Source organism: Bradyrhizobium sp. HKCCYLR20261 (genome assembly GCF_051168435.1).
Taxonomy (GTDB): domain Bacteria; phylum Pseudomonadota; class Alphaproteobacteria; order Rhizobiales; family Xanthobacteraceae; genus Bradyrhizobium.
The window spans coordinates 112,961-226,030 of sequence record NZ_JBNPUZ010000001.1 but is presented as its reverse complement, the minus strand read 5'-3'; the positions used below and the strand labels follow the sequence as shown (position 1 = coordinate 226,030).

Below are 113,070 nucleotides of genomic sequence, written 5' to 3'. Positions count from 1 at the left end.
TGCATTCTGGCGCCGCGCGCTGCGCCAGCGCAGCTTCGTCGTCGGCGCGCTGCTCTGCCTGCTCGTGCTCGGCTCAGCCTTGCTGTCGCTGGTGTGGACGCCGTGGTCGGCCTATGAGATCGACGTCGCGTCCAAGCTGCGGCCGCCGTCCTCCGCGCATTGGCTCGGCACCGACGTGTTCGGCCGCGACATCGTCTCGCTGTTGCTGGTCGGCGCGCGCGCGACCATTCTCGTCGGCATCATCGCTGTCGGCATCGGACTCACCTGCGGCGTTGCCCTCGGTCTCGTCGCCGCCGCGCAGCGCGGCTGGACCGAGGAGCTGGTGATGCGTTTCAGCGACTTCACCTTCGCCTTTCCCGCCGTGCTCTCGGCGATCATGCTGGCGGCCGTGATCGGGCCGGGCATGGTGACCTCGATCACCGCGATCGGCATCTTCCAGATCCCCGTTTTCGTCCGCGTCACCCGCGGCTCGGCCGGCGCGATCTGGGCGCGCGAGTTCATCCTGGCGGCGCGTGCCGCCGGCAAGGGCCGCTTTAGGATCACCATCGAGCACGTGCTGCCAAACATCCTGTCGATCCTGATCGTGCAGGCGACCATCCAGTTCGCGCTGGCGATCCTGGCGGAGGCCGCCTTGTCCTATCTCGGCCTCGGCACGCAGCCGCCGCAGCCGTCCTGGGGGCGCATGCTGAACGATGCGCAGACCCTGCTGTTCCAGTCGCCGAGCTTGGCCGTGTATCCGGGCGCTGCCATCGCGCTCGCGGTGCTCGGCCTCAACCTGCTCGGCGATGGTCTGCGCGACCTGCTCGATCCGCGCCTGGCGAGGCAGCGATGAACGCGAGCGATCAGATCCTGCTCGATGTCAAAAGCCTCGGCATCCGGCTCAACACCAGCCGCGGTCCGGCACAGGCGGTGCGCGAGGTCTCCTTCGCGCTCCGCCGCGGCGAGACGCTCGGCATCGTCGGCGAGTCCGGTTGCGGCAAGTCGATCACCGCGCTGGCGCTGCTCGGGCTGCTGCCCGACAGCGCGGTCGTCAGCGGCAGCATCAGGCTCGACGGCCGCGAGCTGGCCGGCTTGCCCGATGCGGATTACTGCAAGCTGCGCGGCAACCGCATCAGCATGATCTTCCAGGAGCCGATGACCGCGCTCAATCCGATGCACACGATCGGCCATCAGGTCGCCGAGCCGCTGCTGCGCCACACCGGCTGTTCGGCGGCCGACGCGAAGCGTCAGGCGATCGCGCTGCTCGACCGCGTCGGCCTCCCGGATGCTATCAGGCGCTACGACGCCTATCCGCATCAGTTCTCCGGCGGCCAGCGGCAGCGCATCACCATCGCGATGGCGCTCGCCTGCAAGCCCGACGTGCTGATCGCCGACGAGCCGACCACCGCGCTCGACGTCACCATCCAGCGCCAGATCCTCGATCTGATCGCCGACCTCGTCGCGGAGCAGGGCATGGCGATGATCCTGATCTCGCACGATCTCGGCGTCATCGCCGAGAACGTGCAGCGCATGATCGTGATGTATGGCGGCACGGTCGTCGAGAGCGGCACCACGGACGCGGTGTTCTCGCGCATGGGGCATCCCTACACGCAGGGCCTGTTCCGGGCGCGGCCGCGGCTCGGTGCGCGCAAGGGCACGCGTCTGTCGACCATCGCCGGCACCGTGCCGGAGCTGGCCGATCTTCCCACGGGATGCCCGTTCGCCAACCGATGCGCGCTGGTGATCGACGCCTGTCGCTCCGCGCTGCCGCCGCTGATCGAGATCGGCGCCGGACACGGCGTCCGCTGCATCCGAACCGACGCGTCGCTCGCGCGCGATCCCGTGGGGGTGGTGGCGTGAGCGCGGCCGTGAAGAATGTCTCCGAGGCGCCGCTACTGGAGATCAGGGATCTCGTGCAGCGCTACACGCTGCCGCGCGAGAGCCTGCTGCGTCCGCCGGGCCACGTTCTGGCGCTCAATGGCGTCTCGCTTCAACTGATGCCGGGCAAGAGCCTCGGCATCGTCGGCGAGTCCGGCTCCGGCAAGTCGACCTTGGCGCGGCTCATCATGGCGCTGGAGGTGCCGTCGTCGGGATCGGTGCTGATGTCCGGGCGCGATCTCGACCGTCTCCCGGCTGACGAGCTGCGCCGCGCGCGGCGCGATTTCCAGATGGTATTCCAGGACCCGTATGGCTCGCTCGATCCGCGCCAGACCATCGCGCGCATCGTCGCCGAGCCGCTGACCGCTTTGGAGAGCCCGGATCGCGACACCTTGCGCACCCGCGTGGCGAGCGTGTTGCGGCAGGTCGGCCTGCGCGACGCCGACATGGACAAATATCCGCATGAATTCTCCGGCGGCCAGCGCCAGCGCATCGCGATCGCGCGCGCGCTGATCACCCAGCCGAAGCTGATCGTCGCCGACGAGCCGGTCTCGGCACTGGACGTGTCCGTGCAGGCGCAGGTGCTCAACCTGATGCAGGACCTGCAGGAGCAGTTCGGCCTCAGCTATGTCCTGATCAGCCATGACCTCGCGGTCGTCGACTATCTCTGCGACGAGGTCGCGGTGATGTATCTCGGCCGCATCGTCGAGCAGGGGCGGCCGGAGGATCTGTTCGGGCAGTGTGCTCACCCGTATACGCGGGCGCTGCTGGACGCCGTGCCGCGGGCGCAGGCCGGGGCGGTCAGGCGCAGGCGCGCGGACGTTGCGATCGCCTCGCAGTCCCTGGGCACGGCCGGCTGCGCCTACGCGCCGCGCTGTCCGCTCGCCGATGCGCATTGCCGCGAGACCGCGCCCGCGCTGCGGGCATTGACGGCGCAACATTCGGCTGCCTGCCACCATGCGGAAAGCGTGATGGCGCTGCCGGCGGCGACGACTGCAGAACATCCGCCTCTTGTCTCCAAGCCGCTTTGACGCATAATTCGGTTCCGTCCGGGAGAAACGAACACATGTTGAAGAAACTATCCATCATCGCTTTGACCGCGCTCGTCGCGGCCGCTGCTGTGCCCGCCTCGGCACAGAGCAAGAAGGACAGCGTCGTCGTCGGCATGACCTTGGAGCCGCCGGGTCTCGACCCGACCAGCGCGGCCGCGGCTGCGATTGCCGAGGTCACGCTCTACAACGTCTATGAGACGCTGACCAAGATCAACGAGGACGGCTCGGTATCGCCGCTTCTGGCCACGAGCTGGCAGGCCTCGTCCGACCTGAAGAGCTACACCTTCAAGCTCGCCAAGGGCGTCAAATTCCAGAATGGCGAGGCGTTCGATTCCGCCGCGGTGAAGTTCTCGTTCGACCGCGCCGGCGCTGCCAACAGCACCAACAAGGACAAGGCACTGTTCCAGGCGATGGAGGCGGTCAACGCGCCGGACGCCGAGACCATCGAGGTCAAGCTGAAATATTCCGAGCCGAACCTGCCGTTCCTGCTGGGGCAGGCGACCGCCTCGATCGTCGAGCCGAAGAGCGCGCCGACCAATGCGACGCAGCCGGTCGGCACCGGGCCGTATACGCTCGGCGCCTGGGCCAAGGGCTCATCGCTGACCTTGAACAAATGGCCCGAGTATCGCAACGCCGCCGCCGTCAAGCTGTCCAAGGTGACGATCCGCTTCATCTCCGATCCGGCGGCGCAAGTTGCCGCCTTGCTGTCGGGCGATGTCGACGCCTTCCCGCGCGGCACCTCGGCGCGCACCATCGCGCAGTTCAAGGCCGACCCGCGCTTCACGGTGCTGATCGGCGGCTCCAAGGCGAAGACCATCCTCACCATCAACAACAAGAAGAAGCCGCTCGACGACGTCCGCGTCCGCCGCGCCATTCTGGCCGCGATCGACCGCAAGGCGCTGATCGAGGGTGCCGTCGACGGGCTGGGCACCCCGATCGGCAGCTTCTATGTGCCGGGCGCGCTCGGCTATGTCGATACGACGGACATCAATCCGTACGATCCGGAGAAGGCGAAGAAGCTGCTGGTGGAAGCCGGCGTCACCACGCCGCTGCAATTGTCGCTGCGGCTGCCGCCGCCGGCCTATGCCCGGCAGGGCGGCGAGGTGATCGCGGCGCAGCTGGCCAAGGTCGGCATTACCGCCAAGATCGAAAACCTCGAATGGGCGGCGTGGCTGTCGCAGGTGTTCAACGGCCCGCACGATTTCGACCTGACGATCGTCTCGCATGTCGAGCCGTTCGACCTCGTGAAGTTCACCGAGCCGAACTATTACTTTGGCTATCAGTCCGAGGCGTTCAACAAGCTCTATCAGCAGATCGTCGACACGCCCGCCGAGGCCGACCGCGCCAAGCTGCTCGGCGACGCCCAGCGCCTGCTGGCCACCGACGCCGCCGCCGGCTTCCTGTTCCAGCCGCAATGGATCACGGTGATCAACAAGAAGCTGAAGGGCGTCTGGAAGGACGTGCCGCAGTTCGAGAACGATTTCTCGAGCTGGAGCTGGGAGTGAGCGCTCTTTGAGAGACGCCGCATCAGCAATGCCAAATACAGTGCCCTCTCCCCTTGTGGGAGAGGGCAGCACCAGCCTCTCAGCTTGCTCGGTTGGTTGAGGGGTTTCTCTCCGCGAACTTTACTCGTGGAAAGAAACCCCTCACCCAACCGAGTATGCCGCCCTGTCCTACATGCCCTCTCCCACAAGGGGCGAGGGCGCAACAACTAACACCGGCGTTTCAGCGCCTTTCGAGCGAAGGCATGCATCGACTCTATGCATGCCCTCTGAATCATGAGTTCAATTCGGCCACTCGATCGGCGTGAAGCGCAATTGCCGGCGCCGCATCTCGGCCTGGAGCTCCTGGGCATATTGCTTGGCCCGCTCGCCGATCAGCCGGTACGGTCCCCCGATCCGGCTGTCGGCAGCCACCTGCTTGCGGACACTCTCGTAGTAGGCCATCAAACTTTCATCGGTCGAATTGACAAATCGCATCCACGCGCCCTCGCAACAAATCCCCCTCGCTGCCAAGTTTGCACGGCTTTTCCGCCGCGGCAGCGACATAAGTTAACGCCGTAGCGGCGCAGAAGGTTCCGTCGACGTTCCTCTGTCTCCGCAGGTTGACGCCTAGTGTGGCAGGAACCGTTCCGTCGCTCGGCATTTGGTTCCCCGATCCGAGGCGAGGACAGCGATGCGCACCGAAGTTCTGGTCATTGGCGGTGGGCCGGCTGGCCTGATGGCCGCGATCTACCTGGCGCGGTTCCGGCGGCAGGTGGTGATCATCGACAGTGGCGCGTCACGCGCGGCGCTGATTCCGCGAAGTCACAACCTGCCGGGGTTTCCGAATGGCCTTTCCGGCCGCGAGCTGCTGGCGCGGATGCGGCTGCAGGTCGAGGAACTCGACGTGCCCATCATCAGCGGCACGGTGGCGGTGCTCGAACGCCGGAACGGCGACGTCATCGCCGGGCACGAGGGCGGGACGATTGTGGCGCAACGGGCTGTGCTGGCCACGGGGATCGTCGACAAACAGGCGCCGCTCACCGACTGGACGGCGGCGGTGCGCGAAGGCGCGCTGCGCTATTGCCCCGTCTGTGACGCCTTCGAGGCTGCCGGACGCAAGATCGCGATCATGGGACCCCTCGGACATGCCGCGGGCAAGGCGTTGTTCATGCGCGTCTACAGCTCCGACGTCACCTTGATCCCGATCGGCCACGAGCAGAACGATGCAAGGCAGCGAGAGCTGGCCACGGCCGGAATTCGGGTGACGCCGCCGCTCAAGGCGATACAACGCGCGGGGGGCGCACTGGCCGTCTCGTTCGTGGATGGCAGCGATGAGCGCTTCGACATCGTCTATCCCGCGATGGGGGCGGAGGTCCGTTCCGAGCTCGCGATCAGGCTCGGCGCGCGCCATACGGAGGAGGGATTTCTCGAGGTCGATGCCAAGCAGCGCTGCGGAGTCGACGGTCTCTATGGCATCGGCGACGTCGTGACGGACTTGCATCAGATCGCCGTGGCTTTCGGCCATGCTGCGGTCGCGGCATGCCATGCGCACCATTCGCTGCCGATGCGCTTTGCTGAACCATGGGAGGCGAAACCGCAGGGAAATTGATCGCAACCTGAAATCGCGATATCCTATGTAAGTGCCGCTGGCGTTGACGTGTCGGACCATGGCCCATGGACAGGAAATCGGCATGTTTGGCGGCTGCGTCCAGCTGCCGTGAAGAGGCCGAGCGTGATCCCGCCCGGCGTGACCTCTGGCTGCAGCAGGCGTCGAAATGGATGGCGCTCGCGGGCGAGCAAGCGGGGCACGCCTTGATCGTCTGCGATCACGCCGAGGCGGCCAGTCGGGATACCCGCTACTGATCCAGCGCCGCGGATCGATCTATTGCAGCGTCGGATCCAGTCTGTCACGCAGCCAGTCGCCGATCACGGAGACCGCGAGCGTCGTGACCACGATCGTGAGCGCAGGCGCGAGCATGATCCACGGGGCTCGCGTAAGATATTCGCGGCCATAGCCGACCATGTTGCCGAGGCTGGTCATCGGCGGCTGCACACCGAGGCCGAGGAACGACAGTCCCGACTCCAGCAGGATGACCTCCGGAAACACCAGCGTCATCGACACGATCAGGGTCGAGGCGATGTTCGGCAGGATGTGCCTCAGATACACGCGGCGCGGCGTCGCGCCGAGCTGGCGCACGGCGGCGGCATAGCCCTGCGCATTGGCCGAGATCGCGAGCCCGCGCGCGATGCGTGCGTAGCGCTCCCAGCCGAACAGGCCCATCAGGCCGATCAACAGCGGCAGAGAATTGCCGAAGAAGGCGAGCACCGCGAGCGCGAGGATCAGGAACGGCATGCTCGCCTGGAAGTCGGCGAGCATCAGGACGAATTGCTCGACGAGGCCGCGGAAATGCGCGGCGAGGAAGCCGAGCGTGGTGCCGGCGATCGCGGAGATCGCGGTGGCGCCGAACGCGATCAAGAGCGAAATCCGGATCGAGACGATCAGGCGGGACAGCACGTCGCGGCCGAGTTCGTCGGTGCCGAGAAGATGAGCCGGGTTGCCTGGCAGCGAGAGACGGTTGCGCAGGTCGAATTTGGTGAAGCCGTAAGGCGCGATCTGGTCGGCGAAGATCGCGATGATCAGCATCGCCGCGATCCAGCCGATCGCAATGGTGACGGAGACCGGGATGTTCGGCCAGCGCAGCCGCCTTGCGGCCGGCGCCTTCATCGCGACGTCGGTCATGCCTCCGCTCCCTTGCTGCGCAGCCGCGGATCGAGCAGGCCGTAGAGAAAATCGACGATCAGGTTCGACGTCACCATCGTCATCGCGACCAGCAGCAGGATGCATTGCACGACGGCGAGGTCGCGATTGGCCACCGCGACGACCAGCAGCCGGCCGACACCGGGCCACGAGAAGACGCTCTCGACCACGACGGCGCCGGCGATCAGGCTGCCGACCATGAAGCCGAGGATCGTGACGGTGGGGATCGCGGCGTTCGGCAGCGCGTGATCGGTGATGACGCGGCGCCAGGGCACGCCCTTGGCAGATGCCGTGCGAATGTAGGGCTGGCCGAGGATTTCCAGCATCGCGCTGCGCGTGAAGCGCGCCAGCACGGCGGCGCCGCCGAAGCCGAGCGTCACGATCGGCAGGATGGCGTGGCGCCATGAATCCTGTCCGCCCGAGGGCAGCCAGCCGAGCTGCACGGCGAAAATCAGCACCAGCAGCAGCGCCAGCACGAAGCTCGGAACCGTGAAGCCGGCCACCGCCGTGATCATCACGGCGCGGTCGATGGCGGAGCCGCGGTGGAGCGCGGCATAGATGCCGGCGGGAATGCCGAGCAGCACCTTGACCAGGAAGGCGGGGATGGTGAGCGCGAGCGTGGCCGGGATGCGCTCCAGCACGAGCTGGATCGCCGGGCGCCCGTCGCGCATCGAGCGGCCGAGCTCGCCCTGGCCGATCGCCTTGAAGTAGTCGAGATACTGCACCCAGATCGGATGATCGAGGCCCCACGCCTTGCGGAACGCTGCGATCACCTCGGGCGGCGCCTCCGGCCCCATGATCATCAAGGCGGGATCGCCCGACAGCCGCAACACGATGAAGGCGAAGGTGACGACGAGGGCGATGGTCAGCAGCGCGCGCGCGACGCGGATCGCGAAAAAGCGGAGCATCACGCAGCGTCCTGGTTCTGTGACGGCGCGCCGGTCACGAGATGGCATGCCACCTGGCGCTGCGCATCGAGCGCGGTGAGCGCGGGCACCTCGACCTTGCAGCGGGCCGTCGCATGACCGCAGCGCGGATGGAAGGCGCAGCCGGCGGGACGCGCGGCCGGATTGGGCGGATCGCCGGTCAGCACGATGCGGTTGGTGCTGCGGCGGCCCGGCGCGGGCGAGGCGGAGACCAGCGCCTGCGTGTAGGGATGCTGCGGCCGCGCGAACAGATCATCGGCGTCGCCATATTCGACGATGCGGCCGAGATACATCACCGCGACCTTGCGGCTGATCTGCCTGACGACACGCAAATCGTGGCTGATGAACAGCATCGTCAGGCCAAGACGCGCCTGGAGATCGATCAGCAGGTTGACGACCTGCGCCTGGATCGAGACGTCGAGCGCGCTGACCGGCTCGTCGCAGACCAGGAAATCGGGCTTCGTCGCGAGCGCGCGTGCCAGCACGATGCGTTGGCGCTGGCCGCCGGACAGCGCGCCGGGATAGCGGGCGCCATGGCTGTCGTTGAGGTCGACCGCGCGCAGCAGCTCGTGAACGCGCGCCTCGCGCTCGGCCTGGGTGCCGATGTCGTGGATGTCGAGCGGCTCGCGGATCTGCGCGGCGACGGGAAGCCGGCGATCGAGCGCGCCGAGCGGATCCTGGAAGATCATCTGCATGCGCGCGCGCTGGGCGCGCCATGCCGCCGTGCCCTGTGCCGCGATCGGCGCACCGTCGAAGCGCACGGTGCCAGCGTCCGGCGGCTCGAGCCCGAGCACCATGCGCCCCGTGGTCGATTTGCCGGAGCCGGATTCCCCGACGATGCCGAGCGTCTCGCCCCTGGCGATCGAAAAGCTCAAACCATCGACGGCATGAACGGCGGCGGCACGGCCGAACAGTCCGGACCGCATGCGATAGGTGCGCGAGATCCTGTCGACCTCGACGAGTGGCGTCGTCATTCCGCGGCGAGCTCCACCGGCAGCCGCTGCGGCCGCAGGCAGGCCACCGCGCGGTCCTGCTCGAACGGCGCGAGCGGCGGCACGCCGGCATGACAGCCATCTCCGGCGAAGCTGCAGCGCGGCGCGAAGGCGCAGCCGCTCGGCAGCGCGCGCGGATCCGGCACGGTGCCGGCAATCGCCTGCAGCCGCCTGCGCGCGCCATCAAGCGGCGGCAGCGCGCCGATCAGGCCCTGCGCGTAAGGATGCCAGGGATCGTCGAACAACCGCGTCGCGGGCGCACGCTCGACGATGCGGCCGGCATACATCACGCAAACGCGGTCGCAATTCTCCGCGACGACGCCGAGGTCGTGGCTGATCAGCACCATCGCCATGTTGAACTCGCGCCGCACCGCGGCCAGGAGATCGAGGATCTGCGCCTGGATGGTCGCGTCGAGCGCGGTGGTCGGCTCGTCGGCGATCAAGAGATCAGGCTGGCCGGCCAGCGCCATCGCGATCATGATGCGCTGGACCTGGCCACCGGAGAATTCATGCGGATAGGCCGACAGCCGCCTGGTCGCATCGGGAATGCCGACGAGGTCGAGCAACCGGAGCGCCTCGACCCGCGCAGCCTCGCCGCGCAGGCCGCGATGCAGGGCGAGGCTCTCGCACAATTGGCGGCGGATGGTGAGCACCGGGTTGAGCGCGCTGGCAGGATCCTGGAAGATCATCGCGATGCGCCGACCGCGCACCTGGTCGAGCACCTTGCCATCCGCACCGATCAGCTCGCGCCCATCGAGCGTGGCGGAGCCGGCGATTCTCGCCTTGGCCGGCAACAAGCCAAGCGCCGCGAGCCAGGTCACCGACTTGCCGGATCCGGACTCGCCGACGAGGCCGACGGCCTCGCCTCTGTCGATGTCGAGATCGATGCCATGCAGCACAGGCGTGCCGTCGAAGGCGACCTTCAGGCCGGAGATGCTGACTAGCGGCGCCACGGCATCAAGCTCCGTAATTGCCGTTGCGGAAGTCCATCGCGAAGGCCGGCGAGGCCTTCCACTTGATCGACTTCGGCTTCGCCGTGAACGTCGCGTTCTGGTGCAGCACCGTGTAGGCTGGGTCCTCGCGCTCGGCGATCTCCAGCATGCGGCCGAACGCCTTCTTGCGCGCCGCGCGATCGGTCGAGGTCTCCAGGAATTCCGACAGCCTGTTCAGCTCGGCGTTGGTCCATTCGCCGACCTGCTGCTGCTGGCCGTTCGGGCCGTGCTGGGCGACCAGCGAGGACACCGGGTCGTTGAACGCGGCCGAGTTCGACCAGTCGCGCACCGCACGGGTGGCGCCGCGCTCCAGGATCTGCGACCAGTTTTCCTTGGTCTCGATCTGCACGTTGAGGCCGACCGCCTGCCACATCTCGACCAGCACCTGCGCGGTCGCGGTCTGGTTGGTGTAGTAGTTGTTGAGCAGGCGATAGGGGATCGGGTCGCCCTTGTAGCCGGCCTGCTTCAGGAGATCCTGCGCCAGCTTCGGATCGAACGCCGGCACGCTCCAGTCGGCGATGAACATGTCGCCGTAGAACTCCCACTGCAGGCCCTTCGGCACGCGGGTGCGGCCGGCCCACAGGCTGTCGACGATCGCCTGGCGGTCGATCGCGTGGGTGAAGGCGCGGCGCACCAGGGGATTGGCGAGCTGCGGATGGTTCTTGTCGAACACAGTGAGGCGGTGGTTGAGAATGGTGCCGCCCTGAACCTCGAACGCCGGGTTCTTCTCGATGCCGGCGATCTGGTCCGGCGGGATGTCGCAGGCGAACTGATATTCGCCAGACAGAAGGCCGTTGATGCGGCTCGCGACTTCCGGCACCTCGACGAAGCGGATGCGCTTCAGCGGCGGACGGCCGCCCCAATACTCGTCATGCGCTTCCAGCGTCAGCGACACGTCCGGCTTGAACTCGACGATCTTGTAGGGGCCGGTGGTGATCGGCTTGCGCGCCCAGTCGAGATAGCTCGCAGCCTCTTCCCAGCCGCGCCGGCTCATGATGTCGGAGCCGTAGCGCATCAGGCGGCCCTCGATGGTGACATCAGGCGTCGCGTTGACGAAGCGCACGGTGTATTTGTCGATGGCATCGACGCGGACGAGGTCCGGCCAGATGCGGCGGGCGACGCCGATCACGTCCGGCGGCAGCTCCTTGCCCGGGCGCGGCGCCGGGATCTTCTCGAACGCCTTGATGGTCGAGCGGCTCTTGGCCTCACTGTCGCCGAACATGCGCTCGCGGCTGAACGAGAACACGACGTCCTCGGCCGTCATCTCGTCGCCGTTGTGGAACTTGACGCCCTGGCGCAGCTTCAGCTCGACGGTCTGGTCGTCGATCCGCTTCCACTCGGTCGCAAGACCGGGGACGGCTTCGAGATTGCCGCGGAAATTCTTCGAGATCAGGCCTTCCCACAGCGACGAATAGAACACGCGCTCGCCCACATTGGACTGCTCGCGCAGCACGTCGAGCACGTTCGAATTCGTCACCTTCTGCACGGCGATGGTGACGGAGGGACGGTTGTCGGCTTGCGCGATCGACACGCGCGGCAGGATGAAGCTGCCGCCGATGGCGGCGCCGGCGCCGAGCAGGCCGCGGCGGGTGAGCTTGGTCATGGCAATCTCTCTTGAGCTTGTCAGGAAAAAAGGCGGTTGCTTATTGAGCGAGGCCGAGCGAGGCGAGGTACGCCGCGCCTGCCTTGACGTGATCGTGGTTGCGCAGTTCGAGGATCAGGCGCGGATTGGACGAGAGCTTCGCCAGCGCGCGGAACACGGCGATCCAGCGGATATTGCCTTCGCCGGGCGCCCAGTGGCGGTCGGCATAGCCGTCGGTGTCCTGCAGATGGGCATGCGCCAGCATGTCTCCGGCGGCGTCGACATAGTAGTCGACCGGCGGCGCGCCGGTGGAGTGATGCGCGTAGTTGGCGTGGCCGGTATCGAGCGACACCCGCACCTTGCTGCTGCTCAGCGCCTTGGCGAGCGTGACGCGATCCAGCGGGTTCTTGTCCTCGATGTTCTCGATCACCAGCTCGCAATTGGCCTGCTCGGCGGAGGCGATGACGTCCGACAGCGTCGCGCGCACGCGTTCGATCAGCGCCTCGCGATTGTCCGGCAGCATGTCGATGTTGTTGTAGTCCCAGGTGGTGTAGGGCGAGTGGATCACCATCTGCGTGGCGCCGAGAAACTCGGCGACTTCCAGGCCCTGCAGCAGCCGCTTGGTCACGGCGCGGCGGATCATCGGGTCGTGGCTGGCGATGGTGAAGCCCCAGAACGGGCCGTGAATGCCGAGCCGGCCAGTGTGACCGTCCAGCATCGACTTGATTTCCTTGGCGGTGGCGCGCCAGTCGCTGTCGAGCAGATCGGCGCGGAAGAAATCCTGGATCTCGAGATCGCGCTGGGGCTCCAGCAGCCAGTCGGTATGGGCCGGAATCGATTTGACGGAGAGGGCGGCACCGAGGACGGGCAGCGTGGCGGACATTGGCGAGATCCCTTGCTTCAGACCTCGTGAGCGCTAGCGGAGTTCGATGACGTCCCCATGAAGGGCTGTGGACGGCTGCCGCGACATGTTGTGTGGATGAGCCCGCGACCGGTCGCAGCTGCTCTATCCCTTGGGTAGAAGGTCGCTTTGCGCATCTACTTGACGTGGCCGCCGGAATTGCAACAATGCGGCGAAAAGGGGGATGGCTGATGACGGTGCGGCGGGCGATCTTTGCGGCGATGCTTTCGGTTCTGGCGCTGGCGTCGGCCGCGCTGCTCGGGGCCGCGCATGCCAAAGGACCTTACGGCACGATCTCAGTGGCAGGCTGGTCGGGCGGCGCCTACACCGACGACAACACCGGCAAGTTCTCGAGCTGCATCGCGTCCGCAAGCTACAAGAGCGGCATCAGTTTCGGCGTGCTCGCGCTGCCGACCTACAATTGGGCGCTCGCCTTCATCCATCCCGGCTGGTCGCTCACGCAGGGACAGAAGTTTCCCATCGTGCTCAGCTTCGATGGGCGAAACTCCTACAATGTCGAGGGCTCGGTGTGGTCGACCAACATGGTGGTCGTGCCGATGCCGAACGACTCGACGCTGATCAAGACGTTCCGGGCGGCACGGACGATGTCGGCTTTCGCGCAGGGCAACCTGTTCCAGTTCGATCTCAACGGCACCTCCGTGATGCTGCTGTCGCTCGCCAATTGCGTGCGCATCATCAATGCCGGTGGAATGGCCGCCGCCACGAACTTCACGGTGCAGCCCAACGCGGCCGCGGCGCAGCGCCCGGCCGCACCGCCTGCGGCGGCTGCGCCGGCGGCGACCGCGAGCGTGCAGCCGGCACGCGCGGCGGAGGATTCACCCGAGCTGCAGCTCGAGGCGATGCAGATCGCCTCCAACTTCATTCTCAAGGCCGCGCTGTCGCATCCGGCGATCCTGGGCGGCGGCGAACGCCCGGTGTGGCTGACGTCGGGCGGCGTCGCCTGGAAGGCTGACAACGCCACCGGCTTCGTGCGCATCGTGCCGCCGCAGCGCAACGTCGACGGCCTCGAGGTCGCGGCCACGATCATCGGCAACGACGCCCGCGACTGCAAAGGCAAGTTCATCTCCGCGCGCAACAGCGAGCTGGTCGACAGCGCCGTCGTGTTCCGCGGCATGTCCTCCTGCGAGGACAGCGAGAAGTCGGACATCGCGGAATATTTCATCTTCCCGCGCAAGGCGGGCGGCTTCGTACTCTTCTCTGTCGTCACGCCGACCAAGCCGGTGGGCAGCGGCGGTGGCCAGCAGTTGCAGACGCGCGAGGAGGCGAACGCCAACTTCCGCAAGGCGGCGTTCACGTCGATCGCGAAGTAGGCAGGCTCGCTCCGGCATCATGGCCGCAAGTGGCAGCTTACCCAGCGCGTTTCGGCCGCCTGACCGCGCGCACCTTGCCGCTGTCGCCGCCGCCGCAATACAGCGTGTCGCCACCATCCGACTCCAGGCCGGAGACGCCGGTGCCGGCGGGCATGTCGAGCTGATCGAGCACCTCGCCGGTCGCGGGATCGATGCGCCTGATGTCGCTGACATCGTCCTCCCATGTGCCGTGCCAGAGCTCACCGTCCACCCAGGTCACGCCGGTGACGAAGCGCGTGCAGGGAATGCTGCGCAGAATCTGCCCCGTCGCGGGATCGATCTGATGGATCTTGCGCTCACGGTAGGCGCCGACCCACAGCGACCCCTCCGCCCAGGCTAGCCCGGAATCGCCGCCCCCGGAGGGCGCGGGGATCGTCGCGAGCACGCGCCCGCTGTCCGGATCGAGCTTGTGGATGCGATCCTCCGCGATCTGATAAAGGTGCCGGCCGTCGAAGGCGGTGCCCGCGTGCGAGGGCATGTCGAGTGATTTGCGCACCGTGCCATCGGTCGGATCGATCGCCTTGATGCTGGGGCCGGTCGCGATCCAGACCTGCGCACCGTCATAGCTGACGCCATTGACGCGGTCGGCGCCGTCGAACGGGCCGTATTCGCGGATGATCTCTGCCGGTGCGCGTCTCATGCTGTGCTCCATTCCTCGACTGACGCCCGCACGCTAATCGAGCGACGACCACGCCGGGAGTAACAAGCTGGTCGCGAATGCCGGCACCACCGGGCAGGTCCAGCGCTGCGCCCGGCCGCGGCCGAATGACTGGACCTTGCCCGACAGCGCCAGCGCGTCGAGTGCGCGCTGCACCGTGCGCTGGCTCAAGCCGAGCGCCAGCGCAAGGCTGGAACTCGACCACGCCTCGCCATCGGCGAGGCAGGCCAGCACGGGGGCATTCTCGTCCTCGATCGGCTGCGCCAGCACGACGATGCCGTGACCGCCTTGGGTCGTTAACACGAAGCCGTCGCGCGTCGCACTGACTTCGGCGATGTTCTTTAAGAGCTGACGCAGACGCCCGATCTCGACGCGCAGGCGTGCCCGATGTGACTCGTCGGCCTCCTTGCCGCGGAAAGCCGCGGCGATCAGCTGAGACCGCGAGACACCATCCGGCGTTCCCTCCGCGAGCCTGCGGACGAGTGCAAACAACACCGGACGCCGCGCCAACGGCACGATGCGGCCGCCCTGGCGCACCGCGAGCCGGCAGGCATCGATGATCAAGCTGTCCGACCGGAACAGCGCTTCGACCTCATCGAGCCGCAGCAGGCGTTGCTCGGCTCCTTGGATCAAGCGCGCGGCTGGCGCGGACAGCGTTCCCAGGAGACGTTCGATCTCGGCATGCAACTCCGGACTGCGCGCCTGCCGCGCCGTGCGCGCGGCTCGTTCGAGCGCCGCCTGCGCCGCCTTGGTCTGCAGCCGGCGCAACGCCAGGCCGGCGACGATCAGCTCATAGATGGTGCGCGCCGCCGGCTGCAGCGGCGTGGGATCGAGATCGGCCAGTCCGCGCTCGGCGTCGTCGAGATGTCCGATGAGAACCATGCGCCGGATCTCGAGGCTTCGCGCGTAGGCGGCATTGATGCGGTCGCCGTGCTGCTCGAGCGTTTCGCGCGCCTCGGCCAGCGCCTTCGTCGGCCACGACAGATCACGCGCCGCCAACGCGATCTCGGCCTCCGCGACGACGCAGCGCGCGCGCGCCATGGCCGCTCTGGGACCGAAGGCGCGTGCCGCCTGCCGCAGCAGCGCCTTTGCTCTGGTGACGTCGCCAAGCCGGGCTATCGCGATGCCGCGCAACGCCAGCGCCGGCGGATCATCGCGCAACGCGACGCGATTGAGTGCGCCGAGCGGATCACCGGCGGCCAGCGCCTGCGCCGCGGCCGAGATCAGCGAGTCCATGCAAATCCCGCCACACTTGTCACTCCCGGTGTCTCCCGCGCCGATCCTAGTCTCAGTCGCGGTCAACACGCAAAGGATCAAGGATATGACCATGCACCTCACCGGAACTCGCGAAGACTGGCTCAAGGCACGGCTCGACCTGCTGCAGGCCGAGAAGGAATACACCCGCCGCGGCGACGAACTGGCGCGACGCCGCCAGGAACTGCCCTGGGTGCGCGTCGACAAGAGCTATCGCTTCGATACGGAGGAGGGGCCCGCAGCGCTGCCCGATCTGTTCAAGGGCCGCTCGCAGCTGCTCGTCTACCACTTCATGTTCGGGCCCGACTTCAATGCCGGCTGTCCGTCCTGCTCAATGATCGCCGACGGCTTCAACGGCTTTCAGGTCCATCTCGCCAATCACGACGTGATGCTGTGGGCGGTGTCGCGGGCACCGCTGGCGAAGCTGAAGGCGTACAAGGCCCGCATGGGCTGGAGCTTCCCGTGGGCGTCCTCCGCCAGCAGCGACTTCAATTTCGACTTCGACGTCGCGATCACCGAGGAGCAGCAGCGCCAGGGCGGTACCGAATACAACTACCGCACCAGCCCGGCGGTGGGCGCGTCGGATGTGCCGGCCATGGTGGCGGAGATCGCCGCCGGCGCCGGCACCGACGGCGCGACCTTTATGCGCGATCGTCCGGGCATGAGCGCGTTCATCATCGAGGACGGCGTCGTCTATCACACCTACTCGGCCTACGCCCGCGGCCTCGACGGCCTGTGGGGCGCCTATCAGTGGCTCGACCGCGCGCCGAAGGGCCGCAACGAGGAGGGCGTGTGGTGGCGCCGCCGCGACGAATACGCGGCGCGCTGAGAGCATGGAGTGGTGCCATGGCGTTTAACCTGTCCAAGCGGCGTGTCATGCCGGACCTCGCCGATGCCCTGCGCCTCGCCGCGGCGCCGACCTTCGCGCTGATGGCCATGCTGAACGCCATGGCTCGTGATGGCCGTGCAGACGTGATCTGCTCGGCCATGCCGGCGGGCGCCCCGCTCGGCGACATGACGGTGATGTATCTGCTGATGAGCGTGTTTCACCTGGTGCCGTGGGTGAGGCGGATGCGACGGGGGGCTCCGAGGTCTCAGTTAGACGAGGGACGGGTGCGGCAGCATGGCAATTAGTTGTCGGGCAGCTCTGCTCTCGGAGAGAGACCCCTCATCCGAGCGAGCCCGCGGATCGGCCGGTGATGCCCTCTCCCACCCTGGCGAAGCTTCGCTTCGCCTTGGGGGCGAGGGCGCTGTATTGGGCAGTCTTGTCGCAGCGATCATTGGAAATCAAAACTCTCGGTTTGAGCCGGCGCGGTGCCAATTACTGCGCCCTCGCCCCTTGTGGGAGAGGGCATGTAGGAAAGATCGGCAAACTCGGTTGGGTGAGGGGTCTGTTTCCTTAGAAATCACTTCGGGCGAGATTACATGCCCGAACCGTCGTCGCCCCTAAGGCGGCACCTCACGCCTCCGCCGCCACCTTCAACGCCTCCGCCCGAATCTCCTCGACCAGCCGCTCCTTCAGCGCGACGAACTCCGGCGAGGTCTTGATCTTGTACGAGCGCGGATGCGGCAGCTCGATCTTGATATCCGCCTTGATGCGACCGGGGCGGGCGCTCATCACCAGGACGCGGCTGCCCAGGAAGATCGCCTCCTCGATGTCATGGGTGACGAACAGCACCGTCTTCTGGTCGCGCTCCCAGATGCCGAGCAGCATCTCCTGCATCAGCACGCGCGTCTGGTTGTCGAGCGCGCCGAACGGCTCGTCGAGCAGCAGGATCTTCGGGTCATTAGCAAGCGCGCGCGCGATCGCGCAGCGCTGCTGCATGCCGCCGGAGAGCTGCTTGGGCCAGTGGTTCTCGAACCCCTTCAGGCCGATCTGCTGGATGAAGCGGTCGGCGATGGCGTTGCGCTTGTCCTCCGGCACGCCGCGCTCGCGCAGTCCAAAGGCGATGTTCTCGCGTACGGTGAGCCACGGGAACAGCGTGTAGGATTGGAACACCATGCCGCGATCGGCGCCGGGGCCTTTGACCTCGCTTCCGTCGAGCAGCACCTTGCCGCTGGTCGGATGGTCGAGCCCGGCGACGATGCGCAGCAAAGTCGACTTGCCGCAGCCGGACGGGCCAAGGATGGTGACGAAATCGTTGTTGCCGATGGTGAGCGCGACCGGCTCCAGTGCGCGCGTTGGCGCGTGGCCCTGGCGAGCCGGGAAGGTGCGAGTGACCTGATCGATGACGAGCGTGGTCATGCGAGCTTCCACGGGAACAGCCAGGCGTTGAACGCCTTGAACAGGAAATCCGAGATCAGCCCGATCAGGCCGATGATGATGATGCCGAAGATGATCTGCCCGGTGTTGAGCAGCGCCTGGCTGTCGGTGATCATGTGGCCGATGCCGGAGGACGAGCCGATCAGCTCTGCGACGATGACGTAGGTCCAGGCCCAGCCGAGCACGAGACGCAGGACCTCGGCGATGTCAGGCGCGGCGGAGGGCAGCAGCACGCGGGCGATGATGCCGCGATCGCTGGCGCCGAGCGTATAGGCGGCTTCCACGAGATCGCGCCTGGTATTGCCGACGGTGACGGTGATCATCAAGATGATCTGGAACACCGAGCCGATGAAGATGATCAGGAGCTTCTGCAACTCGCCGATGCCGGCCCACAGGATCAGCAGCGGGATGAAGGCGGACGCCGGCAGATAGCGCGCGAACGAGACGAACGGTTCGAGGAACGCCTCGATCGGCTTGTAAGCGCCCATCAAGAGGCCGAGCGGAACGGCGATGACGGCTGCGAGCACGAAACCGCCCACGACGCGCCAGACGGTCATGCCGATGTCGTAGAGGAAGCCGAACTTGACGAGCAGGTCCCAGCCCTCGCGCAGCATGGTCAGGGGGTCGGCCAGGAAGGTCTTCGACACATAGCCGCCGCACGTCGCCAGCGACCACGCAGCGACGAACAGCACGAAGAAGGCGAGGCCGAGCGCTATTCGAGATCGGGCGCTGACGGGGTCGAGAGGTCGGATCACGGAGAAGGCTTTCGTGGGTTCGTGCAGGTCGTTCGAAGATCGGCGCGTCAGAGGGGCTGCACGCACTTTTCAGGCAGAATGCTTCAACGTCGTCATTGCGAGGAGCGAAGCGACGAAGCAATCCAGAGTTTCAGGGGCGGGCCCTGGATTGCTTCGCTTCGCTCGCAATGACGGATCGTGTGGCGCGGGCTTCAGCGCCTACTTGATGAAGCTCGCATCATACAGATCGTCGACATTCGGAATCTGCTTGATGATGCCGACCTCGAGCAGCAGTTCCGCGGCCTCCTTGTTGAAGGTCTTGAACTCGGTCTCGAAGAACTTCTGGCTGGCGGCCTTGTCCTGCCAGCGCAGATATTTGGCCGAGTTGCCGAACTGTTCGCCGCTCTGCTTCACGTCGGCGCCCATGATCTCATAGGCCTTTGCCTGGTCCTTGGCGATCATGTCGAGCGCCTCGTAATAGCTGTCGGCGAGCGCCTTGGCGGCCTTCGGGTTCTCGGTCAGGAATTTCGGCGTGCAACCGAACGTGTCCATCACCATCGGATAGTCCAGCGTGGTGGCGATGATCTTGCCCTTGTCGGGTGCGGCGCGCACCGTCGACAGATACGGCTCGTAGGTCATTGCCGCATCGTTCTGGCCGGCGACGAAAGCCTGCGCGGCCGGGCCGGGCTCCATGTTGACGACGGTGACGTCCTTCACCGTCAGGCCGTTCTTCTTGAGCATCCATGCCAGTCCGAAATAGGGCGAGGTGCCCGGCGCAGACGCTGCGACTGTCTTGCCCTTCAGGTCCTTGATCGAGGCGATGTCATTGCGCACGACCATGCCGTCGGCGCCGTAGCTCTTGTCGAGCTGGAAGATCTGCTTGGTGGCGACGCCGTTGGCGTTCCAGGAGATCCAGGTCTCGACCGTGGTCGCCGCGCACTGCACGTCGCCGGCGGCGATGGCGAGGTGGCGGTCCTTCTGCGGGATCTTCTTGATGGTGACGTCGAGGCCGTTCTTCTTGAAGATGCCGGCTTCCTTCGCCAGCGTCAGCGGCGCAAAGCCCGTCCAGCCGGAAATGCCGATGCCGACCTTGACATCGTCGGCGAAGGCGGTCGTCGAGGCCAGCAGCGCGGCCGTCATGGCAAATCGTCCAAGTTTGCGCATCTTCATCATCCTCTCCTGTTGAAAGAAATCGTCGGAGCGGTCCGCGGCAATCCGCGATGACCGCATGTCTCTGCAAGAGCTGTCCGCTGGCTTGCAAATCTCGTGCTCAGATCCGGCGCGATCGCCATGCTCATTCGCTGCCTCTGAAGCGCGCGACCAGCCGGTGCTGTTCGCCGGGATAGACCAGCCTGACAGCGGTAAGCGGCTGGCCCTGGCGCCAGGTGTGGCGCTCGATGACGAGGCAGGGCGCGCCGACGGCGATGCCGAGGCCAGCTGCGATCGCCTCGTCGGCAATGATGGCGCTGATCGCATGCTCCGCCTCGGTCCAGGGCACGTGATGCAGCAGCCACGAGCCCGGCGGGTCGATCTTGAAATTGGCCTTCGCCGCATCGGGCACGGCGTCGAGATCGATCAGGCGGTCCTCGATCGCGAACGGCAGGCCATCGGCGCTATGGCGGCAGCGGATCGCGATCACCTTGCACGGCGTCTTGACGCCAAGGCGCTCGCGATCGGCGGCGCTGGCGGTGCGGCGCGCGGACGAGATCAGCTCATAGCCATAGGCGCGGCCGAGCGCCCCGATCTCGGCGCGGATGTCGGGGATCTTCAACACCGCTGACAGGAATTGCGGACGCCGCACGAAGGTGCCGGCGCGGCGGCGGCGCTCGATCAGGTCGGCCTGAGCGAGCTCCGACAGCGCCTTGTTCACGGTCATGCGCGAGCAGCCATAGTGCTCCATGATCTCGTGCTCGTACGGGATGCGGTGGCCGGGCGGCCATTCGCCGGTGAGGATGCGACGCTCGATGTCCTGGCGGATCGTCTTGTAGAGCGTGCCCGCGCCGGGCTTGGTCCGATCCTCGGCGAGGCTCATGCGAGCAGCCTCCGCACCGCCGTGTTGAAGCCGCGCCGCGCGGTCTCGCGTGAGCGATGATGGCCGCCCTGAACGACCCTGGCGCCGCCCGCCCAGACACAGTCGATGGCGCCGTGGGACGTCGCGAAGATCCAGCCATCGAGCAGCGCATCCTGGGTCCGCCCTGCGAGCGACGGATGCGACAGATCGAGCGTGACGAGGTCGGCGCGGGCGCCGACCTGCAGGCCGGCGAATGATTGCGCCAGTGCCTGCGCGCCGCCGGCCAGCGCGGCATCGAACAGCGTGCGGCCTGTCGACGCAGCTGGGCCTGACGTCAGCACGTTGCGCTCGCGATGTGTCAGCCGCTGGCCAAATTCGAGCTGGCGCAACTCATCGCCGACGCCGACCAGAACGTTGGAGTCGGTGCCCACGCCGATGCGCCCACCCGCACGCAAATAATCGCGTGCCGGGAAGATGCCGTCGCCGAGGCTGGCTTCCGTGACCGGACACAGACCGGCCGTCGCGCCGCTCCGCGCGAGCGCCGCCGTTTCATCCGCGGTCATATGAGTCGCGTGGATCAGGCACCAGCGATCATTGAGATCGTGATGATCGAGCAGCCATTGCACCGGACGCTGGCCGGACCAGGCGAGGCAGTCCTCGACCTCCTTGACCTGCTCGGCGGCGTGGATGTGAACCGGGCCGCCTTCGGCAAGCGGCAGCAGCGCATTCAGTTCATCCGGCGCGACGGCGCGCAGGCTGTGCGGCGCGATGCCGAGACTGGCGCCCGCGAGCGAACCGATCACTCTGCGCGACGCCGCCAGCAGCTTGGCGAACTGATCGACATCGCAGATGAACCGCCGCTGGCCGTCATGCGGCGCCGCGCCGCCGAAGCCGCCATGCGCGTAGAAGCTCGGCAGCAGCGTCAGGCCGATGCCGGAGGTCTGGGCCGCCGCGGCGATGCGCCCTGCCATCTCGGCGATATCTGCGTAAGGCGTGCCGTCACGATCGTGATGCAGATAATGGAATTCGCCGACGCGCGTGAAGCCGCGCTCGAGCATCTCGACATAGAGCAGGGTCGCGACCGCCTCGACATCCTCGGGGCGCATCGACAGCGCGAAACGGTACATCGTCTCGCGCCATGTCCAGAACGTGTCCGTCGAGGGACCGCTGATCTCGGCAAGCCCGGCCATGCCGCGCTGGAACGCGTGGCTGTGCAGGCTGGCGATGCCGGGGAGAGCGACCTCATGCTGCTCGTCGTCGGAGGTCGGAGCCACGCCGGCGGAGACCGATGAAATCGCGCCGTTGGAGATGACGACCTGCACGTCCTCGGCCCAGCCAGTGGGCAGAAGCGCGGATGCGAAGTGCAGTGACGCCATGATCGATCAACCCGCTGGACAGCACGACGGAAGCGAGTTTATGTATAGACATATCGCCCGTCAAGCTTTCGTGAAGGTGGGAGGCAGCATGGCCCAGCGTTTCGACCGGATCTGGCAGAATGCGCGGCTCGCGACCCTGCGCGAGGGACAGCCGGGCCTTGGCGTGATCGAGGAGGGGGTGATCGCGGCGCGCGACGGCCGCATCGCCTTCGCCGGTCCGCAATCGGACTTTGCCGCCGACGCCGATGCGTCCGAGCGGATCGATTGCGAGGGGCGTTGGATCACGCCGGGCCTCGTCGATTGCCACACCCATCTCGTCTATGGCGGCGACCGCGCCCATGAGTTCGAGCTGCGTCTGGCCGGTGCGAGCTACGAGGAGATCGCGCGCGCCGGCGGCGGCATCGTCTCGACCGTGGCCGCCACGCGCGCCGCCAGCGAAGAGGCGCTGATCGCCGGCTCATTGCCCAGGCTCGATGCGCTGCTTGCCGAAGGCGTCACCTCGATCGAGATCAAGTCGGGCTACGGCCTGGAGACGGCGACGGAGCTGCGACAATTATCCGCAGCGCGCGCTCTCGGCGGCAAGCGGCCGGTCAGCGTCCGGACCAGCTTCCTCGGCGCGCACGCGCTGCCGGTGGAGGCGGGCGGCGACAAGGACCGCTACATCGATCTGGTCTGCGACGAGATGCTGCCGGCGGTTGCCAAGTCGGGCCTCGCCGATGCGGTCGATGCATTCATGGAAAACATCGCGTTCTCAGCTGCGCAGACGTCGCGTGTTTTCGCGACGGCCAAGGCGCTCGGCCTGCGGGTGAAGCTGCATGCCGATCAGCTCTCCAATCTCGGAGGCGCCGCGCTCGCGGCCGAATTCGGCGCGCTGTCGGCGGATCATCTGGAGCATACCGACGACGCCGGTGCTGCGGCCATGGCGAAGGCCGGCACCGTCGCCGTGCTGCTGCCCGGCGCGTTCTACTTCATTCGCGAGACGCAGAAGCCGCCGGTCGAGCTCTTCCGCAGGCACGGTGTCAAGCTCGCGCTGGCCACCGACTGCAATCCCGGCTCGTCGCCGCTGACCTCGCTGCTGCTGACCATGAACATGGCCGCGACCCTGTTCCGGATGACGGTCGACGAATGCATCGCCGGCGTCACGCGCGAGGGCGCGCGTGCCTTGGGTCTGTTAGCTGACACCGGCACGCTCGAAGCCGGCAAATGGTGTGATCTCGCGATCTGGGACATCGGCCGCCCCGCCGAGCTGGTCTATCGCATGGGCTTCAATCCGCTGCATCAGCGTGTCTGGAGAGGGCAATGAGCACGATCATCGCCGAGCCGGGCCGCGTCAGCTTCGATGATCTCGCGCGCGTCTACGCCGGCGCATCGCTGACGCTCGATCCCGCGTATTGGCCGCGCGTCGAAGCCGCCGCGGCGATCGTCGCCAAAGCCGCGCAAGGCGCCGAGCCGGTCTATGGCATCAACACCGGCTTCGGCAAGCTGGCCTCCAAGCGCATTCCGCCCGACCAGACCGCGCAACTGCAGCGCAACCTGATCCTGTCGCATTGCTGCGGCGTCGGTCCTGCGACGCCCGAGCCGGTCGTCCGCCTGATGATGGCGCTGAAGATCATCTCGCTCGGCCGCGGCGCCTCCGGCGTGCGGCGTGAGATCATCGAACAGTTGCAGGCGATGCTGGCGCAGGGCGTGTTGCCGTTCGTGCCGCAGCAGGGTTCGGTCGGCGCGTCCGGTGACCTCGCGCCGCTCGCGCATATGACCGCGGTGATGATCGGCGAGGGCCAGGCCTTCGTCGATAGTCGCCTCGTTGCCGGGCGCGACGCGCTCGCGCATGCCGGACTTGAGCCGGTGACGCTCGGGCCGAAGGAAGGGCTGGCGCTGATCAACGGCACGCAGTTCTCGACGGCCTACGCGCTCGCCGGCCTGTTCCGTGCGCATGACCTGCTCAACGCCGCGCTGGTGACGGGGGCGCTCTCTGTCGACGCCGCGATGGCCTCCACTGCGCCGTTTCGTCCTGAGATCCAGGCGCTGCGCGGCCATCCCGGCCAGATCGAAGCCGGCCGCGTGCTCACCGAGTTGCTCGACGGCAGCGCCATCCGGCTGTCGCATCTCGAAGGCGACGAGCGCGTGCAGGATCCATATTGCCTGCGCTGCCAGCCGCAGGTCGCCGGCGCCGCGCTCGATCTGCTGAGCCAGACGGCGCGCACGCTGGTCACGGAAGCCAACGCCGTCACCGACAATCCGCTGGTGCTGGTCGAGACTGGAGAGATCATCTCCGGCGGCAATTTCCACGCTGAGCCGGTAGCCTTCGCCGCCGACCAGATCGCGCTGGCGCTCTCCGAACTCGGCGCCATCAGCGAACGGCGCATCGCGACCCTGGTCGATCCCGCGCTGAATTTCGGCCTGCCGCCGTTCCTCACGCCGGAGCCCGGCCTGAACTCCGGCTTCATGATCGCCGAGGTGACCGCGGCGGCGCTGTTCGCCGAGAACAAGCAGCGCGCGCTGCCGTGTTCGATCGACTCCACGCCGACCAGCGCCAATCAGGAAGACCACGTCTCGATGGCCGCGCACGCGGCGCGGCGATTGCACGACATGGCGGACAATCTCGCGCACATCATCGGCATCGAGCTGCTGGTCGCTACCCAAGGCATCGAGCTGCGCGTGCCGCACGGCACCAGCGCCGCGCTCTCGGCTGTCATCGGCGCGCTGCGCATGCATGTGCCTGCGCTGGAGAGCGACCGCTACATGGCCGACGATCTCGCCAAGGCCGCCGCGCTCGTCACAGCCGGGGCGTTGGCCCGCGCAGCCGCCGATTCACTCGGACACGATCCGTTTCCCAGGCTTGGATGAGAGGGACCCATGAACCGACGTCTCGACAATGAACGGGTGATCCGCGCCCCCCATGGCAGCGACATCAGCGCCAAGAGCTGGCTCACCGAAGCGCCCTTGCGCATGCTGATGAACAATCTCGATCCCGACGTTGCCGAGAAGCCGAGCGAGCTCATCGTCTATGGCGGCATCGGCCGCGCCGCGCGCGACTGGGACAGCTTTGATCGCATCGTCGCGTCGTTGCGCAAGCTCGAGGCGGATCAGACGCTGGTCGTGCAGTCCGGCAAGCCGGTCGGCATCTTCCGCACCCACAAGGATGCGCCCCGCGTGCTGATCGCCAACTCCAACATCGTGCCGCATTGGGCGACGCTCGATCACTTCAACGCGCTCGATAAAATGGGCCTGATGATGTACGGCCAGATGACGGCCGGCTCCTGGATCTATATCGGGAGCCAGGGCATCGTGCAGGGCACCTACGAGACGTTCGTCGAGGTCGGCCGCCGCCACTACAATGGCGATCTCGCGGGCAAATGGATTCTCACCGCGGGCCTCGGCGGCATGGGCGGCGCACAGCCGCTCGCGGCCACGATGGCCTGCGCCTCGATGCTCGCCGTCGAATGCCAGCCGAGCCGCATCGAGATGCGGCTGCGCACCGGCTATCTCGATCGCCAGGCGGCGACTCTGGACGAAGCGCTGGCGCTGATGGAAGAGGCTGCCAAGACCAGGAAGGCTGTCTCGGTCGGCCTGCTCGGCAATGCCGCCGAAATCTTTCCTGAGCTCGTCCGCCGCGGCGTGCGTCCGGACATCGTCACCGACCAGACCAGCGCGCATGATCCGATCAACGGCTATCTGCCGAAGGGCTGGACGCTCGCCGAATGGGAGACCAAGCGCACCTCCGATCCGAAGGCTGTGGAGCAGGCGTCCAAAACCTCGATGGTCGGCCACGTCCAGGCGATGCTGGATTTCCACGCCATGGGCATTCCGACGCTCGACTACGGCAACAACATCCGCCAGATGGCGCAGGACATGGGCCTCGCCAACGCGTTCGATTTCCCCGGCTTCGTGCCGGCCTATATCCGTCCGCTGTTCTGCCGCGGCATCGGCCCGTTCCGCTGGGCGGCGCTGTCGGGTGATCCCGAGGACATCTACAAGACCGACGCCAAGGTGAAGGAGCTGCTGCCCGACAACAAGCATCTTCACAATTGGCTCGACATGGCGAGGCAGCGTATCAAGTTCCAGGGGCTGCCGGCGCGGATCTGCTGGGTCGGGCTCGGCGACCGCCATCGCCTCGGGCTCGCCTTCAACGAGATGGTGGCGCGCGGCGAATTGAAGGCGCCGATCGTGATCGGCCGCGACCATCTCGATTCCGGCTCGGTGGCGAGCCCCAATCGCGAGACCGAGGCGATGAAGGACGGCTCGGACGCGGTGTCGGACTGGCCGCTCTTGAACGCGCTGCTCAATTGCGCCAGCGGCGCGACCTGGGTGTCGCTGCATCATGGCGGCGGCGTCGGCATCGGCTATTCGCAGCATGCGGGCATGGTGATCGTCGCCGACGGCACGGATGACGCGGCGCGGCGGCTGGAGCGCGTGCTGTGGAACGATCCCGCGACCGGCGTGATGCGCCATGCCGACGCGGGCTACGATGACGCCATTGCCTGCGCCGAGGCCAACGGGCTCGATCTGCCGAGTCTTCGCTAAGCGCTGATGGGTTGAAGAGCGCCCCCTGATTGTGGTCTCATACCGCCAACGCGGCCGAGACGCCGCGATGCAGGGGACGCTCATGGGAATAGCCTTTCCGTTCTCGGCCATCGTCGGCCAGGACGAGATGAAGCTGGCGCTGATGATCGCCGCCGTCGATCCCAAGGTCGGCGGCGTGCTGGCCTTCGGCGACCGCGGCGCCGGCAAGTCCACCGCGGTGCGCGCGTTGGCCGCGCTGCTGCCGCCGATGAGCGCCGTGGTCGGCTGTCCCTACCAATGCGACCCGGCCGATGCCGCCGGGCAATGCGCCGAATGCCGCGCGCGATCGAAGCCGAGCGGCAAGGGCAAGAAGCCTGCGCCGTTGAAGGCGCATGAGGTGCCGGTGCCGGTCATTGATCTGCCGCTCGGCGCCACCGAGGATCGCGTCGTCGGCGCGCTCGATCTCGAACGCGCATTGGCGCATGGCGAGAAGTCGTTCGAGCCCGGACTGCTGGCGCGTGCCAACCGCGGCTTCCTCTACATCGACGAGGTCAACCTCTTGGAGGATCATCTCGTCGATCTGCTGCTCGACGTCGCCGCCTCCGGCGAGAACGTCGTCGAGCGCGACGGCCTCAGCATCCGCCATCCTGCACGCCTGGTGCTGGTCGGCACCGGCAATCCGGAGGAGGGCGAGTTGCGGCCGCAGCTGCTCGATCGTTTCGGCCTCTCCGTCGAGGTCAAGACGCCCGGCGATCTGCCGACGCGGATCGAGGTGATCAAGCGCCGCGACTCCTTTGAGACGGATTCTGCCGCCTTCGTCGCGCATTGGGAGAAGGAGGAGGTCAAGCAGCGCAAGCGCATCCTTGCCGCGCGCGAGCACATCGGCTCGGTCAAGGTTGCCGATCGCGAGCTGGAGAATGCGGCACGGCTGTGCATGGCGCTCGGCACCGACGGTCTGCGCGGCGAGCTCACCTTGATGCGCGCGGCGCGGGCGGCTGCGGCGCTCGACGGCGCCAAGGCTGTTGATGACGGGCATTTGAAGACGGTCGCGCCGATGGCGCTGCGCCATCGTCTCAGGCGCAACCCGCTCGACGATTCCGGCTCGTCGGTGCGGGTCGAACGCGCGCTCGCCGAGCTGTTTGCGTCGTGAGCGACGGCGCCGCGATCTGGACCGATGCCATGATCGCGGCCGCGCTGGCCGCGATCGATCCCTCCGCGTCGGTGCTGCTGCGCGCCGGGGCAGGGCCGGTGCGCGAGCAGTGGCTCGATCTGCTGCGCGAGCTGATGCCGCCATCGGTCCAGCTCCGCAAGCTGCCGCCGTCGATCTCCGATGACCGCCTGCTCGGCGGTCTCGATCTCGCCGCGACGCTGCAGGCGGGGCGTCCAGTGATGCAGCGCGGGCTGCTCGCCGAGGCCCATGGCGGCGTGCTGATCGCCGTGATGGCCGAGCGCATGGCGGCATCGACGACAGCGCATCTCTGCGCTGCCCTCGACACCGGAGCGATCAGCATCGAGCGCGATGGCCTGTCGTTGCGCGCGCCAGCGCGCTTGGGCCTGATCGCGCTCGATGAAGGCATTGGCGATGAGCGGGGGTCGCCTGCCTTGGCCGATCGCCTCGCCTGCCATGTCGATCTCAGCATGGTGGCCCGCGCCGATCTCGGCGAGAGCCTGTTCAAATCGTCGGACATTGCAGCGGCACGCGTGCTGTTGCCGCAGGTCCGGCTGTCTGACGACGCGATCGGCGCGCTGACGACGACGGCCATCGCGCTCGGCATCGACTCGCTTCGCGCGCCTTTGTTGGCCTGTCGCATGGCGCGCATCGCGGCGGCGCTCGATGGCGAGACGGCCGTCGCCGAGTCCCACATCGCCTGTGCCGCGCGGCTTGTGCTGGCACCCCGCGCCACACGCTTGCCTGCGACGGAGGATGACCCCGAGAACAACGACGCGCCGGAGCCGCAGAACGACCAGGCCGAGAGCGCGGAGGACGATCGCAGTAATGACGGCCCGCTCGAGGATCGCGTGCTCGACGCGGCGCAGGCCGCCATTCCCGCGGACTTGTTGAAGCGCCTGCAGGACGAGCGCGCGATGCGGGCGCGGGCGAGCAGCGCCGGCCGGCAGGGCACGGCGCAGAAGGCACCGAAGCGCGGCCGTCCGATCGGCGCGCGGCGCGGCGAGTGGCGCGCCGGCGCGCGGCTCAACGTGCTCGAGACATTGCGCGCGGCGGCGCCGTGGCAGCCGTTGCGGCGGCGGGCGCAACGTGCGGGCAAGAGCGGCCGGCTGATCGTCCACAAGGACGACATCCGCACCACCCGCTTCAAGCAGCGCTCGGGCACCACGACGATCTTCGTCGTCGATGCCTCCGGCTCCTCGGCCTTGCAGCGGCTCGCGGAAGTGAAGGGCGCGGTCGAACTGCTGCTCGCCGAGTGCTACATCCGCCGCGATGAGGTGGCGCTGATCGCGTTTCGTGGCAAGTCGGCCGAGCTGCTGCTGCCGCCGACCCGATCGCTGACGCGCGCCAAGCGCAGCCTTGCCGGCTTGCCCGGCGGCGGCGGCACGCCGTTGTCGGCGGCGATCTTCGCCGCGACCGAGCTTGCGCTTGCCGTGAAGGCCAAGGGACAGGCGCCGACGATCGTGCTGATGACCGACGGCCGCGCCAATGTCGCGCGCGACGGCGGCGGCCGCAGCGAGGCCGAGGCGGAGGCGCTGGTCGCGGCAAAACAGCTCGCGCTCACCGGCATTCCCGTCGTGCTGGTCGATTCCTCGCCGCGACCGCAGGACAAGGCGGCGCATCTCGCGGCGGCCATGCAGGCCCGCTACGTCGCACTGCCTCACGCCGATGCGACACGGTTGTCGCGGGCCGTGATGGCGCAGGCTGGCCGCGGCTGAACCCGGTGGAACACGCGCCGTCAAGCGGCGTTCCCAACGACGACTGACAAGCGGTCCGGTCATCGTTATGCTCGGCCACGTCGTCGGCAGCATGATCGCGTCTTTCGACATTATTCCGTCACACAGGAGCACGCCATGCAGGTGGCCTCGACCACACAGAGTGATCACGCGGCCGTTGCGCGTGCCGTGACAATGCCACCGCCGCTGGCGGCGCATCACTTCGAGCTCGCCGATGCCCGCACCGGCCGCATCACCTGCTATGCCGATGGTCCCGCAGGCTCCACCGAGCGTCCGCTGCTGCTGATCCACAGCGTCAACGCCGCGGCCACCGCTTATGAGATGAAGCCGCTGTTCGAGCACTATCGCCAGCATCGTCCTGTCTACGCGCTCGACCTGCCGGGCTTCGGCCTGTCGGATCGCGCCGACCGCATCTACACCCCGCGCATCATGACCGATGCGATCCTGCTCGCCGCCAACGAGATCCGTCGCCGTCACGGCGATGTCGCCATCGATGCGATCGCGCTGTCGCTCGGCTGCGAGTTCGCCGCGCGCGCCGGCACCGAGGCGCCGAACCTGTTTCGCACGCTCGCGCTGCTGAGCCCGACGGGGTTCGACCGCCGCGCCGAGGCGGCGGCCAAGAACGGCGGCGGCGACAAGAATGCAACCCGCGCGATGCCCTGGCTGCGCAATATCTTCACCGTGCCGCTATGGAAACACCGCTTCTTTACGCTGCTGACATCACGCGCAAGCATTCGCTTCTTCCTGCGCAAGACGTTCGGTCGCAAGGACATCGACGAAGGCCTGCTCGAATACGACTACATCACCACTCACCAGCCGGGGGCCGAGAATGCGCCATACTCCTTCGTCTCCGGCTACATGTTCAGCGTCCACGCCCTGAAGCTCTACCAGGCGCTGGCGATGCCGGTGTGGATGGTGCACGGCGTGCGCGGCGATTTCGTCGATTACAACGGCAAGCATGCCGTCGAGGGCCTGCCGAACTGGACCATCCAGGTGATGCAGACCGGCGCTATGCCCCATTTCGAGCAGCTTGATAAAGTCGTCGCGGGCTACGATGATTTCCTGATGCGTGCGGCCGGTGCTTGAGCCCGACGGCCGCGTCCAACCCCGTGGGCCGGCATGAGCGACAAGCCGAACTGGAGCGTCGATGGCAGCGACTGGCCGAACCGAACGGCCAGCCGCTTCGTCGACGCGGCCGGGCTGCGCTGGCATGTGCAGGTCATGGGCGAGGGCCCCGTGGCGCTGCTGGCGCACGGCACGGGAGCGGCCACCCATTCCTGGCGCGATCTCGCGCCGCTGCTCGCGCAGCGCTTCACGGTCGTCGCGCCCGACCTCTCCGGTCACGGCTTCACCTCGACGCCGCATTGGCAGCGCTTGTCCCTCGACGGCATGTCGCGTGACCTTTCGGTCCTGTGCAACAAGCTCGCGATCTCTCCGGCGATCGCGATCGGCCATTCCGCGGGCGCCGCGATCCTCACCCGCATGACGCTCGACGGCCTGATCGCGCCGAAGCTGATCGTCAGCCTCAACGGCGCCTATCTGCCGTTCGGCGGACCGGCGGCGCAGTTCTTCTCGCCGCTGGCCAAGATGATGGCGCTCAACCCGCTGGTGCCGCGGCTGTTCGCCTGGCGCGGCCGCGATCCGGCGGCGGTGCACCGGCTGCTGAAGGGCACGGGCTCCACGCTCGATGCCCATGGCGAGCGGCTGTATCGCCGCCTCGTCGGCAGCCCCGGCCATGTCGCCGCCGCGCTGGAGATGATGGCGAACTGGGACCTGCATCCGCTGGTCCGCGACCTGCCGCGTCTGACGACGGCCCTGCTGCTGGTCGCCGCGACCCGCGACCATGCCATTCCGCCCGACGTGGCCCGGCGGGTCCGCCAATTGGTGCCCCAGGCGCAGCTCGAACTCATTGATGGGCTTGGGCATTTGGCGCACGAGGAGCAGCCGGGGCGGATCGCGGAGCTGATCTTCGTCGCCGCGGAGCGAGCCGGCGTGCTCGCGGCGCAGCAGGAAATGTCAAATTAGGTTGACATTTTTGACTGGCGAAAGCGTCAATTTCAATTTACGCTTTCGGCCATGCTCGACGTCTCCACTATCAAGGCCGCTGTTCCGGCTGCGCTCGGAGACCGGCCGCATGCGGTCGTGATCGGCTCCGGCTTCGGTGGCCTTGCCGCAGCCGTCCGGCTCGGCGCGCGCGGCTATCGCGTCACCGTGTTCGAGCAGCTCGATGCGCCCGGCGGCCGCGCCTATGTGCATCGCCAGGACGGCTTCACCTTCGATGCGGGGCCCACCATCGTCACCGCGCCGTTCCTGTTCGAGGAGCTGTGGCAGCTCTGCGGCCGGCGGATGTCCGACGACGTCACGCTGAAGCCGATCTCGCCATTCTATCGCATCCGCTTCGACGACGGCACGATCTTCGACTGCTCGGCCGACCCGGCGGCGATGCGCGCCGAGGTGGCGCGAATCTCGCCCGGCGATGTCGACGGCTATGAGCGCTTCATGATGGCGAGCGAGGCGATCTTCAAGAAGGGCTTCGAGGAGCTCGGCGACGTGCCGTTCCTCTCCTTCACGGACATGCTCAAGATCGCGCCGGCGATGATCAAGCTGCAGAGCTTCCGCTCGGTCTATGGCCTGGTGTCTCAGCATGTCCGCGACGAGCGGCTGCGCATCATCCTGAGCTTTCATCCGCTGCTGATCGGCGGCAACCCGTTCACGACCACCTCGATCTATTGCCTGATCGCCTATCTCGAACGGCGCTGGGGCGTGCATTTCGCGATGGGCGGCACCGGCGCCTTGGTCAGCGGGCTTGTCAGCCTGATCGAAGGGCTGGGCGGCGAGGTCCGCTGCTCGGCGCCCGTGGCCGAGATCACCACGAAGAACGGCGCCGCCACCGGCGTGCGCCTCAAATCCGGCGAGACCATCGCCGCCGATGTCGTCGTGTCCAACGGCTGCGCCGCCTGGACCTACAAGCACCTGCTGCCATCGGTCGCGCGCCGGCGCTGGACCGATGCGCGCATCGACCGCGCGCGTTACTCGATGAGCCTGTTCGTCTGGTATTTCGGCACGAAGCGCCGCTATGACGACGTCGAGCATCACACCATCCTGCTCGGCCCGCGCTATCGCGAGCTGCTCGACGACATCTTCCGCCGCAAGGTTCTGGCGGACGATTTCAGCCTCTATCTGCATCGCCCCACCGCGACCGATCCCTCGCTGGCACCCGACGGCTGCGACGCGTTCTACGTGTTGTCGCCGGTGCCGCATCAGGAGAGCGGCATCGACTGGCGTGCTGCCGCCGAGCCGTTCCGCAAGCGGATCGAGGCGGCGCTCAGCGAGTCTCTGCTGCCGGATCTGGCCGGGCAGATCGTGACGTCCAGGCTGCTGACACCCGATGATTTCGAGCATCGGCTGTCGTCCTATCGCGGCGCGGCGTTCGGGCTCGAGCCGGTGCTGCTGCAGAGCGCCTGGTTCCGGCCGCACAACAAGAGCGAAGAGATCGAGCGGCTGTATCTCGTCGGAGCCGGAACGCATCCCGGCGCCGGCCTGCCGGGCGTGCTGTCTTCGGCGCGCGTGCTCGATGATCTCGTGCCGGCCCCGCATGAGCTGGAGCGACGATGAACTGGCAAACGGACATCGCGATCTGTCGGCGGATGTTGCAGGGCGGGTCGAAGACGTTCTTCGCTGCGTCGAAGGTGTTGCCCCGATCGGTCGGCGATCCCGCCATCGCGCTCTATGCGTTCTGCCGCGAGGCCGATGACGCGATCGACGGCCCCGGCCGCCGCGTCGATGCGGTGGAGGTGCTGCACGAGCGGCTCGAGCGGATCTATGACGGCCGGCCCGACGACAGTCCCGTCGACCGTGCGCTGGCCGGCGTGGTGACGGAGTTCGCGATTCCGCGCGCGCTGCCGGAGGCGCTGCTCGAAGGCCTCGCCTGGGATGCGCAAGGCCGTCGCTACGAGACCTTGAGCGACGTGCTTGCCTATGCCGTCCGCGTCGCCGGCACGGTCGGCGTGATGATGTCGCTCCTGATGCACCGGCGCGACGCCGAGACGATCGGGCGCGCCTGCGATCTCGGCATCGCGATGCAGCTCACCAACATCGCCCGCGATGTCGGCGAGGACGCCCGCGCCGGCCGGCTGTATCTGCCGCGGCAATGGCTGCGCGAGGCGGGGCTCGACGTCGAGACCTGGCGCGCCGCGCCGTTCTTCGACGACCGGGTCGCGCGCGTCACCGCGCGGCTGCTCGCGGTCGCCGACGTGTTCTATGCCCGCGCAGCCGCCGGCATCGCCGATCTGCCCTGGGCCTGCCGGCCCGGCATTCATGCGGCGCGGCTGATCTATGCCGAGATCGGCCGCGAGGTCGCGCGCGCCGAGTTCGATTCGCTGTCGCGGCGGGCCGTCGTCTCGGCGGCGCGCAAGCTGCAATTGCTGGGCAAGGCGGCGGCCGTCTCGCTGCTGCAGCCACAGCCGTCGCTGGCGCCGCTGCGTCCCGAGGCGCGCGGGCTGATCGACGCGGTCGTCGCCGCCGATGCGCAGCGTCCGCATTCGCTGCCGGCGCCGCAGCGCACGATGCGCGACCGCGCGCTGTGGGTGATCGACCTGTTCGAGCGCCTGGAGCGCCGCGATCAACTGCTGCGTTCCGGCCGGCTCTCCTGACATGACGACGCCGGCGCTGATGAGGCGCGGACGTCGGCCATGATCGGTGAGACGGTGTGAGCGAGGCGCCGAGGAGAGAGACGTCAAGTGAGTGAGACGCCATGAGCGAGATGGGCGGCCTGCTCGAACTCGTCGTCGTCGCGCTCTGCGTGCTCGGCTGGCTCGCGCTCGAATGGCAAGGCCGCCGCCTCGACCGCCAGCGCGCCGAACGCGAGGCCAGAGAACGCGAGGCGGAGAAGCAGTAGGCCGAGATCGCCGACGCGACGTCGCTGCCGCGCTGCATTATGCAGCGTCGTAGCAGGCCCGGAGCGCCGCGATGTTGCACGTCGCGGCTTGTCTGGGAGGATGAGACGGATTCACGGCTCAAACAGCGATTGGCGTCAGTGATCGCGACACAGACGGGAACGCGTCGCCGCGATCTCGCGGCACATCGTGCCCGAGGTGTCGATCATCATGTCCCTCTCGAAAGTGCAGAGGGCGCAGGGAATGCCGGGTGACAGCATCACCCATGGCCCGCCTGCTGAAAAAAATGCAGGCGGCAGGTACCACAGGCAAAGCCGAAACACGCCGGCATTCCCTGCGCGATGGGTTGACGGCTGCTTCGCGATCTCCCCGGTGCCCGGCTCGTTGGCCACCGTCGTCAGCGCCGTGCATCGGCACGAGCGCCAACTTGACCTCAGCTTCGGGAGGCCAGGACCACGCGACTTGACCGTCCGCAAACGCTCGTTCGTCCGCACATCGATGAAGACATGCTGCGAGCACTCGCGGCCATCGCATCCCCGCCTCGCGTGTCGTGACGATCGCGCGCTACGCCCCTTCTGCATGAGGCGGGATGCGCGGATACAACCATGAATTCTGAAAAATAGCAAGATGATTATTTTTGTCGGAAGCGTGAGATTGGTCCACCGCCGTCGTCCCGGCGAACGCCGGGACCCATACCCCCAGGGAGGAGTTTGGGGCGCGCTAGCCATTGGCACTTGGCTCGTTCACGACCGCTGCGGCGTATGGATCCCGGATCGGCGCCGCGCCGCGCTGGCGCGCGCCGCGGCTTGTCCGGGATGACGGTGTTCGTTGTTGCGCGGGCCTGCATGCATCGTCGTGTCGGCACGACATCAAGCTGCGCGTCGATCACATCCCGCCGGGCGCGTTCGTGCCGAAGGAGGGGTCGCATGCGCCTTGCGGACCACCGCTGTCGTACCACGATAGGTGCGCCCCCTCTCCCCGCAAGGGCCCCGCAAGGGGGAGGGGAGTCGCACCGCGCGCGGCGATTATTCACCAGCGCGGCATGCGGAACGGCAGCATGGCCTGGACGATCGGCAGCTGGAAGCGGTCGAGCGACAGGCTCTCGTGCATGACGGCGACGTCCTCGCCATGAATGCGCGCGGCGAGGTGGGAGCGGGCGTAGAACGGGGCGTCCTCCAGCGTGCTGACGACGCGCACGGACGTCTCCGCATCGGCGCGGGCGCTGCGGTCGACGCGCCACAACGTCCTGCGCAACGGCGCTGGCGACAGCGGCGCGAGCCGCTCCAGCCTGGCGTCGGGATCGACGTGCAGCGCGATCGTCCTGTCCGCGCCGGCGCGCGCGATCGTGTCGTAGGAAATCACCGTGCCGCTGCGCGTCGCGGCGCGCGACCATTGCCAGCTCGAAAAATCGCGCTCCAGCGGCGCATCGCCGTGGTTGATGTCGAAATAGCCGTCGCCGCGCCAGTGCAGGTCGGGATGACCGAAGTCGACCGAGACGCGGCAGCAGGGCGCGATCGGCTGCCAGCGATGGCGGCCCTCGGCATCGAGCGCGAAGGCGATCTCGTTCAGCGCGGTCGGGACCACGCGCACCTTGCCGCGCAACGGCAGCGGCCATGGCACGGTGACCTCGTTGACCTCGATGACGAGCTCGCGGCCGTTCCACTCGAGGTGGCTCGGCCCGACGGCAAAGCGCTGATCGTCGCGCGCGATCGCACGGCTGCCGCGCTCGGTCATCGACCAGCGCCGCGCCCGCGCGCCATACAGCGCAACGTTCAGCGCGCAATGATTCTCCGGATCGGCCGGGCCGCGCCGCCGCGCCCACGCATAGTACGGCGAGAACACGCTGCCGACGAAGGCGATGATGGTGAGGCCGAAGCGGCCGTCATCGCTCAACGCGTCGACATACCACCACGCATAGCCGTCCTTCGGGACGGCGCGGTCGAAGCGAGGTCCAGAATCGCCCTGGCGGCTGCCATCCGTCCCGACAACGCCGCCATCGGCACGCCCGGTCCCGGATGCGCGCTGCCCCCCGCCACGTACAGGCCCGGCAGCTTCGTCTGCGCGCCCGGCCGCTGGAACGACGCCATCCAGCCGTGCGAGCTGCGGCCGTACAGCGCGCCCCCCGTGCCCGGAAACATCCGATTGAAATCCGCCGGTGTCGTCACGCGCGTCAGTTCGGGCGTCGTCGCGACGCTGAGGCCGCAGCGCTGCAACAGGTCGAAGGTCTGGCGGGCACATTGGCTGATCTCCGAAGGCGGAAAGCGATGATGATCACCTGATGCGGGTGCGTTGATCAGCACGAACAGCGGCTCGTTGCCGCCATTCTCGCGCGGCTGGTCGTCGCGGTCCTGCGCGCAGACATAGACGGTGGGCTCGGCCGGCATCGCGCGCCGCTCGATCAACTGATCGAACTCGGCGCGGCTGTCGCGTGAGAAGAACACGTTGTGGCGCAGCAGCGGAAAGCCGTCGGCGCGCGCCATGCAGCTCCAGGTCATCGCCGACAGCGAGCGAGCATTGTCCGGGATGGCCGGCAGCGCGCGCGCGGCCTCCGCGCCGAACAATCCCTGCGCAAGCGCGGCGACATCGGCGGTCGTGATCACGGCGTCGGCTGAGATCTGCTCGCCATCGGCGAGGCGCACGCCCGCGGCGCGGCCGCTCGCCGTGACGATGCCGGCGACGTCGCTGTCGGTGCGGATGCTGACGCCGTGCCGCCGTGCCAGCGCCGCGAGACACGCCGCGAACTCGTGCATGCCGCCGTCGATCGACCAGACGCCGGCCTGCTCGACATGGGCCACCAGCATCAGCGTTGCCGGCGCGTGGAACGGCGAGGAGCCGCAATAGGTCGCGTAGCGTCCGAACAGCTGCTGCAGGCGGGCATCACGGAAATAGCCGCCGAGCGCCTTCCACATGGTCTGGAACGGCCGGATCGCGGTGAGGTCGCGGAAGCCGGCGTTGCGCAGGAGATGCGTCATGCTCGGCGCCGGGGTTCTAATAAACGGATCCCTCAACGTCTCGAAGATGCGGCGCGCGTCGCGGCAGAAGGCGCGATAGCCCTCGGCCTCGCTGCGCCCGGCGAACCGGCCGATCGCATCCGCCGATCTCGCTTCATCGGCGAACAGATCGAGCGTGCGGCGGTCGGTCCAGGCGTGGCGCGCGAGAATGTCGAGCGGCTTCAAGGTGAGATGATCGTCGAGCACGGTGCCGAGCTCGGCGAACAGCTCGTCGAACACCCAGCGCATCGTGAACACGGTCGGGCCGGAATCGATGCGCGCAGGCCCGATCGCGATCTGGCGCATCTTGCCGCCGAGCGCGGGCGCGCGCTCCAGCACCGTCACCTCGGCTCCGCCGGCCGCAAGGGTGAGCGCGGCGCTGAGGCCGGCGATCCCGGCGCCCACCACGATCACGCGGTGATCGGCCATCTCCGCACTCCTGTCTACCCGGTCTGACGCAGGAAATGTCTAGCATGATTTACACTATAGGTGTAAGTTGTAATTTACATAGGCGATGGCCCGTTGGCCGTCGCGGCAGGGGAGGCTGGCATGGACGTGATGGCCCGGATCGAAAAATCCCTCGTCGCAGCGGTCGCGCTGGCCGACCAGCCGGGATGTCCGCCCCGTCTCTCGGCCGCCATGCAGGCGGCCGTGTTCCCCAGGGGGGCCCGGGTGCGTCCGCGGCTCTGTCATGCGGTGGCCGCGGCCTGCGGCGACGACGAGCCGTCGGCGACGGATGCGGCGGGATCGGCGATCGAGCTGCTGCATTGCGCCTCGCTGGTACATGACGATCTGCCCTGTTTCGACAATGCCAAGCTTCGGCGCGGCCGGCCCTCGGTGCATGCCGCCTTCGGCGAGCCGCTCGCGGTGCTGGCCGGCGATGCGCTGATCGTGCTCGCCTTCCAGACGCTCGCCAAGTCGCGCTGCTCGCCGCTGCGGCTGGCGCGACTGATCGAGACGATCGGCGACGCCGTCGGGGTGCCGCATGGCATCGCCGCCGGCCAGGCCTGGGAATGCGAGCCGGAGATCGATCTCTCGCACTATCATCGCTCCAAGACCGGCGCGCTGTTCGCGGCGGCAACCGTGTCCGGCGCGGCGGCGGCGGGGCATTCCGATCCCGCAGCCTGGCGCAGTCTGGGCGAGAAGATCGGCGAGGCCTATCAGGTCGCCGATGACATCCGCGACGCGGCCAGCGATGAGGAGGAGGCGGGCAAGCCGGTTGGGCAGGATGCCAAGCTCGGGCGGCCCAATGCCGTGCTGATTTATGGCCTCACCGGCGCCGTCAGCTATCTGCACGATCTCGTCGCCGACGGCATTCGCACCATGCCGCCCTGCGCCCATGCCCACGAGCTGCGCGTGCTGATGGAGCAGGAAGCCAAGCGCCTGGTGCCGCGCCGTCTCGCCGCGTCGGCGGCGTGAGTTTGCTTTGAATGGCCATGCTCGCGCGGCGCCCGCGGTGCCCGCCCTCCCCTGGAGGGGAAGGGTCGGCGCGCCTGCGCGCAGCGGCAGGCGCGGCGGGGTGGGGTGACAGATTGTCGGCGGGTGCGGTGCGGACGGTCCGTGAAGGGCCGATGCAGCGGAACTTGATCTCGCCTCGACCCATCCGCACCTGTTTCCGGGATCACCCCACCCCACCGCGCGCCTTGCGCGCGGTGACCCTCCCCCTCCAGGGCAGGGCAATCGCATGTGGAAATTCCGGGCTGTCGCGACGAACGATCCTGCAAGTTAGTGACTCCGTCATGCCCGGGCTTGTCCCGCCTGCGCGGCCGAAGCCGCTTCGGCGCGGCGAAGGCCCGGGCATCCACGTCGTTCTCAGCATGCCGGCCGACGTGGATGGCCGGGACAAGCCCGGCCATGACGACTTGGAGAGAGACAAGCCCAAAACGGCGATCGCCACACGCGATTGCCCTGCCCTCCAGGGGAGGGTGGGCAGTGGTGCGCGTCGATGCGCTATTGCCCGCCGACTGGAGCATTGATCCGTGTCGACCGTCGTTCGCCACGACACTTCGCCCCCGATCAGCTTTGGCGATCGCTGGCGCGGCTGGCGCGACTCGCTGCTGGCGAGTGCTTCGTTTCAGCGCTGGGCGGCGACGTTTCCGTTGACCCGGCCGATCGCACGCCGGCGGGCGGCGGAGCTGTTCGATCTCTGCGCCGGCTTCGTCTATTCGCAGACGCTGGCGGCTTGCGTGCAACTCGATCTGTTCGAGACGTTGCGCGCCGGGCCGCTTGATCTCGCGGCGCTCGCGTCGCGTGCGGCGATACCGGACGCCGCGATGGAAAGCCTGTGCGAGGCGGCCTGCGCGCTGCAGCTGCTCGAGCGCCGCCGCGCGGCGCGCTATGGGCTCGGGCCGCTCGGCGCGGCGCTGCTCGGCAATCCCGGCATCGCCGCGATGGTCCGCCATCACGCGGCGCTCTATGCCGATCTCGGCGATCCCCTGGCGCTGCTGCGCGGCCATGATCGCGAACGCCATCTCGCGCATTACTGGCCCTATGCGCTCGACCATGGCGGCGCGGCGCTGACGCGCGACGATGTCGCGGCCTATACGGCGCTGATGGCGGCGTCGCAGCCGATGATCGCGGACGTCGTGCTATCAGCCTATCCGCTGGCCGGCCACCGCTGCCTGCTCGATGTCGGCGGCGGCGATGGCAGCTTCCTCGCCGCCGCCGCGCGAACCGCGCCGCAGCTTCGGCTGCAATTGTTCGATCTGCCGGGGGTCGCGGGGATCGCACAGGAGCGTCTGGCCCAGGCCGGTCTGGCCGACCGTACGACGATCACGGCGGGCAGCTTCCACGACGACCCGCTGCCCGCGGGCGCCGACGTGATCTCGCTGATTCGGGTGGTGCACGACCATGACGACGACGCGGTGGCGCGGCTGCTGGCCAAGGTGCGCGCAGCATTGCCCGACGGTGGCGTGCTGCTGCTGGGCGAGCCGATGCGCGACATGGCCGGCGGCAGCGACGGCGTCGCTGCCTATTTCGAGATCTATCTCCGGGCGATGGGGCAGGGCCGGCCGCGCAGCGCGGCACGGCTTCGCGAACTGCTGAGCATGGCAGGCTTTTCGCAGGTGCGAGTGCTTCGCACCCGCATCCCGTTGATTGCCAGCGTGATTGTCGCGAAAAGCTGACACTCCGAATGTAAATTTATATTGACACTTTCCCTGGTCGGACTAACCTGACACCCGTAACTAAGCGGGCGTCGCCGGGGAGTTGGGCAATGGACGCGATCGCCGTCGTACTGGGGAGGCCGAGGCAACTATCGCTGCAGCACCTGGTGCTTGCAGACGCCCCGGACTGCCTGACCGTCGACATCGAATGGAGCGCGATCAGCACCGGCACCGAGCGGTTGCTGTACGAAGGCCGCATGCCGCAGTTTCCGGGCATGGGCTATCCGCTCGTGCCGGGCTACGAGGCTGTGGGCCGCGTGGCGCAGGCCGCGCCGCATTCCGGTTTCCGGAAGGGCGAGCGCGTGTTCGTGCCGGGCGCGGCGCGCTGCTTCGGCGAGGTGAAGAGCCTGTTCGGTGCCGCGGCCTCGCGGCTCACCGTTCCTCCGCAGCGTGTCGTGGCGATCGACGAAGTGACCGGCGAGCGCGGCGTGCTGCTCGCGCTGGCAGCGACCGCCTACCATGCGCTGTCGATCGGCGGTGACGGAAGGGCCGAATGCGTCGTTGGCCATGGCGTGCTCGGGCGCCTGCTGGCGCGGTTGATCATCGCGATGGGCGGCGATCCGCCCGTCGTGTGGGAGAGCAATCCCGAGCGTGCCGATGGCGCGATCGGCTATCGCGTCATCAATCCCGCTCAGGACGACAAGCGCGACTACCGCCTGATCTTCGATGCCAGCGGTGATGCCGGACTGCTCGACAGCCTGATTGCGCGCCTGGCGCCCCGCGGCGAGATCATCCTCGCCGGCTTCTACAGCGCGCCGCTGACCTTCTCCTATCCGCCGGCCTTCATGCGCGAGGCGGCAATCCGCGTCGCCGCCGAATGGAAGCACGAGGATCTGATCGCGGTGCGTAACCTGATCGATACCGGCCGGCTGTCGCTGGACGGGCTGATCACGCATCACGCGGATGCAGCGTCTGCCGAGAGCGCCTACCGGACCGCGTTCGACGATCCGTCATGTCTCAAGATGGTCCTGGACTGGAGAGCTGCACGATGAATGCCCCGACCAAGATCAGTGCCAACTTGGCTGCAATGACGGATGCCCTGCGTGCCGAGGCCGCGATCGAGCCGGATGCGCCGGTGACGGCTGCGCCGAAGAAGACCACGCAGATCATCGCAATCTACGGCAAGGGCGGCATCGGCAAGAGCTTCACGCTCGCCAACCTGTCCTACATGATGGCGCAGCAGGGCAAGAAGGTGCTGCTGATCGGCTGCGATCCGAAGAGCGACACGACTTCGCTGCTGTTCGGCGGCCGGGCGTGCCCGACCATTCTGGAGACCTCGTCGAAGAAGAAGCTCGCGGGCGAGGAGGTCAAGATCGGCGACGTCTGCTTCAAGCGCGACGGCGTGTTCGCGATGGAGCTCGGCGGTCCCGAGGTCGGCCGCGGCTGCGGCGGACGCGGCATCATCCATGGCTTCGAGCTGATCGAGAAGCTCGGCTTCCACGATTGGGGCTTCGACTACGTGCTGCTCGACTTCCTCGGCGACGTCGTCTGCGGCGGCTTCGGCCTGCCGATCGCGCGCGACATGTGCCAGAAGGTGATCATCGTCGGCTCCAACGACCTGCAGTCGCTCTACGTCGCCAACAATGTCTGCTCGGCGGTGGAGTATTTCCGCAAGCTCGGCGGCAATGTCGGCGTTGCCGGCATCGTCATCAACAAGGATGACGGCACCGGCGAGGCGCAGGCGTTTGCGGATGCCGTCGGCATCCCGGTGCTGGCCTCGATCCCGGCCGACGACGACATCCGCCGCAAGAGCGCGAGCTATCAGATCATCGGTCGGCCCGGCACGGCCTGGGCGCCGCTGTTCGAGTTGCTCGCCACCAACGTCGCCGAGGCGCCGCCGCAGCATCCGCATCCGCTGACCCAGGACGGCCTGCTCGGCCTGTTCAAGGCCTCCGAAGTCGGCCGCGACGTCGTGCTGGAGCAGGCGACGCTCGAGGACATGTGCGGCAGCACGGCGGTGACGAAACCGTCGCTCGAAGTGATCTACGACAATGTGTGACGGGTGCGTGCCGAGCAGCGGAACAGAGTACTGGAATCTCGTGCAATGAGCGATGCAGTGGTCCATCAGGCGGTGAGCGCGCAACGCGACGCGGCGGCAGGCGTGCCGGCGCAGCCGGAGGCGCTGGGCTGCCATGCCGGCAAGGCCGAGCTCAGGAAGGCGGCCGATGCCGCCGGCAAGAGCGAGGTCTTGGCGCGCTACGCGGCCGACTATCCGGCCGGGCCGCATGACCAGCCGCAGAGCATGTGCCCGGCGTTTGGCTCGCTGCGTGTGGGCCTGCGCATGCGGCGCACCGCGACCGTGCTGTCGGGCTCGGCCTGCTGCGTCTATGGCCTGACCTTCACCTCGCATTTCTACGGCGCGCGGCGCAGCGTCGGCTATGTCCCGTTCAACTCGGAGACCTTGGTCACCGGAAAGCTGTTCGAGGACATCCGCGACGCGGTGTTCAAGCTCGCGGACCCTGCGAACTACGACTGCGTCGTCATCATCAATCTCTGCGTCCCCACCGCCTCGGGCGTGCCGCTGCAGATTCTCCCGAAGGAGATCAACGGCGTCCGCATCATCGGCATCGACGTCCCCGGCTTCGGCGTGCCCACCCATGCCGAGGCCAAGGACGTGCTCGCCGGCGCGATGCTGAACTATGCGCGGCGCGAGGCGGAGCAGGGACCGGTGCAGGCGCCGCGCGCGCCGCGTGGCGACAGGCCGACGATTACTTTGCTCGGCGAGATGTTCCCCGCCGACCCCGTCGGCATCGGCATGCTGCTGGCGCCACTTGGATTGGCGGCCGGGCCGACCGTGCCGACGCGCGAATGGCGCGAGCTGTATGGCGCGCTCGACTGCGCGGCGGTCGCGGCGATCCATCCGTTCTATACGGCCTCGATCCGCGAGTTCGAGTCGGCCGGCCGGCCGATCATCGGCTCCGCCCCGGTCGGCTGCGACGGCACGGCGGACTGGCTCGAGGCCGTCGGCTCGACCTGCGGCATCGGCCGCGCGCAGATCGATGCGGCGAAGAATGCCGTGCTGCCGGCGATCCGCGGCGCGCTCGCGGCGGCGCCGATCCGCGGCCGCATCACGCTGTCGGGCTATGAAGGCTCGGAGCTGCTGGTTGGGCGTCTGCTGGTCGAGAGCGGCGCCGACCTGCGCTATGTCGGCACCGCCTGTCCGCGGACGCGTTGGTCGGAGGCCGACTGCGCCTGGCTCGAGCAACGCGGCGTGCGCGTGCAGTATCGGGCATCGCTGGAGCAGGATCTCGCGGCGGTCGACGAATTCGCGCCGGATCTCGCCATCGGCACCACGCCGGTGGTGCAGAAGGCGAAGGCGCGCGCGATTCCGTCGCTGTACTTCACCAACCTGATCTCGGCACGGCCGCTGTTCGGCGTCTCCGGCGCCGGCTCGCTGGCGCAGGTCGTCAACGCGGCGATCGCGGGTAAAGCCCGCTTCGACGAGATGCGCGACTTCTTCGAAGGTGTCGGCGAGGGCGACACCGCGGGCGTGTGGCAGGGCATGCCTGTCGCGCGTCCGGACTTCCGCGACAAATATCGCAAGGCGGTCGCGGCGCAGGCCAAGAAGCGCAAGTCCGAGGAGATGGTGTAATGCTGATCCTCGACCACGATCGCGCCGGCGGCTATTGGGGCTCGGTCTACGCGTTCACCGCCATCAAGGGCCTGCAGGTTATCATCGACGGCCCCGTCGGCTGCGAGAACCTGCCGGTGACCTCGGTGCTGCACTATACCGACGGCCTGCCGCCGCACGAGCTGCCGATCGTCGTCACCGGATTGGGCGAGGATGAGCTCGGCCAGAAGGGCACCGAGCAGGCGATGAAGCGCGCCCGCGCCGCGCTCGATCCGGATCTGCCGGCCGTGGTCGTCACCGGCTCGATCGCCGAGATGATCGGCGGCGGCGTGACGCCCGAGGGCTCCAACATCAAGCGCTTCCTGCCACGCACGATCGACGAGGACCAGTGGCAGAGCGCCAACCGCGCCTTGAGCTGGCTGTGGAGCGAATACGGCCTGCGCAAGATCCCCGAGCGCAAGCCGCGAACTGATGGCGAGAAGCCCCGCGTCAACATCATCGGGCCGATCTACGGTACCTTCAACATGCCCTCGGATCTCGCCGAGATCCGCCGCCTGGTGGAAGGCATCGGCGCCGAGATCAACATGGTGTTCCCGCTCGGCAGCCACCTCGCCGATGTGCCCAAGCTGGTCAATGCCGACGTCAACATCTGCATGTATCGCGAGTTCGGCCGGCTGCTGTGCGAGACCTTGGAGCGGCCCTATCTGCAGGCGCCGATTGGGCTGCATTCGACGACGAAATTCCTGCGCTCGCTCGGCGAGCTGACGGGGCTGGATCCGGAGCCGTTCATCACCCGCGAGAAGCACACCACGATCAAGCCGGTGTGGGATCTCTGGCGCTCGGTGACGCAGGACTTCTTCGGCACCGCGAGCTTCGGCATCGTGGCCTCCGAGACCTATGCACGGGGCCTGCGCAATTTCCTGGAGACCGAGCTCGGTCTGCCCTGCCACTTCGCGATCTCGCGCTGCGCGGGCGCCAAGACCGACAATGATTCGATCCGCAAGATGATCCACGAGCGGCCGCCGCTGGTGCTGTTCGGCAGCTACAATGAGCGCATGTATGCGGCGGAAGCGGGAAACCGCGCGATCTACATCCCGGCCTCGTTCCCGGGCACGGTGATCCGCCGCCACACCGGCACGCCGTTCATGGGCTATGCCGGCGCGACCTATGTCGTGCAGGAAGTCTGCAACGCGCTGTTCGATGCGCTGTTCAACATCCTGCCGCTCGCCACGCAACTGGATCAGATCGCTGCGACGCCGGCGCGGCTCGAGCGCGAATTGCCCTGGGACGACGGCGCCAAGCTGGCGCTGGATCAGATCATCGAGACGCAGCCGGTGCTGGTGCGGATCTCCGCGGCCAAGCGGCTGCGCGATGCGGCCGAGCGCGGTGCGCGTCAGGCCGGACTGGACACGGTGACGGAAGACATTCTCGCGCAAGCGCGGTCACGGCTCGCAACGGGCCAGGCCGCGTAGGCAACGGGGATGGAGCGGAGAGGGAGAGGACGATGTCGTTATACGAACGCGTGGATCGTGACGTCGCGCCGGGATCGCGCGAGCGGATCGAATACCTTCTCGTCTACGCGGTGTGCTTTGCCGTGCTGATGGTCGAGGGCGTGCTGCGCCGGATCGGCTCGCTGGTCACGGCCCATCGTCCGGCGCCGCTCGGCGCGATCGTCGCCGAAGCGCGGGTCAAGGCTGCGAACTGCGCGACCTCGTCGTTCATGGGGCTGTGACGCCCCGAAAGGTTTCGGGCTCCGGGGTCGTGATGTCAGGCCCCGCTGCTCTTGCAAGGAATTCGTGCGGCTAGCCGCACGGATGTCATCCCGGCGACGGGATGGCGCTTCGACGCCGCTCATCTCGGTGAGCGGCATCCGGCCGAAAGGCCAACACCAGGAGGTACTACTATGGTGGAACCAAACAAGGGAGGCTCTCTGTCGGGGCTGACCGAAGCGGAGGCTAGGGAATTCCATAGCATCTTCATGACGAGCTTTGTGGCCTTCACGGCGGTTGCGATCGTCGCCCACATTCTCGCCTGGATGTGGCGTCCGTGGCTGCCCGGCCCGACCGGCTACAAGGCAGCGGCGCTGGATGGGGTGACCCACTACGCCAATCTCGTGCTCTCCTACCTGACCTGATCGAAAGGAGAAAACTATGTGGCGCTTGTGGTTGTTGTTCGATCCCCGCAGGGTTCTCGTGGCTCTCGGCGTGTTCCTGTTCGGGCTGGCATTGGTGATTCACTTCATCCTGCTCAGCACCAACCGGTTCAACTGGCTGGAGGGACCGCGTGCTGCGAAGACGTCGTCGATCTCGGCTCCGGTCACCCCGGTAAAGCTCACCTAACAGCTCGACGACCAGAGGGAAGCGGACGGGCGACGGCGGCAGACCCCGTTCGCCCGCTTCCCAAATCCTCTCGTCCACCGAATTCACGATACGACACGTAGCTTATCGAGCGACGGGCAGCGGAGGCAGGACCGATGGCAATGCTCAGCTTTGAACGAAAATACCGCGTCCGCGGCGGAACGTTGATCGGCGGCGATCTCTTCGATTTCTGGATCGGCCCGTTCTACGTCGGCTTCTTCGGCGTGACGACGATCTTCTTCACCTTCGTCGGCGTGGCGCTGATCCTCTATGCCACGGCGCTCGGACCGACGTGGAATCTCTGGCAGATCAGCATCAATCCGCCCGACGCGAAATACGGGCTCTCCTTCGCGCCACTCACGGAGGGCGGCTTCTGGCAGCTCATCACGGTGTGCGCGCATGGCGCGTTCGTCTCGTGGGCGCTGCGCGAGGTCGAGATCTGTCGCAAGCTCGCGATCGGCTATCACGTGCCGGTGGCCTTCGGCTTCGCGATCTTTGCCTATTTCACGCTGGAGGTGATCCGTCCGGTGCTGATGGGCTCGTGGAGCTACGCGTTTCCCTACGGCATCATCACCCATCTCGATTGGGTGTCGAACACCGGCTATCAGTTCGGCAACTTCCACTACAATCCCGCGCACATGATCGCGATCACGTTCTTCTTCACGACGTGTCTCGCGCTCGCGCTGCACGGCTCGCTGATCCTGTCGGCCGCCAATCCGGGCAAGGGCGAGGAGATGAAGTCGCCGGAACATGAGAACACGATGTTCCGCGATCTCATCGGCTACTCCATCGGCACGCTCGGCATCCACCGGCTCGGCCTGTTCCTGGCGCTGTCGGCGGTGTTCTTCAGCGCCGTCTGCATCGTCATCTCCGGCCCCGCCTGGCTGCTGCCCGAAGGCAATGCCTGGTCGGATTGGTGGGAATGGTGGCGCAAGATCCCGATCTGGTCGCCGCAATGAGTTGAGGGGGAGGTCGTCATGGCCCAATACCAGAACATCTTCACGCAGATTCAAGTTCGTAGCAAAATCTACCCGGGCATTCCGATCGAGCCGGGCATTTGGGAGCGGCTCGGCAAGGGCAGCTTCAACTACTGGTTCGGCAAGCTCGGCGACGCCCAGGTCGGCCCGGTGTATCTGGGCTTCCTCGGCCTCGCCTCGCTGATGACCGGCTTCGTTGCGATCGAGATCATCGGTCTCAACATGCTGGCGTCGGTGAACTGGAGTCCGCTCGAGTTCATCCGTCAGTTCTTCTGGCTCTCCTTGCAGCCGCCGGCCCCAGAATACGGCCTGCAGATCTTTCCGCCGCTACAGGAGGGCGGCTGGTGGCTGATGGCCGGCTTCTTCCTGACGACGTCGATCCTGCTGTGGTGGGCGCGTACCTATCGCCGCGCGCGGGCGCTCGGCCTCGGCACCCACGTGTCGTGGGCGTTCGCGTCGTCGATCTGGCTGTACCTGGTGCTCGGCTTCATCCGGCCGATCTTCATGGGAAGCTGGAGCGAGGCGGTGCCGTTCGGCATCTTCCCGCACCTCGACTGGACCAACAACTTCTCCATCACCCACGGCAACCTGTTCTACAATCCGTTCCACATGCTCTCGATCGCCTTCCTGTACGGGTCGGCGCTGCTGTTCGCGATGCATGGCGCGACGGTGCTGGCGATCAGCCGCTACGGCGGCGAGCGCGAGCTGGAGCAGATCGTCGACCGCGGCACGGCGTTCGAACGTGGTGCGCTGTTCTGGCGCTGGACGATGGGCTTCAATGCGACGGCCGAATCGATCCATCGCTGGGCCTGGTGGTTCGCGGTGCTTTGTCCCTTGACCGGCGGCATCGGTATCCTACTGTCAGGCACCGTTGTCGACAGCTGGTTCGACTGGGGCGTGAAACACGGGCTGGCGCCGATGCGCTGAAGGTCTGCGGGACGAGGCATGTTGGACAGAGTTGAGCAGATCGAATTGGCCGGGCGCAGCACGCGTCCGGCCAGTCTTTTGGAGGCGCTGCGCGAGCGCACCAAGGCGCTGCACGTGACCGCCGAACGGACCGGCGTCGTCGCCGAGCTGCTGCGCGGACGCGGCACGGTCGCGGCCTACGCGCTGCTGTTGCGCAATCTGCTTCCGGTCTACGACGCGCTGGAAGCCGAGCTTCTTCGCCACGAGCGAACGCCGGTGGTGGGTCTCATCGTGCGGCCCGAGTTGCATCGCAGTGCCGCGATCAAGGCTGATCTGGCGCGGTTGAATGCGAGCAGCCTGCCGCTGCTTCCCCAGACGATCGCGTATGTCGGCGCCATCCGCGAGGCGGGCGCTGGTTCGGGGCACCCGCTGCTGGCGCATGCCTATACGCGCTATCTCGGCGATCTCAGCGGCGGCCAGATCATCAAGAAGATTCTTGCGCGTTCGCTCGAGCTGCCGCCCGAGGCGCTGTCGTTCTACGAGTTTCCGGAGATTGCCGACATTCCGCGCTTCAAGGACGACTATCGCGATGCGCTGGAGCAGGCGGGTGCGGCGATGGACGAGCATGATGTCGTCGTCGAGGAAGCCGCGACGGCGTTCCAGCTGAACATCACGCTGTCGCAGGCGCTGCTGGTGGCGGCGGGGCTTGGCGGGTAGGGTAGGCGAGACGTAGGCTCGTAGCGTACGCCGACTTCAAATTCGCGGTGAAGGGCAACATCCGTTGGAGCCGATCTGCTTCCGCGGCAGCGGTCCACTCCCCTCCCCCTTGCGGGGAGGGGTTGGGGGTGGGGAGCCACGAATCGCGCTGCTTGTGATCAAGCTCCATACCCTCGAGCTCATTTGCTACTGAGCGAACCGGAATCAAGAGACGATCGCAACGGGAGCTGTTGTGCGATGTGAAAGGCATCGTGCTCATCAAGCAGTTCGGAGTGCGCGGACCCCCACCCCCGACCCCTCCCCGCAAGGGGGAGGGGAGCGCACTGCGGTTGCGGGACCATCTTGGGTCACATCGTCAAAGTGCGTTTGAGTTTGGCGAACGGCTTTGTCCCGCATGACCAATCAAGCGAAGCCTGCGCTTGCTTACTCCGCACCCTCACTCCCCGCTCTGCGAGCGATACCAAACCAGGTGCTCCAAAATGCTCAGCGTGCGCGCGGTGGAGTTGCGGATGCTCTCCAGCATTTCGGGCATGCTGCCCGCCTCGGCGCCGTGGGTGACTTCCAGCGCGGCGAGTTGGGCGTTCTCCACCGTGGAGGCGGCGAGCTCCTTGTAGATCAGGCTGGCGCTGTGATCGAGCCGCAGGCTCGGGCGGCGGTTGCCGTCGATCTCCTCCTGGAAACGGGCGCGCGCGGCTTCCGCGGTCTTGCGCTCGGTGAGGTCGGAGAAGATCAGCACGAAGCCGAGAACGCGGTCGTAGGGCGCGATCACGGGATCGGCGCGCAGCATCAGCGGCCGTTGCGGCAAGGCGCCGCCGGTCAGCGTCAGCTCGCCGCGCCAGCTGCGCTTGTTGCGCATGAGGTCGTCGAGATTGGCGCGGAATTCCGCCGGCGCCGAGAAATAGGCGCCGAGGTCGCGCAGATGCGGAATATGCGGATGCGAGGCGCGCAACTGCTGCTCGAAGGCTTCGTTCATCAGCAGGATACGGCCTTCGACATCGGCGATGATGACCGGCTGCTCCGAGCGCAGCACCTGCGCGCTGATGGTGGCGAGCTGGTCCTGGGCGATCACCATGCGCACCGAGCGCAGCTGCAGCGCGACGTCGGCGACGGTCTCGCTGACCAGCCGGGCCGACGCGAGTTCGGCCGGCGACCATGGCTCGGACTTGCCCTCCACCAGCTGGTGCCATTGCGCGAACGAGCGCCGCGGCGACAGATCGGAGGGATCGTCGCCGATGATCACGGCCTTCAGCGGATCGCCGCCCCAGGTCACCGTTCGCACCTGCTCGGGCCGGAACCACAGCAGATACTCGCCATCGCTGGCGGAGAGCGGCGCCGCGATCAGGCCGCTCGCCACGCCGCGGATATCGCTGAACGACGGCTCGTCCAGAGTGAGCGAGGCGGTGACGGTCAGCCCTTGTGCGGCATCTGGCAGCTTGCGCCTGCGGTCGAGCCAGGTCGCGAGATCGCGGATGCGCTGCGTCGACGGCACGTCGCCGGCGGTCGTGACCTGGCCCTCGAACAGCAGCGCCGCGCCGCTGGCGCCGAGCGGCTGCAGCAGCGATTGCGAGCCGTCGAACAGCGCGGTCTGCCATTCGCCGTCGCGCGACACCGCCTCGGCCAGCCGCTGTTCCAGCCGACGCACCACCAACTCGGACTGGCTCTGGGCGAAGCTTTCGAGGGCGGCGATCCGGATTGCGCAGGTCTCGGCCAGCGCCTCGCCGGCGGCGCGAATGTCGAACGGCACGAAGCGCGGTTCGTAATGGTGGCAGGCGATCAGCCCCCACAGCCGGCCGCTGACCATCAGCGAGCACACGAGCGTCGCGCCGACACCCATGTTCTGCAGATATTTCTGATGGATCGGCGACATGCTGCGCAGGCAGCTCAAGGACATGTCGAGGTCGCGGCCGTTGAGCGGTGAGATCCGCGGCTGCAGCGGCACCGGCATGTAGTTCACGTCGACCAGCAGCCGGACGCGGTTGCGCTCGTAGAGCCGGCGCGCGATCTGCGGAATGTCCGAGGCCGGATAGCGGTTGCCGAGAAACGCCTCGAGGTCGGGCCGCCGTCGCTCGGACAGCACCTCGCCATGGCCCTCCTCGTCGAAGCGGTAGACCATGACGCGGTCGTAGCCGGTGATTTCCTTGAAGATCGTCGCCGTCTCGTCGCACAGGCCGAGCAGCGACGAGGCCGAGGTGATGCGGTGGAAGGCGCCGTCGAGGGCGGGGGCGATGTTGGTCGACCTTGTCGCCGGCTCCAGCTCGACGATCAGTCCGCCGTTCGAGGGCCGATGCACCGTGCAGTCGACCTGCTGCGGCGGCGATCCGGCCGTGCATCGCAGCGTCATCGGCGTCAGGTGCAGCGGACCGTTGAGATGCGGCAGGATCTGCAGCGCCACGTCGCCGCCGAGATCGCGCAAGGGGCGTCCGACCACGGTATTGGTATTGAGGAAGGCGGCCGCATTGATGCTGGCCTGGATGACGACGTTGTCCGGCTCCTTCAGCGCCAGCAGGATGCCGTGCGGCTGGATCGAGCCCGCGAGATGAATCTGTTCACGCTCGCAATCCGCAAGAGTAGCGTGGCCGAAGGCCGGCGTTGTCAGCGGAACGGGCAACTAGCTCCCCTTTTCGGTTTCCTCGTCTTCTTCTAGCTGGCTCAGATTATACCGATCGAGCTTGGCGTAAAGACTTTGCCGGCTGAGGCCGAGAATTTCGGCCGCCGACGTCCTGTTCCCGTTGGCGAGCTCAAGCGCGGCGCGGACATAGTGCTGCTCGACGACCTCCACGGTGCTCCGCACCAGGTCGCGCAGCGGCGTTTTGCCCACCGATTCGTTGAGACCAGACAGGGCCGCCCGAAGATTGTCATGTTCCGCCGCCGGAGACAACCGCCGCGCGATATTGCGCATGATCAATCCGATCCGGCGGTGACCGTCCAGACCGTGGGAGGCGGCCGAAATCTCGACCTCCGTCTCGCTGCCGAGCTCGCCCTGGATGGTGGTGGCGAGCAGGCGGACGGTGCCATGCCGTTCGACGTTGGAGATCAGCACCGAAAGGTCGGCGCCCGGCCGCGTCAGCCAGCGGCTGAGTTTCTCGCCGAGGACGGCCTCCTTTGAGCCGATCTCGACCAGCTCCAGGAAGGCGCGATTCGCGCGCTTGATCGCCCCGGTCGCATCGATGCTGATGACGGCATCGGGCAGATTGTCGATCAGCCCTTCCGGATCGTCCGGCATCGGTCCGGGCTGCGCAGCTCGGCCGATCGGCGCCATCTGCAGCAGGAACATCGGCGCGGTCTCGCTCGTCATCAGCGATCCCCGGAGCATCCAGGGCGCGGCGTCCTCGCCGAGGTGAACGACGATGCCGGGCGCCTTGCCCTGGTCGCGGACGCGCCTGAGCATCAGCTCCACCGGCTCTCGCTCCTTCTGCGGGATCTCCTGCAGAAACTCGCGGCCGACCAGATTGTCCCGGCGCCGGCTGGAGACGCCGAGCGCCGCCGCCGCGGTGCGGTTCGCCTCGACGATGCGCAGATCGGACACCTTCGTCAGCAGCACGGCCTCGTTGGAATCCTCGATGACGAGCCGGTAGCGGGTCTCGATCTCGCGCAGCTTCCAGTAGTCGCGCTCGATGGTCTGCTGCGCCGAGATCAGGCGAGCCTGCAGCTCCGCGACAGCCTGCAGGTTCTTGCCGATCGCCAGCATGCCCGCCCGGCCGCCGAGCAGCACGGTGGTGAATTCCATCGGCAGTTCCAGGCCGCTCGGAAACCGCTGCGTGATCTGGCGAAACGCGGAGATGCCGGTGCGCTTGGTGTCCTGCATGATGCGCTCGATCTTCTCGCTCGCATCGTCGACGATTTCGGACCAGGGCCGGCCAAGCCAGACGTCGACATTCTCTGTCGAGATGTTCGGCGACAGCGTGGCCTCACGGATCACGCCGTCCATGTCGAGCAGCAATGTCACGTCGGGTCGTGGACCGTGAAACTCGGCCATGTATTGGCACCCGCTTGTTGGCACCCGTTGGAGACGCTCGCAGGGATCGCGGCCTCGATTGGCGCGCATTTTGAAGGTGTTGCGCCGTATCCCGCTAACGCATTGATAGTCTTGAGAATGTCGTTAGCTCACGCAGAGCCTTCGGTGTCAAGGCTTATTTCCAAGCATCCAACTTTCGTTGGTATTCCCGCGCCCATTGCATGGTCGAACTGCGACTTATTCGCTCACTTTCATTTCAGGTGAGCATGACAAGCGTTCATGACATTGTTATCTGTCAGGGAAAACTACGTACACTAACGGACTGGAAAGATCGGGAGAATTGGAAATGCTCAGAGTTGGATTGGTCGCAGCGGTCGTGATTGCAGCATCGGCGAGCGGCGCTTGGGCGCTGGACGGCGGTGACGCTGCGAAAGGCGAACAGGTCTTCAAGCAGTGCATGACCTGCCATCGGATCGGCCCCGACGCCAAGAATGCGGTCGGACCGGTGCTGACCGGTGTGGTCGGTCGTCCGACCGGGACCTATCCGGGGTTTGCCTATTCCGAATTGAACAAGCACGCGGGCGAGGCGGGACTGGTCTGGACCGACGACAACATCTTCGAATATCTCGCCGACCCCAACGCCTACCTGAAGAAATATCTCACCGAGAAGGGCAAGGCGGACCAGGCGACCGGCTCGACCAAGATGGTGTTCAAGCTCGCCAACGAGCAGCAGCGCAAGGACGTCGTCGCCTACCTGAAGACGTTCTCGGAGAAGAAGTAAGGGGAGTGCGGTACGGCTCTCAGGTCTGAGCGCTCATCCGCGCGCCATCCACTCGCACCAATGTCGTCCCGGCGAACGCCGGGACCCAGACCGCGTGATGCCTGTGGGCGAACAAGGTTCGGGTCGCCTTTCTTCGTCATCATGGCCCCGGTGGTTATGGATCCCGGCTTTCGCCGGGATGACCCCGCTGGGGTGGTCCTCCATACGCTCGCCCCAGCAGCAGCCGGGGAGCCCGTTCACTGCTCTCCGGAGATCTAGCGCCACCGCTGCCTGAGATCAGCCGCATTGGCGACGCCCGACGCGGCGAGGCAGCCGGCAAGCCAGAACCAGGGTGCATCCGCGAGCGCGCAGCGCAGCGCCAGCAGCAGGAACACGCCGGCGAGCAGGTTGGGCAGCAGCGCCCGCGGGCTGATGCCGCAGCGGTAGCGCCGCCAGACCCACGTCACGGCCGCAAGCTCGACCGCCACCACCGCCAGGATCAGGTCGACCAGGTGCGGGCTGCGAAACAGCTCATCCATCGCGTGAGCAGCTCAGGCCGCCTTCGCAAGCCCGGTGAGGTGGGCGATATTCTTGAAGAAGATCCGCACATGCGACAGCGGCTTCGCCTTCACGAGCTCCTTGTTCATGTAGGCGTCCCAGGTCAGCTGCTGGACGTCCTTGTCGCGGCAGATGGCGACGAAGCGCTCGCGGCGGGCGTCGTTCGTGTACCAGTAGCGCTGCATCATGCCGAGGATGAAGAACACCGCGCCATGCTTGCGCATGAACGCCTTGCGGGCGGTTGCGAGCGCTGCCACATCGCCGGTCTTCAGGAACAGGGCGACGGCATCAGCCGCGGCGCGGCCGCCGGCCATCGCGTAATAGATTCCCTCGCCCGAGGCTGGCGCGACCACGCCGGCCGCGTCGCCGGCGAGCACGACGTCGCGGCCATTGTCCCAGCGCGACAGCGGCTTCAGCGGAATCGGCGCGCCCTCGCGGCGAATGGTATCGAGATCGTCGAGCGCGGCGACTTTGCGGAACTGGGCCACCGAGCCGCGCAGCGAAAAGCCCTTATGCGCGCTGCCGGTGCCGATGCTGGTGGTCGGCCCATGCGGAAACACCCAGCTGTAGAAGTCCGGCGACAGCTGGCCGCGATAGACGACGTCGCAGCGGGTGGCGTCGAACAGCGGATGGCCACGCTCCGGCGATCGGACGATCTCGTGATAGGCGAAGACGTAGCGGATCTCGCTGACTTCCGGGATGCACTGCCGCGCCACGGCCGACACCGCGCCGTCGGCGCCGATCACCGCACGGGCGCGGACGCTGTCCGCGCGCACGCTGCCGTCGTCCATCCGGCGCTCGTAATGCACCACGGCCGTGCCATCGGCATCGCGGGCGATGTGACTGAACGTGCCGGTGCGGCGGATCGCGCCGCCCTCGGCCGCGCGGGCCCGCAGCCATTCGTCGTAATGCTCGCGATCGACCATGCCGACGAAGCCGCCGTCGATCGGCATGTCGACATCGCGGTTGCTCGGCGACACCATCCGGGCGGACGAGATCCGCGCCACCAGCAGATGGTCGGGAATTTCGAACTCGGCGATCAGCCGCGGCGGAATGGCGCCGCCGCACGGCTTGATGCGGCCGGCCTTGTCGAGCAGCAGCACCTGATGGCCCTGGCGGGCGAGATCGTTGGCGGCGGTGGCGCCGGCGGGACCGCCGCCGACCACCACGACATCGAACGTTTCGGACGGGGTGGTCATCGCTAGGCTCCCTGATTGGCCGGCTGCGCCGCCAGCGTCGGTGACGGCTCGCGCGGTCGCTTGATCCAGATCGCGAGCCAGGCGGAGAGAACGAACAGTGCGGCTTCGGCCGCGAACACCGCCGCGTAGGCCGAGGCGGTCGAGGGCATGAAGGCGCGCGCGGCGTCGGCCGCCGCGGTGCCGACGAAGCCGCCGATGCCGAACGAGATCGCCTGCGAGGCGCCCCACAGCCCCATGCGGGTGCCCTCGCGGTTGTCGCGGCCTTCGCTGACCATGTTCATCATCGCGCCGATGGCCGCGATCGCGTAGACGCCGTTGGTGATGCCGAGCAGCAGCACCGAGCCGCGCAGCGGCCATGCCGGACCGATCGCCGCGGCCGCGACCAGGCTGAGCAGCGCCAGCGCCGAGGCGAGGCAGCCGCCGATGATCCAGGGCTGCGGCCGCGTCCGCCAGTCGGCATGCAGGCTCGCCATCGCCGGCATCAGGATCATGCCGATCAGCGCGCCCATGTGTTGCACCGAGGAGAGCTGCGTGGTCTGGCCGGGCGTCATGCCGAACACGCTGCCGGCGAACGGCTCCAGGATCAGGTCCTGGGCGCTGTAGGCCAGCATCGAGACGAAGATGAAGATCGCGAAGCGCCGCGCCTGCGGCTCCCGGCAGATCTCGCGGAAATCCTCCATGAAGCCGCCGCGCTCGGCGGTTGCCGCGGCGCTCTCGGTGGACAGCTCCGGCTGCTCGATGCCCCACACGCCGAGCAGGGTCAGCACCATCGCGATCGCCGAGACCGTGCCGGAGACCAGCATCAGCCGCTCGCCGGAGAACGGATCGAGCGCCTTGCCGGCAACGGCCGTGGTAACGATGAAGCCCGCGATCATCATGATCCAGGCGATCGAGGCGGCGGCGCTGCGCCGCTCCGGCGCGGTGCGCTTGGCGAGCAGCACCAGGAGCGAGGTGCCGGCGGCGCCGACGCCGATGCCGATCATGATGAAGGCGATCACCGCAACGGCGAGGCCGAGAATGAGCTGGCTCGCCATCAGCGCGGTGGCGGCCGCGGCCAGCAGGCCGCCGGCGGCGAGCACGGCCATGCCGCCGACGATCCAGGCGAAGCGGCGACCGCCGACATCGGAGCCGTGGCCGAGCCAGGGACGCAGCACCTGCATCGCATAGTGGATCGCGACCAGCAGGCCGGGAATCATCGCCGGCAGCGCCAATTCGATGACCATGACGCGATTGAGCGTCGAGGTCGTCAGCACGACGACCGCGCCGAGCGATGTCTGCACCAGGCCGAGCCTGACAATTCCGAACCAGGAGAGCGGAGCAGGGGCCGTCATGCCGACATCCCCGCGAGCGCAAAGGCCGTCACCAGCATGCCAATTACGTAGAGCAGGACGCCGGTCCCGTTGTACCAGGGCGCGAGCTCGCGCGGGTTGGTCATCAGCCGCCGCATCAGCACCAGCTGCGCCGCGATCAGCGCGGCGACGATCATCGCATGCGCCGGCCGGCTCCATGCGATCAGCAGCGCCAGCACCGCGACCTGCGCGACCGCCATGGTGATGCAGGCGAGGCGGGCGGCGCGCTCCGGGCCGAGCAGCACCGGCAGCGAGTTGACGCCGCTGACGCGGTCGCCACCGATGGACTTGAAGTCGTTCAGGGTCATGATCCCGTGCGCGCCGGCGCTGTAGAGCAGCGCGATGGCGAGCACCGGCCAGGACGGCGCCTGCGCGCTCATGATCGCGGCCGCCGTGATCCACGGCAGTCCCTCGTAGCAGAGGCCGACGGCGCTGTTGCCCCACCAGCCGTTCTGCTTGAGCCGGATCGGCGGGGCGCTGTAGGCCCAGGCAAGCGCGAGGCCGAGCGCAGCCGCGGCAAAGCCCCAGGTGCCGAGCAAAGAGGCGACGCCGAGCGACAGCACCGTCCAGATCAGCGCGATGTACAGGCCCCAGCGGCCGGGAATGCGGCCCGAGGGAATCGGCCGGTCCGGCTCGTTGATCGCATCGACATGGCGGTCGAACCAGTCGTTGACGGCCTGGCTGGTGGCGCAGACCATCGGCCCGGCCAGCACGAGGCCGGCGATCACGATCGGCCAGCGCGGCGCCAGCGGCGCGCCCGAGGACACCACGCCGCAGCCGAACGCCCAGATCGGCGGAAACCAGGTGATCGGCTTCAGCAGTTCGAGAACGGCGGACGGATGCAGCCGGGGGGACAGCGGGACGGGCGCGATCTCGGTCATTGCTACGCTTCCACCTCTTCCAATGGCATCTGTTCGGACGGCAGCTATTCCAGCTGACTGTCCTCTTCGCTCGGCTCGGCCATGCCGTAGCGCCGCAGCTTGACATAAAGGCTCTGCCGGCTGAGGCCGAGCATCTCGGCCGCGGTCGCCCGGTTGTCGCCGGTGAGCTTGAGCGCGGTCTCGATGCACATCCGCTCGATCACGTCGGTGGTCTCGCGCACCAGCTCCTTGAGCGGCACCCGGCCGATCAGCTCGGCGAGCTGCTCGCGGGAGCGTGGGATGAAGCCGTGGTCGGCGCCGTCGCCGGGAATGCGCGGGCCGACATTGCGGATGGTGAAGCCGAGCCGGGCCTGGCCGGGTGCGCCGACCGTGGTGGCGGAGATTTCGACGTCGACCGGCGAGCCATGCTCGCCGCGGACGACGCTGGAGAACAGCTTGAGCGTGCCGTGCTGGCGCAGATTGGTCAGCATCACCGAGAAGTCGACCGCGGACTTGCCGATCCAGCGGTCGATCGTCTCGCCCACGATCTGATGCATGCTCTCGATCTGGGCGAGCTGGAGGAACGTGGCGTTGGCGTGCAGCAGCCGCCCGTCCATGTCGGTGATCACGAAGCCGTCGGGGGCGGCCTCGACGAACTGCACCAGCTGGGTGTTGACCTCGGAGGCGCGGGTGATCGCCGGTTGCGACGTCAGCGGCGAGAACCGCAGCAGGAACAGCGACGACGTGTCCTGGCGGAAGAAGGTGCCGTCGAGCAGATATTCGCGGCCGCCGTCGAGCGTGACCTTGGCGCGCTCGATCTTGCCCTGGGACCTGATCGCCAGCGACAGCGATTGCGACAGCGCGTTGTCGTCGAGCAGCAGGACGTCGGGAAACAGCTTGCCGATCAGATTGGCGGCGCCATGGTCGAGCAGGGTGGCCGCCGCCGGATTGGCCTCGACCACTCGATGACTTGTGGCGTCGATGATCAGGACCGGCTCGGCGGTGATCTGAAACAGGATCCGGTAGCGCGATTCGGCATTGCGCATGCGCGAGTAGTCGCGCTCGATCGCAACCTGCGCCTCGATCAGCTTCTGCTGGAGGGCTGCGGTGGCGCGAACGTCTCGCCCGACCGCGATGAAGCGGGCGGCGCCCTTGATCGCCACGACGGCGAACAGAATCGGGATGTCCGGGCCGCGGGCGGCCGGATAACGCACCTCACGCCAGCGCGACACCTTGCGCTGGGAGGCCTCGGTGAGCAGCAGCTCTGGCTTGGTCTGGCTTTCCTCGGACACTGTTGCTTGCCAGGATCGGCCGATCCACGCGTCTGTGTTTCTCAATTCAAGCGGCAATCCGGCCTGTTGAAAAGCCAGATCCTGAATGTTGCCGTCGGCGTCGAGCGCGAGCGCAATGTCGGAGGCTGCGGCCACCAGCATGGCCGCAACATCCGCATTGAGATCGCCAAGCGACTCTTTCGGAGCTCTGAACGCCCTCACCAACGCCGTTGTCCTCCCAATCAAGGAGCCTTCGCGCGGCAAGTCTCATTCCAGCATTCATCTTCACTGCACCCTCAGCTATCGCCGTTCGGTCAGAAGACTGACGACGTGCCGGGCTTGCGAAGCCTCTCTGCTCGGGTCGGAGACGATACCGTCGCCGCCGACCAGAAGAACGAGTTCAGGCCGTTCAATAAACGCAGGACCGCAGACCAGCACGCCGATGTCCTGGTTGGAGGACTCGCGCCGGACCATCCTTATGTTTGAGGCGAGATCGTCAAGCTTCTTGTCGCTGGTTGCGAAGAACTCGACGACGTTGAACCATTGCGTGCGGAGCGCATCGACGAAACTGCGATCCGCCGTGTCGGGCTCGATCCAGGTCTCCCAGCCGTCGCGGCGGAAGAATTCACCCGCGAGCACGACGCCGAACATCATGTGGCCGATTTCGCGGCGATCGCCTGGCGACGTCGTCAGCAGGACGCGCAGGCCCGTGGGCGCGACCGCGAGTTCGGCGCAGAAGGCGGGGCTGAAATGGCGCAGCAGCTGCTGCAGGCGCCACAGCGCCAGCGTGACGTCGGCGAAGTCGCGCTCATCATCGGCCCAGAGATGGCGGAGATGGTTCGCGGTCGGCACCAGGAGATCGAGATAGATCCGCTCCAGCGTCTCGCCGTGATCACGATGCGCCTGGATGCAGGCGACCGCGCCGTCCTCGTCGGCGTCCAGCACCAGCTCGGCAAAGTCGGCGGCTTCCTGGGCCGAGGCTGCGATGATCGCCGGCACGCGTTCGAGCGTGGAGGCATGGGCCATCACCAGGCGCGGAATGATCTCGGCCTCGATCGCTCCGTTGAGCTGAGGATGACGGGTGCTGTGTAAGGGCACATTGACACGCGGCGCTGCCGGCGGATGAAAGCCGGGCTGCCCACGCTTCGTCCGGAAGCGTGCTCGTGGAAATCGGGCTGTTTCATTGAGCTCGGTCATCAGCGCCTCCCCTCCATATGAGCGCACGTTGCTCGTTGCGTCAATATTCTTTGACGTCAATTTTGATTGACACTCTTCCGACCCGGGTCTAGCGTTTCCCCATCGGGCCCGCACTCCGGGGATTTGCGATGCGCCACCTGCAAGCTGCACAACGTAACGTTGACCAGGCCGAGTGCGGTGCACCACAAATGTCCCTGTGGTTGTCGTCATCGCACCACCGGGCACCGATGTTGTCAAATCATCTTTACACATCGTGTGACGCCCAATTCACGTCCGCCACTGATCCGTCGCTGTGGGGTCAACTCTGCTTCACACCCGAGGCAGCGCCGCGTGCAAAGCGGCAAGCGCTTTACACGCCTGAGGAAAAGCGTCGGCGCGACGCCACGCCATGGACCCTGGTGCAGGGCATCCTGGCGCCGCTCCAGTTTCTCGTCTTCCTGGTCAGCCTCGGACTGGTCGCGCGCTATCTCGCCACGGGCGAGGGCCTGTGGCTCGCCACGGCCTCGGTCATTCTCAAGACGGCGCTGCTCTACACCATCATGATCACCGGCTCGATCTGGGAGCGGGTCGTGTTCGGACGCTATCTGTTTGCGCCGGCCTTCTTCTGGGAAGACGTGTTCTCGATGCTCGTGATCGCGCTGCATACGGCCTATCTCGCCGCGATCATCGGGCATATCGGATCAGCACAGCAGCAGATGCTGCTGGTGCTCGCGGCCTATGCGGCCTACGCGATCAACGCGACGCAATTCCTGCTCAAGCTGCGCGCCGCGCGGCTGCAGGAGCAGGCGATGGCGCAAACGAGTGCGGAGCGCGCGTCATGAGCATGTCCGCACAAGCCTGTGCCGTGGCGTCGGCCTCATCAGCAGACGGCGTGCTGCGCGAGCGCGGCCAGCGCGAGGTGTTCTGCGGCCTCACCGGCATCGTCTGGCTCCACAGGAAAATTCAGGACGCGTTCTTCCTCGTCGTGGGATCGCGCACCTGTGCGCATCTGATCCAGTCGGCCGCAGGCGTCATGATCTTCGCCGAGCCGCGCTTCGCCACTGCCATCATGGAGGAGCGCGACCTTGCCGGCCTCGTCGATGCCAATGACGAGCTCGACCGCATCGTCGGCCAGCTGCTGGCGCGTCGCCCCGAGATCAAGCTCTTGTTCCTGGTCGGCTCCTGTCCGTCCGAGGTGATCAAGCTCGATCTGTCGCGCGCGGCGTTGCGGCTGTCCCAGCGCTTCTCGCCCGGCGTGCGCGTGCTCAACTACTCCGGCAGCGGCATCGAGACGACGTTCACGCAAGGCGAGGATGCCTGCCTCGCTGCGCTGGTGCCGGTGTTGCCGCAAGCCGACCGCGCCGCGCGGCCGTCGTTGCTCGTGGTCGGCGCGCTCGCCGATGTCGTTGAAGACCAGTTCAAGCGGACCTTTGCCGCGCTCGGCATCGATCAGGTCTCTTTCCTGCCGCCGCGCCGTTCGTCGGAGCTGCCGGCGATCGGACCGGAAACACGCATTCTCCTTGCGCAGCCGTTCCTTGGGGACACCGCGCGCGCACTGGAAGAACGCGGTTGCCGCAGAATCGCGGCGCCGTTTCCGTTGGGCGGGGAGGGCACCGCGCTGTGGCTCGCTGCGGCGGCTGATGCCTTCGGCGTGTCGCGCGTCCATGTCGAGCGCACCCTCGCGCCCTTGAAAGCGCGGGCGGAGAAGGCGCTGGCGCGCTATCGCGCGCAGCTCGCCGGCAAGCGCATCTTCCTGTTTCCGGATTCGCAGATCGAGATCCCGCTGGCGCGGTTCCTTGCGCGTGAGATCGGCATGGAGCTGGTCGAGGTCGGCACGCCCTATCTGCATCGCGATCATCTCGCCGCGGAGCTTTCGATGCTGCCCGCCGGGACGCAGCTCAGCGAGGGCCAGGACGTCGAGCGCCAGATCGATCGCTGCCGCGACGCGCGTCCCGATCTCGTCGTCTGCGGTCTCGGTCTCGCCAATCCGCTGGAGGCCGAAGGCCTCACGACCAAATGGTCGATCGAACTGATCTTCACGCCGATTCAAGGCTTCGAGCAGGCCGGCGATCTCGCCGAGCTGTTCGCGCGGCCCTTGCTGCGGCAAACGCGACTGGCGGTGTGAGATGCAGCTGTCGGTCTGGACATATGAAGGCCCTCCGCACATCGGCGCGATGCGGATCGCGACCGCGATGCGCGGCGTGCACTACGTGCTGCATGCGCCGCAGGGCGACACCTACGCCGATCTCTTGTTCACGATGATCGAGCGCCGCGACCGAAGGCCACCGGTCACCTACACCACCTTCCAGGCGCGCGATCTCGGCGGCGACACGGCAGACCTGCTGCAGAGTGCGGCACGCGCGGCCTACGAGCGCTTCCAGCCGCAGGCGATGCTGGTCGGCGCGTCCTGCACCGCCGAGCTGATCCAGGACGATCCCGGCGGGCTGGCGCTGGCCTTGAGGCTTCCGATTCCGGTGATCCCGCTCGAGCTGCCGGCCTATCAGCGCAAGGAGAATTGGGGCGCCTCGGAAACGTTCTACCGGATTGTACGAGCGTTGGCTGCGTCTTCCGCTGATGGCTCCCCCCGCCGTGAACGGGAGGCGGGCGCTCGTCCAGTCTGCAACCTGCTTGGTCCGACGGCTCTCGGCTTCCGTCACCGCGACGACCTCGCGGAAGTGACCAGGCAGGTTGTGGAGCTCGGCATCGGGATCAATGTGGTGGCGCCGTGGAACGCGACGCCGGCTGATCTCGCCCGCCTGCCGCAGGCCGATTTCAACATCGTGCTGTATCCGGAAGTCGCGCTGACGGCGGCGCAATGGCTGAATCGACAGTTCGGCCAGCCCTATACGAAGACGATCCCGATCGGTGTCGGCGCGACGCGCGACTTCATCAAGGAGGTCGCAAGCCTTGCCGGCGTCGATGCGGAGCCGGTGCTGTCGCGCTCCGAGAGCAGGCTGCCCTGGTATTCGCGCTCGGTCGACTCGACCTATCTCACCGGCAAGCGCGTCTTCATCTTCGGCGATGCCACCCATGCCGTCGCCGCGGCGCGCATCGCGACCCAGGAGCTCGGCTTCGAGGTCGTTGGCCTCGGCACCTATGCCCGCGAATTCGCCCGCGAGATCCGCGAGGCCGCCGCGCTCTACGGCGTCGAGCCTGTCATCACCGACGACTATCTCGAGGTCGAAGCCCGTGTCAGCGAACTCCGTCCTGAGCTCGTGCTCGGCACGCAGATGGAGCGCCACATCGCCAAGCGCTTGGGCATTCCCTGCGCCGTGATCTCGTCGCCGACCCATGTGCAGGATTTCCCGGCGCGCTACTCGCCGCAGATGGGGTTCGAAGGCGCCAATGTGCTGTTCGACACCTGGGTGCATCCGCTGATGATGGGTCTGGAGGAGCATCTGCTCGGCATGTTCCGCGAGGATTATGAGTTCGCCGATCACGCGCCCTCGCATCTCGGCGCCGCCCCGGCGGCGCCGCCGCAGCCGCAGCTCCGCGTCGTCGAGACCTCCATCACCACCGAGCTCGCCTGGGCCTCCGACGCCGAGCGCGAGCTGACCAAGATTCCGTTCTTCGTGCGCGGCAAGGCACGCCGCAACACCGAACGCTTCGCGCGCGAGCGCAACGTCAACCTGATCACGCTCGAGACCTTGTACGATGCCAAAGCGCATTTCGGTCGCTGACGTCACACCCATCCGGGTGGTGATCGTGACGATGGACAGCCATCTCGCCTCGGCAGCCGTGCGCGCGCGCACGACCTTGCAGGCGGAGCTGCCCGGGCTCGATCTCAAGGTGCATGCGGCCGACGAGTGGGGCTGCAATCCGACCGCGCTGGCGCATTGCCTCGCCGACATCGCCACCGGCGACATCGTCGTCGCGACGATGCTGTTCATGGAGGACCACATCCAGCCGGTGCTGCCGGCCTTGCAGGCCCGCCGCGATCATTGCGATGCGATCATCGGCTGCCTGTCGGCCGGCGAAGTCGTGCGCCTCACGCGGCTCGGCAAATTGACGATGTCGGGCTCGGCCACCGGCGTGCTCGGCCTGTTGAAGCGGCTACGCGGCAGCAACCGCTCCGGCAATTCGAGCGGCCAGGGCCAGATGAAGATGCTGCAGCGGATGCCGCGCCTGCTGCGCTACATTCCCGGCACGGCGCAGGACCTGCGCGCCTATTTCCTGACGCTGCAATACTGGCTCGCCGGCTCCGAGCAGAATTTTGCGAACATGGTGCGCTTCCTGGTCGGCCGCTACGCCGACGGCCCGCGCGCCGCGTTGCGCGGCAAGCTCAAGGCAGCCGAGCCGGTGACCTATCCGGATGTCGGTCTCTATCATCCGCGCCTGAAGCAGCGCATCGCCGAGCGGATCGACGAGCTTCCGGCGCTGCCGAAGCCGGTCGGCCGCGTCGGCGTCATTCTGATGCGCTCCTATCTGCTCGCCGCCAACACCGCGCATTATGACGGCGTGATCGCGGCGCTGGAGGCGCGCGGTCTCGCGGTCGTTCCCGTGTTCGCCTGCGGCCTGGACTCGCGCCCGGCGATCGAGCGCTATTTCCAGAAGGACGGCATTTCCGCGGTCGACGCGGTGGTCTCGCTCACCGGCTTCTCGCTGGTCGGCGGTCCCGCCTACAACGATGCGCGCGCGGCCGAGGAGGTGATGGCCGGGCTCGATGTGCCCTTGATCGCGGCGCATCCCCTCGAGTTCCAGACCGTCGAGCAGTGGCACGAGGATGCGCGCGGCCTGACACCGGTCGAAGCCACGATGATGGTGGCGATTCCCGAACTCGACGGCGCGGTCGGTCCGACCGTGTTCGGCGGCCGCTCGGCGATGGCCGACGACGGTCGCGACATGGCTTCGTTACCCGAGCGCGCCGCCCAACTCGCTGCGCGTGTCGCCAGGCTTGTCGAACTGCGCCGCTCGGCCCGCGCCGAGCGCAAGATCGCAGCGGTGCTGTTCAACTTCCCGCCGAATGGCGGCAGCGCCGGCACCGCAGCCTATCTCTCGGTGTTCGAGTCGTTGCACAATGTCATGACCTCGCTGCGTGCCGCCGGCTACACGATCGACGTGCCAGCCACGGTCGATGAGCTGCGCGCTCGTGTGCTGAAAGGTAATGCCGAGCGGTTCGGCACCGCGGCCAATGTCGCGGTCCGCATTCCCGTCGACCAGCATGTCCGCCGCGAGCGGCATCTCGCCGAAATCGAGAAGCAATGGGGCCCGGCGCCCGGCCGCCACCAGACCGATGGCGCCAGCCTGATGGTGCTCGGCGAGCAGTTCGGCAATCTGTTCGTCGGCCTGCAGCCCGCCTTCGGCTACGAAGGCGATCCGATGCGGCTGTTGTTCGAGCACAGCTTCGCGCCGACCCATGCCTTCGCCGCGTTCTATCGCTGGCTGCGCGAGGAGTATCGCGCCCACGCCGTGCTGCATTTCGGCACCCATGGCGCGCTCGAATTCATGCCGGGCAAGCAGGCCGGCCTCTCCGCCGAGTGCTGGCCGGAGCGGCTGATCGGCGACCTCCCGAACTTCTACATCTATGCCTCCAACAATCCGTCGGAGGGCGCGCTCGCCAAGCGCCGCGGCGGCGCCACCTTGATCAGCTATCTCACGCCCTCGATCACCAGCGCCGGCCTCTACAAGGGCCTCGCCGAGCTGAAATCTTCGCTCGACGCCTGGCGTAATCTGTCGCCGGACGCGACCGAGCAGGTGAGGGCCGACAGCGCGGCGCTGATCCAGGCGCAGGCTGCCGCGGTCGATCTTGCCGTGGCTGATCCGCTCTGGGGCGATGAGCGTGACGCACGGATCGCTGCGCTCTCGGCCAGCGTGCTGGAGCTGGAGTATTCGCTGATCCCGCACGGCCTCCACGTGGTCGGCGCCCCGCCGCCGCAAGAGCAGCGCAAGGAGCTGCTCGACCTCGCAGGTATCACCGACGCCGCCAAGCGCACCGAACTCGACAAACTGCTCGCCACCGACAGCGAGACGCCGGCCATCCTGCACGCGCTCGACGGCGGCTACATCCGCCCCGTCCCCGGCGGCGACCTGCTGCGCAACACCGACGTGCTGCCCACGGGCCGCAACCTGCACGGCTTCGATCCGTTCCGTATTCCCAGCGCCTTCGCGCTGAAGGATGCCGAGCGCCAGGTCGCCCGGCTGCTCGCCCGCCATGCCGGCGAGGGCCACAAGCTGCCGGAGACGATCGCGCTGGTGCTGTGGGGCACCGACAATCTCAAGACCGAGGGCGGTCCGATCGCTCAGGCGCTGTGGCTGATGGGGGCCGCGCCGCGCCATGACAGCTATGGCCGGCTGTGCGGCGCCAAGCTGATCCCGCTGGAGCAGTTGGGACGCCCGCGCATCGACGTCGTGATCACGCTGTCCGGCATCTTCCGCGATCTGATGCCATTGCAGACCAAGCTGCTCGCCGAAGCCGCGCTGCTCGCCGCGTCGGCGGATGAGTCCGCGGAATTCAACTATGTCCGCAAGCACGCGCTGGCCTTCCAGGCCGCGCATGGCGGCGAGATCGCGGATGCCGCATTGCGCGTGTTCGGCAATGCCGAGGGCGCCTATGGCGCCAACGTCAACCATCTGATCGATTGCGGCGCCTGGACCGACGAGGACGAACTCGCCGACGTCTATACCCGCCGCAAGGGCTTTGCCTACGGCACCGACGGCCGCCCTGTCCGCCGCGACGCGCTGCTCGGCCATGTGCTGGCCGGCGTCGACGCCGCCTATCAGAACGTCGACTCCGTCGAGCTCGGCGTGACCACGATTGATCATTATTTCGATACGCTCGGCGGCATCAGCCGCGCGGTGAAGCGCGCCAAGGGCGAGGCGGCGCCGGTCTATATCGGCGACCAGACCCGCGGCGAGGGCACCGTGCGGACGCTCTCGGAGCAGGTCGCGCTGGAGACCCGCACCCGCACGCTCAATCCGAAATGGTACGAGGCGCTGCTCGCCCACGGTTACGAGGGCGTCCGCCAGATCGAGTCGCACGTGACCAACACCGTCGGCTGGTCGGCGACCACGGGGCAGGTCGCGCCCTGGGTCTATCAGCAGATCACCACGACCTTCGTGCTCGACCCCGCGATGCGCGAGCGTCTCGCCTCGCTCAATCCAGCTGCATCGGCGAAGATCGCCAACCGTCTGATCGAAGCGCATGAGCGCAATTACTGGACCCCGGATGCCGAGATGCTCGATGTCCTGCGCAAGGCCGGGGAAGAACTCGAAGATCGCCTCGAAGGCGTGGGAGTTGCCGCATGAATGTGACCTTGAGAGCGCCGCTGACGACGGCCCCGCGCCGCCCTGACGGGGCCGGTAGCGTTCAGGTGCAGCTCGATCCGAACGTGGTGATCGGCACTGCAAAAGTGTTCTCGGTCTATGGCAAGGGCGGCATCGGCAAGAGCACGACCTCGTCCAACCTCTCGGTGGCGCTGTCGAAGCTCGGCAAGCGCGTGCTGCAGATCGGCTGCGATCCCAAGCATGACTCGACCTTCACTCTGACCAAGCGGCTGGTGCCGACGGTCATCGACATCCTCGAGCAGGTCAACTTCCACTCCGAGGAGCTGCGCCCCGACGACTTCGTCTACCAGGGCTACAATGGCGTGATGTGCGTCGAGGCCGGCGGGCCGCCGGCCGGCACCGGCTGCGGCGGGTATGTCGTCGGCCAGACGGTGAAGCTGCTGAAGGAGCATCATCTGCTCGAGGACACCGATGTCGTGATCTTCGACGTGCTCGGCGACGTCGTCTGCGGCGGCTTTGCGTCGCCGCTGCAGCATGCCGATCGCGCGCTGATCGTCGCCGCCAACGACTTCGACTCGATCTTCGCGATGAACCGCATCGTCGCGGCGATCCAGGCCAAGTCCCGCAACTATCCGGTGCGGCTCGGCGGCGTGATCGCCAATCGCAGCGCCGCGACCGACCAGATCGACAAGTTCAACGAGCGCATCGGCATGAAGACGCTGGCGCACTTCCCCGATCTCGACGTCATCCGAAAGAGCCGGCTGAAGAAGTGCACCCTGTTCGAGATGGAGGCCTCGCCCGACGTCGAGCGCGCCCAGAACGAATATCTGCGCCTCGCCGCCTCGCTGCTCGCCGGCGTCGAGCCGATCCACGCGATGGCTCTCAAGGACCGCGACATCTTCGATCTCCTTGGCTTCGATTGAGTGAGGCTGGCACATGACGACAGCGGAATATCTCGCCCGCCGCAGTGAAGTGGAGACCTATTTCGACCGCACCGCGGTCGCCGCCTGGACGCGGCTGACCTCGGATGCGCCGGTCGGCCGCATCCGCGCCACCGTGCGCGCCGGTCGCGACGAGATGCGGCGGACCTTGCTGTCGTGGCTGCCGCTCGATCTGCGCGGCGCGCGAATCCTCGATGCCGGCTGCGGCACCGGCAGCTTCTCGATCGAGGCGGCGCGCCGCGGCGCCGATGTCGTCGCCGTCGACATCTCGCCGACCCTGATCGAAATCGCGCAGCGCCGTCTGCCCGACGACATCAGCCGCGATGCGATCCGCTTCGTCGCCGGCGACATGCTCGATCCCCGGCATGGCGGCTTCAACTTCGTCGTCGCGATGGACTCGTTCATTCACTACCGCGCCGAGGATGCCGTGCGCATCGTCGCCGGCCTCGCCAATCGCACCTCCGATGCGATCCTGATGACCTACGCGCCGCGCACGCCGCTGCTGGCGGTCATGCATGCCGTCGGCGGGCTGTTCCCGCGCGGCAATCGCGCGCCGTCGATCGAGCCGGTCGCCGAGCAGAAGCTGTCCCGCCTGATCGCCGATCAGCCCGATCTCGCCGACTGGCGCTGCGCGCGCAGCAGCCGCATCGCCAACGGCTTCTACATCTCGCAAGCGCTGGAGCTCCGCCCGTCATGAGCGCGCGCGCACCATCGTTCCTGCAACTGTGGACGCGGCTGTCGTCGCGCTATCTGCCGTTTGCGGATGCCGCCTCGACCGAGCTGCCGCTGTCGCGCCTGATGCGGCTGTCGCTGTTCCAGGTCTCGATCGGCATTTCGGTGGTGCTGCTCAATGGCACGCTCAACCGCGTCATGATCGTCGAGCTCGGCGTGCCCTCCTGGCTGGTCGCGACCATGGTGGCGCTGCCGCTGGTGTTCGCGCCGCTGCGCGTGCTGATCGGCTTCAAGTCGGACCATCACCGCTCCGTGCTCGGCTGGCGCCGCGTGCCCTATATCTGGATGGGGACCTTGCTGCAGTTCGGTGGCCTCGCGATCATGCCGTTCGCGCTGCTCCTGCTGTCCGCGGGCGACGCGCCGGGCCAGGTCATCGCGGGGCGCGTGGGCGCGGCGCTCGCTTTCCTGCTGGTCGGCGCCGGGCTGCACACGACGCAGACGGCAGGCCTGTCGCTGGCGACCGACATCGCGCCCGAGCATTCGCGCCCGCGCGTCGTCGCCTTCCTCTACGTGATGCTGATGTTCGGCATGATGGCGAGCGCGCTGACCTTCGGCGGGCTGCTCGCCGATTTCAGCGAGATGCGGCTGATCCAGGTCATCCAGGGCGCCGCGCTGACCGAGATGGTGCTCAACGTCATCGCGCTGTGGAAGCAGGAGGCGCGCGATCCCTCGCGCACGTCGGCTGCCCGGGAGCGTCCGCGCTTCGGCGACTCCTGGCGGCAGTTCCGCGAGGCCGGCGGCTCGATGCGCGTGCTGGTCGCGGTCGGGCTCGGTACCGCCGGCTTCACGATGCAGGACATTCTGCTCGAGCCGTATGGCGCGGAGATCCTTCACCTCACGGTGGGCGAAACGACCGCACTGACGGCGTTGTTCGCCGCCGGCACGCTTGCGGGCTTCGGGCTGTCGGCGCGCCGTCTTGGCCGTGGCTCCGATCCTTATCGCATCGCGGCGCTCGGCGGGCTCGTCGGCCTGTTCGCGTTTTCCGCCGTGATCTTCTCGGCGCCGCTCGCGTCGCCCTTGCTGTTCCGTATCGGCACGACCCTGATCGGCTTTGGCGGCGGCCTGTTCGCGGTGGGCACGCTGACGGCGGCGATGGCGCTGGTGCAGAACGGCGAGAGCGGGTTGGCGCTTGGCGCCTGGGGCGCGGTGCAGGCCACGGCGGCGGGACTCGCCATCGCAGGCGGCGGCGCCATTCGGGATGTGATGTCGCAGCTCGCGCTCGATGGCCGCCTCGGCATAGCCCTTGCCGGTCCCGCGACCGGCTACAGCATCGTCTATCACGTCGAAATCGCGCTGCTCTTCGTCACCCTCGCGGTCATCGGGCCGCTGGTGCGGCGGCGGGCGGCGGAGCCGCAGCAACTACAGTTCGGAATCGCTGAATTTCCAGGTTAGCCCAGTCGGGGAGGAAACCATGCAGACGTCTTTCACGAGCTACATCGATGTCGCCCAGGTGGTGCTTTACGGGTTCTGGGTGTTCTTCGCAGCCCTGATCTTCTACCTGCGCACCGAGGACAAGCGCGAGGGCTATCCGCTGCAGTTCGAGGGCCGCGTCGGCCGCCGGACCGCGTCGAGCGGTCACGGCTTCCCGACCCCGCCGAGCCGCAAGACCTATTACATGCATGGCGGCCGTACCGCGAGCCTGCCGAACTGGGACAACGACCGCTCGGATGCGCCGGTGACGCCGATGTATCCCTGGCCGGGCACGCCCTATCTGCCGACCGGCAACCCGATGCTCGACGGCGTCGGCCCGGGCTCCTTCGCCGCGCGCAGGGACGAACCGGAACTGACCATGGACAACATCCCGGCGATCGTGCCGCTGCGCGTCGACGGCAGCATCTTCATCGCCTCGGAGGATCCGGATCCACGCGGCATGCCGGTGATCGGCTGCGACGGCCAGCTCGGCGGCAAGGTGCGTGAGGTGTGGGTCGATCGCGCCGAGATGCTGATCCGCTATCTCGAAGTCGAGGTCGACGGCATCGTCGGACGCCACGTGCTGCTGCCGATGACGATGGCCGTGGTCGACAGATCGCGCAAGGCGGTGCTGGTCGATGCCATTCTCGGCTCGCAATTCGCCAACGTGCCCGCTCTCGCCAATGCCGACCAGGTCACCAAGCTCGAGGAGGACAAGATCGTCGGCTACTATGGCGGCGGCCACCTCTATGCGACCGCCGCGCGCCAGGAGCCGCTGCTGTGAGCAGGCTTCGCGATCGTGATGAGCTGATGCTGCCGGAGGGCGAGCGGCTGCTCTGGCAGGGACAGCCGGCGGTGAAGGCGCTGCTGCTGCGTGTCTTCCACCTGCGTCTGGTGCTCGCTTATTTCGCGGCGCTGTTCGGCGCGCGCGTCGTGGCCGGTGCGCTGGATCACCAGCCGCTGGCGGCCTCGGTCGCCAGCGCGTCGTCGCTGGCAATGCCGGTGGCGATCGCCACGCTGCTGCTCACCGGCCTCGCGGTGCTCTACAGCCGCACCACGCGCTACACCATCACCTCCAGGCGCGTGCTGCTGCAGTTCGGCGCCGTGCTGCCGATGACCTTGAACGTACCGTTCAAGCAGATCGCGCGCGCCGACGTGAAGCTGTTCGCGGACGGCTCCGGCGATCTTCCGCTCGGCGTCCTGGCGCAACAGCGGCTGTCCTATCTGCTGCTGTGGCCGCATGCGCGTCCGTGGCGGCTGAACGAGGTCGAGCCGATGCTGCGGGGCGTGCCTGATGCCCGCACAGTCGCCGAGATTCTCGCCAAGGCGCTGGTCGCGGCCTCCGATGGCGCGGTCGCGGCCCAGCCGCTCGCGGCTGCTGAGGGGCATCCGCAGGGCACGCCTGCGGGCGCCGTGGCCAACGCGGCGTGATGAGGAGGAACAAGCCATGAGCCAGGCCGAGGGCCATGTCGAAGCCGAAATCATCATCCCGAAGGGGGCGTTGCGCGCAGCCTTCGCTCTGGTCGCCTTCGCTCTGCTCGCTGCCGGTGTCGGTCGCCTGACCGGCCTCGGCACCGTGCAGCACGATCACATGGCCGCCGTGCAGACGGTGGCCCTGCGGTTCGAGGACCGGCCCGACGGCGGCATCTCCGTGGTGTCGCCCGACAGTGGCAAGGTCGTCGGCGTGGTCGAAGCCGGCTCTGACGGCTTCCTGCGCACCGTTCTGCGCAGCATGGCGTTCGACCGCCAGCGTCACGCGATCGGCTCGGGGCCGGCCTTCACCATCAACCGCTGGTCCGACGGCCGCCTGAGCCTGGACGATCCCGCCACCGGACGGCGGGTCGATCTCGCGCCGTTCGGTGACAACAACAGGCGCCGGTTCACGGAGCTGATGACCATGGGAGAAACGCGATGAGAGCCTTATGGGCCAACGAGCCCCGCCGCTTCGACATCGGCTGCAGCATCGAGGTCGAGCAGACCTCCGAGACGCTGCACGCCCATGTCACGCTCGACCGCGACGTCAACATCCGTCCGGGCGACGAGGTCGTGATTCATGGCGAGCCGATCACGGTCAAGTTCGGCGAGCAGCTCAACCTGCGCCGCACGGCCACTGTGGTTCGTGCTGGTCCGGTGAAGCGCATGATGATGCATGTCGCCGGATATCTCGAACTCACGGAATTGTACGACGTCAGCTTTTCGGACGGGAGGGTCAGATGATCGCAATGGAAGGTGGGGCCGGCAACATTTCCACCAAGATGGCGCTCGAGGATACGATCCTCACGCCTCGCTTCTACACCACCGATTTCGCGGCGATGGACCGGCTCAATGTCGACCTCGTGCGCCGCGAATGGGATGCTGTCATGGCCGAGCTGCGCGCCGACCACAACCGCAAGCACTTCGTGCGCACGCCGGAGTTCGACAAGGATCTCAACGATCTGCCCGAGGCGCTTCGCGCCGAATTCAAGGACTTCCTGGTGTCGTCGCTGACGGCCGAGTTCTCCGGCTGCGTGCTCTATGCCGAGATCAAGAAGCGGATCAGCAATCCCGATATCCGCGAACTGTTCCAGTTCATGAGCCGCGACGAGGCCCGCCATGCCGGCTTCATCAACGAGATCCTGAAGGATCACGGCATCGGTGTCGATCTGAGCTTCCTGACCAAGACGAAGAAATACACCTATTTCAAGCCGAAGTTCATCTTCTACGCGACCTACCTGTCGGAGAAGATCGGCTATGCCCGCTACATCACCATCTATCGCCAGATGGAGCGCAATCCGGATCGACAATTCCACCCGATCTTCAAGTGGTTCGAGAAGTGGTGCAACGACGAGTTCCGGCACGGCGAGGCGTTCGCGCTTCTGATGCGCGCCGATCCGAAGCTCTTGAGCGGATACAACAAGCTCTGGATCAAGTTCTTCCTGCTCGCGGTGTTCGCCACCATGCATGTCCGCGACCACATGCGTCCCGCCTTCTACGAGGCGCTCGGCATGCCGGTCGACGAGTACGACATGCGGGTGTTCCGCATCACCTCGGAGATCTCGCGCCAGGTCTTCCCGGTGATGCTCGACATCGACAACCCGCGCTTCTGGGAAGGCCTCAAGCGCCTGCGAGAAATCTCGGAGGCGATCGCCGATGCGAAGGCGCAGGGCGGCATCATGGGCACGCTGAAGCGCGCCGTGCTGCCGCTCAAGGCGGCCCTGACCTTCGGCCGGTTGTATCTGCTGCCGGCCAAGAGCAACGAGCTGCCACGGGAGATCAGGCTGCAACCCGCCTGGTGACAAGGAGCCGGACATGGGCGCGACCGCGATTGCCATTCCCTATGTCGTGTTCGTCTGGTGGTTCTCGACCGGCGCCGTGCTGGCGCTGGTCGGGCTCGCCGCCCGTTACCCGTCCGCGTTCAAATGGGGCACGGCCGCGGCCTTCGTCGCGGCCTTGTCCGGCGTCGCGGTGTCGAGCCAGGCTGCCGAGGACGCCAGCGCCTATTGCGCCTTCACCTGTGCCATCCTGCTGTGGGGCACGGTGGAGATGTCGCTGCTTGCCGGCTGGATCACCGGGCCGCGGCCCGAGCCGTGCCCGCGGGATTGCACGCCGGCCTCGCGCGTCGGCTTTGCGTTGCAGGCGATCGCCTATCACGAACTGGCGCTGATCGCGACCGCGGGTCTGGCGTTCGCGGTGACATCCGGCGCCCCCAATCGGCTGAGCTGGTGGACGTTCGCCGCGCTGCTGGTGCTCAGGCAGAGCGCCAAGATCAATTTGTTTCTCGGCGTGCGCACCCTGAATGACGAGCTGCTGCCGCAGCAGGTCCGGTTCATGCGCAGCTATTTCGCCAAGAAGTCGATCAACCTGCTGTTTCCGTTCTCGATCGCCGCTGCGACCACCGCGACCGTGTTGGTTGCCGCTGCCGCGCTGGGCGCGAAATCGACCTTCGATGGCGTCGCGCTGTCGCTGCTGGCGTCGCTGATCGCGCTCGGTCTGCTCGAACACGGCTTCATGGCGCTGCCGATGCCGGTCATTAATCTCTGGCGCTGGAGCGCGCCTGCGGAGCCGGTCATGGCGGCCGTCGTCGCCATCCCGGCATCCGTGCCGGTCACGCCCATGGCGCGGCCGGTGCTCGCCGTCGTGCCGGCCACGCCGGAAGCAGAGCGTCCCATACCCGCGCCCAAGACATCGATGTCGGCGCAGAAGACCGCCGCCGCTCTGGCGCGGCAGCGGCTCGAGGAGCAGTTCCGCCAGGCCTATCGCCAGGCCCGCGCCGATGCGCAGGCGCAAACCATCACCGGACTGGCCGCGGTGTCGGTCACGCCGCCGGTCGATCCGAACACGACAGCACAGGGGGGAGTACCATGAACTACGAAGACTATTTCCGCCGCCAACTCGACGGCCTCCGGCGCGAAGGACGCTATCGCGTGTTCGCCGACCTCGAGCGCAAGGCCGGCGCCTTTCCGCGTGCGACCTATCGCGGCCCGCATGGCGAGCGCGAGGTCTCGGTGTGGTGCTCCAACGACTATCTCGGCATGGGCCAGCATCCCAAGGTGCTGGAAGTGATGCACGACGCGCTCGACCGCTGCGGCGCCGGCGCTGGCGGCACCCGCAACATCAGCGGCACCAACCACTATCACATCCTCCTGGAGGAGGAGCTCGCCGATCTTCACGGCAAGCAGGCGGCGCTGCTGTTCAACTCCGGCTACGTTTCGAACTGGACGTCGCTGTCGACGCTCGCGGGACGGATGCCCGGCTGCGTGATCCTGTCGGACGAACTCAATCACGCCTCGATGATCGAGGGCATCCGCCACAGCCGCTGCGAGACAAGGATCTGGCGCCATAACGACGTTGCCGATCTCCGCGACAAGCTGTCGGATCTCGATCCGAAGGTGCCGAAGCTGATCGCCTTCGAGAGCGTCTATTCGATGGACGGCGACATCTCGCCGATCTCCGACATCTGCGACGTCGCCGACGAGTTCAATGCGATGACCTATCTCGACGAGGTCCATGCCGTCGGCCTGTACGGCCCGCGCGGCGGCGGCATCTCCGAGCGCGACGGCGTCGCCGACCGCCTGACGGTGATCGAAGGGACGCTGGCCAAGGCGTTCGGCGTGATCGGCGGCTATATCACCGCGTCCAACACCGTGTGCGACTTCGTCCGCAGCTTCGCGTCGGGCTTCATCTTCTCCAGCTCGCTGCCGCCGGCGGTGGCCGCGGGCGCGCTGACCAGCATCCGGCATCTCAAGGCCAGCGATCATGAGCGCGCGCGGCACCAGGATCGCGTCGCGCGGCTGCGTCGCCGGCTCGATGAAGCCGGTGTCAGCCATCTCGACAATCCCAGCCACATCGTGCCGGTGATGGTGCGCGACCCCGTGCTGTGCAAGCGCATCAGCGACATCCTGCTCGATCGCTACGGCATCTATGTGCAGCCGATCAACTATCCAACAGTGCCGCGCGGTACCGAGCGGCTGCGCATCACGCCGTCGCCCTATCACTCCGACGAGGACATCGAGCACCTGGTGTCGGCGCTGTCCGAGATCTGGGCCGAGATGGGACTCGCGCAGGCGGCCTGATCGCCCGCGCAAACCGCGCGGCGTTTGCGCCAGATCAATTTGTCAATCCAGCTTGACGTTAGGATATCTGGACAAATTGATAATCGGGGGAGAACGTCGTGCGGATTTTGTTGCTGCATCCGAATTATCACTCCGGCGGCGCCGAGATCGCCGGAAACTGGCCGCCGGCCTGGGCGGCCTACATCTCCGGCGCGCTGAAGGCCGCCGGCTTCACCGATCTCCGCTTCATCGACGCGATGACCAACGACCTCTCCGAGGAGCAGGTCCGCAGCCTTCTGCGCAGCGAAAAGCCTGATGTGATCGGCTGCACCGCGATCACGCCGTCGATCTACAAGGCCGAGCGACTGCTGGAAATTGCCAAGGAGGAGCACCCGGACGCGCTCACCGTACTCGGCGGCATCCACGCCACCTTCATGTATCAGCAGGTGCTGACGGAAGCGCCGTGGATCGACGCCATCGTGCGCGGCGAGGGCGAGGAGATCATCGTCGACCTGATGCGCGCCCGCGAGGACGGCCGCTGGGCCAATGATCGCCGCAGCATCAAGGGCATCGCCTATCGCGACGGCACCGAGGTCGTTGCGACCGTGGCGGCGCCGACGGTGAAGAATCTCGATGCGATCACGCCCGACTGGAGCGTGCTCGAATGGAGCAAATACATCTACATCCCGATGAACAAGCGCGTCGCCATCCCCAACATGGCGCGCGGCTGTCCCTTCACCTGCAGCTTCTGCTCGCAATGGAAGTTCTGGCGCGATTATCGCATCCGTGACCCGAAGAAGGTGGTCGACGAGATCGAGACCTTGATGCGCGAGCACGATGTCGGCTTCTTCATCCTCGCCGACGAGGAGCCGACCATCAACAAGAAGAAGTTCGTGGCGTTCTGCGAGGAGCTGATCCGCCGCGATCTCAAGATCCTCTGGGGCATCAACACCCGCGTCACCGACATCCTGCGCGATGAGGCGCTGCTGCCGCTGTACCGCAAGGCCGGCCTGATCCATGTCTCGCTGGGCACCGAGGCCGCGGCGCAGATGAAGCTCGACCGCTTCAACAAGGAGACCACGGTCGCGCAGAACAAGAGGGCGATCCAGCTGCTGCGCGACGCCGGCATCGTGGTCGAGGCGCAGTTCATCGTCGGTCTGGAGAACGAGACCCGCGAGACGCTGGAAGAGACCTATCAGATGGCGCGGGACTGGAAGCCTGATCTCGCCAACTGGGCGATGTACACGCCGTGGCCGTTCTCCGACCTGTTCCGCGACCTCGGCGACAAGGTCGAGATCTTCGACTACGAGAAGTACAATTTCGTCACGCCGATCATGAAGCCCGACGCGATGGACCGCGGCGAGCTGCTCGACGGCGTCATGAACAACTACCGCCGCTTCTACATGCACAAGGCGCTGTTCTCGTACCCTTGGGCCGGCTCCGGCGAGCGCAGGCGCTATCTGCTCGGATGCCTGAAGGCGTTCCTGAAGTCCGGCTTCGAGCGCAAATTCTACGATCTCGGCCGCGTCAATTATTGGGGGCCGCAATCCAAGGGCAAGGTCGATTTCGGCTTCGACACCTCGCGCAAGCGCGCCGAACCGGGCAAGGTCGAGTGGAAGACGAGCCATAATCGCAAGCTGACCGGACCGCAGCAGGCGCAGGTGATGGCCTGCGGCGGCGGCACCGAGCAGATGAGCGAAGAGGCTGAGACGAGAGTGCACTGAGATGCACGGCACGCGCGCCCAGCACCTTGAGCTGTCGCGCGCTGCCGCCGCCTCTGATCACGCGACGGGGCGCATCGGTCCCAACGCGATCATCCAGACCGCCGAGGCGTTGCGCCTGCTGCGAGGCGAAGACGAAGCGCTCCGCGTCTTCGCGGCCGCGCGGTTGGAGCCGTATCTCATAGCGCCGCCGGCCGACATGGTGGATGAGACGGAAGTCACTCGCCTGCATCGCGCCCTCAGAACCACGTTGAACGACGATGATGCCCGCACGGTTGGCGCCAAAGCGGGTCAATTGACAGCGGCCTACCTGCTCGCAAACCGCATTCCCAGGCCCGCCCAGCGCGTGCTCCGCGTGCTGCCGGCGCGCCTCGCCAGCCATGCGCTGTCGCGGGCGATTGCGGCCCACGCCTGGACCTTTGTCGGCACCGGCCTCTTCACCGCCCGCCCGGGGCGGCCGACGATCTACGAGATCAGCCATTGCCCGCTGTGCCGCGGGCAGGGCGCGGACCACCCGATCTGCGACTTCTACGCCGCGACCTTCGAGACGCTGTTCGCAACGCTGGTGCATCGGAACGCGCGGGCGCGCGAGATCAGCTGCGAGGCCATGGGGGCATCTGCCTGCCGCTTCGTGATCGACTGGTGAGACGAAATTATGCGAGATGCGGCACCGTCAGGGCTTCGGGTGTCGCGCTTAGCGGGGCAGGAACCGCGCGCCTTCCTTGCCGAAGAAATCCAGCATCGCCTGCGCCGGCGGCAGCAGCAGCTTGTCCGCGCGCCGCACCGCGTGCCATTGCCGCACGATCGGCAGGCCCACGACCCTCAGCATGACCAGCCGGCCTTCGCTGAGCTCATGCGCCACGGTGTGCTGCGAGATGAAGGCGATGCCCAGCCCTGCGATGACCGCCTGCTTGATGGTCTCGTTGCTGTCCATCTCCATGCTGGTCTTGGGATGCAGGCCGCGCTTCTCCAAAAACGTCTCCATCAGCAGCCGCGTGCCCGAGCCCGGCTCGCGGGTGATGAACACTTCCGCCGCGAGATCCTCGGGCACGATGCGCTTGCGCCGCGCCAGGCGATGGCCGGCCGGCGCGATGATGATGTGCGGATGCTTGCCGAACGGGCGCATGTCGACCGGGATGTCGGCGGGCGGCCGGCCCATGATGGCGATGTCGAGATCGTAGCCGCGCAGCGCCTCGCGCAGGCTGTCGCGGTTGCCGATGCGCAGGGTCACGTCGATCTTGGGAAAACGCCGCGAAAACTCCGCGATCGCGAACGGCACGAAATATTTCGCGGTCGAGACCGCGCCGATCGCGACCCGGCCGCCGCTGCGGCCGGCGAGAATGTCCAGCGCCTCCTCGCAATCGAGCAGCGCCGCCTCGACGCGTTCGGCGAGCGCGAGCACGCTGCGCCCCGCTTCGGTCAGGATCATGCCATCCGTGGTGCGCTGGATCAGCGGCAGCCCGGCGAGCTCCTGGAGATTGCGAATCTGCAGCGTGACCGCGGGCTGCGTGAGGTTCAGGCGGCCGGCCGCCGACGTGACGGAACCCGAGTTCTGCACGGCCACGAGCGCGCGCAATTGGCGAATGGTGAGATCGCGGGAGAAGTGGCGGCTCATGGAACCCTCAAGAGGTCGATCGCATAAGGAAAACTTTGGTCGATCCAAAGATATTGAAATTTCCCTAATCGGGCAAATCGGTGTGTTGATAGCAGCGCGGCACGACGCTTTCGTGCGGCTTCATCAAGTTCCCGGCAGAGGAGCTGATGGCGAGGGAGTGGACTTATGAATAGCCAAGCGGATCATCAGACATTGCACGCGCATCTCGCATTGCAGAATGCGAACGCCGATTGCGCGGTGGTGATCGAGGCCCTCGCCGACGCCGCCCGCGAGCTCGCGCGGCAGATCGCCATCGCGCCGCTGTCCGGCGTCGATGAAGGCGCCGCCACCGTCAACACCGATGGCGACATCCAGAAGGCGCTCGACATCGTCGCCGACAATCTGATGCGCGACGCGCTGCGCCAGGCGCCCGTTGCCGGCATTCTCTCGGAAGAGGGTGATCGCCCCGAAACGGTCAACGAGGCTGCCCCACTTTGCGTCGCGATCGATCCGCTCGACGGCTCCTCGAACCTGCAGAACAACATCTCGGTCGGGACCATCTTCTCGATCCGGCCGCGCGGCCGCGACGTGCTCTCGAGCTTCTTCGAGCCCGGCACCGCGCAGCTCGCCGCCGGCTTCTTCGTCTACGGCCCGCAGACCTGCCTCGTGCTCGCGATCGACCATCGCGTCGACCTCTACGTGCTGCATCCGACCCTGCACGAGTTCATCCTCGCCAAGTCCGGCGTCCGCATTCCGCAGGATACGCCGGAATTCGCGATCAACGCCTCGAACCGCCGGCACTGGAGCGGCACTGTCCGCAACTATGTGGACGAGTGCCTGTCCGGCGCCGCCGGCCCGCGCGGCCGCGATTTCAACATGCGCTGGATCGCCTCGCTGGTCGCGGAGGCCTATCGCATCCTGATGCGCGGCGGCGTGTTCCTCTATCCCGCCGATTCCCGTCCCGGCTATCGCGAGGGCCGGCTGCGGCTGGTGTATGAAGCGCATCCGATGGCGCTGATCATGGAATGGGCCGGCGGCTCGGCCTCGAGCGGCCGCGCGCGCATCCTCGAATTGTCGGCGCGCTCGCCCCACCAGCGCGCGCCACTGATCATGGGTGACGTCCGCCTCGTGCGCGACGTCGACCAGTTGCATGAGGGCGTCGAGCCGCTGTTCGAAACCAGCGATGCGCCCCTGTTCGCCCGCCGCGGCCTGTTCCGCTGAGCGCGCGCTGCTGAGCCTCCCCGGCTCGGCGAGTCGTCCGGAGAAAAATCATGTCACGTCGTCATCCCATCATCTCGATCACGGGCTCGTCCGGTGCGGGCACCACCTCGGTCAAGAAGACCTTCGAGAACATCTTCCGCCGCGAAAACGTCAAGGCCGCCTATATCGAGGGCGACGCCTTCCATCGCTACAATCGCGAGGAGATGCGCCGCAAGATGGTGGAAGAGGCCGAGCGCGGCAACAAGCATTTCAGCCATTTCAGCCCCGACACCAACCTGTTCGAGGAGCTCGAGAAGACCTTTCGCGACTATTCGGAGACCGGCACCGGCACGACGCGCCACTACGTCCATGACGAGGAGGAGGCGCGGCTGTACGACGCCCGGCCCGGCACCTTCACGGAATGGACGCAGCTGCCGGCAGAGTCCGATCTGCTGTTCTACGAGGGCCTGCACGGCGCCGTCGTCACCGAGAAGGTCAACATCGCGCAGCACGCCGACCTGAAGATCGGCGTGGTGCCGGTGATGAACCTGGAATGGATCCAGAAGCTGCACCGTGACCGTGCCTCCCGCGGTTACACCACCGAGGCGGTCACCGACACCATCCTGCGGCGCATGCCGGACTATGTGAACTACATCATTCCGCAGTTCTCCGAGACCGACATCAACTTCCAGCGCGTGCCGACGGTCGACACCTCCAATCCGTTCATCGCGCGCTGGATTCCGACCCCCGATGAATCGATGGTCGTGATCCGCCTCAAGAACCCGCGCGGCATCGACTTCCCCTATCTGCTGTCCATGATCCAGGGCAGCTTCATGTCGCGTGCCAATTCGATTGTGATCCATGGCTCGAAGCTCGATCTCGCCATGCAGCTCATTCTCACCCCCATGATCATGCAACTGATGGACCGAAAGAGGCGCACGCTATGACCGCCAACGCCCTGCACAAGCCCGCCGTGAAGGCGGATCCGGCGCATGCCGAGATGGCGAACGCCATCCGCTTCCTCGCGATCGACGCGGTGGAGAAGGCAAAGTCCGGCCATCCGGGCATGCCGATGGGCATGGCCGATGTCGCCACCGTGCTGTTCTCCCGCTTCATGAAGTTCGATCCGGCCGATCCGTCCTGGCCCGATCGCGACCGCTTCGTGCTGTCGGCCGGCCACGGCTCGATGCTGCTGTATGCGCTGCTGCATCTCACCGGTTACGAGGCGGTGACGATCGACGAGATCAAGGCGTTCCGGCAATGGGGCGCCAAGACGCCGGGGCATCCGGAATATGGCCACACGCCGGGTGTCGAGACCACGACCGGGCCGCTGGGGCAGGGGATCGCGACCGCGGTCGGCATGGCGCTCGCCGAGCGCCTGATGAATGCGCGCTACGGCGACGAACTGGTCGATCACTACACCTATGTGATCGCCGGCGACGGCTGCCTGATGGAGGGCATCAGCCACGAGGCGATCTCGCTGGCTGGCCACCTCAGGCTCAATCGGTTGATCGTTCTCTTTGACGACAACGGCATCTCGATCGACGGCTCGACCGGCCTGGCGTGTTCCGACGATCAGCTCGCGCGTTTCTCAGCCTCTGGCTGGGCGACCAGCCGCATCGACGGCCATGATCCCCAGGCGATCGAATCCGCGATCGCGGCCGCGCGGCAGAGCGACCGTCCCAGCATGATCGCTTGCCGCACCACGATCGGCTTTGGCTCGCCCGGACGCCAGGGTTCCGAGAAGGCGCATGGCGCGCCGCTCGGGCCGGAGGAGGTCGAGAAGACGCGCGCCGCCTTGCACTGGCCGCATCGTCCTTTCGAGGTCCCAGCCGACGTGCTGGTGAGCTGGCGCGAGATCGGCGCGCGCGGCCGCAGCGTGCGCCAGGCGTGGAAGGAGCGCGCGCGCAAGCTCGGCAGCGCCGACCGCTCGCCCTGTCATGATGCGCTGAACAAGAAGCTGCCGTCCGCCTACACCGAGCGCATGGCGCAGTTCATCGCGCAGCTCACGGCCGAGAAGCCGAAGATCGCCACGCGTCAGGCCTCGCAGAACGTCATCGACGTGATCGCGACCGTGCTGCCGAACCTGCTGGGCGGCTCGGCGGACCTCACCCATTCCAACCTGACCAAGGCGAAGACGCACAAATCTGTCACACCTTCGACGATGGACGGCAACTACGTCCATTACGGCGTGCGCGAGCACGCGATGGCCGCGGCCATGAACGGAGTCGCGCTGCATGGCGGTTTCATTCCGTATGGCGGCACCTTCCTGGCGTTTGCCGACTACAACCGGCCCGCGATCCGTCTGGCCGCGCTGATGGGCATCCGCGTCATCCATGTGATGACGCACGACTCCATTGGCCTCGGCGAGGACGGCCCGACGCATCAGCCGGTCGAGCATGTGCCGAGCCTGCGCGCCATTCCCAATCTCCTGGTGTTCCGTCCGGCCGACGCGGTCGAGACCGCCGAGGCCTGGGACTGCGCGCTGCGCGCCGAGACCTCGCCGTCGGTGCTGTGCCTGTCGCGGCAGGCGCTGCCGGCCTTCCGCACGGAGGCGTCGGATCACAACAAGGTGGCGCTCGGTGCCTATGTGGTGGTCGAGCCTGAAGCGGGCCGCGACGTGACGCTGATCGCGACCGGCTCGGAGGTGGCGATCGCGCTGGAGGCGGCGAAGCTGCTGGCGGCGGAAAAGGTCCAAGCGGCCGTGGTGTCGGCACCGTGCTTCGAGCTGTTCCGCAAGCAGAGCGCGGAGTATCGCGCGGAGGTGCTCGGCAGCGCGCCGCGTATCGGCGTCGAAGCCGCCATCGAAGGCGAGTGGGCGCGCTGGCTCGGCGATGCCGGCGAGTTCGTCGGCATGCACGGCTTCGGCGCCTCGGCGCCGGCCGACGTGCTGTACCGCGAATTCGGTATCACGCCTGCGGCCGTCGCCGATGCGGCCATGCGCAACATCATCCGGGCGCGGGCGTCCTGACGCCCGGCATTCATAGAACAGACCACACAGGGACGGAGACGAACATGGCGCGGATCACGCTCAGACAATTGCTGGACCATGCCGCCGAGCGCGGCTACGGCGTGCCGGCGTTCAACATCAACAATATGGAGCAGGGGCTGGCGATCATGGAGGCGGCGGCCGCCGTCGACGCCCCCGTGATCATCCAGGCCTCGCGCGGCGCGCGCTCCTATGCCGGCGACATCATGCTGTCGAAGATGATCGACGCGCTGGAGGAGATGTATCCGCAGATCCCGCTGTGCCTGCATCAGGACCACGGCAACGACGAGGCGACCTGCGCGACCGCCATCAAATACGGCTTCACCTCTGTGATGATGGACGGCTCGCTCAAGGCCGATGCCAAGACCGCCGCGGATTATGAGTACAACGTCGACATCACCCGCCGCGTCACCGACATGGCGCATTGGGTCGGCGCGTCCGTGGAGGGCGAGCTCGGCGTGCTCGGCTCGCTGGAGCATGGCGGCGGCGAGCAGGAGGACGGCCACGGTCTCGAAGGCAAGGTCAGCCGCGACCAGCTGCTGACCGATCCGGACCAGGCGGTCGATTTCGTCCGCGCCACCAAGGTCGATGCGCTGGCGATCGCGATGGGCACCTCGCACGGCGCCTACAAGTTCTCGCGCCAGCCGGACGGCGAGATCTTGGCGATGAACGTGATCGAGGAGATCCACCGCCGGCTGCCGAACACGCATCTGGTCATGCACGGCTCGTCGTCGGTGCCGCAATCGTTGCAGGACATGTTCAACCAGTTCGGCGGCGAGATGCCCCAGACCTGGGGCGTCCCGGTCGAGGAGATCGTCCGCGGCATCCGCCATGGCGTGCGCAAGGTCAATATCGACACCGACTGCCGGCTGGCGATGACCGCGATCTTCCGCAAAGTCGGCGCGTCGTCGAAGGCCGAGTTCGATCCGCGCAAATTCCTGAAGCCGGCGATGGATTCGATGCGCGATCTCTGCCGCGAGCGCTTCGAGCAATTCGGCGCCGCTGGCAACGCATCCAGGATCAAGGTGCTGCCGCTGTCGGAGATGGCCAAGCGCTATCGCTCCGGTGCGCTCGATCCGCGAATTGGGGGAATGACCGAAGCTGCGTGACGTCCACAGCCACAACGAAAAGCCAGGAGGAACACATGAACGACCCATCGATCACGGTGCGCGGCAAGGATCGCTACAAGTCCGGCGTAATGGAATACAAGAAGATGGGCTATTGGGAGCCGTCCTATCAGCCCAAGGACACCGACGTGATCGCGCTGTTCCGCGTCACGCCGCAGGATGGCGTCGATCCGGTCGAGGCCTGCGCGGCGGTCGCTGGCGAATCCTCGACGGCGACCTGGACCGTGGTGTGGACCGACCGGCTGACCGCAGCGGAAAAGTATCGCGCCAAGTGCTATCGGGTCGAGCCGGTGCCGGGCTCGCCGGGCAGCTACTTCGCCTATATCGCCTATGATCTCGATCTGTTCGAGCCCGGCTCCATCGCCAACCTCACAGCCTCGATCATCGGCAACGTGTTCGGCTTCAAGCCGCTGAAGGCGCTGCGGCTCGAGGACATGCGACTGCCGGTGGCCTATGTGAAGACATTCCAGGGCCCGGCGACCGGCATCGTCGTCGAGCGCGAGCGCCTCGACAAGTTTGGCCGTCCGCTGCTCGGCGCCACCGTCAAGCCGAAGCTCGGTCTCTCGGGGCGCAACTACGGCCGCGTCGTCTACGAGGCGCTGAAGGGCGGCCTCGACTTCACCAAGGACGACGAGAACATCAACTCGCAGCCCTTCATGCATTGGCGCGAGCGTTTCCTGTACTGCATGGAGGCCGTCAACAAGGCGCAGGCGTCGACCGGCGAGATCAAGGGCACCTATCTCAACGTCACCGCCGCGACGATGGAGGACATGTATGAGCGCGCCGAGTTCGCCAGGGAGCTCGGCTCGACGATCATCATGATCGACCTCGTGATCGGCTACACCGCGATCCAGTCGATGGCGAAGTGGGCGCGCAAGAACGACATGATCCTGCATCTGCACCGCGCGGGACATTCGACCTACACGCGGCAGCGCGCGCATGGCGTCTCGTTCCGCGTCATCGCCAAATGGATGCGGCTCGCCGGCGTCGACCATATCCATGCCGGTACTGTCGTCGGCAAGCTCGAGGGCGACCCGAACACCACGCGCGGCTATTACGACATCTGCCGCGAGGACTTCAATCCGATGCGGCTCGAGCACGGCGTATTCTTCGACCAGCACTGGGCGAGCCTCAACAAGCTGATGCCGGTCGCCTCCGGCGGCATCCATGCCGGCCAGATGCACCAATTGCTCGACCTGCTCGGCGAGGACGTCGTGCTGCAGTTCGGCGGCGGCACCATCGGCCATCCCCGCGGCATCGCGGCTGGCGCTACCGCGAACCGCGTCGCGCTGGAGGCGATGATCCTCGCCCGCAACGAGGGGCGCGACTACGTGCATGAGGGTCCGGAGATCCTGGCCAAGGCGGCGCAGACCTGCACCCCGCTACGCGAGGCGCTGGAGATCTGGAAGGACGTCACCTTCAACTACGAATCGACTGATTCGCCGGACTTCGTGCCCACCGTCACCCCGGCTGCCTAACTGTTATTTGGAGCGCGAAGCGAGCCGGAGACCGGCTCGCTTGCATCCGTAAATCAGGAGACACCATCATGCGCGTCACCCAAGGCTGCTTTTCCTTCCTGCCCGATCTCACCGACGATCAGATCACGGCCCAGATCCAGTACTGTCTCGAGAAGAACTGGGCCGTGAACATCGAGTTCACCGACGACCCGCATCCCCGCAACACCTATTGGGAGATGTGGGGCCTGCCGATGTTCGACCTGCGCGACGCCGCGGGCATCATGCGGGAGCTGGCTGAGTGCCGGAAGATCTACGGCGACCGCTACATCCGAGTCTCGGCGTTCGACTCCTCGCACGGCTGGGAATCGATCCGGCTCTCCTTCATCGTCAACCGGCCGAAGAACGAGCCCGGCTTCCGGCTCGACCGCCAGGAAACCGTGGGGCGCAATCTGCGTTACTCGACGCGGTCCTACGCCGCCGAGCGCCCCGAGGGCGAGCGCTATTCGTAGCGGACGCTGCGCTGAGGTTTCCGGTGATCAAGCAGGGCAATCCGCATCAACGTACACCGTCGCGACAAACAATGCGGCACGTTAGTAACTCCGTCATGCCCGGGCTTGTCCCGGGCATCCACGTGGTTCTCAGGGTGCCGAACGACGTGGATGGCCGGGACAAGCCCGGCCATGACGACGTGGAGGCAGACGCGCGCAAAAAGCGATCGTCGTATGCGATAGTCCTAGCAGAATCAGCGGCAGGAACGTCAGCGTCGGGTCTGCCGCACTGATGACGTCCGGTTGCTAAATCCGATTTTGACGGCGTCCCCGCTTGCCGGAGTTCGCGGGGAGGGTCCGCCGCCAGCGTGCGCGAACTTCGGCCAAGCGGAGTAAGAGCCCATGATGCAGGCCACGCAGGCGGATGCCAAGGAGGCGACGGCGGTCGAGACCATCGACCTGCGCCGCGAATTCGAAAGTGTCGACATTGCACCCGTGCTGGAGCAGCTCGACCGTGAGCTGGTCGGCCTCGCCCCGGTGAAGACACGCATCCGCGAGATCGCCTCGCTGCTCCTGATGGAGCGCATCCGCCAGAAGATGGGCCTGGCGACGACGTTTCCGACCCTGCACATGTCGTTCACCGGCAATCCCGGCACCGGCAAGACCACGGTCGCGCTGCGCATGGCCGGCATCCTGCATCGCCTCGGCTTCGTCCGGCGCGGCCACGTCATCAGCGTCACGCGCGACGATCTCGTCGGGCAGTATATCGGCCACACCGCCCCGAAGACCAAGGAGGTGCTGAAGAAGGCGATGGGCGGTGTGCTGTTCATCGACGAGGCCTATTATCTCTACCGTCCCGAGAACGAGCGCGACTATGGCCAGGAGTCGATCGAGATCCTGCTGCAGATCATGGAGTCGCAACGCGAGGACCTGGTCGTGATCCTGGCCGGCTATTCCGACCGGATGGAGAAATTCTTCCAGAGCAATCCGGGCTTCCGCTCGCGCATCGCCCATCACATCGACTTCCCGGACTACTCGGAAGCCGAGCTGCTGACGATCGCGGAGATGATGCTGGAGGGTCAGAACTACCGCTTCTCGCCCGAGGCGCGCGCGGCGTTTGAGAAATACATTACCGTTCGGCGCACCCAGCCGCTATTCTCCAATGCGCGCTCGATCCGTAACGCGCTGGATCGCGTCCGGCTGCGCCAGGCCAACCGGCTGGTGTCGCGGCTCGATCGCGTGCTGACGCCCGATGATGTCATGTCTATCGAGGCGAGCGACGTTCTGGCGAGCCGGGTGTTCGCCAAAGCAGATGCAAAGGCAGATGTAATGTAGAGGCGGAGGCGTAGTCATGACTCTCGTGCTGGTGAAGAATTCACCATCTGACGATCTGCGGCGAAGAATCGCCGATGCGGGCGCACTGATCTTCGATGTCGACGGCACGATGGCGGAGACCGAGGAGATCCATCGGGAGGCGTTCAACGAGGCTTTCGTCGCTGTCGGCGTCGATTGGCATTGGGGGCGCAGGATCTACAAGGAACTGCTGCGTATTGCCGGCGGCAAGGAGCGCATCCGCGCGTTCGACCAGATGCGTCGTTCCGGTCCGCCATTGAGCGACACGGTGGTCGCCCGGCTTCATCGCATCAAGACGGAAAGGTTTGCCGCCCTGATGGCCGCCAAGGGATGCGCACTGCGCCCAGGCGTTCAGGCGCTGCTCGAAGCGGCATGGAAACGCGAACAGCGCGTCGCGATCGCCACCACCACGACTCGCGTCAATATCGACGCATTGTTGGCCCCGGTGCTGGGGACGGATTGGGAAACGAAGTTCGCCGCTGTCGTCGCCGCCGATGACGTCGCGCGCAAGAAGCCGGCGCCGGATGTCTACCTGGAGGTGCTGTCTCAGCTCGATCTGCCCGCCGCGAGCTGCATCGCCATTGAGGACTCCGGTAACGGGCTGTTGGCGGCCATTCGTGCCGGCGTTCCCGTGCTCATTACACGGAGCCTCTATTTCCATGATGACACGTTCAACGGCGCACTCGGCGTGTTGGAGGACCTCGGCGAGCTGTTTGTGTCGGGCACGTGAGGCGAAAAGGCATACAAGCATTCCTCACTATGCATGACAGGAGGCGCATAGCAGCTCCTGCTACGCGTTCTATTGCCGTTCAGCCAAGAACGTGTAATCCCTTATCGACATGCTGACATGTCGAGTCGAGGTCGTTGAGTATGGCCCGCACGCAGGCCAAGGTGAAGCGAAGTGACGTCGCGCGCGCGGTCGCGATGCGCGGGCGGGTCGGGCGGCCCCCGAAGGCCTTGGCCGGCAACATCGAAGAACGGATTCTCGATGCGGCGCGTGAGGTGTTCCTCGAACGCGGATTCGACGGCACCAGCATCGACGAGATCGCCGAGCGCGCGCCGGCCAGCAAGCCCACCATCTATGCGCGCTACGCCGGCAAGCCGGCCTTGTTTGCCGCGATCGTCGAGCGCTCCATCGAGGAGGTGATGAACCTCGGTCCCTCCTACACGCCTCCGCCGGGAACGGTGCAGGAGAAGCTGGTGGGGCTCGCGATTGCGATCGTCGACCGCGTGCTGAAACAGTCGCTCGGATTGCTGCGGGTGACGATCGGCGAGGCCTATCGCTTTCCTGACCTGAGCTGCCAGTTTCACGAGGTCTCGCGCAAGCGCGCGACGCAGCCGGTCGCGGTGCTGCTGGCCGAGACGATCGGCGTCTCCTCGGCGCCGGCCAAGCGAGGTGCGTCGAAGGCCTCGGAAGCATCGGCCGAGATCTTCATCGACCTCATCGTGCTCCCGCTGTTGATGCGCGCGCTGATGGGGGTGAAGGAGAAGACCATTCGCAAGGAGATGCCGGGCTTCGTGCGCGAGCGGGTCAAGATCTTCCTCGCACTTCACGCCAAGGCATGATGTCGCGCTTTCGGCGCGGCGCGCGCTCAGACGGCGCGCTCTGTCTGGACTGACTAGCGTCGCCGCAGCGTCGGTTCGAGCGTGACCTGCTTCAGGTTCTTGCCGCACACCACGACGATGATGAAGGCGACCTTGCCGTCCTTGGTCGTGAGGCCGCCGCTGATCGCCTTGCCCGCCGCGGACCGCTCCGCGATTTTGATCGCATCGGACATCCTGAGGCTGATCGTGTCGAGGGCGGCGAGGCTGGTCCGGTCGGTCTCGTTAAGGCCTTGCACGGTCGAGAACAGGGCGGTGTTGAGCACCTTGGCCGTCGCGCCGTCGATATCGGATTCCCAGATCTGCCCGCTCTGCAGGGTCCGCACCTTGTAGACCGGCACGTCGAGCCCGCCTTCGAAGCTGATGTCGGCGGTCCTGGAGCCCGGATGAATCTTCTCGGCAATCCGCAACGCCTGGTGCAGGGATACTTCCGTCTTGCGGAACTTGTCGAGCTCGCGGTCGATCGCCTCCTGGCTCAGGGCGGGATCGGTCGAGGCTTGCGAATCGCGGCCTTCGGGATTGGTGGTCGTGGCACCGACGGCCGCGTGCGCCAGCGACGTCCAGGACAGCAGAATCAAGGTGAACAGAGCGATTCGTCTCATGGCGGCCTGCTGTCTCCGATCTCAGTCGGCGCTTGTAGAGCAATCCCCGGCAGAATGTTGCAAGAAAACGAAACTGTATAGTTTTATAATTCCTCGGCCTGCGGTTGTCAAGGTCAGGGCAGCGGCGGCGACTGCGCCCAGAACCGCCCGGAGCGGGCGCTGTCGTAGCCGAGCGCATAGAGCGCGCGCATGTAGTCGGTGTCGAAGCCCACGCCCTGGCCCTCCGGGACGGATTGATCGATCGCGGTCATGTTGAAGGCCATGCCGTTGCGCCTGGCGAGCTGGTAGGTGGCGGAGAGGTAACTTTGGATCTCGCGCTTGCCCTTCATGCCCAGCGAGCGGAGGGCGATGGCCTTGGTGCTGTTCTCGACCGGCTGAAAATCGACGGAGGTCCGTCCGTTCATGATGATGTAGATGGCCGGCTTCTCCGTCAGGCGCTGCGATGCCGGCTGCATCAGCAGGCGATCCGGGAAGGTGAAGACCTGGGTCGAGACACCGCCGTCGACATGCATCTCCTCGATCGGCTTGCCGTCGGAGGACGCGGCGATCAGCGCCGGCGGAAACGCGACGGGCACGCTGGCCGAGGCGGTCAGCACCTGGCGGAACAGCTGCAGCGCTTGCGGTGATCGTGCGGAAGCGATTTCGCCCATGTTCCACAGCACGGGCCGTGCCGCGTCGAGATCGGTGGTCACGACGAACAGCCGGCGTCCCCTGGCATGCTCCCTGGCAATGGCCTCCAGCAGCTCCGGTGTCGTGTAGTGCGCGATCGCGTCGCGGAGCGGCTGTCCGTCGAAGACGGAGGAGCCGAACAGGGCGCCGAGCGCATTGGGCGACGCGGCAAACGAGCTCGCCAGCCCGCTGGTGTACATCTCCTTCAACGTCGGATCATAGGCTGGCCCGAGAAAGGCAAACGGAGCAATCAATGCGCCGGTGCTGACGCCGGAGACCACGGTGAACTCCGGACGCGCGCCGCTCTCGCTCCAGCCGTTGAGAATGCCGGCGCCGAACGCGCCATCGCCGCCGCCGCCGGACAGTGCGAGATAGGCGAACGGCTTGCCGGGTTGCGGTCGCGGCTTGAACGCCGGACTGTCGAAGCTCGCGGGCGGTGCGTCGGCCCACATCCGGACGGTCTGGAAGCCGTCGATCCGCGCGCGTTTCGCATCGTCGGCCGAATAGGCCGCGCGCTGCACCGAGGCGCAGCCGCCGAGCAGCAGAACCACACTGCACATGCCGATCAGGCGACCAATAAAGGAGGCACGCAACAACGCCCATCACTCCTGCTTATAAACGGAACCGTATAGTATTGTTATTGCCGATTGATCAAGGCTTCGTCGGTCGTGTCGACCTGCGCCGATCACGATTGCGGGAGCTGGAGTAAGGAACCTCTGCGGCAAGTATTGCCGACACCGTATTTCCGTACGTTGCGCATGAGGCGCGCAGCGGCAGGCATGACCGGCTATGATTTTTTTCCATTTCCGATAGGTTGTCGCGGTTTCAACCCAGCGGCCGATACTGCCGCGCCAGCGTCTTGCGATGTCGTGCGGTGTCGTGATGGCCGCGTGACCGGACGCCACCACAGGAGCATCAATGATCAAGCGCCGAGCCATTCTCACGATTCCTCTCGCCGTCGCTGCGCTGCTTGCGACGCTCGGCGGCGGTGCGCAGGCGGCGCAGTGCGGTTCGTCGCCGGCCGGCTTCGAGGCCTGGAAGCGCGAGTTCAGCGAGGAGGCGAGGGCCAAGGGCGTCGGCGGCACCGCGATCGCGGCGCTGATGCAGACCAACTACGCGTCCGCCACCATAGCGGCCGATCGCGGCCAGCGCAGCTTCCAGCTCTCGCTCGACCAGTTCCTCGCCAAGCGCGGCGCGCCGGCGATCGTCGCGCGCGGCCGTCAGCTCAAGCAGTCGCAGGCGGCGATGTTCGCATCCATCGAGCAGCGCTACGGCGTGCCGCCCGGACCTTTGATCGCGATCTGGGGCATGGAGAGCGCGTTCGGCAGCCAGCGCGGCAACCAGCACATGCTGTCGTCGATCGCGACGCTCGCCTATGACTGCCGCCGTCCGGAATTCTTCACCGAGCAGCTCTATGCCGCGCTGAAGCTGATCGATCGCGGCGTGCTCTCGGGCAACACCCGCGGCTCGATGCATGGCGAGGTCGGGCAGACCCAGTTCATGCCCAAGAACATCCTGGCCTATGGCGTCGGCAATCTCGACGTCGCCGCCAACGCGCTGGCCTCGACCGCGAACTTCCTGCGCGCCAATGGCTGGAAGGCCGGCGCCGGCTATCAGCCGGGCGAACCGAACTTCGCCGCCATCGAAGCCTGGAACGCCGCCGGCGTCTACCAGAAGGCCATCGCCCTGATGGGCCGCCAGATCGACGGTGGCGGCTCCGCCGCGGAGCGGTGAGGCGCTGCGGCTTGTGGATTGATCGGTGAAGCCGGGGGCAGGGGGTGGACTGAAGCGACCCCTGCCGTCAGGCTGGCTCCGGTCACCGCAAGCAGCACCTCATGAGCGAACATCAGTACTACGAGTTTCTGGCCATCGACCGCTTTCTCGATGCCGCGGCACGCGAGAAGCTGCGCGCGATCTCGTCGCGAGCCCGCATCTCCGCGACGAGCTTCAGCAATCACTACGAGTGGGGCGATCTCAAAGCCGATCCGCGCGACATGATGCGGCGCTGGTTCGACCTGCACGTCTACGTCGCCAGTTTCAACGTCCGGCGTTTCATGATCCGCATGCCCAGGACGGCGCTGGAGCCGTCGGACGCCACTCCGTTCCTGGGGAAGCTCGATTGCGTCGACATCGCCACATCCGGCGACGACGTCATCGTCGACATCAACCTCTATGATTTCGAATCCGACGACTATGCGGATGATGGATCGAAGTGGATGGCGGCGCTCGCGCCGCTTCGCACCGATCTTCTCGATGGCGATCTCAGGCTGTTCTATCTGCTCTGGCTGATGGCCGTTCAGGCCGAGCTCGTGCCCGGCGATGCGCTGGAGCCGCTGCCCGGGATCGGTCCGATGACTGGCGCGCTCGACAGTCTCGCCGATTTTCTGTTGCTCGACCCGGACCTGGTGCAGGCCGCGGCCGAGCGGCAGGGGGCTGCCGTCAAGCCGTCAGAGGTTGAGCTCCGTGGGTCGATCGAGGCGTTGCCGAACGCAGAGAAGGTCGACTTGTTGCTGCGCGTTGTCGAGGGCGACGGCGGCGTCGCGACCGAACTGCGGCGCCGTTTCCGAACTCGCGTTGCACGGTCCGATGGACAGCGCTCGGCTGCTTCGCTGCTGGCACGCGCCGGCGAGATTGCCGCCGCCCGCGAGGCGGCCGAGGCCGCTGCTGCGGAGGCCAAGCGCAAGCGCCGGATGCAGCAGGAGAAGAGAGAACGTCAGGCCAGGTTGAAGACGCTGGAGAGCCGCGGCGACGCCGTCTGGAAGCAGGTCGAGACCGAGATCGCGCGCCGCAACCCATCCGGCTATGATGCGGCCGCGGCGCTGCTTTCCGATCTGCGCGCGCTCGCGCATCAGACGAAGCAGATGGCGGCCTTCGACCGGCGTATCGCTGCGATCCGCACGAGGCACGACAGCAAGCGGAAATTTATCGAGCGTCTCGATGCGCTCAAACGGCAACCGCTTGCCTAGGAAGAATGAGGGCGGCGTTTCGATGAAACGCCGCCCTCGCTGCTTGTGTTTAGTCGAAGCGGTCAGGCCTCACGCCTTCAGATCGAACCGGTCGAGGTTCATCACCTTGGTCCAGGCGGCGACGAAGTCCTTGACGAACTTCTGCTTGGCATCCGAGCTGGCATAGACCTCGGCAAGCGCGCGCAGCTGCGAGTGCGAGCCGAAGATCAGGTCGGCGCGGGTCGCGGTCCACTTCACGGCGCCGGACTTGCGGTCGCGGCCCTCGAAGGTGTGCTCGCCCTGATCGACCGGGGCCCAGGCGACGCCCATGTCGAGCAGGTTGACGAAGAAGTCGTTCGAGAGGACTTCCGTCTGCGCCGTGAACACGCCGTGCTTGGAGCCGGCCGCGTTGGCGCCGAGCACGCGCAGGCCGCCGACCAGCACGGTCATCTCCGGCGCGGTCAGGGTCAGCAGCTGGGCCTTGTCGACCAGCAGCTCCTCGCCCGACAGCCACTGCTTGCCGGTGAGATAGTTGCGGAAGCCGTCATGGGTCGGCTCGAGCACCGCGAACGACTCGACGTCGGTCTGCTCCTGCGAGGCGTCGGTGCGGCCCGGTGCGAACGGCACCGTCACCTCGACGCCGGCCTTCTTGGCCGCCGCCTCGACGCCGGCATTCCCGGCCAGCACGATCAGGTCGGCGAGCGAGATCTTCTTAGCCCCGGTGGCCGCGCCGTTGAACTCCTTCTGGATGGCTTCGAGCTTGCCGAGCACCTTGGAGAGTTCGGCCGGGTTGTTGACCGCCCAGTCCTTCTGCGGAGCGAGGCGAATGCGGGCACCATTGGCGCCGCCACGCTTGTCCGAGCCGCGGAAGGTCGAGGCCGAGGCCCAGGCGATCGAGACCAGCTGCGACACCGACAGGCCCGACGCCAGGATCTTTGCCTTGAGATCGGCGACGTCCTTGTCGTCGACGACGGGGTGATCGAGCGCCGGAATCGGATCCTGCCAGATCAGGTCCTCCTTCGGCACCAGCGGGCCGAGGTAGCGCACCTTCGGGCCCATGTCGCGATGGGTCAGCTTGAACCAGGCGCGGGCGAACGCGTCGGCGAACTGATCGGGGTTCTCCAGGAAGCGCCGCGAGATCTTCTCGTACTCGGGATCGAAGCGCAGGGCGAGGTCGGTGGTCAGCATCGACGGCGCGTGGCGCTTGGACTTGTCATGCGCGTCCGGCACGGTGTTGGCGCCGGCGCCGCCCTTCGGCGTCCACTGATGCGCGCCGGCCGGGCTCTTGGTCAGCTCCCACTCATAGCCGAACAGGTTCCAGAAGAAGTTGTTGCTCCACTTGGTCGGCGATGACGTCCAGATCACCTCGAGACCCGAGGTGATGGTGTCGCCGGCCTTGCCCGAGCCGTACTTGCTGGCCCAGCCCAGACCCATCTGCGCGATATCAGCGCCTTCCGGCTCCGGACCGACCAGCGACGCATCACCGGCGCCATGGGTCTTGCCGAAGGTGTGACCGCCGGCGATCAGCGCCACCGTCTCCTCGTCGTTCATCGCCATGCGGCCGAACGTTTCGCGGATGTCGCGGGCGGCGGCGACCGGGTCGGGGTTGCCGTTCGGGCCTTCCGGATTGACGTAGATCAGGCCCATCTGCACGGCGCCGAGGGAGCCTGCGAGCTCGCGATCGCCGCTGTAGCGCTCGTCGGCGAGCCACTTGCCCTCGGGGCCCCAATAGATGTCCTGCTCCGGCTCCCAGGTGTCGGCGCGGCCGCCGCCGAAGCCGAAGGTCTTGAAGCCCATCGATTCCAGCGCGACGTTGCCGGTGAGCACGAACAAATCGGCCCAGGAGAGCTTCTGGCCGTACTTCTGCTTGATCGGCCACAGCAGGCGGCGGGCCTTGTCGAGGTTGGCGTTATCTGGCCAGCTGTTCAGCGGCGCGAAACGCTGCTGACCGGTCCCTGCGCCGCCGCGGCCGTCGCCGATGCGGTAGGTGCCGGCGGCATGCCAGGCCATGCGGATGAAGAACGGCCCATAGTGACCGAAATCGGCCGGCCACCACTCCTGCGAATCGGTCATCAGCGCGGTCAGGTCCTTGACCACCGCGTCGAGATCGAGGCTCTTGAATTCCTTGGAATAATCGAACGCCTCGCCGAGCGGATCGGAAAGGTTCGAATGCTGATGCAGCACCGACAGATCGAGCTGGTTCGGCCACCAGTCCTTGTTCTTGAATCCCTTCAAGCCGCCCGAAAACGGGCACTTGCTGACGTCATCCATGTTTGCCTCCTGACCTGAACGGCATTGTTCCCCCTGCAACGGGTTGCGGGACCCTACGCGGCTCCTTCGATCAGGGGAAATTGAGATTGATGATCGCAACGATAAGATTATCTGATGAATATGATGTGACAGCGGCTCAACGCCAGGGCAGATGATGCGTTGTCACGCATCCTGAGATTGTGTTCAGGCAAAATTGACTTCAGTTCGATGAACGATAAGATAATCTGATGATCCATCTGACGATGCGGCAGCTTCGCTACTTTGACGCGTTGGCCCGTCTCGGCCATTTCGGCCGCGCCGCTGAGGCCTGCGCGATCTCGCAGCCGGCGCTGTCGATGCAGATCAAGGAGATGGAGGACGCGCTCGGCGGAGTCCTGCTCGAACGCAATGCGCGTCAGGTGGTGCTGACGCGTTTCGGTGAGCAACTCGCCGCGCGCGTCCGCGAGATCCTGCGCTCGGTCGACGAGCTCGGCGATTTCGCCCGCGCCTCCCGTGACAAGCTCACGGGCCGATTGCGGCTCGGCATGATCCCGACGGTGGCGCCTTATCTTCTCCCGAAAGTGATCGGCGATCTCACCCGCAAGCATCCCGAGATCGACATCCATGTCCGCGAATCCAAGACGCCGAAGCTGATCGAGGAACTGGTGGAGGGCCGCCTCGATGCGGCGATCGTCGCGCTGCCGGTGTCGGAACCGTCGCTGACCGAGGTCGCGCTGTTCTCGGAGAACTTCCTGCTGGTGCGCCCGCCCGAATATGAAGGCGCCCCGGTGCCGAGCAGCGAAAGCCTGCGCGAGATGCGGCTGTTGCTGCTGGAGGAGGGGCATTGCTTCCGCGACCAGGCGCTGTCGTTCTGCAACATGCAGGCGCCGCGCGAGATGCTCGATGCGTCGTCCTTGTCGACGTTGGTGCAGATGGTCGGCGCCGGCATGGGGGTGACGCTCATTCCGGAGATGGCCGTCGGCGTCGAGACGCGCTCGGCCGCGGTGTCGCTGGCGCGCTTCGCCGAGCCGCAGCCCCAGCGCAGCATCGGCATGGTCTGGCGCAAGACCAGCCCGCTCGCCAAGCAACTGATGCAGATCTCCGAGATCGTCGGCGGCGCGGCCGAAAGCTTGCGCAAGCAGGCCGCCTCGGGACAGGGACGCAAGCGGCGCGGCTGAGCTTTCCAGGAACGTCCCGTCGAGGCCGACCTTGTCGTCCTTCTCGAATGAAGGACGTCCTCATGAAACGTATAATGATCGCATCCGCCGCGGTGTTCGCGCTCTCCGGCACGCTCGCATCGGCTCAGAGCAGCGGCACCGGCGGCAGCAGCGCGGGACCGTCGCATACTGCGCCCACACCAGCCCCCGGCACGGCGCCCAGCAACACGGGCACGACCGGCATGGGGCAGGGCAGTTCGACGAACGCTCCCATGCCCGGCAACGGATCCGGCCGCACGCCCTCCGCACCCAACGACACCACCGGCTCGCTCAACAACAACAGCCCGAGCACCGGCGACGACAATTCCGGCAGCTCCAGCAATCTCGGCCGGCACTGAAAACTGACCTGGTGAGTGTTCCCGTTTCGCGAAGCTGCGCACGACGCTCTGGCCCAGCGACGTTGGGATTCGAGTTCACGCCGCCCGGACGGTGAGCTCCCCCCTTGCGGGGAGGGGTCGGGGGCGGGGGTCCACGGAACGTGCTCTCAGTGATGATCACCTGACTCGTCTGCAACTCGCAATCCGTGCTGTGTCAACGATGTCGTCGGTCAGATCTGTCACCTATGTCCCCGGTTGCTCAGTTGCTCAGCACCGGCCGTGCCGCGAGGTCTCAAATCTGCGTGCCGCGAGGATCCCCAATCAAACGCCCGTGTTCCAGCAGCGCTGGCGCGTTTGCGTGGAACGGGCGGGCCGACCGGCGGTTCGTAGTTTCCGAGCAACTCACGTGCTCCAAGCCGTCGCGGTCGCGGCGGACGACGGCGACCCGGACATGGGAGCCGCCATGCGTGATGATCTCAGTCGAGGAGTCCTAGTGATGCGAAGCTTGAACTATGTGGCGGCGCTGGCCCTGTCGGGGGCGCTGCTGGCCGGGGCGAACGCGCCGGCGATGTCTGCTCCGATGACCGCGCTGTCGGCCGCCGCAAAGCCCGGCGCCGCGCCGCTCGCGACCACCGAGGTGCGCTATGGCGGCCGTGGGTTCGGCGGCGGATGGCATGGCGGCGGCTGGCGTGGCGGCGGCTGGGCCTTCGGCGGTCTCGCGGCCGGCGCGCTGCTGGGCGCGGGCATCGCGGCGGCGGCAACGCCCTACTACTATGACGACCCCTATTATTACGGCGGCGGCCCCTACGGCTATGCCGGCGTCGGCTACGCGCCGTATTACGGCCGCCCCTATTACGCGCGCCGCTACTACGGCGGCTGGGGTGGCGGACCGTGGGGCGGCCGCGTCTGGTAGGCTCCCGCTGATCGATCACGCGAGCCCGTCTGCGCGCGCCATCGCGCAGACGGGCGGCGCAGGCGCCCGGACGAGCCGCTGGAATGATCATCGCGGAAGGCCCGCCCTGCGTCCAATCGCCAGAGCCAGTGCCGCACCGGCAAAGACTGCGAGGCCGAACACCCAGCCGGACAGCGCTCCCGCCATGATCCCGGACAGGAGCGTGCCGACCGTGCATCCGAGGCCGATGGTTGCTCCCCATCCCAGCAGGATGCCGCCGGCCAATCCCCGCGCCGCCTGACCCGCCGTCGGCCACGCCGGCCGGAACTGACCTGCAGCCAACGCCGCGGCAAACGCGGCGAGCGCGAGCGCCAGGACAAATCCCGCATTGTTGGACAGGCCGAGATCCCGGACGAGGCTGATGCATCCCCGCAGCGTATCGAGGCCTTCGAGGCGCGGCGGCAGCAAGCCGAGATCGGCCGCGACGAATCTCGCTTTGCTGCTGACGTCGGCGGTGACCCCGAGCGGGGCGACCCGCAGATAGGCCACCATGCCTATGACGCCGATCATGGCTCCGCCAAGTGAAGCAGGCCAGCGCTCGATCAGGATGCGCGTCGGCAGGCTGGCGCCGGATACGGTAGGCGCTGGCTTCCCCCGGCGCAGCGTCAGCAGCGCTCCGATTCCGATCAGCAAGGCGAATGTCAGAAGCAGTGTTCCCGCGTAGCCGAGATGTTGCGGCAGCCAGATCACCGTGCCCTGCGAGATGACGGCGAGATAGATCGGGTTCCAGCTCGCCAGTCCCAGCATGAAGCCGGCGAAGGAGCCCGCCAGCGCGAAGATGGCGGTCGCCGAGCCTTCGCCAAGCCGATAGATGTGCGCACTGATGCAGGAGCCGGAAAGGGTCATTCCGACGCCGAACGCCAGTCCTGCCACGACCAGCGCCGGGCTGACCGGCCCGATGAACGCATCCGGAGGGAGGCGCCCGGTCGGGTCCGGGAGCCATGCGCCGAACACGATGGCGTATCCGATCGCGCCGACCCCCAGCGCGACGAGAATTCCCAACAGGCCGCGCGCATCGCCGGTGTCGAACCAGTCCCGGAAATTACAGAAGAAGCAGAAGCGCGAGCGCTGCAACACGATCCCGACGGCTGCGCCGAGCAGGATCGACAGCGACAGGCGGGGATTCCCGCCGACGTCGATGATGTAAGCGGCGTTCAGCAGCGCAAGGATGATCGCCGCCGAAAGAGCGACGCGGACCTTTGACAAACCCTGCGCGATCACGTCGAAGCAACCTCGCTGAAAGAGCCGGGCGGATCAGCCGATCCGCCCGGCGCGCGGCGTCGGTCGACGACCTACTTGCCGCCCCAGACCGTTCCGGCCACGTTGATGACCGGCAGGCCGACCGAGTTGCCGTACTCCGTCCAGGAGCCATCGTAGTTGCGCACGTCGTAGCCCAGGATCTGCGACAGCACGAACCAGGTGTGGCTCGACCGCTCACCGATACGGCAGTAGACGATGATCGGCTTCGATCCGTCGATCCCGGCATCTGCGTACAGCTTCTTCAGCTCCTCGACCGGCTTGATCGTGCCGTCCTCGGCGACGGCACGTCCCCAAGGCACGTTGATCGCGCCTGGGACATGTCCGGCGCGGACGGAGAGCTCCGCCGAACCGGCCGGCGCGAAAATCTTGCCGGAAAACTCGTCGGGAGAGCGGATGTCGACGATCGTGGCGTTGGTCTTCTTCGCGACCACGTCGCTGACATCCGCGAGGCGCGCGCGAAGCTTGCCGTTGGCGGCCGAGACCGTCACGTTGCTGGGCTGGACGGCGGTGACGCGGCTGTCATAGGGCCGCTTGTCGGCTTCCCATTTCTTGCGCCCGCCGTCGAGCAGCTTGACGTTCTCGAAGCCGTAGCTCTTGAACACCCAGGCGCCCCAGGCCGCAAACCAGTTGTTGTTGTCGCCATAGAGGACGAGCGTCGTGTCCTTGTCGACGCCGAGCTTGCGCGCCAGCGCCTGGAAGTTCTCCGGCGTGGCGATGTCGCGGCGGACGGGGTCGACGAGATCGGTATGCCAGACCACGTTCTGCGCGTTGGGAATGTGCCCACGTTCGAACAGGCCGGGCTCTACGCTCACTTCGACGATCCGCACCTTGGGGTCGTTTAGATTCTTCTCGAGCCATTCTCCGGTGACGAGCGCCGAAGACGACGCCTGTGCGACGGCAGCCGAGGCGAAGCAGGCCAAGCCGGCGACCGCTGCCACGAGTCTTCCAAATCTCATGATCCGCTCCTGTGGGAATGAGTAGTCCGATCGCTCCTTCCCTTCGGTGGCGAGGCGAGTCAATGCGACGTTTTTCGGGTCAAGAATGAAATGAGGTCGCGAAGCGCCTGGTCGTCAATAGATGCATCGTCGGCTGATCACCTCGGGAAATGTTTCACTCTCGCGCGTCAACCTGTCGCGGGGAGGTCGCGTGTGCTCTCTACGACGGCGTCCTCCGAAACGGCGCTCGCCTGGATCGCCGCGAGTTGCCTGCAGCTGCATCGCTGCTCGACCGGGCGTGCGCGCCAGAGCTCGGCATGGACCGAGCATGGCATGGCTTTTGTATGAACAGACCTGACAGCCGAATGCGTGTGAGGCACGGCATGGGAGAGCGGATCGCGATCACCGTCGCTTGATGATGCGCGCGCCCGGGTGACACGTCGTGTCGGCGCGCTTGGAGAACAGCCATGTCTGCGTCGTCGCACGTTCAGGAGTTCTGGGAAGGCAAAGTCATCGCGTGGCTGCTCGAACATGCGGGTCTCAGGAGAGAACGCATCGATCTCAAGCGGAAGTTCACCCAGGAGCCGTACAATCTGAGCGTCGTCAGGGTGTTGACGATGATGGACGAGTTCATCGCGCTTCACAATGAGATCAACCAGACGCGTCTCGTGCTCTCCCAGAACTGGCGCCTGGCGCACAGGGGAGACACCGTCGGCGACTTCATCCATGCCTTCTGCCAGGTCGTTGCGTCCACCGGCATCATCAGCGCGACCGACGACGGCGCGTCGTCGTCCGCCCCGATGTCGGAAACCCGACAGGGCCGGGTGCACAACCAGCGTCTCGAGGCGTTGCGCGCCGATCCCCGTCGCGACTGGAAGCCGGTCGACCTCGAGATCATCGCCTCGCAATATGCGATGAAGTTTCGCAAGATCACCGGCACGCACGAGGTGTTCCTGCATCCCTCGGTGCCGCATTGCGTGACCATTCCGCTGAAGGCGCCGATCAGGCCGCCGCATATCAGGGCCTTCGTGGCGATGATCGACGGCATGGATGAGGCCGCGCGATGAGCGATGTCGACGCCTATGTTCATGACGTGACGGAGTTGGGCCCTGACGATGGCGGCGGCTTTCTCGTCACCTTTCCAGACCTTCCCGGCGTCATCGGTATCGGCGAGACGATCGAACAGGCCATCGTGGATGGCCGGCAGGCGTTGTTCGCGGGCCTGGACGCCTTCAAGGCCGTCGACCGCGAACCGCCGGCTGCCGGCGCGTCACGGGCCGCCGCGCGGCCTGCGTGATTCTTGCTTCGTGACTGCAGACCACAATGACGGGAAGACCAATGCCACTGACCGAAGACGCCATCCAGGCCGGCAAGTGCTACAAGACCAGGATCGCCGAAAGCTACAAGGTGCTGTCGATCACCCGCGGCATCGTCACCTACCAGACGCTGACGTCGCCCTTGCGCATCAACACCGGCATTAAGGCCTTCGCGGACGCCGTCTACAAGGAGATCAAGTGTCCCGGGCAGGAGTAGCGGGCAGCCGCACGCCTGTGCTGGTCGTGCGGCGACATCAGTCCCGGGCGCGGGCAACCCGTCTCCTCCGTCATTGCGAGCGCAGCGAAGCAATCCAGGGTGGTGGGCGGGACTCTGGATTGCCTCGCTGCGCTCGCAATGACGCGGAGAGATTTCGTCGCCTCATGAGAGGAGTAGCGGATGAGAGTTGAGGAGCGTAACGACGGTGTCGTGGCGTTCATCGATGCCGATGGCCGCATCTGGGCGCAATGCGCGCGGCCATCGCAGCTTGCCGCCGACACCGACTACGTGATCGAAGGCCCGCTGAGCGGGTTCATCTACGAGGAGGGCACGTTCACCTCCGACAGCGAGCAGGCCTTTCGCGCCTGGCTCGACGACCGCCTGATCAGCGAGGAGATCTTTCATGTCAGGGACCGCGAGACCGCGCTGGCGCTGTGTCAGCGCATCGCGGCGGCCGCCTGCGAGATCCTGAAGGACGACGCAGGCCATTCCCCGACCGCTCGATGGGGATGTATTCGCTGAAATAAAAACATATTGCTATTTTTCAGAATTTATGCTCTTATCCCTGCATCCCGCCTCGTGCAGAGGGACGTACGCGTCGTCACGAACGGTGAGGTGGGCTGCGATGGACGTGACGGCCGTGCCAGACGAGCATGGCCGGCGCGGACGGCGAAGTCGTGTGGTCCTGGCCTCTCGACGCCGAGGTCAAGTCCGTGGTCGTTGCTTGACGGCACGCGCGGGCGATGGGGGCAACAAAGCCGATCCCCAGGGAGAGCACGAAGGACACCGTTAAAACCAATCGCGCGGGGAAGGCCGGGTCTGTCCGGCTGTACTCGTGGTGACTGCCGCCTGCTTATCTTTCTGCAGGCGGGCCACGGGCCTCAGCCGAGGTCCGGCCTTCCTCGCGCCCTCTCGTATTCAAGAGGGCATGTGAGCGATGCATCACTCGGGCACGGCGTGCCGCGAGACGGCGAGGGCTTGTCTGACAACGGTGTGATGGAAACTGTGAGCCACGCTCTGCGGTGTCGTCCCGGCCTTGAGCCGGGACCCATAACCCCAGGGAGTTGTTCGGGGCACGCGCGTGGACGAATCTCACCGGGCCGCATCGGCCGATGGCTATGGGTCCCGGCTCAAGGCCGGGACGACACTGAATATGACGTGCGGGCTTGACCAACGAAACACGAATTGATGAACGCCGACGGTGACCCGCACAGGCCGCATGGGGCGTGAGCGCCGCTCTCTCAAACCGCGTGCAAATGCGTCATGGAACACGGCCAGATGGACCGTATAAATTCGGGGCAGGATCAAATTTTCAATATCTATCAATAGCTTGTGTCTGTCATCCAGCTGTCATCGAACCTTTATAAAAGCCACATCGTGGCCCCCTAAAGCGGCCCGGGAAGCGCAATCGGGTGCAAACGGCGCTTCGCTTCCCAAGCATGGAGACCAGCTATGAATTTCGTCAAAGCACTCGTCGCTGCCGGCTTGGTCGCCGCATCGACGTCGGCATTTGCGGCCGATATCACCGGCGCGGGCGCGACGTTTCCGTTCCCGATCTATTCCAAGTGGGCTGACGCCTACAAGAAGGAGACCGGCAACGGTCTGAACTACCAGTCGATCGGCTCCGGCGGCGGCATCAAGCAGATCCAGGCCAAGACCGTGACCTTCGGCGCAACCGACGCGCCGCTCAAGGCCGAGCAGCTCGAGAAGGATGGCCTGGTGCAGTGGCCGATGGTGATGGGCGGCATCGTGCCGGTCGTGAACCTCGAGGGCGTGAAGCCGGGCGAGATGGTGCTGGACGGCGAGACGCTCGCCAACATCTATCTCGGCAAGATCACGAAGTGGGATGACGCCGCGATCAAGAAGCTGAACCCGAACGTCAAGCTGCCGGGCGACGCCATCGCCGTGGTCCGCCGCTCCGACGGTTCGGGCACGACCTTCAACTTCACCTACTATCTCTCCGAGGTCAGCGCGGACTGGAAGAGCAAGGTCGGCACCAACACCGCGGTCGAGTGGCCGGTCGGCGTCGGCGCCAAGGGCAACGAGGGCGTGTCGGGCAACATCAGCCAGACCAAGAACTCGATCGGCTATGTCGAGTACGCCTATGCCAAGCAGAACAAGCTGACCTACACCGGCATGGTCAACAAGGCCGGCAAGACCGTGCAGCCGACCGTCGAGGCGTTCCAGGCTGCGGCCGGCAACGCCGACTGGGCCAAGGCTCCCGGCTACTACGTGATCCTCGCCAACCAGCAGGGCGAGAAGTCCTGGCCGATGACGGCCGCGACCTTCATCCTGATGCACAAGGAGCCGACCGACAAGGCGGCCTCCGCCGAGGCGATCAAGTTCTTCAAGTGGTCGTTCGAGAAGGGCGACAAGATGGCCGAGGAGCTCGACTACATCCCGATGCCCGACAGCGTCGTGAAGCTGATCGAGAAGACCTGGTCGGCCGACATCAAGAGCTGATCTGAAGCGTGCTGCCCTCTCCCGGAAACGGGAGAGGGTTCGTTCAAGGTGATGATGGTGTCAAAGAAGCAGGGGGCGGACTTGGCTGAGATGGCCGTTGAGAGCGAGGTCGGCGATATCGCCGCTGCCGCAGGGCCCTATGACCGCGCCCGCGCGCTGAGCGCGTTCAAGCTCGGCGATGTCACCTTCTACTGGATCACCCGCCTGTCGGCGATCTCGGTGCTGCTGATCCTCGGCGGCATCATCATCTCCCTCGTCATCGGCGCCTGGCCGGCGATGAAGGAGTATGGCTTCCAGTTCCTGTTCACCAAGCGCTGGGCGCCTTCGGCCGATCCGCCGGTGCTCGGTGCGCTCGGCCCGATCTACGGCACGCTGGTGACCTCGTTCATCGCGATGCTGATCGCCATTCCCGTCGGCCTCGGCATCGCGATCTTTCTGACCGAGCTCTGCCCGCAATGGCTGCGCCGTCCCATTGGCCTCGCCATCGAGCTGCTCGCCGGCATTCCCTCGATCATCTACGGCATGTGGGGCTTCTTCGTGCTGGGCCCGTTCCTGGCCACCACGTTCCAGCCGTTCATGATCGGCCTCTGTGCCAACATCCCGGTGCTGCAGGACATCTTCGCAGGTCCGCCGTCCTATCTCAGCCTGTTCAACGCCTCGCTGATCCTGGCGATCATGGTGCTGCCCTTCATCACCTCGATCTCGGTCGACGTCTTCAAGACGGTCCCGCCGGTGCTCAAGGAAGCCGCCTACGGCGTCGGTTGCACCACCTGGGAGGTCGTGCGCAGCGTCGTCATCCCCTACACAAGGGTCGGCGTCATCGGCGGCGTCATGCTGGCGCTGGGCCGTGCGCTCGGCGAGACCATGGCGGTGACCTTCATCATCGGCAACTCGTTCCGGATCTCGTCCTCGATCTTCGCGCCGGGCACGACGATCTCGGCCGCGATCGCCTCCGAATTCCAGGAGAGCGACGGCCTGCACCAGTCGAGCCTGATCCTGCTCGGCCTGCTCCTGTTCGTCCTCACCTTCTTCGTGCTGGCGAGCGCCCGGCTGATGCTGGCGCGGCTCGAAGCCAAGGCTGGAAAGTAACCCATGACGAGCGTCGAGATGTCCACCGTCGATACGCCGGTCAATCCCATCAACCCGATCTATGCGCGCCGCCGCCGCAAGGACATTGTCGTCCGCGGCCTGTGCATCGCCGCCGCGGCGTTCGGCGTCACCTGGCTGGCGCTGATCCTGTTCACGCTGTTCTATAACGGCCTCGCCGGCCTCAGCCTGCAGGTCTTCACCGCCGACACGCCGCCGCCGGGCGCCAGCGAAGGCGGCCTGCGCAACGCCATCGTCGGTTCGATCATGATGACCGTGATCGGCGTCGGCATCGGCGCGCCGCTCGGCCTGTTCGCCGGCACCTACCTCGCCGAATACGGCCGCAACGACCGCCTGACCTCGGTGATCCGCTTCATCAACGACATCCTGCTGTCGGCGCCGTCGATCATCATCGGCCTGTTCATCTACGGCGCCGTCGTGGTGCCGATGGGCGGCTTCTCCGCCATCGCCGGTGCGCTGGCGCTGGCCGTCATCGTGATCCCGGTCGTGCTGCGCACCACCGAGGACATGCTGCTGCTGGTGCCCAACCCGCTGCGCGAGGCAGCCTCGGCGCTTGGCCTGCCGCGCTCGCTGGTGATCCGCCGCATCGCCTACCGCGCGGCGCGCTCCGGCCTCATCACCGGCGTGCTGCTGGCGACCGCCCGCGTCGCCGGCGAAACCGCGCCGCTCCTGTTCACCGCGCTGTCGAACCAGTTCTGGAGCCTCAACCTCTCCAAGACGATGGCGAACCTGCCTGTCACCATCAACAACTTCGTGCAGAGCCCGTATGCCTATTGGAAGCAATTGGCCTGGAGCGGAGCCCTTCTCATCACTCTGGCCGTGCTCGCTTTGAACGTCGGTGCACGCATTCTCGGCGCCGAGAGGAAAACGAAATGACCGAACTGTCCGTCTCCGTCAGTCAGCCCGCTCACACCCTTCACGGCCAGCCGCTCCCCGAGGCGCCGGCCAAGGTGACCGCGCGCAACCTGAACTTCTATTACGGCGATCATCACGCGCTGAAGAACATCAACCTGACGCTGGGCACCAACCGCGTCACGGCGTTCATCGGCCCGTCCGGCTGCGGCAAGTCCACCCTGCTGCGCATCTTCAACCGGATGTACGATCTCTATCCGGGCCAGCGCGCCACCGGCCAGCTGATGCTGGACAACACCAACATCCTCGATCCCAAGCTCGATCTCAATCTGCTGCGCGCGCGGGTCGGCATGGTGTTCCAGAAGCCGACGCCGTTCCCGATGACGATCTACGAGAACATCGCCTTCGGCATCCGTCTCTACGAGAAGATCTCGAAGTCCGAGATGGACGACCGCGTCGAGAAGGCGCTGCGCGGCGGCGCGCTGTGGAACGAGGTCAAGGACAAGCTCAACGCCTCCGGCCTGTCGCTGTCCGGCGGCCAGCAGCAGCGCTTGTGCATCGCGCGCACGGTCGCCGTCCGGCCCGAGGTGATCCTGTTCGACGAGCCGTGCTCGGCGCTCGACCCGATCTCGACCGCCAAGGTCGAGGAGCTGATCCAGGAGCTCGCGGAGAACTATACGATCGCGATCGTCACCCATAACATGCAGCAGGCGGCCCGCGTCTCCGACAAGACCGCCTTCATGTATCTCGGCGAGCTGATCGAGTTCGACGAGACCAGCAAGATCTTCACCTCGCCGAGCGATCGGCGGACCCAGGACTACATCACCGGCCGGTTCGGCTGACGCCGACAGCATTCTTCAGGAGATCAACATGGCCAGTGAACATACCGCCAAGGCGTTCGACAGCGATCTGCAGGACCTGACCCGGCTGGTGTCGGAGATGGGCGGCCTCGCCGAGCGGCTGATCGTCGATTCCGTCGACGCGCTGGTGCGGCGCGACGTGGCGCTCGGCCAGAAGGTGGTCGCCGCCGACGCCGAGGTCGACAAGCTGCAGCGCATCATCGAGGAGCGCGCGGTGCTGACGATCGCCCGCCGCCAGCCGATGGCGGTGGATTTGCGCGAGATCGTCGGCGCGATGCGCGTCGCCACCGATCTGGAGCGCATCGGCGACCTCGCCAAGAACATCGGCAAGCGCGTCGCCGCGCTGGAGAGCGACTTCCATCCGCTGAAGCTGATCCGCGGCCTCGAGCACATGACTGATCTGGTGCAGTCGCAGGTCAAGACGGTGCTGGACGCCTATGCGGCGCATGACCTGCCGGCGGCGATGACGGTCTGGAAGGGCGACGAGGAGGTGGACGCGATCTGCACCTCGCTGTTCCGCGAGCTCCTGACCTACATGATGGAAGACCCGCGCAACATCTCGTTCTGCATCCATTTGATGTTCTGCGCCAAGAACATCGAGCGGATGGGGGACCACGCCACCAACATCGCCGAGACGGTGTTCTATATGATCGAGGGCCAGCAGATCATGGACAAGCGCCCGAAGGGCGACATGACCAGCTTCGCGACCACGATCCCCGGTAACTGAGAAAGACGATTTCGACATGGGTGCGCGAATTCTGGTGGTTGAGGACGAGGAGGCGCTGACGACGCTGCTGCGCTACAACCTCGAGGCCGAAGGCTACGAGGTCGAGACCGTGGCGCGCGGCGACGAGGCCGACACGCGGCTCAAGGAGCGCGTGCCCGATCTGGTCGTGCTCGACTGGATGCTGCCGGGCCTGTCCGGCATCGAGCTGTGCCGGCGGCTGCGGGCGCGGTCCGAGACCAAGCAGCTGCCGATCATCATGCTCACCGCGCGCGGCGAGGAGAGCGAGCGTGTGCGGGGGCTTGCGACCGGCGCCGACGACTACATCGTCAAGCCGTTCTCGGTGCCGGAGCTGCTGGCGCGCGTGAAGGGCCTGCTGCGGCGGGCGAGCCCGGAGCGGCTGGCGACAGTGCTTTCCTATGGCGACATCGAGCTCGACCGTGAGAAGCGCCGCGTGGCGCGCTCGGGCCGGCCGATCGATCTCGGCCCGACCGAATACCGCCTGCTCGAATTCTTCCTCGAGCATCCCGGCCGCGTGTTCAGCCGCGAGCAGTTGCTCGACAGCGTCTGGGGCCGCGACATCTATATCGATGAGCGCACGGTGGACGTGCACATCGGCCGCCTGCGCAAGCTGCTCAATCCCGGCCGCGAGCAGGATCCGATCCGCACTGTGCGTGGCGCCGGCTATGCGCTGGACGATCGCTTCGCCAAGTCGGAGCAGGCCTAACGGGCGAGCAGGCCTGATCGCGCGGTCATGCCGTTGCCGTCTTGATCCTGTGTGATCGAGTTCCCATCATCATGGTCGGACCTCGGCAGACGCAATGATCAGGACGCTCGCTATCTTGTTGGCCTTGTTGCTTGTGGCTGCCGGCAATGCCGCGGCCGCCGAGCTCGAGGACGCCGTCGCTGCGGCTTCGAACGGGCTGCCGGCGGCGGCGTTACGCCGGCTCCAGCCGCTCGCCGCCAAGGGCGATGCGCGCGCGCAGTTCAATGTCGGATTCATGCAGGCCTTCGGCCTGGGCGCCCCGCGCAACCAGGCGGAGGCGCTGGTCTGGTACCGCAAGGCCGCCGATCAAGGGCTCGCCGTCGCCCAGCATTATCTCGGCATCGCCTATTTCAACGGTGAAGGCGCCGCCCGCGATCACGGCGAAGCCGCCCGCTGGTTCAATCGCGCCGCCGCGCAGGGCTTTGCCCAGTCGCAATACATGCTCGGCCTGATGATGCTCGACGGCGAGGTCATGACCCGGGACGTCATCCAGGGTTATGCCTGGCTCGTGATGGCCGGTCGCAGCGGCGTCAGGTCGGCCGGCCGTGAGATTCAGAGAGTGAAGCTCAGCGAAGCGCAGCGGCGCCAGGCCGAGGCCACCATTGCCGCGTGGCGGCCGAAGCCGGAATCGGTCGATGCCGGGATTGCCAATCCGCGCGCGGAGCAGTTGCTCGGTCTCGACCGGCACTTCGGCGACGTCGTCGATCCCACCTCCTGGCCGGCCTCCTCGATCGGTGTCGTGACCGTGGCGCAATACAGCACGGGAGGTTCGTGCACCGGCACGCTGGTGGCGCCGCGCGTGGTGCTCACGGCGGCGCATTGTGTCTTCAACGGCGTCGGGCAGGTCAGCCCCGGCAACGTCCATTTCCTCGCTGGCATGAACAGAGGCACTCCCGCGGCCTCGTCGGTCGCCGACAAGCTGATCGTGGCGCCTGAGTTCATTCCGACCCAGCACGACAAATGGTCGCTGGACCGCTCGCCAGCCGACTGGGCGTTGATCATCCTGAAGGATGCGCTGCCCTCGAAGCCCGTGGCGGTGAAGTCCGTGGGCCGGGATGAGCTCGCGGCTGCGACCAAGGCCGGCGCCATCTCCGAGATCGGCTATGGCCAGGAGCGGCGCTATTCGCCGACCGGCCAGCGCAATTGTAGCGCAAGCATGACCAGGGACGCCCGTCTCCTGACCGTGCATTGCCTTGCCAATTTCGGCTATTCGGGCTCGCCGATCCTGGCCGAGATCGGCGGCGAGCCGGTGGTGGTCGGGATCTTCTCGGCGTTCCACGAGGAGACCCGGCTGATGTTTGCCGCGCCCGCCAGCCAGTTCGAGGCGGCCGTGCGGCGCGAGATCGCCGCGCAGAGCGCATCCGCGCGGTGAGGGGAGGGACAGGAAGAGGAAGAGAGTTGGACACCGGCTGGTCAATGTTTGTGCGTGACCGGATAGCGGATTGCCAAAGCAATGCCGGGGACCTCAGCCGCACGGGCGACGAGGGTTGATTTACAAGTGATTTGGGCGCGGCAGCGCGAGCCTTGCCTTTTGGCGCAGGTCTTGCTCTCTTGTCCGAGTATGACGATTTTGCCAATTGATCATCCTCGCTCCGCGCGTTTCGTTCCGGCTTGGCTGCGGCCGGTCGGGCGTCGCAATGCGATGCTGCTGGCCGGCCTTGTGCTCGCCAATGCGCTCGCCTGGGCCTGGGCGTTCGCGCTCTACGCCGACCGTCCGGCCATCGTCGGCACCGCGCTGCTGGCCTGGCTGCTCGGCCTCCGCCACGCCGTCGATGCCGATCATATTGCGGCGATCGACAATGTGGTCCGCAAGCTGGTGCAGGACGGCGATGCGCCGCGCGCCGCGGGTCTTTACTTCGCGCTCGGCCATTCGAGCGTCGTCGTGATCGCCACGATCGTCGTGAGCCTGGTCGCCGGCGCGGATCTGTTGCGGGAGGACAGTGCGATCCGCGCGATCGGCGGCGCCATCGGCACCTCGGTCTCGGCAGGCTTCCTGCTGCTGATCGCGTTGGCGAACCTCGTCCTGTTCGTGAACCTCTGGCGCCGCTCGCCCCGGTCCGAGACGGACAGCGCGAGCCCCGGCAACGGCCTCCTGATTCGTCTGCTGCGGCCCGTGCTGCGGGTCGTTTCGCGCGCCTGGCATATGTTCCCGCTCGGCTTCCTGTTCGGCCTTGGCTTCGACACCGCCAGCGAGATCGGTCTTTTGAGCCTGTCGGCGACCGAAGCGGCCCGCGGCGAGAGCCTGGTGCATATCCTGGTGTTCCCGGCGCTGTTCGCCGCGGCGATGGCGACCGTCGACACCGCCGACGGCATGCTGATGGTCGGCGCCTACCGCTGGGCGCTGACGGATCCCGCCCGCAAGCGACGCTACAATCTGGTGATCACCGGGCTGTCGGTGATGATCGCGCTGGTGATCGGCGGCGTCGAGGCCGCCACGCTGCTGGCGCCGCTGTTCGGCCTGACCGGAACGTGGGCCGATGTTGCGAGCGCGCTCGGTGACGGAATCGCCGACCTGGGGATCGTCGCGGTCGTCCTGTTCGGACTGATCTGGGCCGGCGCCGTATTCTTCAACCGCCGCCCGCGCGGTTCCGAGGCCGACGCGGCGCTTGCCACCCTTCGTGCGGGGACGCTAAACCCCGGGGAGATACCAAACACGACAGCATGAAGCTGTGCTGAGGGCAGGACCTCACGATGGCCGGCGCGGAGGGAATGACCAGGATGCTGTGGCTGCAGGGCGCGAGCTGCGGCGGCTGCACGATGTCGATCCTGGAAAGCGGCGCCTCCGGCTGGTTCGACGAGCTGCGCCAATCCGGCATCGACCTGATCTGGCACCCTTCTGTCAGCGAGGAGACCGGCGACGAGGTCGTCGAGCTGCTCGACGCGATCCGTGACGGCCGCGAGCGGCTCGATCTGCTGGTGCTCGAAGGCTCGGTCGCGCGCGGACCGCATCTCAGCGGTCGCTTCAACATGCTCGCCGGCACCAACCGCTCGATCTATCACTGGCTGCTCGATCTCGCCCCGCTTGCCGACTACGTCGTCGCGGTTGGAAGCTGTGCGGCCTATGGCGGCATTCCCGCGGCCGGGAGCAATCCGACCGACGCCGTCGGGCTGCAGTTCGAGGGCAGCGATGCCGGCGGTGCGCTCGGCTCCGGCTTCCGCTCGAAGCGCGGGCTGCCGGTGATCAATGTCGCCGGATGCGCACCGCATCCCGGCTGGGTGATGGAAAGTCTGCTCGCGCTCACCTCTGGCGACCTGACGAGCGATGGGCTCGACGCCGTGGGGCGCCCGACCTTCATCGCCAACCACCTCGCGCATCATGGCTGCTCGCGCAACGAGTTCTATGAGTTCAAGGCGAGCGCGGAAACCATGTCGGAGCGCGGCTGCCTGATGGAGCATCTGGGCTGCCGCGCGACGCAAGCCGTCGGCGACTGCAACCAGCGCTCCTGGAACGGCGGTGGCTCCTGCACCAAGGGCGGCTATGCCTGCATTGCCTGCACCTCGCCGGGCTTCGAGACCACGCAGAACTATCTGCAGACGGCGAAGCTCGCCGGCATTCCTGTGGGCCTCCCCACCGACATGCCCAAGGCCTGGTTCGTCGCGCTGGCGGCGCTGTCGAAATCGGCGACCCCGCGTCGCGTACGCGTGAATGCGACTGCCGATCACGTCGTCGTGCCGCCGAGCCGGTCCGGCGACAAGCGCAGCTCATGACGCGGATTACGGTCGGCCCGTTCAACCGCGTCGAGGGCGATCTCGAAGTCCGCCTGGATATCGACAGCGGCCGCGTCGCGCGCGCCGAAGTGACGGCGCCGCTCTACCGCGGCTTCGAGCAGATCCTGGAGGGACGTCCGCCGCTGGACGCGCTCGTGATAGCGCCGCGCATCTGCGGCATCTGCTCGGTGTCGCAGTCGATCGCGGCGGCGGCTGCAT

General features: G+C 66.7%; 107 protein-coding genes (2 of these 107 only partly in view). 76 read left to right on the top strand and 31 right to left on the bottom strand.

Translation table 11 applies throughout. From position 1 onward, the window contains the following. The 4 genes in view from ACQR1L_RS01055 to ACQR1L_RS01040 are tightly spaced (at most 35 nt apart) and all read left to right on the top strand, a layout consistent with a single transcriptional unit that may run on beyond the window. Positions 1-832, top strand: partial view of an ABC transporter permease gene (locus ACQR1L_RS01055; protein WP_434856547.1) — the 3' portion only. The gene continues 35 nt to the left of window position 1, outside the view; the window shows 832 of its 867 coding nt (coding positions 36-867); the start codon falls outside the window, past its left edge; it ends in the stop codon at positions 830-832. After that, positions 829-1,839 (top strand): ABC transporter ATP-binding protein, encoded by a 1,011-nt coding sequence (locus ACQR1L_RS01050; protein ID WP_434856076.1) that lies wholly within the window; start codon positions 829-831, stop codon positions 1,837-1,839. Before ACQR1L_RS01055 ends, ACQR1L_RS01050 begins: the two co-directional genes overlap by 4 nt. Positions 1,840-1,847: 8 nt before the next feature. Then, positions 1,848-2,888 carry an ABC transporter ATP-binding protein gene (locus ACQR1L_RS01045; RefSeq protein ID WP_434856075.1) on the top strand — a complete coding sequence of 347 codons (1,041 nt, stop codon included), beginning with the start codon at positions 1,848-1,850 and terminating at the stop codon, positions 2,886-2,888. A gap of 35 nt (positions 2,889-2,923) precedes the next feature. Beyond that, positions 2,924-4,414, top strand: coding sequence for an ABC transporter substrate-binding protein (locus ACQR1L_RS01040; RefSeq protein WP_434856074.1), 1,491 nt, complete (start codon positions 2,924-2,926; stop codon positions 4,412-4,414). Positions 4,415-4,693: 279 nt separating this feature from the next. On the opposite strand, the gene ACQR1L_RS01035 is transcribed toward ACQR1L_RS01040, so the two are convergent. After that, positions 4,694-4,855, bottom strand: coding sequence for a hypothetical protein (locus ACQR1L_RS01035; RefSeq protein ID WP_009025659.1), 162 nt, complete (start codon positions 4,853-4,855; stop codon positions 4,694-4,696). 229 nt (positions 4,856-5,084) lie between these two features. Here ACQR1L_RS01035 and ACQR1L_RS01030 point away from each other — a divergent pair, with 229 nt between their 5' ends. Then, positions 5,085-6,002 carry an NAD(P)/FAD-dependent oxidoreductase gene (locus tag ACQR1L_RS01030; RefSeq protein ID WP_434856073.1) on the top strand — a complete coding sequence of 306 codons (918 nt, stop codon included), beginning with the start codon at positions 5,085-5,087 and terminating at the stop codon, positions 6,000-6,002. A 65-nt stretch (positions 6,003-6,067) separates the two neighbouring features. Beyond that, positions 6,068-6,256, top strand: coding sequence for a hypothetical protein (locus ACQR1L_RS01025; RefSeq protein ID WP_434856582.1), 189 nt, complete (start codon positions 6,068-6,070; stop codon positions 6,254-6,256). A 19-nt stretch (positions 6,257-6,275) separates the two neighbouring features. Here the strand turns inward: ACQR1L_RS01025 and ACQR1L_RS01020 are convergent, their stop codons facing one another. The 6 genes from ACQR1L_RS01020 to ACQR1L_RS00995 are packed head-to-tail and all read right to left on the bottom strand — an operon-like array spanning position 6,276 to position 12,526. Next, positions 6,276-7,118, bottom strand: a complete 843-nt coding sequence (locus ACQR1L_RS01020) for an ABC transporter permease (protein ID WP_434856546.1) — start codon at positions 7,116-7,118, stop codon at positions 6,276-6,278. 11 nt (positions 7,119-7,129) lie between these two features. Next, positions 7,130-8,059, bottom strand: a complete 930-nt coding sequence (locus ACQR1L_RS01015; protein WP_434856072.1) for an ABC transporter permease — start codon at positions 8,057-8,059, stop codon at positions 7,130-7,132. Beyond that, positions 8,059-9,051 carry an ABC transporter ATP-binding protein gene (locus ACQR1L_RS01010; RefSeq protein WP_434856071.1) on the bottom strand — a complete coding sequence of 331 codons (993 nt, stop codon included), beginning with the start codon at positions 9,049-9,051 and terminating at the stop codon, positions 8,059-8,061. The genes ACQR1L_RS01015 and ACQR1L_RS01010 overlap by 1 nt, the downstream gene beginning before the upstream one ends. Beyond that, on the bottom strand, positions 9,048-10,022 hold the full coding sequence (locus ACQR1L_RS01005) for an ABC transporter ATP-binding protein (protein ID WP_434856070.1): 975 nt from the start codon (positions 10,020-10,022) through the stop codon (positions 9,048-9,050). The genes ACQR1L_RS01010 and ACQR1L_RS01005 overlap by 4 nt, the downstream gene beginning before the upstream one ends. 4 nt (positions 10,023-10,026) lie before the next feature. Next, complete coding sequence (locus tag ACQR1L_RS01000) at positions 10,027-11,664, bottom strand: ABC transporter substrate-binding protein (protein ID WP_434856069.1); 1,638 nt, start codon at positions 11,662-11,664, stop codon at positions 10,027-10,029. A 40-nt stretch (positions 11,665-11,704) separates the two neighbouring features. Then, a complete protein-coding gene (locus ACQR1L_RS00995) occupies positions 11,705-12,526 on the bottom strand; it encodes a sugar phosphate isomerase/epimerase family protein (RefSeq protein WP_434856068.1) in 822 nt (273 codons plus the stop codon). 209 nt (positions 12,527-12,735) lie between these two features. Here ACQR1L_RS00995 and ACQR1L_RS00990 point away from each other — a divergent pair, with 209 nt between their 5' ends. After that, positions 12,736-13,875: a hypothetical protein gene (locus ACQR1L_RS00990; RefSeq protein WP_434856067.1), complete on the top strand. Its 1,140-nt coding sequence runs from the start codon at positions 12,736-12,738 to the stop codon at positions 13,873-13,875. Positions 13,876-13,912: 37 nt separating this feature from the next. Here ACQR1L_RS00990 and ACQR1L_RS00985 read toward each other — a convergent pair whose 3' ends face one another. Both ACQR1L_RS00985 and ACQR1L_RS00980 read right to left on the bottom strand, forming a co-directional pair. Next, a complete protein-coding gene (locus tag ACQR1L_RS00985; RefSeq protein WP_434856066.1) occupies positions 13,913-14,554 on the bottom strand; it encodes a Vgb family protein in 642 nt (213 codons plus the stop codon). Positions 14,555-14,587: 33 nt separating this feature from the next. Then, positions 14,588-15,808 carry a helix-turn-helix domain-containing protein gene (locus ACQR1L_RS00980; protein ID WP_434856065.1) on the bottom strand — a complete coding sequence of 407 codons (1,221 nt, stop codon included), beginning with the start codon at positions 15,806-15,808 and terminating at the stop codon, positions 14,588-14,590. An 85-nt stretch (positions 15,809-15,893) separates the two neighbouring features. On the opposite strand from ACQR1L_RS00980, the gene ACQR1L_RS00975 reads away from it, so the two are divergent. After that, positions 15,894-16,655, top strand: coding sequence for a DUF899 domain-containing protein (locus tag ACQR1L_RS00975; protein ID WP_434856064.1), 762 nt, complete (start codon positions 15,894-15,896; stop codon positions 16,653-16,655). 17 nt (positions 16,656-16,672) lie between these two features. Beyond that, complete coding sequence (locus ACQR1L_RS00970) at positions 16,673-16,960, top strand: hypothetical protein (RefSeq protein WP_434856063.1); 288 nt, start codon at positions 16,673-16,675, stop codon at positions 16,958-16,960. 325 nt (positions 16,961-17,285) lie between these two features. Here the strand turns inward: ACQR1L_RS00970 and ACQR1L_RS00965 are convergent, their stop codons facing one another. From ACQR1L_RS00965 to ACQR1L_RS00945, 5 genes are all read right to left on the bottom strand, one after another. Next, positions 17,286-18,071: an ABC transporter ATP-binding protein gene (locus ACQR1L_RS00965; protein WP_434856062.1), complete on the bottom strand. Its 786-nt coding sequence runs from the start codon at positions 18,069-18,071 to the stop codon at positions 17,286-17,288. After that, positions 18,068-18,841: an ABC transporter permease gene (locus tag ACQR1L_RS00960; protein ID WP_434856545.1), complete on the bottom strand. Its 774-nt coding sequence runs from the start codon at positions 18,839-18,841 to the stop codon at positions 18,068-18,070. Before ACQR1L_RS00960 ends, ACQR1L_RS00965 begins: the two co-directional genes overlap by 4 nt. 201 nt (positions 18,842-19,042) lie before the next feature. Then, positions 19,043-19,987: an ABC transporter substrate-binding protein gene (locus ACQR1L_RS00955; protein ID WP_434856544.1), complete on the bottom strand. Its 945-nt coding sequence runs from the start codon at positions 19,985-19,987 to the stop codon at positions 19,043-19,045. 130 nt (positions 19,988-20,117) lie between these two features. Next, positions 20,118-20,855, bottom strand: a complete 738-nt coding sequence (hutC, locus tag ACQR1L_RS00950) for a histidine utilization repressor (protein ID WP_434856061.1) — start codon at positions 20,853-20,855, stop codon at positions 20,118-20,120. Beyond that, positions 20,852-22,210: a formimidoylglutamate deiminase gene (locus ACQR1L_RS00945; RefSeq protein WP_434856060.1), complete on the bottom strand. Its 1,359-nt coding sequence runs from the start codon at positions 22,208-22,210 to the stop codon at positions 20,852-20,854. The genes hutC and ACQR1L_RS00945 overlap by 4 nt, the downstream gene beginning before the upstream one ends. 88 nt (positions 22,211-22,298) lie before the next feature. Here ACQR1L_RS00945 and hutI point away from each other — a divergent pair, with 88 nt between their 5' ends. From hutI to ACQR1L_RS00895, 10 genes are all read left to right on the top strand, one after another. Continuing rightward, entirely contained in the window at positions 22,299-23,513 is a 1,215-nt protein-coding gene (gene hutI / locus ACQR1L_RS00940) for an imidazolonepropionase (RefSeq protein ID WP_434856059.1), read from the top strand. After that, on the top strand, positions 23,510-25,057 hold the full coding sequence (gene hutH / locus ACQR1L_RS00935; RefSeq protein ID WP_434856058.1) for a histidine ammonia-lyase: 1,548 nt from the start codon (positions 23,510-23,512) through the stop codon (positions 25,055-25,057). The genes hutI and hutH overlap by 4 nt, the downstream gene beginning before the upstream one ends. A 9-nt stretch (positions 25,058-25,066) precedes the next feature. Further along, positions 25,067-26,734 (top strand): urocanate hydratase, encoded by a 1,668-nt coding sequence (gene hutU, locus ACQR1L_RS00930; RefSeq protein WP_434856057.1) that lies wholly within the window; start codon positions 25,067-25,069, stop codon positions 26,732-26,734. 82 nt (positions 26,735-26,816) lie between these two features. Then, positions 26,817-27,863 carry a magnesium chelatase ATPase subunit I gene (gene bchI / locus ACQR1L_RS00925; RefSeq protein WP_434856543.1) on the top strand — a complete coding sequence of 349 codons (1,047 nt, stop codon included), beginning with the start codon at positions 26,817-26,819 and terminating at the stop codon, positions 27,861-27,863. After that, complete coding sequence (locus ACQR1L_RS00920; RefSeq protein WP_434856056.1) at positions 27,860-29,599, top strand: magnesium chelatase subunit D; 1,740 nt, start codon at positions 27,860-27,862, stop codon at positions 29,597-29,599. Before bchI ends, ACQR1L_RS00920 begins: the two co-directional genes overlap by 4 nt. A gap of 135 nt (positions 29,600-29,734) precedes the next feature. Beyond that, entirely contained in the window at positions 29,735-30,703 is a 969-nt protein-coding gene (locus tag ACQR1L_RS00915; RefSeq protein WP_434856055.1) for an alpha/beta fold hydrolase, read from the top strand. A 33-nt stretch (positions 30,704-30,736) separates the two neighbouring features. After that, complete coding sequence (gene bchO / locus ACQR1L_RS00910; RefSeq protein WP_434856054.1) at positions 30,737-31,642, top strand: alpha/beta fold hydrolase BchO; 906 nt, start codon at positions 30,737-30,739, stop codon at positions 31,640-31,642. A 51-nt stretch (positions 31,643-31,693) separates the two neighbouring features. Next, complete coding sequence (locus ACQR1L_RS00905; protein ID WP_434856053.1) at positions 31,694-33,232, top strand: phytoene desaturase; 1,539 nt, start codon at positions 31,694-31,696, stop codon at positions 33,230-33,232. Next, positions 33,229-34,269, top strand: a complete 1,041-nt coding sequence (locus ACQR1L_RS00900) for a phytoene/squalene synthase family protein (RefSeq protein WP_434856052.1) — start codon at positions 33,229-33,231, stop codon at positions 34,267-34,269. Before ACQR1L_RS00905 ends, ACQR1L_RS00900 begins: the two co-directional genes overlap by 4 nt. 101 nt (positions 34,270-34,370) lie before the next feature. Then, the gene (locus ACQR1L_RS00895) at positions 34,371-34,514 is read left to right on the top strand and encodes a hypothetical protein (RefSeq protein ID WP_434856051.1); all 144 of its coding nucleotides are present in this window, start codon (positions 34,371-34,373) and stop codon (positions 34,512-34,514) included. A gap of 135 nt (positions 34,515-34,649) precedes the next feature. On the opposite strand, the gene ACQR1L_RS00890 is transcribed toward ACQR1L_RS00895, so the two are convergent. The 3 genes from ACQR1L_RS00890 to crtD all read right to left on the bottom strand — a co-directional run bounded on the left by ACQR1L_RS00890 (position 34,650) and on the right by crtD (position 37,931). Further along, positions 34,650-34,904: a hypothetical protein gene (locus tag ACQR1L_RS00890; protein WP_434856050.1), complete on the bottom strand. Its 255-nt coding sequence runs from the start codon at positions 34,902-34,904 to the stop codon at positions 34,650-34,652. Between the two features lie 637 nt (positions 34,905-35,541). Then, positions 35,542-36,405: a hydratase gene (locus ACQR1L_RS00885; RefSeq protein WP_434856049.1), complete on the bottom strand. Its 864-nt coding sequence runs from the start codon at positions 36,403-36,405 to the stop codon at positions 35,542-35,544. Next, a complete protein-coding gene (crtD, locus tag ACQR1L_RS00880) occupies positions 36,402-37,931 on the bottom strand; it encodes a 1-hydroxycarotenoid 3,4-desaturase CrtD (RefSeq protein WP_434856048.1) in 1,530 nt (509 codons plus the stop codon). Before crtD ends, ACQR1L_RS00885 begins: the two co-directional genes overlap by 4 nt. A gap of 120 nt (positions 37,932-38,051) precedes the next feature. On the opposite strand from crtD, the gene ACQR1L_RS00875 reads away from it, so the two are divergent. The 12 genes from ACQR1L_RS00875 to ACQR1L_RS00820 all read left to right on the top strand — a co-directional run bounded on the left by ACQR1L_RS00875 (position 38,052) and on the right by ACQR1L_RS00820 (position 49,194). Next, positions 38,052-38,921 (top strand): polyprenyl synthetase family protein, encoded by an 870-nt coding sequence (locus ACQR1L_RS00875; RefSeq protein ID WP_434856047.1) that lies wholly within the window; start codon positions 38,052-38,054, stop codon positions 38,919-38,921. Between the two features lie 560 nt (positions 38,922-39,481). Then, the gene (locus tag ACQR1L_RS00870; RefSeq protein WP_434856046.1) at positions 39,482-40,627 is read left to right on the top strand and encodes a methyltransferase; all 1,146 of its coding nucleotides are present in this window, start codon (positions 39,482-39,484) and stop codon (positions 40,625-40,627) included. Between the two features lie 89 nt (positions 40,628-40,716). Beyond that, positions 40,717-41,658, top strand: a complete 942-nt coding sequence (bchC, locus tag ACQR1L_RS00865) for a chlorophyll synthesis pathway protein BchC (RefSeq protein ID WP_434856045.1) — start codon at positions 40,717-40,719, stop codon at positions 41,656-41,658. Continuing rightward, a complete protein-coding gene (locus ACQR1L_RS00860) occupies positions 41,655-42,665 on the top strand; it encodes a chlorophyllide a reductase iron protein subunit X (protein WP_434856044.1) in 1,011 nt (336 codons plus the stop codon). The genes bchC and ACQR1L_RS00860 overlap by 4 nt, the downstream gene beginning before the upstream one ends. Positions 42,666-42,710: 45 nt before the next feature. Next, positions 42,711-44,258 carry a chlorophyllide a reductase subunit Y gene (gene bchY / locus ACQR1L_RS00855; protein WP_434856043.1) on the top strand — a complete coding sequence of 516 codons (1,548 nt, stop codon included), beginning with the start codon at positions 42,711-42,713 and terminating at the stop codon, positions 44,256-44,258. After that, entirely contained in the window at positions 44,258-45,709 is a 1,452-nt protein-coding gene (gene bchZ / locus ACQR1L_RS00850) for a chlorophyllide a reductase subunit Z (RefSeq protein ID WP_434856042.1), read from the top strand. The genes bchY and bchZ overlap by 1 nt, the downstream gene beginning before the upstream one ends. Before the next feature lie 32 nt (positions 45,710-45,741). Next, positions 45,742-45,969, top strand: a complete 228-nt coding sequence (locus tag ACQR1L_RS00845; protein ID WP_434856041.1) for a hypothetical protein — start codon at positions 45,742-45,744, stop codon at positions 45,967-45,969. A 171-nt stretch (positions 45,970-46,140) separates the two neighbouring features. Then, positions 46,141-46,371 carry a light-harvesting antenna LH1, beta subunit gene (pufB, locus tag ACQR1L_RS00840; RefSeq protein WP_434856040.1) on the top strand — a complete coding sequence of 77 codons (231 nt, stop codon included), beginning with the start codon at positions 46,141-46,143 and terminating at the stop codon, positions 46,369-46,371. A gap of 16 nt (positions 46,372-46,387) precedes the next feature. Beyond that, on the top strand, positions 46,388-46,576 hold the full coding sequence (gene pufA, locus ACQR1L_RS00835; RefSeq protein ID WP_006615514.1) for a light-harvesting antenna LH1, alpha subunit: 189 nt from the start codon (positions 46,388-46,390) through the stop codon (positions 46,574-46,576). A 134-nt stretch (positions 46,577-46,710) separates the two neighbouring features. Beyond that, complete coding sequence (gene pufL, locus ACQR1L_RS00830) at positions 46,711-47,553, top strand: photosynthetic reaction center subunit L (protein ID WP_434856039.1); 843 nt, start codon at positions 46,711-46,713, stop codon at positions 47,551-47,553. 18 nt (positions 47,554-47,571) lie between these two features. Beyond that, complete coding sequence (gene pufM / locus ACQR1L_RS00825) at positions 47,572-48,498, top strand: photosynthetic reaction center subunit M (RefSeq protein ID WP_434856038.1); 927 nt, start codon at positions 47,572-47,574, stop codon at positions 48,496-48,498. An 18-nt stretch (positions 48,499-48,516) separates the two neighbouring features. Beyond that, entirely contained in the window at positions 48,517-49,194 is a 678-nt protein-coding gene (locus tag ACQR1L_RS00820; protein WP_434856037.1) for a heme oxygenase (biliverdin-producing), read from the top strand. Positions 49,195-49,630: 436 nt separating this feature from the next. Here the strand turns inward: ACQR1L_RS00820 and ACQR1L_RS00815 are convergent, their stop codons facing one another. Together ACQR1L_RS00815 and ppsR (ACQR1L_RS00810) are read right to left on the bottom strand one after the other, a co-directional pair. Beyond that, positions 49,631-51,802: a GAF domain-containing protein gene (locus ACQR1L_RS00815; RefSeq protein WP_434856036.1), complete on the bottom strand. Its 2,172-nt coding sequence runs from the start codon at positions 51,800-51,802 to the stop codon at positions 49,631-49,633. Continuing rightward, positions 51,803-53,170 (bottom strand): transcriptional regulator PpsR, encoded by a 1,368-nt coding sequence (gene ppsR / locus ACQR1L_RS00810; RefSeq protein ID WP_434856035.1) that lies wholly within the window; start codon positions 53,168-53,170, stop codon positions 51,803-51,805. 325 nt (positions 53,171-53,495) lie between these two features. On the opposite strand from ppsR (ACQR1L_RS00810), the gene ACQR1L_RS00805 reads away from it, so the two are divergent. Next, on the top strand, positions 53,496-53,930 hold the full coding sequence (locus ACQR1L_RS00805; RefSeq protein WP_434856034.1) for a c-type cytochrome: 435 nt from the start codon (positions 53,496-53,498) through the stop codon (positions 53,928-53,930). 254 nt (positions 53,931-54,184) lie between these two features. On the opposite strand, the gene ACQR1L_RS00800 is transcribed toward ACQR1L_RS00805, so the two are convergent. From ACQR1L_RS00800 to ACQR1L_RS00775, 6 genes are all read right to left on the bottom strand, one after another. Further along, positions 54,185-54,448: a hypothetical protein gene (locus ACQR1L_RS00800; protein ID WP_434856033.1), complete on the bottom strand. Its 264-nt coding sequence runs from the start codon at positions 54,446-54,448 to the stop codon at positions 54,185-54,187. Positions 54,449-54,460: 12 nt separating this feature from the next. Further along, a complete protein-coding gene (locus tag ACQR1L_RS00795) occupies positions 54,461-55,666 on the bottom strand; it encodes a geranylgeranyl diphosphate reductase (protein WP_434856032.1) in 1,206 nt (401 codons plus the stop codon). A gap of 2 nt (positions 55,667-55,668) precedes the next feature. Next, the gene (locus ACQR1L_RS00790; protein WP_434856031.1) at positions 55,669-56,997 is read right to left on the bottom strand and encodes a BCD family MFS transporter; all 1,329 of its coding nucleotides are present in this window, start codon (positions 56,995-56,997) and stop codon (positions 55,669-55,671) included. Next, positions 56,994-57,896 carry a chlorophyll synthase ChlG gene (gene chlG, locus ACQR1L_RS00785; RefSeq protein ID WP_434856030.1) on the bottom strand — a complete coding sequence of 301 codons (903 nt, stop codon included), beginning with the start codon at positions 57,894-57,896 and terminating at the stop codon, positions 56,994-56,996. Before chlG ends, ACQR1L_RS00790 begins: the two co-directional genes overlap by 4 nt. 44 nt (positions 57,897-57,940) lie before the next feature. Then, positions 57,941-59,308 carry a transcriptional regulator PpsR gene (gene ppsR, locus ACQR1L_RS00780; protein ID WP_434856029.1) on the bottom strand — a complete coding sequence of 456 codons (1,368 nt, stop codon included), beginning with the start codon at positions 59,306-59,308 and terminating at the stop codon, positions 57,941-57,943. A gap of 138 nt (positions 59,309-59,446) precedes the next feature. Continuing rightward, on the bottom strand, positions 59,447-60,553 hold the full coding sequence (locus tag ACQR1L_RS00775; protein WP_434856028.1) for a cobalamin B12-binding domain-containing protein: 1,107 nt from the start codon (positions 60,551-60,553) through the stop codon (positions 59,447-59,449). Between the two features lie 20 nt (positions 60,554-60,573). Between ACQR1L_RS00775 and bchF the strand changes: the two genes are divergently transcribed. From bchF to bchJ, 16 genes are all read left to right on the top strand, one after another. Continuing rightward, positions 60,574-61,164, top strand: a complete 591-nt coding sequence (gene bchF / locus ACQR1L_RS00770; protein ID WP_434856027.1) for a 2-vinyl bacteriochlorophyllide hydratase — start codon at positions 60,574-60,576, stop codon at positions 61,162-61,164. A 2-nt stretch (positions 61,165-61,166) separates the two neighbouring features. Next, positions 61,167-62,447 carry a ferredoxin:protochlorophyllide reductase (ATP-dependent) subunit N gene (locus ACQR1L_RS00765; protein WP_434856542.1) on the top strand — a complete coding sequence of 427 codons (1,281 nt, stop codon included), beginning with the start codon at positions 61,167-61,169 and terminating at the stop codon, positions 62,445-62,447. 1 nt (position 62,448) lies between these two features. Further along, positions 62,449-64,002 carry a ferredoxin:protochlorophyllide reductase (ATP-dependent) subunit B gene (bchB, locus tag ACQR1L_RS00760; RefSeq protein WP_434856026.1) on the top strand — a complete coding sequence of 518 codons (1,554 nt, stop codon included), beginning with the start codon at positions 62,449-62,451 and terminating at the stop codon, positions 64,000-64,002. Next, positions 63,977-67,567: a magnesium chelatase subunit H gene (locus ACQR1L_RS00755; protein ID WP_434856025.1), complete on the top strand. Its 3,591-nt coding sequence runs from the start codon at positions 63,977-63,979 to the stop codon at positions 67,565-67,567. Before bchB ends, ACQR1L_RS00755 begins: the two co-directional genes overlap by 26 nt. Next, positions 67,564-68,469: a ferredoxin:protochlorophyllide reductase (ATP-dependent) iron-sulfur ATP-binding protein gene (gene bchL, locus ACQR1L_RS00750; RefSeq protein WP_434856024.1), complete on the top strand. Its 906-nt coding sequence runs from the start codon at positions 67,564-67,566 to the stop codon at positions 68,467-68,469. Before ACQR1L_RS00755 ends, bchL begins: the two co-directional genes overlap by 4 nt. A 13-nt stretch (positions 68,470-68,482) precedes the next feature. Further along, complete coding sequence (gene bchM / locus ACQR1L_RS00745) at positions 68,483-69,184, top strand: magnesium protoporphyrin IX methyltransferase (protein WP_434856023.1); 702 nt, start codon at positions 68,483-68,485, stop codon at positions 69,182-69,184. Then, positions 69,181-70,611 (top strand): BCD family MFS transporter, encoded by a 1,431-nt coding sequence (locus tag ACQR1L_RS00740; RefSeq protein ID WP_434856022.1) that lies wholly within the window; start codon positions 69,181-69,183, stop codon positions 70,609-70,611. Before bchM ends, ACQR1L_RS00740 begins: the two co-directional genes overlap by 4 nt. A gap of 19 nt (positions 70,612-70,630) precedes the next feature. Continuing rightward, positions 70,631-71,413: a photosynthetic reaction center subunit H gene (gene puhA, locus ACQR1L_RS00735; protein ID WP_434856021.1), complete on the top strand. Its 783-nt coding sequence runs from the start codon at positions 70,631-70,633 to the stop codon at positions 71,411-71,413. A 26-nt stretch (positions 71,414-71,439) separates the two neighbouring features. Beyond that, a complete protein-coding gene (puhB, locus tag ACQR1L_RS00730; protein ID WP_434856541.1) occupies positions 71,440-72,060 on the top strand; it encodes a photosynthetic complex putative assembly protein PuhB in 621 nt (206 codons plus the stop codon). Between the two features lie 16 nt (positions 72,061-72,076). Continuing rightward, on the top strand, positions 72,077-72,544 hold the full coding sequence (gene puhC / locus ACQR1L_RS00725) for a photosynthetic complex assembly protein PuhC (RefSeq protein ID WP_434856020.1): 468 nt from the start codon (positions 72,077-72,079) through the stop codon (positions 72,542-72,544). Further along, on the top strand, positions 72,541-72,846 hold the full coding sequence (locus ACQR1L_RS00720) for a hypothetical protein (RefSeq protein ID WP_434856019.1): 306 nt from the start codon (positions 72,541-72,543) through the stop codon (positions 72,844-72,846). Before puhC ends, ACQR1L_RS00720 begins: the two co-directional genes overlap by 4 nt. Then, positions 72,843-73,904: a magnesium-protoporphyrin IX monomethyl ester (oxidative) cyclase gene (gene acsF, locus ACQR1L_RS00715; protein WP_434856018.1), complete on the top strand. Its 1,062-nt coding sequence runs from the start codon at positions 72,843-72,845 to the stop codon at positions 73,902-73,904. Before ACQR1L_RS00720 ends, acsF begins: the two co-directional genes overlap by 4 nt. A gap of 13 nt (positions 73,905-73,917) precedes the next feature. After that, on the top strand, positions 73,918-74,973 hold the full coding sequence (gene puhE / locus ACQR1L_RS00710; protein ID WP_434856017.1) for a putative photosynthetic complex assembly protein PuhE: 1,056 nt from the start codon (positions 73,918-73,920) through the stop codon (positions 74,971-74,973). Continuing rightward, the gene (gene hemA, locus ACQR1L_RS00705) at positions 74,970-76,181 is read left to right on the top strand and encodes a 5-aminolevulinate synthase (RefSeq protein ID WP_434856016.1); all 1,212 of its coding nucleotides are present in this window, start codon (positions 74,970-74,972) and stop codon (positions 76,179-76,181) included. Before puhE ends, hemA begins: the two co-directional genes overlap by 4 nt. Positions 76,182-76,279: 98 nt before the next feature. Then, entirely contained in the window at positions 76,280-77,884 is a 1,605-nt protein-coding gene (gene bchE / locus ACQR1L_RS00700) for a magnesium-protoporphyrin IX monomethyl ester anaerobic oxidative cyclase (protein ID WP_434856015.1), read from the top strand. 1 nt (position 77,885) lies between these two features. Next, positions 77,886-78,527 (top strand): bacteriochlorophyll 4-vinyl reductase, encoded by a 642-nt coding sequence (gene bchJ / locus ACQR1L_RS00695; RefSeq protein ID WP_434856014.1) that lies wholly within the window; start codon positions 77,886-77,888, stop codon positions 78,525-78,527. Positions 78,528-78,575: 48 nt separating this feature from the next. Here bchJ and ACQR1L_RS00690 read toward each other — a convergent pair whose 3' ends face one another. After that, on the bottom strand, positions 78,576-79,496 hold the full coding sequence (locus tag ACQR1L_RS00690; protein ID WP_434856013.1) for a LysR family transcriptional regulator: 921 nt from the start codon (positions 79,494-79,496) through the stop codon (positions 78,576-78,578). A gap of 165 nt (positions 79,497-79,661) precedes the next feature. Between ACQR1L_RS00690 and ACQR1L_RS00685 the strand changes: the two genes are divergently transcribed. The 9 genes from ACQR1L_RS00685 (at position 79,662) to ACQR1L_RS00645 (ending at position 89,655) form a co-directional block, all read left to right on the top strand. After that, entirely contained in the window at positions 79,662-80,696 is a 1,035-nt protein-coding gene (locus tag ACQR1L_RS00685) for a class 1 fructose-bisphosphatase (protein ID WP_434856012.1), read from the top strand. Between the two features lie 50 nt (positions 80,697-80,746). Continuing rightward, on the top strand, positions 80,747-81,622 hold the full coding sequence (locus tag ACQR1L_RS00680; protein ID WP_434856011.1) for a phosphoribulokinase: 876 nt from the start codon (positions 80,747-80,749) through the stop codon (positions 81,620-81,622). Beyond that, entirely contained in the window at positions 81,619-83,646 is a 2,028-nt protein-coding gene (tkt, locus tag ACQR1L_RS00675) for a transketolase (protein WP_434856010.1), read from the top strand. Before ACQR1L_RS00680 ends, tkt begins: the two co-directional genes overlap by 4 nt. Before the next feature lie 44 nt (positions 83,647-83,690). Beyond that, on the top strand, positions 83,691-84,773 hold the full coding sequence (fba, locus tag ACQR1L_RS00670) for a class II fructose-bisphosphate aldolase (protein WP_434856009.1): 1,083 nt from the start codon (positions 83,691-83,693) through the stop codon (positions 84,771-84,773). Between the two features lie 35 nt (positions 84,774-84,808). Next, complete coding sequence (locus ACQR1L_RS00665) at positions 84,809-86,269, top strand: form I ribulose bisphosphate carboxylase large subunit (RefSeq protein ID WP_434856008.1); 1,461 nt, start codon at positions 84,809-84,811, stop codon at positions 86,267-86,269. Positions 86,270-86,337: 68 nt separating this feature from the next. Continuing rightward, complete coding sequence (locus tag ACQR1L_RS00660; protein ID WP_434856007.1) at positions 86,338-86,757, top strand: ribulose bisphosphate carboxylase small subunit; 420 nt, start codon at positions 86,338-86,340, stop codon at positions 86,755-86,757. Positions 86,758-87,141: 384 nt separating this feature from the next. Next, positions 87,142-88,071, top strand: coding sequence for a CbbX protein (cbbX, locus tag ACQR1L_RS00655; protein WP_434856540.1), 930 nt, complete (start codon positions 87,142-87,144; stop codon positions 88,069-88,071). 16 nt (positions 88,072-88,087) lie between these two features. Further along, complete coding sequence (locus ACQR1L_RS00650; RefSeq protein ID WP_434856006.1) at positions 88,088-88,819, top strand: HAD-IA family hydrolase; 732 nt, start codon at positions 88,088-88,090, stop codon at positions 88,817-88,819. A 140-nt stretch (positions 88,820-88,959) separates the two neighbouring features. Continuing rightward, positions 88,960-89,655 carry a TetR/AcrR family transcriptional regulator gene (locus ACQR1L_RS00645; RefSeq protein ID WP_434856539.1) on the top strand — a complete coding sequence of 232 codons (696 nt, stop codon included), beginning with the start codon at positions 88,960-88,962 and terminating at the stop codon, positions 89,653-89,655. A 53-nt stretch (positions 89,656-89,708) separates the two neighbouring features. On the opposite strand, the gene ACQR1L_RS00640 is transcribed toward ACQR1L_RS00645, so the two are convergent. Then, the gene (locus ACQR1L_RS00640; RefSeq protein WP_434856005.1) at positions 89,709-90,293 is read right to left on the bottom strand and encodes a PepSY domain-containing protein; all 585 of its coding nucleotides are present in this window, start codon (positions 90,291-90,293) and stop codon (positions 89,709-89,711) included. A 113-nt stretch (positions 90,294-90,406) separates the two neighbouring features. Continuing rightward, positions 90,407-91,558, bottom strand: a complete 1,152-nt coding sequence (locus ACQR1L_RS00635) for a patatin-like phospholipase family protein (RefSeq protein ID WP_434856004.1) — start codon at positions 91,556-91,558, stop codon at positions 90,407-90,409. Positions 91,559-91,880: 322 nt separating this feature from the next. On the opposite strand from ACQR1L_RS00635, the gene ACQR1L_RS00630 reads away from it, so the two are divergent. Continuing rightward, on the top strand, positions 91,881-92,696 hold the full coding sequence (locus ACQR1L_RS00630; RefSeq protein ID WP_434856003.1) for a lytic murein transglycosylase: 816 nt from the start codon (positions 91,881-91,883) through the stop codon (positions 92,694-92,696). Positions 92,697-92,797: 101 nt separating this feature from the next. Beyond that, on the top strand, positions 92,798-93,928 hold the full coding sequence (locus tag ACQR1L_RS00625) for a hypothetical protein (RefSeq protein WP_434856002.1): 1,131 nt from the start codon (positions 92,798-92,800) through the stop codon (positions 93,926-93,928). A gap of 69 nt (positions 93,929-93,997) precedes the next feature. Here ACQR1L_RS00625 and katG read toward each other — a convergent pair whose 3' ends face one another. Beyond that, positions 93,998-96,178 carry a catalase/peroxidase HPI gene (gene katG / locus ACQR1L_RS00620; protein ID WP_434856001.1) on the bottom strand — a complete coding sequence of 727 codons (2,181 nt, stop codon included), beginning with the start codon at positions 96,176-96,178 and terminating at the stop codon, positions 93,998-94,000. A gap of 227 nt (positions 96,179-96,405) precedes the next feature. Between katG and ACQR1L_RS00615 the strand changes: the two genes are divergently transcribed. The 3 genes from ACQR1L_RS00615 (at position 96,406) to ACQR1L_RS00605 (ending at position 98,604) form a co-directional block, all read left to right on the top strand. Beyond that, the gene (locus tag ACQR1L_RS00615; RefSeq protein ID WP_434856000.1) at positions 96,406-97,335 is read left to right on the top strand and encodes a LysR substrate-binding domain-containing protein; all 930 of its coding nucleotides are present in this window, start codon (positions 96,406-96,408) and stop codon (positions 97,333-97,335) included. Between the two features lie 62 nt (positions 97,336-97,397). Further along, entirely contained in the window at positions 97,398-97,712 is a 315-nt protein-coding gene (locus ACQR1L_RS00610) for a hypothetical protein (protein ID WP_434855999.1), read from the top strand. A gap of 475 nt (positions 97,713-98,187) precedes the next feature. Then, entirely contained in the window at positions 98,188-98,604 is a 417-nt protein-coding gene (locus ACQR1L_RS00605) for a hypothetical protein (protein WP_434855998.1), read from the top strand. 87 nt (positions 98,605-98,691) lie between these two features. On the opposite strand, the gene ACQR1L_RS00600 is transcribed toward ACQR1L_RS00605, so the two are convergent. After that, a complete protein-coding gene (locus ACQR1L_RS00600) occupies positions 98,692-99,864 on the bottom strand; it encodes a YeeE/YedE family protein (protein ID WP_434855997.1) in 1,173 nt (390 codons plus the stop codon). Positions 99,865-99,935: 71 nt separating this feature from the next. After that, positions 99,936-100,859, bottom strand: coding sequence for a sulfurtransferase (locus ACQR1L_RS00595; protein WP_434855996.1), 924 nt, complete (start codon positions 100,857-100,859; stop codon positions 99,936-99,938). A 446-nt stretch (positions 100,860-101,305) separates the two neighbouring features. On the opposite strand from ACQR1L_RS00595, the gene ACQR1L_RS00590 reads away from it, so the two are divergent. The 14 genes from ACQR1L_RS00590 to ACQR1L_RS00525 all read left to right on the top strand — a co-directional run. After that, the gene (locus ACQR1L_RS00590; RefSeq protein WP_434855995.1) at positions 101,306-101,905 is read left to right on the top strand and encodes a hypothetical protein; all 600 of its coding nucleotides are present in this window, start codon (positions 101,306-101,308) and stop codon (positions 101,903-101,905) included. Beyond that, positions 101,902-102,135, top strand: coding sequence for a type II toxin-antitoxin system HicB family antitoxin (locus tag ACQR1L_RS00585; RefSeq protein ID WP_434855994.1), 234 nt, complete (start codon positions 101,902-101,904; stop codon positions 102,133-102,135). The genes ACQR1L_RS00590 and ACQR1L_RS00585 overlap by 4 nt, the downstream gene beginning before the upstream one ends. Before the next feature lie 41 nt (positions 102,136-102,176). Next, positions 102,177-102,371 carry a hypothetical protein gene (locus ACQR1L_RS00580; protein ID WP_434855993.1) on the top strand — a complete coding sequence of 65 codons (195 nt, stop codon included), beginning with the start codon at positions 102,177-102,179 and terminating at the stop codon, positions 102,369-102,371. A gap of 180 nt (positions 102,372-102,551) precedes the next feature. Next, complete coding sequence (locus ACQR1L_RS00575; RefSeq protein ID WP_434855992.1) at positions 102,552-102,893, top strand: hypothetical protein; 342 nt, start codon at positions 102,552-102,554, stop codon at positions 102,891-102,893. 930 nt (positions 102,894-103,823) lie between these two features. Beyond that, on the top strand, positions 103,824-104,834 hold the full coding sequence (gene pstS / locus ACQR1L_RS00570; protein WP_434855991.1) for a phosphate ABC transporter substrate-binding protein PstS: 1,011 nt from the start codon (positions 103,824-103,826) through the stop codon (positions 104,832-104,834). 90 nt (positions 104,835-104,924) lie between these two features. Continuing rightward, positions 104,925-105,923 (top strand): phosphate ABC transporter permease subunit PstC, encoded by a 999-nt coding sequence (pstC, locus tag ACQR1L_RS00565; RefSeq protein ID WP_434855990.1) that lies wholly within the window; start codon positions 104,925-104,927, stop codon positions 105,921-105,923. A gap of 48 nt (positions 105,924-105,971) precedes the next feature. After that, entirely contained in the window at positions 105,972-106,817 is an 846-nt protein-coding gene (gene pstA, locus ACQR1L_RS00560) for a phosphate ABC transporter permease PstA (protein ID WP_434856538.1), read from the top strand. Then, complete coding sequence (gene pstB / locus ACQR1L_RS00555) at positions 106,814-107,635, top strand: phosphate ABC transporter ATP-binding protein PstB (protein WP_434855989.1); 822 nt, start codon at positions 106,814-106,816, stop codon at positions 107,633-107,635. The genes pstA and pstB overlap by 4 nt, the downstream gene beginning before the upstream one ends. Positions 107,636-107,663: 28 nt before the next feature. Further along, entirely contained in the window at positions 107,664-108,380 is a 717-nt protein-coding gene (phoU, locus tag ACQR1L_RS00550; RefSeq protein ID WP_434855988.1) for a phosphate signaling complex protein PhoU, read from the top strand. Between the two features lie 16 nt (positions 108,381-108,396). Next, on the top strand, positions 108,397-109,104 hold the full coding sequence (gene phoB, locus ACQR1L_RS00545; RefSeq protein ID WP_009028046.1) for a phosphate regulon transcriptional regulator PhoB: 708 nt from the start codon (positions 108,397-108,399) through the stop codon (positions 109,102-109,104). A gap of 94 nt (positions 109,105-109,198) precedes the next feature. Further along, a complete protein-coding gene (locus ACQR1L_RS00540; protein ID WP_434855987.1) occupies positions 109,199-110,515 on the top strand; it encodes a trypsin-like serine protease in 1,317 nt (438 codons plus the stop codon). 270 nt (positions 110,516-110,785) lie between these two features. After that, positions 110,786-111,808, top strand: a complete 1,023-nt coding sequence (locus tag ACQR1L_RS00535; RefSeq protein ID WP_434855986.1) for a HoxN/HupN/NixA family nickel/cobalt transporter — start codon at positions 110,786-110,788, stop codon at positions 111,806-111,808. Positions 111,809-111,834: 26 nt separating this feature from the next. Continuing rightward, entirely contained in the window at positions 111,835-112,851 is a 1,017-nt protein-coding gene (locus ACQR1L_RS00530; RefSeq protein WP_434855985.1) for a HupU protein, read from the top strand. Then, a protein-coding gene (locus ACQR1L_RS00525) for a nickel-dependent hydrogenase large subunit (RefSeq protein WP_434855984.1) crosses the window boundary here: on the top strand, positions 112,848-113,070 show its 5' end (the start). It continues 1,217 nt past the right edge of the window; only the first 223 of its 1,440 coding nucleotides appear in the window; its start codon is at positions 112,848-112,850; its stop codon lies beyond the right edge, outside the window. The genes ACQR1L_RS00530 and ACQR1L_RS00525 overlap by 4 nt, the downstream gene beginning before the upstream one ends.

Bases quoted from the DNA above. Each gene is read 5' to 3' on its own strand.
- ACQR1L_RS01050 (WP_434856076.1), top strand. From the start codon at position 829: ATGAACGCGAGCGATCAGATCCTGCTCGATGTCAAAAGCCTCGGCATC.
- ACQR1L_RS01040 (WP_434856074.1), top strand. From the start codon at position 2,924: ATGTTGAAGAAACTATCCATCATCGCTTTGACCGCGCTCGTCGCGGCC.
- ACQR1L_RS01035 (WP_009025659.1), bottom strand. From the start codon at position 4,855: ATGGCCTACTACGAGAGTGTCCGCAAGCAGGTGGCTGCCGACAGCCGG.
- ACQR1L_RS01030 (WP_434856073.1), top strand. From the start codon at position 5,085: ATGCGCACCGAAGTTCTGGTCATTGGCGGTGGGCCGGCTGGCCTGATG.
- ACQR1L_RS01025 (WP_434856582.1), top strand. From the start codon at position 6,068: ATGGACAGGAAATCGGCATGTTTGGCGGCTGCGTCCAGCTGCCGTGAA.
- ACQR1L_RS01020 (WP_434856546.1), bottom strand. From the start codon at position 7,118: ATGAAGGCGCCGGCCGCAAGGCGGCTGCGCTGGCCGAACATCCCGGTC.
- ACQR1L_RS01015 (WP_434856072.1), bottom strand. From the start codon at position 8,059: ATGCTCCGCTTTTTCGCGATCCGCGTCGCGCGCGCGCTGCTGACCATC.
- ACQR1L_RS01010 (WP_434856071.1), bottom strand. From the start codon at position 9,051: ATGACGACGCCACTCGTCGAGGTCGACAGGATCTCGCGCACCTATCGC.
- ACQR1L_RS01000 (WP_434856069.1), bottom strand. From the start codon at position 11,664: ATGACCAAGCTCACCCGCCGCGGCCTGCTCGGCGCCGGCGCCGCCATC.
- ACQR1L_RS00995 (WP_434856068.1), bottom strand. From the start codon at position 12,526: ATGTCCGCCACGCTGCCCGTCCTCGGTGCCGCCCTCTCCGTCAAATCG.
- ACQR1L_RS00990 (WP_434856067.1), top strand. From the start codon at position 12,736: ATGACGGTGCGGCGGGCGATCTTTGCGGCGATGCTTTCGGTTCTGGCG.
- ACQR1L_RS00985 (WP_434856066.1), bottom strand. From the start codon at position 14,554: ATGAGACGCGCACCGGCAGAGATCATCCGCGAATACGGCCCGTTCGAC.
- ACQR1L_RS00980 (WP_434856065.1), bottom strand. From the start codon at position 15,808: ATGGACTCGCTGATCTCGGCCGCGGCGCAGGCGCTGGCCGCCGGTGAT.
- ACQR1L_RS00975 (WP_434856064.1), top strand. From the start codon at position 15,894: ATGACCATGCACCTCACCGGAACTCGCGAAGACTGGCTCAAGGCACGG.
- ACQR1L_RS00970 (WP_434856063.1), top strand. From the start codon at position 16,673: ATGGCGTTTAACCTGTCCAAGCGGCGTGTCATGCCGGACCTCGCCGAT.
- ACQR1L_RS00965 (WP_434856062.1), bottom strand. From the start codon at position 18,071: ATGACCACGCTCGTCATCGATCAGGTCACTCGCACCTTCCCGGCTCGC.
- ACQR1L_RS00955 (WP_434856544.1), bottom strand. From the start codon at position 19,987: ATGCGCAAACTTGGACGATTTGCCATGACGGCCGCGCTGCTGGCCTCG.
- hutC (WP_434856061.1), bottom strand. From the start codon at position 20,855: ATGAGCCTCGCCGAGGATCGGACCAAGCCCGGCGCGGGCACGCTCTAC.
- ACQR1L_RS00945 (WP_434856060.1), bottom strand. From the start codon at position 22,210: ATGGCGTCACTGCACTTCGCATCCGCGCTTCTGCCCACTGGCTGGGCC.
- hutI (WP_434856059.1), top strand. From the start codon at position 22,299: ATGGCCCAGCGTTTCGACCGGATCTGGCAGAATGCGCGGCTCGCGACC.
- hutH (WP_434856058.1), top strand. From the start codon at position 23,510: ATGAGCACGATCATCGCCGAGCCGGGCCGCGTCAGCTTCGATGATCTC.
- hutU (WP_434856057.1), top strand. From the start codon at position 25,067: ATGAACCGACGTCTCGACAATGAACGGGTGATCCGCGCCCCCCATGGC.
- bchI (WP_434856543.1), top strand. From the start codon at position 26,817: ATGGGAATAGCCTTTCCGTTCTCGGCCATCGTCGGCCAGGACGAGATG.
- ACQR1L_RS00915 (WP_434856055.1), top strand. From the start codon at position 29,735: ATGCAGGTGGCCTCGACCACACAGAGTGATCACGCGGCCGTTGCGCGT.
- bchO (WP_434856054.1), top strand. From the start codon at position 30,737: ATGAGCGACAAGCCGAACTGGAGCGTCGATGGCAGCGACTGGCCGAAC.
- ACQR1L_RS00905 (WP_434856053.1), top strand. From the start codon at position 31,694: ATGCTCGACGTCTCCACTATCAAGGCCGCTGTTCCGGCTGCGCTCGGA.
- ACQR1L_RS00900 (WP_434856052.1), top strand. From the start codon at position 33,229: ATGAACTGGCAAACGGACATCGCGATCTGTCGGCGGATGTTGCAGGGC.
- ACQR1L_RS00895 (WP_434856051.1), top strand. From the start codon at position 34,371: ATGAGCGAGATGGGCGGCCTGCTCGAACTCGTCGTCGTCGCGCTCTGC.
- crtD (WP_434856048.1), bottom strand. From the start codon at position 37,931: ATGGCCGATCACCGCGTGATCGTGGTGGGCGCCGGGATCGCCGGCCTC.
- ACQR1L_RS00875 (WP_434856047.1), top strand. From the start codon at position 38,052: ATGGACGTGATGGCCCGGATCGAAAAATCCCTCGTCGCAGCGGTCGCG.
- bchC (WP_434856045.1), top strand. From the start codon at position 40,717: ATGGACGCGATCGCCGTCGTACTGGGGAGGCCGAGGCAACTATCGCTG.
- ACQR1L_RS00860 (WP_434856044.1), top strand. From the start codon at position 41,655: ATGAATGCCCCGACCAAGATCAGTGCCAACTTGGCTGCAATGACGGAT.
- bchY (WP_434856043.1), top strand. From the start codon at position 42,711: ATGAGCGATGCAGTGGTCCATCAGGCGGTGAGCGCGCAACGCGACGCG.
- bchZ (WP_434856042.1), top strand. From the start codon at position 44,258: ATGCTGATCCTCGACCACGATCGCGCCGGCGGCTATTGGGGCTCGGTC.
- ACQR1L_RS00845 (WP_434856041.1), top strand. From the start codon at position 45,742: ATGTCGTTATACGAACGCGTGGATCGTGACGTCGCGCCGGGATCGCGC.
- pufB (WP_434856040.1), top strand. From the start codon at position 46,141: ATGGTGGAACCAAACAAGGGAGGCTCTCTGTCGGGGCTGACCGAAGCG.
- pufA (WP_006615514.1), top strand. From the start codon at position 46,388: ATGTGGCGCTTGTGGTTGTTGTTCGATCCCCGCAGGGTTCTCGTGGCT.
- pufL (WP_434856039.1), top strand. From the start codon at position 46,711: ATGGCAATGCTCAGCTTTGAACGAAAATACCGCGTCCGCGGCGGAACG.
- pufM (WP_434856038.1), top strand. From the start codon at position 47,572: ATGGCCCAATACCAGAACATCTTCACGCAGATTCAAGTTCGTAGCAAA.
- ACQR1L_RS00820 (WP_434856037.1), top strand. From the start codon at position 48,517: ATGTTGGACAGAGTTGAGCAGATCGAATTGGCCGGGCGCAGCACGCGT.
- ppsR (WP_434856035.1), bottom strand. From the start codon at position 53,170: ATGGCCGAGTTTCACGGTCCACGACCCGACGTGACATTGCTGCTCGAC.
- ACQR1L_RS00805 (WP_434856034.1), top strand. From the start codon at position 53,496: ATGCTCAGAGTTGGATTGGTCGCAGCGGTCGTGATTGCAGCATCGGCG.
- ACQR1L_RS00800 (WP_434856033.1), bottom strand. From the start codon at position 54,448: ATGGATGAGCTGTTTCGCAGCCCGCACCTGGTCGACCTGATCCTGGCG.
- ACQR1L_RS00795 (WP_434856032.1), bottom strand. From the start codon at position 55,666: ATGACCACCCCGTCCGAAACGTTCGATGTCGTGGTGGTCGGCGGCGGT.
- ACQR1L_RS00790 (WP_434856031.1), bottom strand. From the start codon at position 56,997: ATGACGGCCCCTGCTCCGCTCTCCTGGTTCGGAATTGTCAGGCTCGGC.
- chlG (WP_434856030.1), bottom strand. From the start codon at position 57,896: ATGACCGAGATCGCGCCCGTCCCGCTGTCCCCCCGGCTGCATCCGTCC.
- ppsR (WP_434856029.1), bottom strand. From the start codon at position 59,308: ATGCTGGTGGCCGCAGCCTCCGACATTGCGCTCGCGCTCGACGCCGAC.
- ACQR1L_RS00775 (WP_434856028.1), bottom strand. From the start codon at position 60,553: ATGACGACAACCACAGGGACATTTGTGGTGCACCGCACTCGGCCTGGT.
- ACQR1L_RS00765 (WP_434856542.1), top strand. From the start codon at position 61,167: ATGTCCGCACAAGCCTGTGCCGTGGCGTCGGCCTCATCAGCAGACGGC.
- bchB (WP_434856026.1), top strand. From the start codon at position 62,449: ATGCAGCTGTCGGTCTGGACATATGAAGGCCCTCCGCACATCGGCGCG.
- ACQR1L_RS00755 (WP_434856025.1), top strand. From the start codon at position 63,977: ATGCCAAAGCGCATTTCGGTCGCTGACGTCACACCCATCCGGGTGGTG.
- bchL (WP_434856024.1), top strand. From the start codon at position 67,564: ATGAATGTGACCTTGAGAGCGCCGCTGACGACGGCCCCGCGCCGCCCT.
- bchM (WP_434856023.1), top strand. From the start codon at position 68,483: ATGACGACAGCGGAATATCTCGCCCGCCGCAGTGAAGTGGAGACCTAT.
- ACQR1L_RS00740 (WP_434856022.1), top strand. From the start codon at position 69,181: ATGAGCGCGCGCGCACCATCGTTCCTGCAACTGTGGACGCGGCTGTCG.
- puhA (WP_434856021.1), top strand. From the start codon at position 70,631: ATGCAGACGTCTTTCACGAGCTACATCGATGTCGCCCAGGTGGTGCTT.
- puhB (WP_434856541.1), top strand. From the start codon at position 71,440: ATGCTGCCGGAGGGCGAGCGGCTGCTCTGGCAGGGACAGCCGGCGGTG.
- puhC (WP_434856020.1), top strand. From the start codon at position 72,077: ATGAGCCAGGCCGAGGGCCATGTCGAAGCCGAAATCATCATCCCGAAG.
- ACQR1L_RS00720 (WP_434856019.1), top strand. From the start codon at position 72,541: ATGAGAGCCTTATGGGCCAACGAGCCCCGCCGCTTCGACATCGGCTGC.
- acsF (WP_434856018.1), top strand. From the start codon at position 72,843: ATGATCGCAATGGAAGGTGGGGCCGGCAACATTTCCACCAAGATGGCG.
- puhE (WP_434856017.1), top strand. From the start codon at position 73,918: ATGGGCGCGACCGCGATTGCCATTCCCTATGTCGTGTTCGTCTGGTGG.
- hemA (WP_434856016.1), top strand. From the start codon at position 74,970: ATGAACTACGAAGACTATTTCCGCCGCCAACTCGACGGCCTCCGGCGC.
- bchJ (WP_434856014.1), top strand. From the start codon at position 77,886: ATGCACGGCACGCGCGCCCAGCACCTTGAGCTGTCGCGCGCTGCCGCC.
- ACQR1L_RS00690 (WP_434856013.1), bottom strand. From the start codon at position 79,496: ATGAGCCGCCACTTCTCCCGCGATCTCACCATTCGCCAATTGCGCGCG.
- ACQR1L_RS00685 (WP_434856012.1), top strand. From the start codon at position 79,662: ATGAATAGCCAAGCGGATCATCAGACATTGCACGCGCATCTCGCATTG.
- ACQR1L_RS00680 (WP_434856011.1), top strand. From the start codon at position 80,747: ATGTCACGTCGTCATCCCATCATCTCGATCACGGGCTCGTCCGGTGCG.
- tkt (WP_434856010.1), top strand. From the start codon at position 81,619: ATGACCGCCAACGCCCTGCACAAGCCCGCCGTGAAGGCGGATCCGGCG.
- fba (WP_434856009.1), top strand. From the start codon at position 83,691: ATGGCGCGGATCACGCTCAGACAATTGCTGGACCATGCCGCCGAGCGC.
- ACQR1L_RS00665 (WP_434856008.1), top strand. From the start codon at position 84,809: ATGAACGACCCATCGATCACGGTGCGCGGCAAGGATCGCTACAAGTCC.
- ACQR1L_RS00660 (WP_434856007.1), top strand. From the start codon at position 86,338: ATGCGCGTCACCCAAGGCTGCTTTTCCTTCCTGCCCGATCTCACCGAC.
- cbbX (WP_434856540.1), top strand. From the start codon at position 87,142: ATGCAGGCCACGCAGGCGGATGCCAAGGAGGCGACGGCGGTCGAGACC.
- ACQR1L_RS00650 (WP_434856006.1), top strand. From the start codon at position 88,088: ATGACTCTCGTGCTGGTGAAGAATTCACCATCTGACGATCTGCGGCGA.
- ACQR1L_RS00645 (WP_434856539.1), top strand. From the start codon at position 88,960: ATGGCCCGCACGCAGGCCAAGGTGAAGCGAAGTGACGTCGCGCGCGCG.
- ACQR1L_RS00640 (WP_434856005.1), bottom strand. From the start codon at position 90,293: ATGAGACGAATCGCTCTGTTCACCTTGATTCTGCTGTCCTGGACGTCG.
- ACQR1L_RS00630 (WP_434856003.1), top strand. From the start codon at position 91,881: ATGATCAAGCGCCGAGCCATTCTCACGATTCCTCTCGCCGTCGCTGCG.
- ACQR1L_RS00625 (WP_434856002.1), top strand. From the start codon at position 92,798: ATGAGCGAACATCAGTACTACGAGTTTCTGGCCATCGACCGCTTTCTC.
- katG (WP_434856001.1), bottom strand. From the start codon at position 96,178: ATGGATGACGTCAGCAAGTGCCCGTTTTCGGGCGGCTTGAAGGGATTC.
- ACQR1L_RS00615 (WP_434856000.1), top strand. From the start codon at position 96,406: ATGATCCATCTGACGATGCGGCAGCTTCGCTACTTTGACGCGTTGGCC.
- ACQR1L_RS00610 (WP_434855999.1), top strand. From the start codon at position 97,398: ATGAAACGTATAATGATCGCATCCGCCGCGGTGTTCGCGCTCTCCGGC.
- ACQR1L_RS00605 (WP_434855998.1), top strand. From the start codon at position 98,188: ATGCGAAGCTTGAACTATGTGGCGGCGCTGGCCCTGTCGGGGGCGCTG.
- ACQR1L_RS00595 (WP_434855996.1), bottom strand. From the start codon at position 100,859: ATGAGATTTGGAAGACTCGTGGCAGCGGTCGCCGGCTTGGCCTGCTTC.
- ACQR1L_RS00590 (WP_434855995.1), top strand. From the start codon at position 101,306: ATGTCTGCGTCGTCGCACGTTCAGGAGTTCTGGGAAGGCAAAGTCATC.
- ACQR1L_RS00585 (WP_434855994.1), top strand. From the start codon at position 101,902: ATGAGCGATGTCGACGCCTATGTTCATGACGTGACGGAGTTGGGCCCT.
- ACQR1L_RS00580 (WP_434855993.1), top strand. From the start codon at position 102,177: ATGCCACTGACCGAAGACGCCATCCAGGCCGGCAAGTGCTACAAGACC.
- ACQR1L_RS00575 (WP_434855992.1), top strand. From the start codon at position 102,552: ATGAGAGTTGAGGAGCGTAACGACGGTGTCGTGGCGTTCATCGATGCC.
- pstS (WP_434855991.1), top strand. From the start codon at position 103,824: ATGAATTTCGTCAAAGCACTCGTCGCTGCCGGCTTGGTCGCCGCATCG.
- pstC (WP_434855990.1), top strand. From the start codon at position 104,925: ATGGCCGTTGAGAGCGAGGTCGGCGATATCGCCGCTGCCGCAGGGCCC.
- pstB (WP_434855989.1), top strand. From the start codon at position 106,814: ATGACCGAACTGTCCGTCTCCGTCAGTCAGCCCGCTCACACCCTTCAC.
- phoU (WP_434855988.1), top strand. From the start codon at position 107,664: ATGGCCAGTGAACATACCGCCAAGGCGTTCGACAGCGATCTGCAGGAC.
- phoB (WP_009028046.1), top strand. From the start codon at position 108,397: ATGGGTGCGCGAATTCTGGTGGTTGAGGACGAGGAGGCGCTGACGACG.
- ACQR1L_RS00540 (WP_434855987.1), top strand. From the start codon at position 109,199: ATGATCAGGACGCTCGCTATCTTGTTGGCCTTGTTGCTTGTGGCTGCC.
- ACQR1L_RS00535 (WP_434855986.1), top strand. From the start codon at position 110,786: ATGCTGCTGGCCGGCCTTGTGCTCGCCAATGCGCTCGCCTGGGCCTGG.
- ACQR1L_RS00530 (WP_434855985.1), top strand. From the start codon at position 111,835: ATGGCCGGCGCGGAGGGAATGACCAGGATGCTGTGGCTGCAGGGCGCG.